Source organism: Sphingobacterium sp. UME9, assembly GCF_014170215.1.
Lineage (GTDB): Bacteria > Bacteroidota > Bacteroidia > Sphingobacteriales > Sphingobacteriaceae > Sphingobacterium > Sphingobacterium paramultivorum.
This window is the reverse complement of the sequence record NZ_LZZP01000013.1, coordinates 519,045-634,387: the sequence shown is the minus strand read 5'-3', so window position 1 is coordinate 634,387 and position 115,343 is coordinate 519,045. Positions and strand designations below refer to the sequence as shown.

Genomic DNA, 115,343 nt, shown 5'->3' with positions numbered 1-115,343 from the left:
ATTAAAAAGAAAGCAATGTATAACAGAAAAATCAAAGCCATCTTGTAATTCATTAAAATCAACTGTTCTGAAAAAAATGCAAAGTGACCTGTGACATTCGTTGTTAAAGTGCCAACGGCAAGAACACCTGTAATATTAACCAGGCCTGCAACACAAGACAAAATAGAGGCTAACTTCAAATTATGAGTATAATTCCTTCCTCTCCCTTGATGCCTAAACATTTGAATTAATCTTTATAAATTAGAGAAAATAAGATTCATTTAAGGTTTCAGTAAATCATATACCCTGACATAATCCACTTCAATCTCTGCAGGAAATGCGCTGGCATCGACGCCTTGCACACCACCCCAATCTCCACCAACAGCCAGATTCAATAGTAAATGAAATCTTTTATCAAATGGCCAAACTCCATTGCCTTTTCCTTCATTCGGAAAACTATAGATCTGTACATCATCCACGAAACCTCGGATATACTCGGGGGTCCAGTCTATCCGATAATCATGAAACTCCGATGTTGCCTGATCAATTCGCTTCATCACTCCTTTTTGAGTTCCAATCGAATGATTATAGTCCTTTGTATGAACGGTAATATGTATTGCATTCTCGTCATAACCGACATGCTCCATGATATCTATTTCTCCCGAATGTGGCCATCCTCCATAAACCCAATCTGTCGGCAACATCCAAGCGGCTGCCCACGTACCTTTCCCTTTCGGTACCTTGGCTCGGACTACAAATCGACCATACAGAAAATCGCCCTTGTTCTTACTGACCAGCCTAGCAGAAGTATAGTCCAACCCTTCATATTGTTCTTTTATTGCAGTAATACTTAAAACACCATTTGCTACACTTGCATTTTTCCTGTTGGCATCTGTATAGTATTGAAGTTCATGATTTCCCCAGCCATTATGTAAGGAGCCTACATCATACCCCCATTTTTTTGCGTCCGGTAGACCATTGTAATCAAACTCATCACTCCAACTGGGCGTTTCAGCAAACTTATATTCTCCTGCATGCGTACTATCGGGACTTGCGGAAAGTATTGTGATCAAAGGAAGTATCCAAAGGCTCATTATGTTTATATTTTATACAACTATTTATAAAGCTAATGAAAAATACGAATACATTACTTCATATCGGAGAGGCGATTTAAATTTCGGTTAGCAATCATAAAATCACGGCTATTAACTTTAGTGCAATCATTTTCTACTTACTAAACCGTGTACAATCAACCAATGGATAGTGATAACCTGGAGGAGATTACCGACAATTAATATAAATTACGCTTAAAAAAAGTAGGAACCGTCAGATTACGATAAATTGCTTTCGTAAGATTTCTGGAAAATATACTTTTGAAAAAACTTTTAGGACTGTACGACACAAGTAAAAGATCAATAGCTTCGATTTCTACCATGTAGTCGATGCAACGCGGTATAGGCATATTGTAATCTAAGCGATTGATCGCATTTTTTTCCACATAATCAATTTTATTAAACGAAAATTGGACAGATAGCTTTTGTTTCCAGTCTTCAATATCTTCTTGTTTTGGAGAGATATACTTTTGTGTTACGTGCAACAGGCTGAGATTGAATTTCTCCGGTACACGTAAGATGAAACTGCCGAGTAGATCATATTCGGACGCTTTAAAATTGCTCAATAATCCGATATTTTGTAACCTAAATTTTTGGAAAGTGATCGGTACTGCCAAGACACCAATTGGACTCTTTTTTATCAGGGCGAAGGTATTGCTTCCCAAGACCGCTTTTTGTATCATACCTTTACCCTTAGCTCCCATAACGATAAAGCGGTATTCCTTTTCTTGTAGTAAGTTTAGTACTGTTTTTTCCAAGTTGCCGGGCAAACTTACGGTTTTACAGCTGAGATCAGGAAATTCATCGTCGATACGTGTCTGCCAGTCCTTGAGCATGCCTTCAGCCTCTTCCTTCTGAGGCGTCAAAAACATATTCTCCATTTTAGCATGGACACTGTCTTTTATTGGGATAGTATAAATATGCAGAACCTCTACTGTCCAATTAAACTTTTTAGCCAGATTCGCCGCATATCGAATAGCGGTCCATGAGTTTTCAGAAAAATCGGTGAGTACGAGAATTGTTTTGTCCATAAATATTTTGCAGATAAATCAGCGCGGATTCTTAGTATTACAACAGTAGAGAAGGCAGAAGGTTTTTAATAAAAAATCAAAAGAGAGACTTTCAAAAAAAAAGGTTTTCAAACGGGGAGAATGAAAACCTTAAATAACCAATTATAAACCTAAATTATGATACATCAAATATACGCATCAAAAAGATAAAAACCAAAATAAACTACTAAAAAGATAGACTTTTTTTTACTAAGGAATCAGTACAGCCCTTCCTTTGATCTTACCGTTGCGCATTCGATCATAGACTTCGTTGGCCTGATCAAGCTTAAACTGCTCAATTTCAATATGAATCTTCCTTTGCCTAGCCAAGCCTACAACTTCCATAAGTTCAACCCGCGAGCCCCAATATGGGTTTGTCATACTCACGCCAAAAGGAAGCCCCGACATGCTGTACTGGTAGTGTCCCCCGCCTAATCCAACAATTGTCAGATCACCATCCAAACCAACAACTTTTGTCCCTAGATCTATAGTCGATGTTGCGCCTACAAAGTCAATCACCACTTTAGCTTTTTTAATGCCAGTAATCTTATTAATTTGTTCGGCTGCATTTGCGTCCTTCGAATTGACCACATATGCTGCGCCCAGTTCTTTGGCAAAGGCTAGTTTTTCTTCGGTGACATCGCAGGCGATAATTGAACTCGCGCTTACTTCATTTAGTATTTGTAATGCAACATGGCCCAAACCTCCAACTCCAATCACAACCACATACTCATCTGCCGTCAATTTGCCAATCGAACGTTTTATCGCCGAATAAGGAGTAAGTGCCGCATCCGTTAAAGGCGCTGCAATAACTGGATCTAAGTCATAAATTGGGACAAGTAAACGCGAAGAAGGGACAAGCATATATTCCGCCATCCCACCATCTAGGCCTAGCCCACCACCATAAGCCATTTCAGACTGGTGATCACAATAATTTTCCTTTGATTGCTGACAGGGTTTACAGTGCCCACATCCCCAAGGACCATAGACCAGCACCGCATCTCCTTTTTTATAGTCCTTTACATCCGATCCAACTTCTTCAATCCAGCCCGCATTTTCGTGTCCCAAGGTAAATACCGTACCTACAACGGTTCCCTCATCTATAATATGGAGATCAGAATGACAAACACCTGCACCACCAATTTTTAGTAATACTTCATCGCCCTTAGGAACGGGCTTCACCATATCATTTACAATGCGGACATCTTTATGCCCAAAAAAACGTACTGCTTTCATATTGAAAAATTTTTGTTGACTAATAGAAAAACAAATAAGAACGATATATGTTTCAACGCATATGAAGACAGCGGTAACTTGTAAGTCTTATTTCATGAGAAAGTACTGCAATCCCCTGATCGTATTACCTAACGGACAAGTCAAAAGTATTCATGCAATAAAGGCCGTCAACCCGAGGATATTTATGTATTTTTATCGGGAATCAAATGATAAAAATACATGCTAAAAAAAGGTGAACATATTGAAGGCGTCCCTATGGAACTCCAACAATTGTTGGATATGGACGAAAAAGCCAATGCTTTTTTTGAAACACTTTCTAAATCATACAAACAAGGCTATTGTGATTGGGTTGGATCAGCAAAACAGGAACAAACCCGAAAGACAAGAGCTGAAAAAGCAATACAAATGCTACGAAATAATCAGAAAACCCTTAAAACAATCTAGAACAAGCCAATTGGGCATTACGCTTGCTACCTACTTATCAAAAAGTACCGTAAGCCATTTTGCCCAATTGTAAGAATGGATCAGGGCCGCCTCAATAAACTAGATCAAGCGATAGCAAAGTACCCTATAAAAGAACAAGTCACTTTTCAATCAAGCAAACTTTTTTAAAAAACTCATTCACAACAGCATAAAAGTAGGACAAACGATTTCACCTATTAGAGAATAAAAAAGTCAAATTTCCACTTCCCCAGCTCATTCGAAAGAACATCAAACTAAAAAACAACGAAAATAAATTCGAAAAACACCTAAAAACATAACCCATTGAAGAAAACTAAAGCTATTTAGGTCATATTTTTTAAAAATATCATCTAAACGCAATTTCAAAACTGAATTTGAGCAATTTTTACACAATTAATCACTAAAACACCGTCAGTTTAAACACTTTGTAACAATATTACATAAACTTTAAAATTTCCATACCTAAATCACTTGTATCATTTTTAAAGTTTAATTACATTTGCTTTCAAGGATGCAAGGAAAATTCCATCAATATCTGTTCGGCGTGGTTTGCGCAATACTTATCAGTTTTGGCTGGTATCATGTGGCAACACCAAATAATATCCCCTCCTGCAATCTTCATGCTGTCAATCACTTCAACAAGCAAGTAAAAAGCGAAGGTTATGAGACCAAAGTTATTCGCAAAACCAAACGTCATCGGCATGAAAAACTAAGGGCTTATTTTTCAGAAAATGATAATGAAAACGACGACACGGGAAGTGATTCCAATAGCCCTAACTTATTCGCACTTACAGGAGATGGTTTTGGAAATCTAGTCTCCTATATCCATCCTCAATTTCACAATATACGCACAGCAGTTTCGCTTGCAAATTCCAACCAGCTTACTTCACGAAAAAACGCCCTATACATCCATTACAGTGTATTCAGGCTGTGATTTTTTAATAATTTCTTAAAAAAACATCAAAATAGCTTTCAAAATCACCTGAAAGCGTGTCACACTATTGTTCAATTTTTCGAAAATTATTAAAAAACTATTATCATGGTCATGAGAAGCTTTATGTATATAAGCCTGTGCCTTATTATTCTATCTACAAGCTGTCAGTCAGAAAAAAAAGACAAAAAAGAAGCTGCAGTTTTCAACGTCACTACTCCTTTGGTCAAAGATACAATTGTCAATAAAGATTATGTCGCCCAAATCCGTTCGATCAACCATATTGAATTGCGCGCGCAGGAAAAAGGCTACATTCAATCGATATTTGTCGATGAAGGTCAATTTGTACAAAAAGGACAACCCCTCTTTAAAATCATGCCCAACCTCTACGAGTCCGATGTTAATCGTGCTAAAGCCGAGGTAAAATATGCTGAAATCGAATATCAGAACACCAAAAATCTGTCCGAAAAAGATATTGTCGCTCCGCAGGAAACTGAAATGGCAAAAGCAAAATATGAAAAAGCCAAAGCCGAGTTAGCCGCTATGAATACTCATCTCAAATTTACTGACATCGTAGCACCGTTTTCAGGAATCGTTGGTAAGCTCCATGTCCGTAAAGGAAGTCTTGTCGATGAAGGCGAGCTGATCACAGAACTGTCCGATAACAGTAAAATGTGGGTTTACTTCAATGTCCCCGAAGTCGAATACCTCAATCAAATGGACACAAAAAAAGACAATAGCCCGCTGCATGTACGGTTAAACATGGCCAATGGAAAAGAATTCGGTCATGAGGGTATTGTTGAAACAATTGAATCAGACTTCAATAATGAAACTGGAAATATTGCCTACAGAGCGACTTTTCCAAATCCAAAGGGATTATTGCGTTATGGCGAGACAGGTAATATCGTCATTACATCGCCCTATAATAACGCGCTTATGATACCTCAGAAAGCTACATTCGAAGAGCTTGAAAAAAAATATGTTTACGTTATTACAAAAGATAATAAAGTAAAAGCAAGAGAAATAAAAGTTGCTGCCGAACTGCCGCATATCTATGTTGTTTCTTCCGGATTGGGCAAGGACGAAAAGATTCTGCTGAATGGACTTCGCATGGTACAGGAAAACCAGACCATTGAATCCAAATATCAGACTCCGGAGAAAGTCATGTCAAACTTAGATTTATATGCAGAGTAATTAAAAAGCAGCATTATGTTTAAAAAAGTAATACATCGACCGGTATTTGCTATTGTCATATCGGTTGTAATCCTATTTATCGGAGGTTTGGCCATAAAGCAACTTCCTACTGAGCAATTTCCAAAAATCGCACCAACTACAGTTGCGGTCTCCATTGCCTATCCGGGTGCAAGTGCCGATGTACTTGTAAAATCCTCACTGATTACACTGGAGAATGCAATCAATGGTGTACAGGGAATGCGCTATATCGCAACCGATGCGACTAGTGCCGGTGAAGCGACCGTAAACGTCGTATTTGACCCTGGAACGGATCCCAACGATGCCGTAGTACTGGTCAAAACCCGGGTGGATCAGGTTATGCCACTATTGCCTGAACTTGTTCAAAAGGAAGGAGTGGTCGTTAATCCAATTCAGCCCAGTATGCTGATGTACGTGAATCTTTACAGTACAAATAAAAGCATGGATGAAAAGTTCTTGTACAACTATGCAACTGTAAACATCATTCCTGAAATCAATCGTATTCATGGTATCGCCAAATCGCAAATTTTGGGTAGCCGTAGATACGCCATGCGTGTCTGGTTAAATCCCGATCGTATGCGCGCCTATAGCTTGTCAGTTGATGAAGTGATGAAAGCGATAGGAGAACAAAGTATCATCGGCCGTCCCGGTCGACTGGGACAAAGCTCGGGTATTGCAGCGCAATCTCTCGAATATGTCCTAACCTATAAAGGGCAATACAATACACCTGAAGAATACGACAATATTATCGTTCGCGCAAACGGCGACGGTGAAAACATCAAGTTAAAAGACGTAGCTAAAGTCGAACTGGGAAGTGAATTTTTTGACATCTATTCCAATTTAGACGGGCATCCCTCGGCTTCGATTGTGTTGAAACAGAATTATGGTAGTAATGCCAATGACGTTATTAAAGATGTGAAGGCAAAGCTTGCGGAGATGAAAGGTAACTTTCCTCCAGGTATAGACTATAAAATCAGTTATGACGTATCCCAATTCCTGGATGCTTCTATCGAACAGGTGATGCATACCCTACGCGATGCTTTTATTTTAGTTGCCATTGTCGTGTTTATTTTCCTTGGCGACTGGCGTTCGACTTTGATTCCGATCATCGCCGTGCCCGTTTCGCTGATAGGTACATTCTTCGTCATCCAATGGTTCGGCATGTCGATCAACTTAGTGACCTTGTTTGCGTTGGTGCTTGCCATCGGGATTGTCGTAGACAATGCCATTGTGGTCATTGAAGCAGTACATGCCAAAATGGAAGAAAGTGCCATATCGCCGTACAGTGCTGTAAAAGAAGTCATGGCTGAAATCGCAGGTGCTATTATCGCTATTACAGCTGTTATGGTGGCCGTTTTTATCCCCATTTCATTTATGACAGGTCCTGTCGGAACATTTTACCGTCAGTTTTCAATTACCATGGCGAGTTCCATCGTGATATCTGCAGTAGTCGCATTAACCCTTACTCCTGTGCTTGCCGCGATGCTCCTGAAAAATAACCATGGTAAACCAAAAAAATCAAACGTATTCACTAAATCGCTCGACCTTTTTAACCGTACTTTTGATAAAATAACGGGCAAATATGCCTCCTTACTTCGTAAAATTGCCAGTCGAAGAGTGATTACATGGGGTATCTTAATAGCATTCTGTGTCGGAATTTTCGTCATTAACAAAACGCTTCCAGGAGGTTTTATACCGAGTGAGGACCAAGGTACAATATATGCCATTATTCAGACTCCTCCGGGATCAACATTGGAACAGACCAATAAGCTTTCCAGAGAGCTCCAAAAGATCTGTCAAGGGGTAGATGGCGTAGAATCTGTCTCATCACTGGCGGGTTATGAAATCATGACCGAAGGTCGTGGATCGAATGCCGGAACCTGTCTTATCAACCTCAAAACCTGGGGTGAACGTGAACACTCCGTTAAAGAGATCATGGAAGAACTTGAAGAAAAATCAAAAAATCTAGGTGCAACGGTTGAATTCTTCGAACCTCCCGCTGTTCCGGGTTTTGGTTCTTCTGGAGGTTTCTCCATGCGCCTGCTGGACCTCAATAGGACCACCGATTACCAAGATTTCGATAAAGTAAATAAAGCGTTTATCGCTAACCTAAAGAAACGTAAGGAACTGACCGGAGTCTTTACATTCTTTGCCGCCAACTACCCACAATACGAATTGGTATTTGACAATAACGCCGCCATGCAAAAAGGCGTTTCTATAGGTAAAGCCATGGACAACCTCAATATCCTTATCGGTAGTACCTATGAGCAGGGTTTTATCCGTTTTGGTCAATTCTTCAAGGTCTATGTACAATCTTCACCAGAATTTAGAAGACTACCTTCCGATATCATGAACCTTTACGTCAAAAACGATCATGACCAGATGGTTCCTTATTCGGCCTTTATGACCTTAAAAAAAACACAGGGACCAAACGAAATCACGCGCTACAACATGTACAATTCGGCTGCCATCCGTGGACTTCCGGCAAATGGGTATACAACGGCCGACGCTATTCAGGCAATCAACGAAACTGCACTTCAAACATTACCACACGGCTATAAAGTTGCCTGGGAGGGCTTGTCCTATGATGAGGCTCAACGTGGAAACGAAGCCGTTTATGTCTTTTTAGTCGTCTTAGTCTTCGTATATCTTGTACTTGCGGCACAGTACGAAAGCTTCATCATTCCGTTTGCGGTATTGTTGTCGCTACCAGTTGGTGTATTTGGATCATTCTTCCTATTAAAAGCTATGGGACTTGAAAATGATATCTATGCACAGGTCGGACTGATCATGATTATTGGTTTATTGGGTAAAAATGCGGTGCTTATCGTAGAATTTGCCGTGAAAAGGCGACAAGCTGGCGATAGCATATTGGAAGCAGCTATCGAGGGTTCACGAGCGCGTTTCAGACCGATCCTCATGACCTCATTTGCATTTATCGCTGGACTTGTACCACTTGTCTTTGCCAGTGGTGCCGGAGCTATCGGTAACCACACCATAGGTGCCTCAGCACTGGGAGGTATGCTCGTCGGAACAATCTTTGGCGTTATTGTCATTCCCGGCCTCTACTACATTTTTGCAAAATTGGCTGACGGAAGAAAAATGATCCAAGCCGAAGACGAATCACCATTAAGCGAAGACATGATACATTATGAATAAGAACAGATTATATCACTATACAGGTTTCGCACTTTTCTTGCTTAGTCTTGCAGCCTGCAAACCACTGGAAATAAAACAACGTGCCGAAAATAGAACCGTTCCTGGGAAATATAGCGATGCCGACAGCGACACCGTGAATACAGGAAAAATAAAATGGAACAGCTATTTCAGCGATCCCAATCTACAAGGACTGATCAGTCAGGCACTAGCAAACAACCAGGAGCTACATATTATGCTTCAGGAAATTGAAATAGCCAAAAATGAGGTAAGCGCCAAAAAAGGTGAATATCTACCTTCCGTAGGTGTAAAAGTTGGCGCCGGGGTCGACAAAGTTAGTCGCTACACAAACATTGGAGCGATGGAAAAGAATACAGAAATCGAACCCGGACGCGAAATGCCTGAACCGCTATTTGATTTTGGAGTTGGTCTACAGGCACAATGGGAAACAGATATCTGGGGTAAACTCCACAATGCGACCAAAGCCCAGTTGCAACGGTATTTTGCCAGCGTGGAAGGCAAAAACTTTATGGTAACTCACCTGATCGCTGAAATTGCAGATTCTTATTATGAACTCCTGGCGCTGGACAACGAACTCTTGGTTATCAATGAGAATGTAAAGATTCAAAACGATGCACTGGTCGTGGTAAATGATTTGAAGAAAAACGCGCGATCCAATAAACTTGCCGTCAAAAGATTTGAAGCCCAGATATTGAAAACCCAAGGTATGCAATATGATATCAAGCAGAAGATCACAGAAACAGAAAATAGAATAAACTACCTTGTTGGAAGATTCCCGCAGCCGGTTCAAAGGGATCAACAATCCTTTGATCAGCTTGTTCCACAAACCGTTTATGCGGGCATCCCGGCCGACCTTCTGGAAAACAGACCTGATATAAAGCAGGCTGAATATGAACTTGCAGCCTCCAAACTGGATATCAAATCGGCCAAAGCCCGCTTTTACCCTTCTTTGGACATTGCGGCGGGAGTAGGTTTTCAAGCTTTTGATCCGACTTATCTCATCAAACCGGAAGCCTTTCTCTCTTCCCTCGTTGGTGAACTCACCGCCCCTTTGATCAACAAACGGGCAATTAAAGCCGCGTATTATAGCGCAAATGCACGACAGGTTCAGGCTGTTTACCATTATGAGCAGACGATATTGGCTGCTTATATTGAAGTTGCAAACCAGCTCTCCAAAATTAAAAAGCTGGAGAATGGCCTACAAATAAAGACCAAGGAAGTCGATGCATTAAATGAGTCTATCGGTATCTCCAACGACCTCTTTAAATACGCCCGCGCAGATTATATGGAGGTTCTGCTGACACAACGCGATGCCCTGGAATCCAAATTTGAACTCGTTGAGAAGAAGGTCAACCAACTCAAAGCAAGCGTAGCGATATACAGATCCCTAGGTGGTGGATGGGATCATCAATAGCACAATTTAATTTTAGTTTTTATATGTTGGGGACTTATCATGTGATAAGTCCCTTTTTTGTAAAAGTATATTTACTCCACCACGATTTCTTTCATTTTCTCGTTTCCATAGTATGTCGGAAAATACATTAATTCAGCCTTCGCGGGGTTGACGGTATAAGTCCCGGTATAACGAGGTAAAAGTTCGATCTCAAAGGTATGCGTACCTTTACCTAATTTATTGCAGAAAATGACAACACGATCTTTGAAATGCTCCCGGTGTGCCTCGATTCTATAGTATCCATTGGTTTTGGTTTCATAAGAACATCCCGCCGGTATCGGAACTTCAATCTGCACATACTCAGCTTCACCAGTTAATGTTACCCTTGCTTCAAGTTTTACAGGCTTCCCTTCCTTGAGCGCCGCTACCGTAGCACCATTGTCCTTAAATCGCGTTGCCACAGCAAGCCCCTTTTCTTTTTCTATGACAGGATTTGGATTCCAAAAATTTTGATAGGCTGTCACAAAAGTCGGCCCCGTCCCTTCTTTCCTCACTTTAATCTGTTCATCCGACTTAAAGCTTTGCGTATACGGAAATGTAGTGACGCGTTTGCCATTGATGACCATTACCGGGGCCTGGAAAGACTCACCCTCTTTCAGTAAATCAGGAAGAATACTTCGTATAATACGGGAAGATTCGTAGATATTATACCATTGGTTTTGCTGCCGCTGCGCGAAAAAGTAATTACGGATATTTTCTAAATCCGAATCATGACCACCAATTGATTTTAAGACACCGTAAGCCAACAGTGTATTCTCGGTATTGGTTTCCGTAGGTCGCATAAAAAATCTACCTTTCTGATCTGTTGTAGTTCCAGAAGTCCAATAAAGCCCCCCTAAGACAGCCTTTGAGGAGTATTTAAGAACGGTATCTGCAGCATGTGAATCTTTAAGACCCAGTTTTGAGATCAATAGATATTTCAGCAGTTTATCCTTAATGGTTTTACTTTTCAGTTTTGTATCAATTTCGAAGAAATAATCTTTGTAATCGGTTTTCGGATCTAGCCGGAGCAGATATATCAGGGAGCCAAACAAATTCTCTTTGGCCCCGTGGAGCTTATCTTTATCCAATAGAAGATCCAGCGAAGCCAAGCTGCTTTTCAACATGGTCTTTTCACGTTCTGCATAGATCTCCGTATCGATCTCAACCTGGTATCCTGCTTCTCGGGCATCCAACAGTACCCCGATCACATAGTTGCTGATCCAGGTCACAGTTTCACTTTTGTTCCACCAGCCCCAGCCCTGACTGGAATTTTTGTTTTTCTGTAACTCTTTCAGGAGATCCTTTATTTTCTTATCCTCTGTAAAGGGCTTTCCGATCAATTTTGTAAGCTCTTTTTTAGAAAGTAACGCGCTCAATTTGGAAGCCATCTGTTCATTGCATAGAAATTTGTAACGATCGATCGATTCGATTTCCCGTTGTAAGAATTCCAGCGAATTTGCTTCGGCATGCAAGGTGATTTCGCCTAGCGCAGGAGAAGTTTTTAGCAAATACTCTGCGGTACTGTTGAGCACTTTAAAATCTCCTTCATGTTGTTCAAGCCCCTTTTCAAAAATCGGAATGCTACGTTTTTCACCATCAAAATATCCATTTGACAATCCGATCGAATAAGCAAGTTGGATGCTGTCCCCCTTATCGGCAATAACCGATATAGGATCCCGATAAGACTTCGCAATTTTCAACTTTGCCTCCTGCGTTGTTAGTCCATTATTGATTGTACGCAAGAGCTGTAAGCTGTCGCTAAGATAATTGACAACCCGTCCCATGGCAGAAAACTGATCACCCCTGATGGCAAACCGGGGAGTCGCTAAATGTGCCGAAACAGCTTTAAAAGATTTGATATTTAGCTCTTTTATGTCGGCGAAATTTCTACTTCCTTTAGCAATAAAGAATGTTCGCCAATTGGTAATATCATCCGGATAGGTCGCTTCAAAATTAGCTTTTCCCTGAGCATCGGTAGTTAGCTTTGGCTGCCAGAATGCATCATCGCGGAAGTTCACACGCATTGTATTTCCAGATTCCAAATAAGGCATATCCACAGCACCTGTCGATGCCGCAGAAGCTCCAGCTTTCATCTGAACCATCACCACGCCGTTGGCGGCCCGAGCACCGTACAATCCAAGCATAGATTGATCTTTAATCACATTCAATGACGCGATAGTCGATGGATCAAGACTTGAAATATCACCTTCAAAGGGGACTCCGTCTACTAAAATCAATGGTTTTTCATTGGGGGCCGGACTAGCAGCGCCACGAATACGAATCCCTGCTACGGCACCCTGTAACATAACCGTAGTCACCCCATCCTTCCTAGCATTGATCGATTTCACTGCCGCAGTCAATGATTGTCTTTTTTGGACGCCATACCCCACAACAACCACTTCATCCAATTGATTTTCGCTTGGCTTTAACTCCACGAAATAATCTTTGCCACTGGAGACTTTGACTGTAGCTGTATTGTACCCTAAAGCAACAATCTCAAGTACCGTATTTTTGTCATCGGAAAGCTCAAGTTCCACACTTCCGTCAAAGCTTGTGAAATATCGATTTTTGGTATCCGAAACACTCACTTTAGCCCCAATTAATGGCGTATCACCATCATAAACTAAGATCCTGGCGACCTTATTATTCTTTCTTTTCGCTCTAAAATCTTCCCGGTCTATTTTTAAGAGCCGCGGATCAGTCTCTTGCCCATTTCTTATAGAATCCTGCAATGGATTTTCCACGGTACGTACAATAATTTCATCGCGTACAAGTTTGTAAGCCAATCTCGCCGCTTGAGATGCATTGCTCCATTGAATAGAATCCAGTCTGAGATAATTCATCCCATTGGCTTTGAGTTTGATTGGCAAACTAAAAGAAGTTGAATCATCCTTTACAATATGCAAAGTAACATCGCCGACCGGAAGATCGCCAAAACTGCGATGTCCACCGTAAAACAGTCGAAAGTACATTCTCTCCTCTACATTCGTCGGTTCAATAAAGATCAATGCAGGTCGAATGCCTTTTTGTGCAGCATCATTGCCCAGAGTTAAATTCAATTTAAAAATAGCGTCTTTTTTTCCTTTCTTCACCGTAGCAAATTGCGCAGGTCCCGTGCTATTTTGCATCGTCTCTTGGAAAGTACGTTCTACGTTTGCCTTGATATCCTCCAAGGTCCATACCCTCTCCTGAAAATCTAAATTTGGCGTAAAATCATACAGATCAATCCGCAAAGGATTGCCATCCCAGCTTTTTTGCTTTTGGTAATTTTTATAGATACTGTATTGATAGCCTCCCTCAATTTCAAAACGTCCAATTTTTGCTGTGTCAACCATGAGGGTGCCTATTTTGGGCACACCATTATACATTTCTGTCCTTGGAAATGGTCCCACCATCAGAGGTACGGGAACCTGTGTCCGCAACCGGTTATCGTAAACAGTTTTTCTTACGGGATTGAGGTAGTAGAGATCTCCTGCTGTCTGGATATATGCAGGCATCTCAATCAATGCATTATTATTGGGTAATTGCCAGGCTCCAAAATTGTTGGTTACTGTAATCAACTGGCGCTTCAATTCAGTCAATTCGTTAGTGTAGAGCTTACCACGTTCTTCTTTAGGTATTCGGTAAACCAAAATCTGGCCTTTGCTAAATGCTTTGTCGGGGTAGTTAAAACCAATCGTATCCTGTGAGGCATTAAAGGAAACAATGACCTTTTTCCCCTTTTCAAGATAAAAGCCACTTACACGAATGTCGCGATCCTTGGTTCTAAATCTAAAATCATGCTGCCCCGGAGAAACTTCAAAAATAGTATTGTTATTTTGTTGGTCTTGTTTAGCATAAGTCAGAACGTCGTCTATCCAGACTAAATGTATCCCCTGCACCGCACCATTTACAACAACATAAGGGGAAATTTGGCTCTTGACCGCATCCAGAGGAAGAGACTCCTGATAATAATCTTTGGGATATAGAAACCGATAAAAAGCCATCGTATCCAACTGCATGTCTTTAGACCATTTTGCCCAATTTTGAAGAGCTCCCTGATGAACCTTCTCATCATCATCCAAACTAAAATTAAGATTTTGTGAGACTCTTGCCCTTCGCATCAGACCACCCATAGTAATATTTGGAGTGGTTGCAGACCTAAATTTTGAGGTAAAACCATAGGCCGTAATATCAACATCCTTCAACGGTTTACCATTCTTATCCGTAACCGAAAGTTCTACGTCAGCCTTCTGCCCCGGATAAACTGTCGTCGCCGTGTTGACTGCCAAATTTAAATTTTTCTCCACATAGGGTAATTCTTCCTGGATAACTTTTGATTTTCCTCCAAAAAGATAGGTGATTTCCATGCTATACCCGTCTTTTCCCCGAGCTAAAAATGTACCGTTTAATTCAGTATTATAACCCGAAGCAATCGTACGACCAGCACGATAGACACGATACCAAAATGGAATCATAGCAGGATTATTGACATGCAGTATCACCGAATCCGTAGTTCGATAAAACCGATAATTCAGTTGTGCCTGCTCCTGATCCTCCAGATAAACGTTTTTACTGAATCCATTCGACTTGACAACAATTTCTTCGGCCTGCCAAGGTATAGAAACCAAATTAGGTAAACTCAAATTTTCAGTCTTCAGCACTTCACGATGTTCACCTAATATCATTAGCTGAGCAGTTGCTGGCATCGCAACACCTTTTTCGAAATACTTCAGCTCCGCATGCCCGTCTTTTACAGCAATACGAATTTCCTTTTCGCTGTTGAGTATATTAAGGTCGAGACTTCGCTCAATTCTTTCATTATCCGAACTTAGGTAGGTGCCAATAACCCGAAATGTAAGACCTATGTCAGCCGGAAAGATTGAATCGGGTAATACAATTTCCTTTTCCGCCACATCTGCGAGCGAAATGCTCGTTTGCCATAATGTATCTGGAATAAAATTGACCTTATTGGACTTTATATCAAGCGTATAAAGTGGACTTGTCACAACACGCACATCTACTTTCCCATCATATATGGGCATTTCATTTTCATTTAAAGCTTTTAGTTTCAGTCGCACACTGTCTCCTTTAGCATATTTCGTCTTTTCGGACGTCATATTAAAGCTTAGGCTTTTCAACTCATAGTCTTCATATCGGAAACGCTGTTGATGCAAGACGACTTTGGCTTTTGTAGATTCCAAAGAGATCCCATAATTTTTATCAAGGATAAGGCCAAGCCCCTTCAAATCAAATGCAAAGTTGTACATTCCCGGACGATAGGGAGCAAGTCGGGCCAAAATGGTATCTTTGGCATATCCATATCCACCTGTCAGACGTACGGTAATAGAATCACGGTAAGGTTTCCATTTTTCTTCCTCAAGATAAGCTTTAAATTTAACCTGTTCATTTGGCTTATACATTGGCTTGTTAAAAACCATAAAGCTTTCTGTCTGTTCAGTTTCTTGTTTATGAAAGAACCTCTTAATCTTAAACTTTGTTCTAAGCCAGCTATTTTTGATTCCTCTCCATAATGGAACCTTTTCTTTGTAAGGCCAACTCCGTTCTACACTCAGGTAATGATAGACACCCTTATGTTCAATAGTGACGATATCGTCACTATTTGCATTGGCAGCTTTATAATAATGAAACTTCTTATCGAATAACATGCGACGTCCCTTCACTTTTACTTGCGCATCTTTTATAATCGTTCCCAGAGAATCGTATAGACAAATCGCAAAAATTTCTGCCGGAACAATCTTGACATATAGGTTATCACTAATCAATTCCTGATAAATGAGATCAGCTCCACTGGCGCGGACCTGAACATAATTACCAGGGGGTAAAGTCGGCTGTGGACTTCCGGCCTTATACTTAAGAAAAAAATCGCTGAGCATAGCTTCATCGAATTTCTTTTCTCCCAAGTGAATTTTTTTTAAAACTTCTGGGCTCAGTTTATAAATATAATAGTCAGAAGATCCACGCGGACTATTGAATAAGTTCGATTGCCCACAAAGAACAGCAGAATACAGAACAGCTAAAAAGCATACAACAATTGATTTCCATTTCATGTTTAAGATACTGGCTAAATTCTTTTAAAAATAGATAAATTTACCTAAAGCCAAGTACTAGATTCTTCCATCCAGCACTTCAACTTTCGTGCAGGGATGCGAAGAATATCGAAATTCCATAAACGGAGAAAAAAAAATTACAATTTCAACCTAACTTTGATTGAATCTATAACTTCAGTGTCCGAGGGAAAGTCACCAGCTCCCGAACCGGAGGAACGATTGACCAAAGGCGGCTCCTCACCATATAGGGTATCGCGGGCGATGACTACCTTCTTGTCGAGATCTACATAGCTAATAATATAATTGCGCTGATAAGCTTTATCTTTTTGACCGATCTTATTGACGTACTCTCCTTTTTCCTGCATGTCCATCGCTATCATAACAATGCCTTTGACAGCATCACCGGGATAATTATCTACTGTTCCCAATGCCTCGTTCCATTTTTCCTTATAAGTTATTCCCAAATCACCGGCACCGCCATTTTCAAGAATTAGACAGCTCTTCCCCCAGTCTACTGCGGACAATTGTACTGGATATTTATAAATAGTAGTATGATCGCCAAAACCAGCTAAAATTCGGGAAGATAATTGTTCTGTTTTTTCCTGATCCGCCTCCATATTTCCCAAAAGACGGTAAGCCCATATACCTATACCAATTGCTGCAGCCAATACCAGGCCTACAAAAGTGAATATTGCTTTCTTATTTCCCATAGTTCTATTTTATTTAATTAATTACCAATCAAATATACTTAGTCTATATGCTCATTTTCACCCTTTTTACAATTCGCTTGACCTGCTTTATTATTTGCTGCGCTTGCTTAAATAAACGTTATAAAAACAAATATTCGAGCCTTCGCAGCCCTAGTTTTCAACAACATGAAATAACAGGAGCTGCCACTATTTTATTTTTATCATAAATGATGGTTCATCCAATTCATACTGACACATAGCTGTCACATAGTGGTTATATATTTGTTTAACCTTAGCAGGAAAACAAATACTAAACGAAAAAACAATTCCAGAGCAAAGGCTATTAGTAGGATAACTAATCGAATTTTAAATTATTACAGTAAAAAAACATGGAAACATTACCACAATTAAAAGAAGAATTAGCGAATGAGTATCAAATTACAAAAAACTTCATTGCACTTTTCCCTGAAGGCAAGAATGAATATGTCCCACATGAAAAAAGCATGAAAATGATGCGTCTGGCAACCCACTTAGTCGAAGTGTTCGAATGGCCTAGTACCATTTTAAAGACTTCAGAACTTGACTTTGCCAAAAGTGCTTATGTGCCAACAAGTCTATTGACCCGGGATGATCTCTTAAAAAAATTGGACGAAGATTACGAAGCCGGAAAAAATGCTTTAGAAACAGCTAAGGAGGAAGACTTAATTCCAAGCTGGACCATTAAAAATGATGGCCATGAACTGGCAAGCTGGAGCAAATACGGTGCTATTCGTCACTCATTAAACCAGATTACACACCACAGGGCACAATTAGGTGTTTATTATAGACTCAATGATATTCCCCTTCCAGCAAGTTATGGCCCCTCTGCCGATTCACAGAATTTCTAAAAAGCTCGCTGCTGGAATGAAAATACGACATCTATATGTCGTATTTTCATTCTACGCTGGACAATATGTATGTGCGACAACACCACCTGGAAAAACTTGCACATTCACGAGCTTTAGATCGAGAAATCTAGAAAGACCGTCGAATATAGGCAGCCCAGTACCCAATGCAATTGGATGTGTGATCAGATGATATTCATCAATTAATCCGGTTTCAATTAAACTTCGCATAAATTCAGCTCCTCCATGAGCCAATAGTGGCTTCCCTGACTCCGCTTTTAATTCTTTAATTCCTTCAATGAGACCTGCATCAAAAACCCGGGCATTCATCCAAGAGGAATTCGCAGGAAGCTTAGCATTGTGAGCAAAATCTTCTGTTTTGGGATGATAGCCCTTTTTTGTAAAGACAGCTTTAGGGATTTCATTCATTGCTGCCGCAAAAGGATTTGTTGAAGCAGGCCAATAGGAAGCCATTACTTCAAAGGTCTTTCGACCCATTAGATGAACGCCGGCAGATTCACAAATATTTAAAACCCATGCGCTAGAATGATCGTCGCCACTTTTAAACATCCAGTCAGTCTCTCCATTGATTCCTGCAACAAATCCATCGATAGAAATAGACATTTTCATTATTAATTTCCGCATAACAAAAAGTTTAATATTTAATAAAACAAATCCAATTCAAAACTGGGTTACTGTCTATCAAAAATAAACCATTTCAATCGACGTACAGCGGGGACAAACCGTCAATATACAAGGGCATTTACGACAGTTCTTTTTTCTGTCCTTTACCTTCCTCAAGGGTAAGCATAAAATTCAAATAGTGCTTTTTCTTCGCGAAATGCTGGTCATCCAATAACTTTTTATAGGCCGATATCGCATTAAAAAGGATTTGAAGATTATCCTCGTTATAATGATCTACATTAAAATATATTAAATCCCTGTTGATATACGTGTCCAATGAAGTAAGCAACGTATCATCCAATTCATCCTTGCTTCCGGGAAGTGCCAAAAGCGTTGCCAGTTTCTTTTTTAATTCTCCTTCCCTACGTTTGACGTCTTGCAACCTTGCCTCAATATCAGCGAAGGGCAAAGTCTGAAATATAAACCTGGTATTCTCCGTCATGTGAGCATAAAGTTCTTGTGCCTCCTCATAATTCTTGTCGAAAAAAGCAAAATCATAATATCTTCGTTCAAACTCTTCACACATCCCCTGCGTATCAGCCAAGTGTGCAAAATAATAATGGATCTGCTGGTTGTAGTCGGTAATTTTATGCTCCGTAGCTGCAATAGTGTCTTCAATTTTTTTTAGTAATTCGATGGCGTCTGCAGCTCGATATTTTATACCGTCATAGTCAAAGGACTTTAATTTTAATTCTCCTTTGCTGATTGCTTCAACGACATATTTGTCATTTTTTAGACTATTAAGTTCATACAGTGTATCAACTCTACTATCGGCAAATAACTCATCAAAAGTCGGCTTTGACTGTCCCTGAAAAATTGGAGTTTCACCTTTTCGCACAGGATGATTGTAGTCATAGAAATCATTGAATCTTTGATCAACAGCATACTTGTTCATTCGACTTTCAAAATCATCACTGAAAGACGTTATTTCTAACAGTGATGGGGGCTGTTGATACTGTACCTGCGCAAACAACTTATCCGAAATTTGGTTTGCTACGGCAGCACGATTAGCTAGTAATTCAATAGCAGGTGCGTTGTTGGCTTCTTGCTTGACAATATTAAGTTTCTGTAATGCTTTTACCCGATCTTCATCCGATGGATGAGACGACCATTGATCTTCAAGATTTAACTTCGATTTATCATATTTTTTTAAAGTCGCCAATTCGATCTGGGGAAAGCCATTTCGCACTTGATATCTATTGCGTTCCGCAAACAAGAGCATGACACAACGATGCTCTGGATAAATATTACGACTACGGATATTTTCAGAAAATTTGTTATCATAGAAAGTAAGTACATTATTTAGTGCATGGTTTGCAAACCCCAAACGTAAGAGCGAGTCAGCCAAAGCCTGGGAACCAGCAACATGTGCCGCAATTTCATCCGCATGAAATTCCATCTCTCTTGATAACGCCAAATAATTGAGATTTACATATTCATAAAGATGCTTCAAAATATGCTGAATCTGTTGAATAATAAACATCGATATACCAATAAAAATAGCAGAGTACCCACTGATGTTACCCCATTTACCAAACATATTATCCAGCGATTCATTCTTATACAGCATATTGTAGATAATCTGATTAACATGGTAAACATAGCTACCCACTTTCATGCTTTTTTGTGAGAAGTGGCCAAACTCGTGTGCAAGAATAGCCTTTAGTTCCTGTTGAGTAACTGCATTCACCATCCCCACACCAATCTGAAGATTTTTCTTAATGGGTAAAAACATGCTCCAAAAACTAGAGTCATAGAATACAGATGCATTGACATCATGCGATAGAAAAACTTTCTTTGGAAAGCTTGTGTCAACTTCCTTTACCACCTCATGAATAAGTGCGAATAACTGTGGCTCGTCGCTCTCATATATCTGTGTAAGATGCCCCGTATCAACTTTTGTTGACGCAAAAACAAATTTTAATAAAAAGAATAGTATAGTCAGACCTGTAGCGAGTAAGCCCAAACATAATACTGCGGTTAAAAACATGGGCTTGGCAGTGAACATCAATAGTCCAAATAAAGTAAAACCAACAGTAATACCTATTGCCAAGAGTAGCAGAATAACATAAGTAACCGCAAAAACAACAATAGATAAAATTGTTTTACGCGCGTGTTTTCTAAAGTTTGTAGATACTTGTACGTTCATAAACCGTTAATAAAGCAAGGATAATTGACTATATAAATCTAAAAAATAAAATCCATTTGCCTATAAGTTTACAAAAAATCAAAAACAAAAAAACATACCCAATTTACACATCAGAGTACATTATTATTAGCCCCTTAAAGGGGATATTATCATTAATAACCTTTTTCCAAAGAAACTTCATTCAGTAAAGCCTCCCCCCGAATCATTCGTTTATAATTGTCTACTACCTGTAAAACCGACGAACTGATATTGGTTCGACTTGCGACATGCGGTGTTATAAAAATAGAAGAACAGGACCAAAATGGATGATCTTTTGGCAGCGGTTCCAGGTGAAAGACATCGAGGTAAGCTTGGGCAATCTGCCCCTTATCAATAGCCGCCAGCAGCTCATTTTCAACGAGATGATCACCTCTACCAACGTTTATGAGGACAGTTCCATTCGTACACAATTTAAAAAGGTTACGATCCAGAATTCCTCTTGTAGCATCGGTCAGGGGTAAAATATTGACAACAAAATCACTATTTTCCACAGCCGCCCTAAGTCCTTCCTGTCCCGAGAAAGAAACTACCCCTGGAAGCGCTTTAGGGGAATTGGACCATCCTTTTACTAGAAACCCCAACTGAACCAGCCTCTCGGCAACATAGCCTCCAATCTCACCTAAGCCTAAAATTGTGACACTGGTTTCACCAATGGATTTATATACTAATGGTTGCCAATGCTGTTGTTCCTTTGCTGTAGCATACATCGAAAAGTTCTTCATTGCATGCATCAAACAGGTCAAAATATGCTCAAACATATCGCTTTTCAGCATTGGATCTATTATCCTACAGATATGGAGCGTTGAAGGAATCTTATTTGGGAATAAATGATCTATCCCCGCTCCTCCCGACTGAATAACTTTTAAATTAGGAAAATGAGTATAGTAATTAGCATCAGGCTTCCAACAAAGTGCAAATTCTACCGCATCATAATTTTCTATTTCGGGATATATCTCCACCTTAACATCAGGTAAATGTTTAGTGATCTCGACCTTCCATTCTTCTGCCCTAGCAGTATTCAGTAGCAAAGCTATGCTCATAATCTCTTTTTTATACGAAAATAACATTTTAGAATGGGCCAGCATTTGATTTCTTCACAGAAATCACCGATCCCCATAGATCCGCAGCAATAGATGATTATTAAAATAACTTAATTTGAATTTATTTTAATCGTAAATTGGCAGAAGACAACCATAATCAAACATTAGATGGCACTTAAACATCGACTTATCCTAATCGGTCTCATCCTGTTAAAATTCATCATTCAATATCAGTTGATTAGTCCGATCTACGAATTACAACGTGACGAATTTCTACATCTCGATCAAGCGAATCACTTGGCATGGGGCTACCTCTCGGTTCCCCCTCTGACCTCCTGGACCTCCTATCTGATCAAAATAACCGGAAATTCCGAATTCTGGATCAAATTTTTCCCCGCATTGTACGGAGCCTTAACAATTCTAATTGTCTGGAAAACTATAGAAGCGTTGAAAGGAAACCTTTTTGCACTTGTATTTGGCAGTTGCTGCATCATGTTTTCCGTTCTCTTTCGTCTGAATGGATTATATCAGCCAAATTCTTTGGATGTATTGTGCTGGACTTCCATATACTACCTCATTATACGATATTTGAACAGCCAACAATCGAAGTGGCTAATTTATATTGCTGTTGTATTTGCTATCGGTTTTTTGAATAAATATAACGTCGTATTTCTTATTCTAGGTTTAGTTCCAGCTCTTGCACTCGTGCCCGAACGGAAAGTGTTTACGGAACGAAAATTATATGGTAGTTTACTCATCGCTATACTTATCATCTTACCGAATTTAATATGGCAGTATCAAAATAATTTTCCAGTATTCTCTCATTTTAAAGAGCTTCAGGCCACGCAGCTCGTCCACGTCAATCGGTGGAGCTTTGTCCGCTCTCAATTTTTGTTCTTCTTCGGAACCTTTCCCGTTCTAATTTTCAGTTTATATGCCCTATTGAAATATCCCGCATTTAAACCTTATCGCCTATTCTTCTGGTCATTTTTTAGTACCATTGGTGTTTTCTTATTGCTAAGAGCCAAGGATTATTATGCTATTGGCATTTATCCAATCTATTTTGCTTTCGGTGCAATCTATATTTCCTCACTGCTGGAAAACAATACTGGTAAAATTCTAAAGCCTATCTTGATCACTTTAACAGTCATCCTGTTTCTTCCCATCTACGACATTGCTTTTCCCAACCGCAATCCAGCGTACTTTGTAGACCATCCGGAAAAATACAGGAAATATGGCATGTTAACCTGGGAAGACGGTGAAGAACACCCTCTTCCACAAGACTTCGCGGATATGCTAGGTTGGAAGGAGCTTGCTCGCAAAGTGGACAGTGTTTATCGTCAGATTCCTGACCGTCAAAATACACTCGTTCTTTGCGACAATTATGGACAGGCAGGTGCTATAAATTACTACTCCAAACTGGGAATTAGAGCTGTTTCATTCAATGCCGATTATATCAATTGGTTTGATCTGAGTAAAAAATACCGCAATTTGATCCGTGTCAAGAACCGTTGGGAGCGTGAAACTGAACTAAAAACAACCGGTCCATTCTTTACACAGTCAATGGTAGCAGACTCCATCACAAATAGCTATGCCCGGGAACATGGAACAATGATCTTCTCTTTTATCAACGCTAAAATTAATATCAATGAACGGGTTTCAAATGAAGTAGAATCAGAAAAAAAGGAAAAGAATCTTCCTTTATAAATTAGCGACTTTTAAGCCTTTAAGGTTAACTGAGCGCTTTTTTTATATAAAAAATTTATTATCTTTAATATACTTAGCCAAAGCTTCCCACCTAGTCATGCTCGCCGTAATAGCGCCAGCACCGTAGCGACTACTGGGGCTTAATACCATATTAATAAGATATTTATGCGATTTTTGAATTTTTTGAAGGGACAGGGTAATCTGAAGCAAATTGATGTTAGTGAAGACGATGATTTTGTGGATTTACGATTGACAGTAACAAAATATTGGAAGGACGACGACGAACATCATATCGTTCAGGCAAAGGGGCTTTGGGGTAGAGAGACAGTAGGCCTAGCAATCGCCTTTCGACCCGATATGAAATTGGGAATTGTAGACACAGAAGTTGATAAAAAAAGATTTTACCGTGAAGGAGTTAACTTCTATTCGATAGGTAAAATAAGCGACAATTTTACCAAGGCCTTACATAGCCTATTTCAAATAGATGGTACGCTAGGTAACATGCAAGATAGCGTCGGTTCCACCGCATTTATTGTCAGCGGACGACCAGAGCATTTTGATGAAGATTATATTAAAGCTAAAGTTTTCTTCGACGATGCAAATGAAAAGAACCTTTACGCCGAATGGTATGTCAATGTGGATTTAAAAAACAAGATCCTGGAACTCCGGGAAAAAGACCCCGAATATAGGAAAAACATACTCACTATCTTGACAAATGTTTAAATTTGACCGTGCTTTCCAATCAACTAACCAGCGTTGAAACACAGGAAGCTTTTTGACAACAATGATCACTTAACAAGGGCTATCCTTTTTGAGACATTCAGTTGTTGGATCATCCAGTACATATCGATCATTAAGAAAAATGCAGCAAAAAAGTAACACTATACCACTAAATTCATTTCCGAATGATTTTAATTTAGGAATATTGATAAAAAAGAATGCTGTTAGAAATTTAGAGCTTGACCAAATAAGTCAAGCACATCGCGATGATTTCTACCTATTTTTTATACTCGAAGAGGGAAATGGAATATTTGAAATAGATTTTCAACAGCACAGATTAGGTCCCTCTTCCGTCATGATCATCCAGCCCTATCAGGTACACCGTGGAATAGCAATGGATTACAGTACGTTTAGTGTCCTGATGATCAGTGTAGAAAACCTAAATTCGGATTACATAAATGCATTAAAAGATATCGACACGATCGCTCCGATCAACATTGATCGAGAAACATGCACTATTTTATCGGAAACGGTAGATATCTGTCTCAAGCTCAACGAAAGAAAACACGAAAAACTGTATCCTGCGTTAATGAAAGACAGCTGTAATACGATAGCTGCCCTAATTATTTCACAGTATTTAGTACAATCAAAAAAAAGTGATGCACAGTCCAGAGCAGAGCATATTACAAAACAGTTCAATGCATTGTTGGATAAAGATTTTATCATCAATAAACAGCCAAAAATATATGCCGAGAAATTGAAAATATCAACAGCTTATCTCAATGAATGCATAAAAAAAGCAACTGGAAAGCCCGTTACCTATCATATTCAACAACGTATCGTATTGGAAGCAAAACGGCTGCTATACCATTCAAGTAAATCCGTTAAGGAGGTTGCTGCCGCACTTGGCTACGATGATTATCCTTATTTTTCGCGCTTATTTTCAAAAGTAACAGGCATGACGGCCCTTACATTCCGAAACAAAAACATCGAATAGTCCAATACTTACCACCTTTTATCTCTTTTAAACCCCACTGGATTAATATTTCTTTGTAATATAAAATACGGCGAGCTCCCGATCATTGGTTCTTCATTATAAAAAGGCACAAAATCCTTTTTGACGAATTACTGATCTCCGTTGGGATTAAACTCACTGTAATCAACTGAATTCTAAAAGGTAAAGCAATTAAAAGAGAAAACTAATGAGATATTTCATCGCCGAGCCTGCCGGGCAAGTAAAAAACGATTTATTTTTTGAGGTCGCCAATTTTCTTTGGGACAGCGGAAATGAGGTTTCCCTTGGAAAAAATATCATCTGCAATTGCCAAAAGATGCAACATGCAGATTACGACTATACAATCTCTCTCGTCCCGAACGATGAAGCTGTAGAATCACTTTTTAATACACATTATAAAATCATCAGCAAATATTTCGACAAAATTGACAGCGATGGCCCTATGCTTGTTTTAGCAAATACAGGTATCTATACCAATGCACTGCCCTATCCCCATAAGATTTACAATTTTGAAAAATTAGATACACAGGCTTTGTCCAGCTTCTTTGACTGGTGCAAAAGATTTAATTTATTTGTTAGAAAAAAATAAATTAAATCGAATTCTAAATATCGGAATATGCGGTAGGAAACAATAACACCTTTATACTTTTAGATACGTTATTCTGGTATTGAGGTAAATCCTGCATTGGTTTGTATAAAGGTCCAAAATCTTTCCAATGTGTATTCCTGTCTTCTATACTTTCGAATGCCGTCAAATACATCAGGTTGGGCATCGTACTACCGGCAATTACTTGTCCATAGAAAACAGCATTAAAATTTAGCTTATTAAAAATATCGATTTCACCATTGTTGAACATGTCTATCTTATTCATTGACAGTTTCTCCGTCGCAGCCTCATAGCTCCGTAATTCGTAAATCCGCTTATTTTTCTCAGCAGACAATTTAGGTAGCTTTGCTTTAGGCATCGCGGCAAACGCTTTCATCAATATCGTCTCCACCCTTGTAAAAGGGGGCTTGTTGTAATTTGCTTCCAGATAAATCTTACCTAGCTCCTGGAATCTTTGATCTTTAGCCAGGCGCAACTCCAAATCAACCAATTGATCCAGATCAGAAGCGCTAACAAAAACATATATCAGTCTTTCTTTACCAGCAACATTTTCAACTGGCTTAAAGACACCGACTTTTCCAAATCCCAATTGATGTACTGTAGGTAAATAGGCCGTTTCAAGATATTGATCAATAGCTTTCTCCTGTTCATCAGTTTCATAATGATACACTTTCAACTGAAAATAGTCCTGTTTTACTTTCTTAAACGCAAAAACATAGTTTCCCGCAGCTAAAAGCAATAAAATTAAGATGAAATGACGATAAAGGCTAAAAGTATTCTTTTTCATGAGCAATAAGATGAAAATTGGTTATTGATTATACCATAAAGATAATACTAATTTTGAAAGTTCAAACTCCGGCCGATTGTTGTGATGCTATAACATTATCTTTGATTAAGTCTAAAAATGCGGATTTCTACTTACTAGAATCGGTATTTTACCCATGCTCCTGCTAAGGCTTTTTATTTAATTTAGCTCCACCTTTTTTTAAAACTACAACATGCCAAAGAAAACAATATTGATGTTGGACGATGATAAACATGTCCTTGAAATATGCACAATAATCCTCGAAACAAATGGCTATAATATGGCCGTCTCTGAAACTTCCCATGATATTATCGAGAAAGTAGAAGAGGTACATCCTGATTTAATTTTGATGGACAATTGGATACCCAAAATAGGCGGTGTAGAAGCCACACGATTGCTCAAAAATCATCCCTTATATCGCAACATCCCTGTAATCTATCTATCCGCTAATACCGATATCGAAACGCTAGCCAAGCAAGCCGGAGCAGACAGCTATCTCGCTAAGCCTTTTGATCTAGAAGATTTAGAAAATAGAATAGCTGAACTACTGTAGTTCTATTCTTATATTTCAGCACCATTACGGAAATGCTACTCGCGAAACTTATATTTTGCCCCCCTACTTGCGCATAAGGCCACATTGAAACGAATAGGATCATGTGCTACTTTAATACAATTGTGGCTTACCCAATTGCAGGCATATATCGTTATAGTTGTCGCGGCATAATCATCGGGAATCAGCAATTTGGGATGAATGCAATACCACATTTGAAGTATAAATAATAATACATACTTTCGCATTATAGTATTAGAAATAATCATTAAGACAGCATTAACTACGCTATGTCAGAGTCCGTTTTAACATTTCAATCAGGTTCATTCCATATACGTCAGCTGACAGAGAGCGAGTCCCCACTTTATAAAGCGATGCGTATCGAGTCAATTCAAACCGAACCCACACTTTTTCGACTTAGCACTCCTCCTGAAATAGAACTATCTGATATGGATTGGGCAGAACGCATAAGATATCCACGCATTGTTTTTGGTCTTTTCGAAAGTGAAAAAATGATTGGGATAACCAGCATGCTGTTGCTGAATAAAGAAGAAGCCTACTTTGGTCAGTCTTTCATACAACCACAGTATAGGAAATTAGGTCTATCGAGTCTTTTGTATAAAATAAGAATGGTGTGGGCCACCGCGAATCAATTAAGAAGACTGACTATAAGCCATCGTGAAATAAATATGATTTCAAAAGCCGCTATCCGAAAAGCCGGTTTTCACTATAGCCATAAAGAACTTGTACAATGGCTCGACGGAACAACTGGTTACTCCATGTATTATAGTCTACTCCTATAATCAGTAAAGCGAACTAACTTGACTGTTAATCAATCCCGAGAAATCAAGATAGGGTAAAATAATAGCTTTTCCATCTTGAATGCGTATATTGAATCGATTTATGTTTCATTTAATGCTGTGTTTATACCAGATGAAAAAACTAATCTTGAGCATATTCTTTTTAACTAGTTTAGCCTTATATGGCCAGCAAAAGGCAACAAAAGACAGTTTTACAGCAAAAATTCAAGAACTAGAAGGCGATATAAATCATGATGGTTATCCGGATAAAATTGTTCTTGCCATGGACACTTCAAATACTGCAACACCAATTAAAACCCAAGTATTTCTGTCCAAGCCCAACGGAAAGCTACAGTTGGCCTTATCCTCAACGACGATGATCGAACCCCATTTTCCGCTGCCCAACTTCGCTATCGAAAATGGTCAGCTTCATATATTAGCCGATATCACAGATGGGCATGCCAACTATACATTTCGTTGCAGAAATGGAAATTTTGAATTGATCTACCTAGAAAAAGGAACCTGGGATGGCAAAAACACAACGACTGAAACCCAATTCAACTTATTAACTGGAATAAAAACTGAACAGGTAAAAGCGCTAGGGTCCGAAGAGAATCTACAAGAAAGAAAAACTACGATAAGAATTAATCCCTTACCGTTACTGCAAGAGCTCAAGCAATTTGATGCCCCCTCATTTAGGCTCAATAAAACTCCTTAGCCCAGCAAAAACAATCGATAGGATTCTAAAAGATATACCCCACCAGCCATTTTATTGGCTTTCGAGACTTTCCATAAACGCAATAATATCTTTCATTTCCTTTTCGGTCAGATGCAAATTTTCATCTGACAATGTCTGATTGGATAATTTGATACCCAATCCTGCCCCACCCCCATTATTATAAAATTCCATGACCTCATCCAAGGTCTGATAGATCCCATTGTGCATATAGGGAGCAGTTTTCTTTACATTCCGGACAGAAGGTATTTTAAAGGCATATTTATAAGAATCAACACCAATGATATCATAGTACCCTAAATCTGAATCCAGCACAGAATCTTTCAGGGATTTTGGCACCCCCAGGACTTCGACTTCGCTCTGAATAAATTTGGGCGGTGTAACACCGTTGAATAAAGGCAGGAAATGACAGGTCGCACATTTTCCCTTGCCCATAAATAAATTAAACCCATCCACTTCCGGTTTGGACAATGCATTCTTATCCCCACGCATATAATCATCAAATCGGCTATTGATTTTGGTCAGGCCACGAATATAAGAAGCAAGTGCATTGCTTACCTGCTCAGCTGAGATCGGGCCATCTGCTGTATTGAATGCTTTATTAAATAATGATCGATAGATTTTATCCGAAGAAACGTATTGAACGATATCAGTTACCGAGCCGTCCATTTCCTGCTTATTACCAATGACATCGTGTATCTGATCTTCCAGCGTCAACGAACGCATATCATAGAAGTAGTTGGACTGTAAGGCCGCATTGAGCAAGGTAGGCGTATTACGTTTGAGCAAACGTCCCGAATCATGAATGTCCACTTGCAAGTTCAACCCATCCGTAAATGCGAGGTCCGGATGATGGCATGAAGCGCAACTTCTCGTATGTGTCCCTGACAAAGCAACATCATAAAATAATTTCTCGCCCAATACGGCCTTTTCATTACTGAAGTGAAATTTCGGCCCCGGGCTAAAGGCATCTACATTAAATGCATTCAGATCAAACATCGTATTGACGTCTTGCCGAAGCATCCGATTGTATCTTATTTTAGGGCCTGGAAGATTACGCTCCAACTGTGCTATCTCCGTACTGATGTTGTTGGCAAATTGGGTAATGAATTGCGCCCTATCGAACGATTCAAATTCCGCGTGTTGTTGCAAATATTTGATCGCCCCTATAAGTATCAAAGCTAGCGTTTCTTTTCTACCTTCATATTGCAAAAGAATTTGCTGTAGACTGCCTAACGCAATGGAGGACTCGATCATACTATTTCGAGAAAGCGCATTATCAAAACCAGTAATTCCTAAGGAAATAATCCGAAACACCTCCAATTTTGTTGCATCTAAAATACGCCAGTCTTCCAATTGATGATCTTCAAAATAGGAAATCAAATAATCCGTATTGGTTATCAAATGTTCGATTTCACGAATTAGCTTTTGCCTATTGCTATTATCGTAAGTGGGATAGATAAGCTCTTCAATCACCTGCAATCCAATAGGCTCCACTCCCCTGGCCAAAGAGGGATCCAACAAATCTGCATTTTCAACTTCCTCCACCGGAGGACCATTTAATCTTCTGGATAGATCTGCAGTAAAATATTCGGACGCCCATTCAAACTTTTTAAAAAGTAGCCTCGTCTTCAAAAAGGCTCTTCTGAGCCGTAAAGTATCCACTAAACCTTTCTGTACTTCGGCATTCAGTGTATCCTTGATATATGTCCTAAAAGAAAGCATCTGACCCAGTACTTCTTTCTGAATCAGATGCTCACGGGCATTGCCCTCTTTTTGTTTTGTATAAACAGGCTGCCCTGTAGTAAATCCAAGGGTAAATACTATTGCAACCAATAAGATAAACACGACAACCTTTTTACACATAGTTCAATTTCCTATCTCTCGATATAAAAACCGTCTATTTGAAAACGAGCGCATTTCTAAAGGGATTTGCTTTTCTATCTCTTTCAGCAAGAGGCTCTATTCCCCAGCGTTTTTCTATAAATGAAAGAATGCTCACTGTTTCATACGGCGTATGATCAACTACACCACGCTTAGCAAATGGTCCAATGACAATTGCCGGGATACGGCTCCCTGGTCCCCATCGGTCAACGACGGGTGGGTTAACGTGGTCAAAAAAACCACCAAATTCATCGTAAGTCAAAATCACCAACGCATCTTTTGCATTCGGTCCCTCCAATACAGCATTGATCAAATTAACAGCAAGTTGTTCTGATGAATAGACCGCCGAACTTCCAGGATGCTCATCATTGCCTCCACCCGGTTTAACAAAAGAGACACTAGGAAGCGTTCCTTCTTTTGCGGCTTTAATAAAATCGTTTTGATCCTTCATGTGTTTTCGCCCTTCCTTACCAGCTTCATAATTAGCGAAATATAAAAAAGGCTCATGATTGTAGGCAAAATTATTTTTACGTTCGGCAACAGCGTCATCCCAGCCTTCTGAATACCAAGCCCAACTTACATTTTTCTCTGTCAGGCGATCGCCAATGGTCGGCATAGTCTGAGAAGGTAATAATTTGGAAGTATCAGATTTCGCGGGATAAGGTTTGTTGCGAGAAAGCACATGATTGATCGCATAACCGTCTGGCGTAACTACACCATCTTTAATCATCTTTCCATTTGCATCGAGTTTAGCAACCATTGAGCTTGGTGCATCAGGCCAAACAGGAATAGCTGCCGAAATCATATAAATATGATTTAAATAGGATCCGCCAAATACACTCTGAAAGAAATTATCACACAATGTATACGCTTTGGCAAACGGATACAAAGGTAGCTTCTCTGTATTGTAATAGCCCATCGCTAAACCTTTGGAATCGTTATAGAGTGCAAATTTATCCATTTTTCCACCATTGATCTGCAATTGATTATGATAAAAACGGTGTGTAACATCGGGCGTCGCCTTATCCGAAGGTACATACTGGTCTATATTAAAAAATTGATTGGGTAGATTGGTTGGAAAGGAATTGTTACGTGGAATTTCGGGGAGGTATTGATAGGCTTTACCATTCTCGTCTACCTGTAAAAAATCCCCCTTCTTGACATTCGCTATGCCATTGGCTCCCTTGAATTCGCCATAAAGATTGTCAAAACTATGGTTTTCCATATAAATAACAACCACATGGTTAATTTTTTTGATCCCTTCATCAAAGGAAATCTCTTGGTGTCGGGCGTTTTTGGTAACTCCGCAACTGCTGATACTCAAAACTCCAAGAGACAAATAAAGTAAGTGTTGTAACCGCATCCTGTCTTCTTTTTAGTAGGTTAGACTGTAATTTCTAGAACAAACTTACAATTATTATCGTTTTCATAACCTATAATCAAAGGGATTTGCGACCAACGTATCAGGTTCTTTACAGGCATCCACCCTCTTATCACTAAAAACAAAGGCGTGTTTACATACTAGGTTGTAGCTTCCACTTCCTCATTCTTGGTATAAAGTTTACTCCTGTAGGTTATACCCCACTTGGTAATCTCATCGATGATTGGCCCCAAAGTTTTTCCGCACTCGGTCAATTCATACTCGACCGTCAGGGGTTTGGTATTTAATACTGTTCTCCTGATCAGCTGGTTCATTTCTAAATCCTGCAGTTCTTTAGACAGCATCTTTGCACCTATCCCCTCAACTTCGCGCAGCAGTTCCATAAAACGCAATTTTTCGACCAACAATAAGGTACCTATAATATGAAATTTCCATTTTCCTGCCAAAATCTCCATGGTATCGTTAATGGCCAACACGCGTGTTTTGCATGCACCTGACGACGTTAAAGTTGCTTCCTTTTTCATTTCACTATTTTTTATTCATGTATTGTCCACCCTCACAGACTTCCTTATCCCTATACGATCAACGATAAATGAACACACAAGCAAAGCTTGGACCGCTGACATGATTTCTTTATTCTTACAAAAATAAGCATTTATAAAGTTACAGACCACTATCTTTTTGGAAAGTAGTTTCTTTAAGGAAACTGATACCAAAAATAAACTATCTATCATCTACCTTTGTATCGGCAACACCAGAAGGTGCAAATTGGCACAGTTGATGCTGCAAAATGTAAAGTGTAAATAACATATAAAAAATAAAACGATTAAAAATGAAAAAACAATTAATCTCGGGTTTAGCCCTTATCCTGTTGTTAGCTTCTTGTCAAAATACAAATGGCGACAAAGCAACAACAACAACTGCTCAGGAAGTAACTGAACAAAAAGGACAGACTTACACTGTTGAAGCAGATAAAAGCTCATTAAAATGGACTGGTTACCATAAAGGCGGTTTAAACCCAAGATATGGTGTTTTGAAAAGCGAAGGAACACTTTCAGCTGAAAATAACGCAGTTACTGGTGGTACTTTCACAATCGATGTCAATTCTATTCTGACAGATACAGCTTCTGTAGATCCTGCAACATCCGGTGGTAAAAAATCATCAGATTTGGATGCACATTTAAAAAGTGCTGATTTCTTTGACGTAGCAAAATATCCAACTGCAAAATTCGAAATCACCAAAGTTGGTCCATTCGATGCAGCACAAGGAAAAAGTGTTGTTGCTGATGCGACAAATACGGTCAGTGGCAACTTAACCATCAAAGATAAAACTGTGAATGTAACTTTTCCTGCAAAAATCACGTTCAATGGTGACGAAGTAACATTCTACTCTAAATTTACGATCCAAAGACAAGATTGGGGTCTTACTTACGGTACAGAAGGTAACCCACAAGATTGGATGATCGCACAAAACGTTGACATTGAACTTAATGTCACTGCAAAAAATGCAAAATAGATTTCAATAGCGTTTAGTCGCTCTTAGCAAATAGATTAATCGGGTAGACTCAACTTGATTAATCTATTTGATTTAAATAACCTCCAAATACGAGCTCATCTTCATTCAGGACATGAAGACGTCAACTCAATATCCTAATCTTCGGTTTGCTCCAATTTTTTCTTCAATCGCTGCTTTGCCTTACGAACTGCTTCTACCGAAACACACAGCAGTTCACTCATACTCGCATTACTCAAATCCAATTTGAGCAGCGCTAGTATCTTGAGGTCATTCTCGGTAACCTTTGGATAAGTTTGCCGCATTTGTGTCAGATAAGCTGGATACACTTTATTAAAAACATGTTTGAACTTTTGCCATCGCTCATCTGTCATAATGTGCTGCTGCAAAAGCGCATTCAAATTATCTGTAACTTGTGTCATGTGTGCCGGATCAGATTCAGAAATCTTTATCACTTCCTGTCTAAGTTGCTGGATGACGACATCATTTTGCCGGATGGTGTCTGTAAATTCAGTCAAGGAGTTTCGTAAAATCACAAGCTCCTGATCTAGCAATTGTTTTTCATAAGCAAGCGCAAGTTGGTCTCTTTCCAACAGTGTATTCCGCATCTTCATTTTAATTTTCGACTTATTGACCAACAGGACAACTATGGCAAAAATCAAGATAAGAACAATGCCTATAAACTGATACATCCGTTTTGTCCGAATCCGTTTTTCTTCCGTCGCCTGGATAGTCCGATTGTATTTTTCAGATTCTCTTTGCCAGAGCATTTTCTGGATCTCCTTATCATTCATCCTTTTTTCCAACGAATCTTTCAACGTCAGATATAAATGCAATTGCTTAAGCTCCTCCCCTCCACGTCCCAAACCCCGCATGATGTTGGACTTGGATTTTGCCAATTCCATTTTATATTTTAAAAAATAGGGCTTATCTTCCATCAAACTTTCACAGGCCATTACATATTCCTCCGCCAATTTCCATTCTTTTCGTTCGATATACCAATTTGCCAAATTGAGATTTGCCCGCATCGCATCTCTACGCTCATTATAACGCATAGAAAGTTCAATATTTTTCTTAACCAACGCAATAGCTTTTTCCTTTTCACCTTTTCGCCATGCATGATCCGCTAGATTACCCGAAATTATACCGATCCAAACCGAATCTTTCGCCAATTTAGCCTCATCCATTGCGCGATTCAAATAGGTAAAAGCTTGGTGATTGAGCGAGTCCTTTGCCAGATATACAGCAATTGAATTGATCAGATCGATACGTTCCCGTGAAGCCGGCTTGGTAAAAGGTAGAGCTTCTTCTAAATAAACAACAGCATTTGCCTGATCACCTATATAACTGTAGAAACTCGCCATAAATTGGTAATGCTTGACTACCAAGGGGATTTTTTTGACATTAACTTTAGATTTTAAATCATTCGCTCGTAGAAAGAACGGAAATGCTTCTTTTACCCGTCTATAGATAAAATTGTAATACCCTTCACGCGCACAACCCAACATTTCTAATTCAGCGTCTGGATGTACATGGAGCAACTGCTCAGCCAAACGATAATACCGTTCAGATGATGAATTTATACGATCAAACGCAATAGAGAAACCATCGGCCATACGCATATAATAGACCCATTTTAAAGCAACACTCCTTTTTTTGTCTGCCAATTCCAAAATTGGGGCCAAGGCATTTTTCAACTTTATCGTATCACCGTCAAACCTAATGGGCAACTGAAGGGCAGCTTCCAGTTGGACAACAGGGTTTTCAATAGCAGATATTTCCGCTACAGATTGCCCACATACATGATTAAGGTTGCCTGACAACACCAAAGAAACGAGTACAAAAAAATAAAATAAAATGGTTTTCATGCTTAAAAAAGGTGAATTTCAGCGCTCCGTCTCCCCTATTGGCATAACCGACAAATTAATTTTCAATAATTCTTAAAAATTAACACGAAAAATACTCCAAGAAAATGGTTAATACTGACATATTGCCCGCAAATCGACACGTCTACTTGCGGTTATAAATATAATATTTATAACTTTAACATAATTACACGTTTTTATTAAAATTTCGCCTTCTTTTGACAACACTGCACCCCACTAGATTTGGCATATCAGGTCTTTTATTTAACACTTTTTCCAAAAGATGAACAAAATTCAAACAAAAACAATAGGATTAACTCTCCGAAAAGGAATATTGCAAGATCTACAAGAAATATTAATCCTATTTTCTGAAACGATTGAGACTGTGTGTGCAGATGATTATAATAACGAGCAAATTGTAGCATGGATATCATCCGTCAATAATCATGACCGTTGGCATCGGCTAATCGAAGATCAGTATTTTATTGTAGCTGTGCTCAATCAGAAGATTGTTGGTTTTGCCTCCTTAGCTCATGGAGATTATATTGACGTCTTGTATGTGCATAAAGATTTTCAACGACAAGGAATTGCACAACAGCTTTATAACGCACTGGAAACCGTAGCTAACGCACATAAAAACACTATTTTAACCGCAGACGTAAGCAAAACAGCAAAACCTTTTTTTGAAGCCAATGGATTCAAAGTTATCGCTGAGCAGAACCAAATACGAACTGAAGTCGAAATACCAAACTATAACATGAAAAAAGATCTTTAGATTTACTTCCGAATTTTAGAAATGCTCCCCATAGTCGATTACTTCAGTTTTCAAAATCAGCTTACTTTCAGTATCATTCCTTAATGTCGCTGTTGCTATTTTAGTCTTTGTATCAACATTCAACTCCAGCACAGCCCCAATGTTCTTTTTGTCATAAAAAAATGAAGCAAAGTTTTTAAATGTCTCAGTTTCATCAAACAAAAACCGCGCAGCACATCGGTTATTATGCTGATCATACCATTTGATATAAACATCTTTGGGAATACCTCGAGACGCCATGTCCATATCCCGAAGCCCCTCATCAAAGACAAAACGCTCTGCATTATAAAATTCAAAGTCTGCGTCGAATGTTTTAATATCGGCAGACATAACAAGTTTTGGCTGTAAAGGATACCGTGTACGCAATTTATCCCAATAACCATAGGGAATAGGTTTATTTCCAATAGCTTGTTGAATATCCGAAGGAATAATCGATGTATCGGACAACACCTGTTCGCGCCATTTCTGATTAAAGATATTACCGTACTCTCCATTATCCTTGGATGTATCCGTAGCATGGATCACTACTTTTTCTGCTTGATAACGACCGATTTCGACCTGACGACGTCCTGTTCCAGTGGCCCATATCACAACTACACCCTCCGGAGCAAAGCCCAAAATAATCTTATTATAATGTTCATCAACAGTTTTCGTCGCCCCTTTTTCTTGGTATGGCGTACTGAATAACGTCCGCAATTTATCATAATCGATCGGACCGTTCATGCGATAAAAAACATCTTCAGCAAATGAATACCAAGTAATGTCCAATGCCTTAGGCAATGACATCACTTGCTCATATGTACCACCCCCAGCTTGCCCCCACACCGCATTATAGTTCACGATATTACCCTCACTAAATGTAAATTCATAATCTTCATCTTTCGGAAAGATAAAGCGGCCTTTATACAACTGAACGGGATAAGCTGTTGGATTACTCATCGCACAGAACCATTTATAGCGTCCTTCCCTGATATTATCTTCTTGTGTCAGGCGTTCTTCCCTGAGTTCATTAAACTCACGTATTGTCGTTGAGAACGCGAATATAATCGGTAGCAAAATAAGGTATCCAAGCAAAGTCGGAACCAAATATTTCCAGGATTTTACTGCCCATGTAATAACCACGCCGCTAAAAAATGTCAGGAAAACACTAAGTGTTAAAATCAAGGGAAACATTTCCTTAATCACTCCCCCTAGATCCGCATAAAGTCGATGCTCGTATTCATCATCCAAAGTCGATAAAAAAAGTAATACCGGAAGCAATAAAGAAAATAAGCAATAAAAAAGAAAACCGTAGCCAAGTTCAAAAGCGAATTTTGGTTTCTCTAAGACCTTTAATTTCTTTCGAAAAAAATTAAAATGGAAATAAACCAAGGCGATAACAATAAAATAAGGCGAACAGCAAAATGCAGCATAAACCAAATTTAAATCTGCATTATGTACAAGTAGGGTCGCGATTAGGCTGATGATAGCAACCAAAAAAGCAGAAACTGTAGCTCTTAAAATCATTGTAATTTGTTTTTAATCAAAAAAATTCTGTTGATTTCGCCTAACCAACAACAACAGGTATCAAAAATAACAAGAAATGTTTTAGGAATATAAGCCGATCGATATTCAAATACATTGATCAAATATTCGATACAAAGTAGACAATATATTTTTTTCACAAGAATGTATTTAATTAACTTTTATCGGTTTTCGCCGGGATCGATATCCTGAGCCATTTCAAACACAGTCAATAAAGGTCCAGCTTTCCCCCCCTCTCCAACAAGAGATCGCTCGTTATAGTAAATTTTCTTCGAAAACACTCCAATCAAAGGTCCTCTAAGGAAAGTCGATCAAGTTTACTAACTTCGTTTTTATTCTTCAAATCATGGATATACATAATAAAATTAGAAAAGCCAAAGAAAGTGATTCGCATGTTGTACCTGAAATTATGCTCCAGGCGATGGAGGACATTATATTTCGTTTTATTCAAAAAGAAGATCCAACTGAGGCAGTGCTTTTTCTAACCCAGCTTTTTAGGCAAAAAGGTAATCTCTATAGTTATGAGAATACTTTTGTCTCAATTGACGATAATGAACGTATTGTAGGCTCTTTAACCGGGTACGATGCTGATCAGTTTGTTGAATTAAGACAGCCTATTTTGGATCACATGAAGGAACAGTACAACAATAATTTGATTCCAGAAGCCGAAACAGCTGGTGGCGAATTTTATATCGATTCAATTGCTGTTGCTCCCATTGCACGAGGCAAAGGTATCGGAACACAACTTTTACAGTATGCGATTACACATGCCAAGCAACATGGTTTTAAACAAGTTGGTCTGCTCGTTGACCTAAAGAATCCCAATGCGCAAAAGCTCTATGAAAGGATTGGTTTTAAGCTTGGTAAAAAAACACCTTTCGCAGGAGGCGAATATTACCACATGTATATTTCTCTGGATTAAATACAGTGTTTATCTTATTTATCGCCATTCAGGCCTTATAATCAGTCCACTTAAAACAAAATTCCGAATTAGGAAATGCCGCCATTCGTGTGGTCAAAGATGTACCTCTTGACAGAAGACCTGAAGAGTATTACGCTGATAATGAAGATTGGGACGATTAACAACATGATCAAACTTTTTACGTTTATTTAGAATAATTACTGATAATACTGTATTTTTGCGCTGTTCATCCTATTGACAGCGCATCTATGACAAATAAAAGAGCTAAACAAAATATTCTAAAAAATATACTTGGAAAACTCCATCTTTATTTCGGCTTATTATTTGGTGTAATCTTTTTTGCTGTTTGCGTTACAGGAATGTTATTGAGTTTTGAAAAAGAGCTTACCCCACTTTTATGGCCGAAAGAACAGAAGGTAACCGTACAAACCAATCGTCTTGCTCTTGCACATATTTCCCAAAAAGCCGAATCTATATTTCCGGACAAAAAGTTGTTTCGCATCGAAATTCCAGCAGACCCTTCCCGCAGTGTCCGCATACAGTATGGACAAAAAAAGACCGGATACTGGTATGCATATATGAATCCTTATACTGGAGAACTATTATCCAAAGGTCGGCAGAGTGATCGTTTTTTTCAAAAGACTTTAGATATCCATCGTTTTCTCCTCGTCGAAAAAATCGGAAGTACCCTAACGGGAATCTCAGCTCTAGCGGCTCTCTTTCTTGCCCTAAGTGGTATTTACCTTTGGTGGCCCAAAAATAAATCCATGCTCAGACAACGTGTAACGATGAAAATGGCAGCCTCTCTCAAAAGAAAGGTCTGGGATTTTCACGCAGTGGGCGGTTTCTACGCATCTTTGTTTTTAATTATTTTTACCTTAACAGGATTGACCTGGAGTTTCGATTGGTACAATAAACAATTCTATAAAGTATTGGGTTCAACCCAAAAATCAACAAAAGAGAAGATCAGCAACACCAACAAACTGGCTTTTTCAGATTACCTCGTGCTGGATACGATCTATCAGCAGCTAAACAACCTATACCCTACCTCGGGAAATATAATTGTCACGTTTCCCGAAAAGAAGGATTTAGCTTTTGCCCTAACCAAGGAAAATTTTTCAAATTCAATATTACAGATCAACCAAGCGTTCTTTGACAGCAAATCCGGACAACTGCTTAAAAATAACCCCTTAGAAAAGTTACCATTGGCACAGCAGGTTCAACGCATGATGAAACCCATCCATATGGGATCGATATTTGGACTACCCTCTAAAATTATTGCATTCTTAGCCGTTACCCTAGCAGCGTCTCTCCCCATCACGGGGATATGGATATGGCTGAACAAAAGAAAGAAGAAGAAACCGTCAAAAAGCCAAAAGAAGAAATCAATTCAACTTCAAACCATAGCATAGCCTACCATGCGTATTATCCTTATTTTTCTCATCTTTCTGATAAGTCGAGCAGAAAGCCAAGCCAGTGCCTTCTGGATGGAGGTGATACCACCTGCTAAAAACAGTTCATTGGTAACTGTCCGCGTGTGTTACGGTTATATTGATGACCTTAGTGTAAGACATCGTACAAGTGGCACCGAATTCGAGTCCATAAAATTGTTTGACTTCAAAATACGAGCAACCTCAGGCCAAGAATCACCATTGTTATTGGTAAAAAAAGCGGATTGCTGGGAGGGGACATTTTCCGCCAAAGCAAACACATTTTATCAGGTTATTGGAATCAATACCAAGTTACCCGTCATCGTTAGAAATGCAAAGGATTCCAGTAAAAACATCCGTTCCATTGAATATCTTTACGGTGAATATGGACGCTCCAGCACGCCGGGTACCTTACCTATCATAGCGGAAGGTCCATATATCCAACTCATACCACAAAAAGATTCTTATCAGATATTACCTTACATCTATGGTAAACGCCCGACGAAAGAGTCTACTATCCGAATCTTTAACCCGGAGAATTGGGAGAAAAATATTCCAGTTGACACCGCTGCAAATATAGTTTTTCGGGCAACTCAAAAAGGTATGTATATGATCCGGCTAGATTGGTATGAAAATAGCCCCGGCGAGGATCAGGGCATTCCCTTTATGAGAATCAGACATCGATGCAATTATTGTCTCAATCTGTAAATAGATAAAAAAAAGAGAAGGCTAAGCCTTCTCTTTTTTTTATCTATTTTATCGTTGTTGTCTTCCACTAAAATTTTAGTGTAAAGTTAGCCAAAACACGCGCTGGGCTCTGTGGCGTAAGCCTTACCGACCAAGCTTTCTCACTTGTCAAATTATCTACTTTTATTCCGACCCTAAATTTAGGTTGATCATAATAAACAGTTGCGTCAAATAGCTGATAGGAAGGAATAATAACCTTCGCTGTCTGTGTATTTGTCTGATAAGAGGAACTTCCCATATTTCCTCCAAATCCGGCGCCCAGTCCTTGATATTTTCCAGCTGGTATACGATAACTCAACCAAAAATTCAACATACGCTGTGGCCCCGAAAGTGCAGGTCTCAAACCATTTACCGATGGATCGGCATTACTATATTTACTCTCATTATAAGCATATCCAGCTACAATATTCATTCCGTTAAAAGGATTCGCGGTCAATTCCACTTCAACACCTTTACTTAACTGTGTACCGTCCTGGATGGAATAATTACTATCATCTGGATTCGTGCGTAAAACATTATCCACGCGAATATCGTAATAACTTACAGTTCCAGCCAAGCGGTGGTTGAATAGATCCCCTTTTACACCAAACTCCATCTGATTGGCATATTCGGGTTTGAAAGGATTGCTATTGATATCCACACCACTGATGTTATTAAAACCATTCATATAGTTTCCAAATACCGATAGCTTATCTTTGAGCGCTTCATATACCACACCAAATTTGGGTGACAATGCTGTTTGCCCAAATGGTCCTTTTTGGATTCCCCCAGCACCTATCCCGCCCGTAGTTTCCCCTGTCGTAATATTGTAGACCCCATGATATTGAAAGCGGTCCACACGTAAACTCGCCATAACCATCAATTGATCAGTCAAATTAAATACATCAGAAACGTATGCCGCATAGGTATCGTCACTATTTTTCTCTTTACGATAAGCAGATTTTGCGGTTAAAGAATCAACAATAAAATGATTGATACGATAATCTGCAGGTGGATTTATAAAATTGATTGTCCGGGTGTTGGTATGGTAGCGATCAAAATAATTGGAATTATTATAGTAGTCCAAGCCTATAACCATCCGGTTGCGGAATTTTCCGATATGAAAATCCCCGATAAAATTCTGTTGCAGATCCGTCGCGATAAAGGACGTGGTTCCCACCATAACCTGTGCATTCAACGTCGAATCAGATTTACCATTCAGCGCTGAGATATACCCATTGATAGTTGAATTTGCCCTAGAAATGATAGTCTGTGAAGTCCATTCTTCTGAAATTTTATAGTTCATCTGCGCAAAAATATTGAACATCTGCGTTTGATAGGCTAAATCATTGCTTAGAAAAGTCTTCTTGTAAGGGAATTTCATATCACTGATGGACTGCACTTTGTTACTTCCAGTGTATGGGTTGAAACGTACCACAGATGTTCCTTTGGCCTGTCCGTACTCAAGATCCAAGAGTAATGAAAGCCGGTCTGTAATCTGGTACGAGAAACTTGGTGCCAAGGCAAAGCTATTGGTAAATCCCAGGTCCTGAAAACTTTTTTCTATCGTTCCAGCGGCATTGATTCTGAAAAGAGCTGTCCGGTCCGCATTTATCGGCGTATTTAGATCCAAAGCGACACGGTTATAATTCCAGCTTCCACCTACATAACCAACTTCGCCCCCAAAATCGTTATAAGGCTTTTTGGTAACACGGTTATAAACGCCACCGTAGCTGCTCGATACACTTTTTCCAAACAAGGTAGCTGATGGTCCTTTTATGGCTTCAATGCGCTCCAGATTGACTGGATCGATAAAAGAAAAAGCCGCTCCAGCGACACCATTACGCGCATTTGGCTCAGTTTCAAATCCTCTCGAACGAAACGTTACCCGGCCTTGGTTAGCAATCATTGGTATGCCAGCACCGGGAACATTTTTAGAAATGCTACCGAGGTCCACAGCGATTTGCTCCTGAAAAAGAGCTTTGGGAACTGCATTATACACCTGTGGGTTCTCCAAATTTTTTAAGGGTAAGCGTGCCACGTACACACTTTCTTTTTGAACAAACCTGTTGTTTTTACCGTGCACAACAACTTCCTGCAAAGCAAGTACATTCTCGTCCGACATCTGATAATTCGCTTCCACGTGAATAAGAGGGGATCCGATATGAACGGGAATCTTGATTTCCTTGGCCCCTAATAATTGTACACGAATGGTGTAATTACCTGTATCCAACCCTTTGAAGACGTATTTTCCATCCTCATCTGTAAGGGTCGTTCGCTGAAGTTCTAGCAATGAAATAGCCTTGGAAGCCATAGGTTCACCATCCACCATTGTTAAACGCCCGCGAACGCTGCCCTTGCTCTCCTGCGACAGCAGATTGTGTGAAAGATGTAAAAGGCTAATGATAAAGACAGTGCGTAAAATTGATCGCATTGAAAAAATATATGTTTTCATTTAGACAAAAGAATTTGTAGATGATATTGTCTCTTTGTAGGAGCGCAATGAATAATGGCCCAAAGATATGCTATTTTTAATAATTCTAAATAAAAGAATTATTAAAAATAAATCGACGACGGAAGGACACAAATTGCTAGGGAAATTGTCAGAGACATAGGCGATGACAAAGATAGATAGGCGATGACAAAGAGACATAAAAAACAGCGTCTTTTACTGTTAAGCAAAAGACGCTGTTACAAATCGGCTAAGATTAACAATTAATCTTAATCCTAAAAGGAGTAGCGTAATCCAAATTGCATTTGCCAACGGGATGCAAAGAAATCTTTTGCATAGTTTGTTGTACTGTTTCCATTGAAGCTGTAAGTCGGATATTGTGTCGCTGTACCTGCATTTTCTAATTTTAACCCCATGCTCGAAGTTGAATTGAATGTATTAGGTGCGAAATACTGAATTCCCCAATTTTTCTTCAATAAGTTGGTCAGGTTAAGAATATCAAATGTAAAGGTCAGTGTATTACTTTTTTTATTATCCTTATAGAAGTTGAAGTCTTGTGCAAATCTAAAATCGGCCTGCACATTCCATGGCGTACGCGCAGCATTCCGTTCAGTAAACTGACCTCTTCTTGTTTTCAGGTACGAATCACCATCGATATAAGCATCAAATGCCTTGGCTTGTGCTATCCCCTCATCTGTGTTCGCAAAAAATTTGGTTGTTTCGCCAGCCTTTGGTACATAAAGCAAGCTAACCTGTTGCGCCGAACCATTGATTGTACTACCAACCATACCTAAAGTGTAAGGCAGGCCTGAAGAAGCATTGAAGAATAAACTGAAATGACTCGCATAACGATTTTCATCATCCCAATTTACATGATAATTAACCGTTGAAACAATACGATGACGAACATCAAAATTAGAATAGGATAGCCCCGGATTATTTGGATTCAAGGCCTGATTAAGCTGCCAATTGGACTCCATCGAATTTCGAATGCCATTCGTTAAATCTTTGGATACTCCGTAGGTATAGGCGACTTTAGCGTCAAGGCCAAAAGGCAGTGCCTTACCGACTTGTGCAGTTAAACTATACCGGTATCCTTCTTTTGTATTGGTCAACAAATATGCATTGGTATATTTTGGGTTGATCGCCTGCGTATCATTCACTTTCGTATAAATGGGCTGTTGATGTGCATCATCATAAGGCATGTAAATAGCATTATCAATCAGATTCACATGTTTAAACTGCAAATCGTAGATTACCTTCGTATAAATCCCCTCGATACTGAAACTCCAGCGATCGTCTGTTTTATAGTCCAAAGCCAAACTGCTTCGCCAAACCTGAGGCATCTTAAAATTGTTGTCAATCATATCGACCTGCGTTTTGCCTGTCGCATCATTCACGTTTACCCCTTGTTTTTTGACATAGCCCGCCTCACCAATACCCGTCAGCGCATCTTTTATCGGATCGGAACCATCTGCAGGTTTTACATTTTTCTTATAATCATATTTCGTATCAAAAGCGCCATAAGAATCACCATTGTTGTAAAATGCATAGCCTAACCATGCGAATGGAATGCGTCCGGTAAATACGCCAGTTCCCCCACGAACGATCAGATTCTGATCGCCATACACATCATAACTAAAACCCAATCTTGGCGACACCTGCACCTTACCTAAATAGTTGTTTTTAATATCGCGAGGTAAAGTATAATTATACGTAGTACCATAAAGTGGATCCACCGGAGCATTCGTTGTCTTACTGCTCAGCGGTTGTTTATTGGGGATTGAAGCCATATCAAACCTTATTCCGGGCGATAGTTTCAAGCGATCGCCGACCTGTATATCATCCTGTGCATAAAGGCTATACATATTTGCCTTAAACTGCGCCGGAGGATTTCCGATAATATAATCTCGGCTATTGTCCGCATAATTAAAATTAGCACGTACGCGGTTTGGTCTATTGTTTAGAAAATCGTCGATACTGGAGTATCCAATACGTCCATTCCAGGAGTTCACGAAGCCATAGTTGATATTATAAAATTCATTATGCGTACCAAAAGTCAACGTATGATTACCTTTAACCAAAGTCAGGTTATCGGTCAGTTCCCAGGTTTTTTGACGCATATCAAAAATACTGGCCTCACGATCCGTACCCAGGAAAATCGTACCACCTCTTGAGGAAATCTCTATTTGTGGCAGCGCCGGATTGGATAAAGGATCCCTATAATCATGAACGCTGGAATATCCAGCTACAAAACTATTTGACAGGTTGTTATTAAATCTACTTTTCAATTCAGCAACAGTCGAATTTTGATTATTAACCTGCTTAAAATCGATACTTCCAAATCTAAAATTCTGTTGGTCCCGCTCTAAATTTGTTGCCTGCGAAGTAATGGTATTATTCCGAATGCTCAGGTGATAATTGTCGTTGATATTCCAGTCAAGTCGGTTAAAAAATTTGTTTGACCGTGAATAGATTTTATAATTGTTATAACTGCCAGCACTTTGACCATAATGCGAATCGACATAGTCAGCAATACTCTTCGCTTCATCTGCTGTTATGAGTTTATTGTCGGTTGACCCCGCTGATAATATAACAGGATCTTGTCTTCTCGTAACCTCCTCATTGGTAAACCAAAACAATTTGTCTTTGATGAGTGGCATACCTAAACGGAAACCAGTCTGATATTCGTAAAAATCCTTTGGCATTTTACTGTTATCACCCGCGCGATTTCGACCAGTAATGCTGGCATTTCGACCAAAGGCATAGACCGATCCTTCCACTTTATTGGTTCCCGTACGAGATACCGCATTAATACTTCCTCCAAGAAAATTCCCAATCTTCACATCAAAAGGAGCAAGATACACCTGAACATCCTGAATAGCATCAATGGATACCGGGTTTGTGCGCGTACTACTTCCAGGTTGTCCCGACGTACCTGATTGCCCTCCCAAAGATGGACTAAATCCGATTGCATCATTGTTGATCGCACCATCTATAGTCACATTATTATACCGAAAGTTAGTCCCCAAAAAAGAATTATTATTACTTTGAGGGGTTGTCCGTGTATAATCTTGGAGGCTTCTACTAATAGAAGGCATTGTTTTCAGTTCCTTTTCACCAATATGATTCGCTATCCCCTTCGGCACTTTGGTACCCTTTCCGACCAAAACAACTTCCTGGAGACGGGTACTCTCTTCGTCAAGTTGAAAGTTAAATGTCGCATTGCCCAAATTGAAATTTAAGTTCTCCTGAATATTTTTATTGTAGCCAATATAACTGATCTCAATGGTATAGGGTCCTCCAGGGTTCATATTTGGAATCGTATACCGACCATCAGCATTCGTTGATGTACTATACTTGTTTCCCGTCCCCTTGTTGATCACTAATATGGTTGCACCAGATAGCCCCTTTTGCTGAGCATTAAATACCTTTCCAGAGATAGTTGCCGTTGTAATTTGAGCCAAACTTGTGTTTGCCGTTGCTAAAGAAGCAACAATAGCTAAATACGTAAAGTTGTTTTTCATATTTTACGATTAAAATTTTGCCAAATATTAAGCGTCAACATGAAGTCAATGTTAAATAATTACACAACCAACGTTAAGTCACAAACCAGCATCAGTTCTCCATACAAATAACCAACTGAAAACAAGCGAATTAACATAAAAAACTTAAAAACAAACCGAGTACATTAAAACATAATCGCCTCATTTTTAAGTTTTTTTTAAGTGCTCTCTTATCTCAAAAACACAATTTGGTAACAATAAAAAAGATATATAGACTTTAAAATTAGGTCTTTGAATACAATATCCCGTCCACTCTTCACATTTTTTTCGATATTAGTAGTTATGACAGACCGCAAAGAAAATTCGACGAATGCAATCAATGAAAAAACATTACAACAGTTCTGTAACGCCTCAAAAACGTTGGCATTATTCAGTGGTCGATGGAAACTTTCGATTCTATTCAAACTCCTCGAGCAGGACACAAACTATTCGGAATTCAAAATTCTTCTGCCCCAAGTAAGCGATCGTACACTTGCGAAACAATTGAAAGAATTACAGCTGGATGGACTCATTCAAAAAGACCGAAGTAAAACAGCATCTGTCTATTCACTGACCGACAAAAGTCATCAGCTAAAACCCCTATTGGCAGCCCTTTCTGGGTTTAATAACGACCATCCTTAACTAAAATCAACCTGCTCCAAAAATTCAATCACCTCTCCATTTGGACTATAAACGAGGCTGTTGCGTACAAAAACATCTTTTTTACCTTGACTGAGCCTGAGTTCGAAAACACCGGCACTCAAATCCTCTGCACCATGGGCGAGAGCCTGTATTCGGGCATCTTCGGCATCTTCTACCGTAAAACACAAATGAAGTAGCGCATTCTCGACATACTCCTCCCCTTCTATACGCCTTCTTCCCTGCGTTGGAATAGCAGCATTCTTATCACAAATTTCCAAATAATAGCCTATAGAGGCATTAAAAAGCATGGCACAACGTTCTAAATTGAACTCGGGTAACGACCATTCATGCACGACAATAAAACCAAGATTTCCATAAAAGCCAATCGTTTTATCAAAATCCTGAGCCTTAATCGATAGGTGATGAAAACCCACAATATTATCTTTCAATTCCATAGGGTATAATTTTTGAACAAAACTAATGTGTTTTTCCGGAGACTGGAACAACTTACAAAATTGTAAGTTGCACTGGTCGTATCGAAAACCAACAAATACACGTTGTACTCCACAATGGAACCAGTTTCAACAAACTATCATCCACTTACATATGGCATAAAATGATCCTGAAAGATCGGACAGAAAACTATCCTCCAATCCCTTTGGACGAGAAAAGAGTATACGTTAAAACTAGCGGTATCAAAAGGGAGATTTTAAATTACAGGAGATAGATCTTATTATTTTAGTGTACTTTTGCCCGGTAAATTTTTCGATCTGAACAAGAGCCAAAAGCGTTGTCTACCATGAGTCTATAAAAATGGAGCATCCCTTAGACATCATCTCGATGGACTTTGCTGCCAAAGTATCGTGACATCCAGCATAAGAAATCGAATGTTATAAATTCTTCAAAACTCAAGATAGAATGCGCAAAGTTTAAAGCCTTTGGTCTATATATATTTGCAAATAAAATGAAACAGCATCTTCACAGACAATTACGGATCTATAGATATGTGATCTATAGAGAGACATTAGTCGATCCTTGGGAACATTTTTGGTCATTTATTGGTGCATTTGTTGGGATATTTATTATCGCCTATATCCAATCACTTCATTTACCTTCGCTGGAAAATATCTTTTTGATAGGTTCTTTCGGAGCTTCCTCTGTTTTGGTTTATGGTGCCATACAAAGTCCACTTGCACAGCCACGCAATTTAATCGGCGGCCACGTTGTTTCTGCAATCGCCGGGGTTACCGTTGCACAGCTCCTTCCCGATATTATCTGGCTGACCGCTCCCTTTGCCGTTGCCCTGTCCATTGTTTGTATGCAGCATACACGCACGCTGCATCCTCCTGGTGGAGCAACTGCACTCATTGCAGTCAGCAGCGGAACAAAGATCTCTTCAATGGGATATTGGTATGTATTAAGTCCAGTACTATCAGGTTGCATAATTTTATTCCTGGTGGCTCTAATCTTTAACAATATCACGAAAAAGAGACATTATCCTGTAAAAAAATCACGTTTACGTCGTTCAAGAAGACAGCATTTAAAAACGCGTTTTGATAGCCCCAAGAGCCCGTCAAACCTATAAAGTACTGGAATCCCTCATTCTATCCAAATCTATCGGATAGAATGGGTACTTGATTCATATCCAAGCAAAATCCGCCGAAGATTCAGCTAAAATCAGCTATTTTGAGACTAGAAAGCCGCTATAGTCCATAAAATTACCTTTCCTTTAAATTAAGTAAATTCTCAAAATTAACTTGCGTAAATTTTAACAATTACCTAATTTCACAGACAGAATACATATTAATACACAAAAGTATTTCTATAAGAATAATTATTTAACAAAAAATTATTTAAATCAAAACCATTATTTAAAAAACACGTTAACTATTTTATTAATTACATTTAATTATATACTAACAACCTAAACCAATCATGACCAGATTTACTCAAACAGTGCTGTTGATTCTGTTAATCTTCACAAGTCAACTTGTCGTTAATTGTTCCTCGGATAAGGATCCAATTGATGAAATCGAAAATTCGACCAGTTGGATGGACGACCTCGAAAAATCTTTAGGAACAGGCACAAAAGCCAAATTAAACAATTGGATAGCAAAAGGTTTGGACCAAACCAAACTCAAAGAAGCATTTTCCAAGTCAAAGGATAAGGCTGCTCTGCTGAATAACCTAGAAACAGCACAAAGTATTTATCATCAAAGGGTATACATTGAAGACTGGAACAATATCCCTGGAATAGAAAAATCTGATTATGTACCGAATGGCTTAGCCAATGGAAAAACTAGCCCATGGAATAACCCCGATTTAGATTTACCAGCAGTAGAGGCTGCCAACTTTGTGGACGCTACAGCGACAGAACTACCCCCAGGTACCAAAATATATCGTGTCACTGGAGGAAATCCTGCCGGTGGCTACTGGACCAAAGAGATTCCAAAATCCGTTGGCGAGGTAATCGGCGGTACTGCCGTTCAACCGGCATGGAATAACTTCAGTAAATTTTACCGGTATGAAGTTCCACAAGCAAAAACACTAAAAGTATGGCAGGGCGCCACCGCAAGACAGCCTATTGCCACAGGTATAATCAACCCCCATCTGCCAGGTAAAGCAATTCAGCTATTTATCCCTGCTACTGTCAGAGATGATGCCTTTAAACAACTAGTACAAGAAATTCCTTTACCATGGTAAATATCGAACTCATAAAAGAACATTATTTGCAGCTGTTGACTCTATTGCAACAAGAAATTCCACTCAACCAGTCCGCTCAGGCGTTTTTAGACTATGTTCTTCTTTATAAGAATAAATTTTCAAGCGCAGAAAATGCAGACAATGTACAACAGCTTCGGGAGTTTTTGAGAGGAGCAAACCGATTTGCAGATGAGTTTTCATTTTCAGATCAGAACGGCAGCCAAATACAGTTCTCGCTAAAAAGTCTCTATGACCTATTGAATACCGCTATTTAATAACTTATAAATGAGCGTTTTTGGCTTGTAAACCAAAAACGCTCATTTATAAGTTATCCTTCACATCCTCTAAAACGGATGTCATGGCCCGATAGATTCCATACAATAAGAATAGTAGACTTGTAATTGTAAGCCCCAGATACTCCACCACCCACGCAATAAGTATAGCCACAAGGTGAATTTTACCATTCTCCGGTTTAAATGCCGCTCCCGAATAAACGTAGTAAGCGATGGAACCAAATAACACCAACCATATCACCGCATAAACATAATGAAGTGGGTTTTTGCTGAGCTTTTTATTTTTAAACATGTGTCAAGTTTTATGATTTGTTGGCCATTCGCTTATCTAAACAGCAAACGTATATGTTGTCAAATGTAAGCCGTGGCCCAGCTTTTCGCAAGGCACAACTATAATTCGCATCCTATGGTTTAATATTCGCAGTACCGATAAAAAAATCGGCATCAGCAATGGTCGGCATTTAGCTACTTCGCTACCTTAACAACAAAAGAAAAAGTCCCTTACATTACTGCAAGGGACTTTACGATAACCGATTATTCCGATATGATTTCTATGCCGTTGGAAATTTGCTCATATCCATATAAAATATCTCCCAGGTATGACCGTCAAAATCTTCAATACTTCGCTGTTGCATAAAACCGTAGTCTTTCATTGGCGTTGGTTCAATGCCTCCGGCTTTCAATCCATTATCAACAATTTCGTTCACACGATCCAAACCAGAAACAGAAAGTGAAAGTAGTGCTGCAATCTGTTTTTTTGTATCTGCAAGCGGTTTTTCTGTAAATGTTTTAAATTTATCCGGAGATAAAAGCATCACAAAAATATGCTCACTCCAAACCATACATTTGCCTTGTTCATCGGAAAACTGAGGATTATTCGTAAAGCCCAATTGTGTATAAAAATCCATTGACTTATTCACATCTGCTACGACGAGATTAATAAATATCTGTTTCATCATTTTAAAGTTTAATTGCTATTGATCATGCAAAGTTGAAAATTTTCATCCAAAAAAAACTTGGCCTATGCGAAGATTTTTATGCAGCATCAATGAATAAGCAGCGGAATGACCATACCTTATATGGATAGCTCATTATATAGATCGCTTGTTACTTAGAGAGCTCATTCAATTCGGCCTGTGAAAACACATGATCACCTTTGAGATAACTATTTGCTTCTTTTAAATACGTATAGATCACTTCTCGCCCCTTAGGATTGGGCAATTTATGTAAGTTGTGCACCAAATATTCCTTGTCCCGCAATCGATCTTTACTATAGCTTAAAAAAGAGGGTGCATGTGTCTGCACGCTCCAACGAATAAAACGTAAATCGATATTATCGGGATATTTCATGATCATTTCCTCCAAAAGCTTTTTCCCTTTCTTGAATTGACCTAGTTTTGTAAACGGATTGCCCATATGTTTCGCCCATAATATTTCATAAGCAGCCAGGTATCCTTTCTCCGTTGCGGAATTGGCAGCTCCCTCCAATAATTTCAGATTCGCTTCACAGAGTTTCTTATTTTGAACAGCAGTAGCGTACTCGGCTCGCATTTTATCAACATCAACTTGACCAAAACAACATATCGCACATAATACCAAAGAGACACAGACAAAAAATCGTATAACCATTTTCAATTCAATTAAAGTAAAAAATAGAACGCTGTTCTAGTAATATAACAACATCGACAAGCTTTGAGTTTTCTTATTTTTTAATCCGCTGAGAATGCCGTTTGTTTTGCCATTTTCCCAATACGATCAATAATACTCCTATTAAGACGAAAACCAAGGTTACTCCAAAGCTGTTCAAAAGAACCCTGTCCATTCCCAATTCGGAAACATTGACAAAAGGATACGGATAAAACCCAGAAAATGAACCATGCCACAACGTGTAAAAAAGATAGACTAATGGGAAGATCAACCAATAAAAAATATGGCTCCAACGGATTGTTCCCTTGTCCAAAAAACGCCACCAAAAAAGAAAAAAACTCAAAGGAGTGACCACATGCAATAATTCGTCAACTACCATTGATAAACCCTGTGGATGCGACAGAAAGCGGAGTATGGTATTATAGATAATTCCGACAATAAGAATGTATAATGTTACGGCAGTAATTGTTTCGGGTTTAGTAAAAAATAGGCCCACTCGACTTTTCGACCAGAAAACAGTAAAAAAACAGCATAGCAGAACCATTACATTACCTAGAATCGTAAAATAACTAAAAAACTGGACAATATAGTCCATGCGGCCAAGCTTTGAAACGAGAGCACTTAATACAAATTGCCCAACGACTGCAAACAAGGTAATCAAACCAATGCTACCAGCAAAAACCGATTTTAATGACTTTGAGCTTCCATATTACGAGTGGTCTATACAATACTAAATATAAAAATTTCAATCGCTATTTGGAATTTTAAATGATCAAATCCAATTCACCGCTGTTCGAACCCGGAATCCAGATTGTAAATAATTGCAACGAATTGTAAATGGATTCAGTTTCCTTACTTACAATTATTATTTTTATACGCTATAAAGTATTGATAAATGATTAGAGTAGCCATCATCGAGGATGAACCCGCCGTACGCAAAGAAATCAGCTATTTGGTCCAACAGGAAACTGACGTTGAACTTGTTGGCTGGAGCGATACGGTGACAAATGCTGTAAAATTGATTGAAGAGAAACAACCAGACGTTATACTCATGGATATTCAGCTCCGTGATGGTACAGCATTTGACATCCTAAAAAAGCTAACCGTTATTCCACAGAATATTATTTTCATTACGGCCTACAATCATTTTGCAATCAAAGCCATCAAATACGGTGCTTTGGATTATCTCTTGAAACCGGTCGATCAAACCGAACTAAACGAAGCCTTAGAACGTTACCGGCGTAAAAGCGAAAATAATCCGCAATGGATGCAACGTTTATCAATGGCACAAGAAGCTTTACATGCCAGTGAACTTCCCGAAAGCATTGCCTTGTCTTCCATACACCATGTACGTATCGTCCCTGTTCACAACATCGTATACTGCAAAGGAGACGGTCCCTATACTTTTTTCTTTTTAAATGATGGTACAAAAGAGTTAATCTCTAAACCCCTCAAATATTATGAAGAATTATTGCCACAGCCTTATTTCTTACGCACCCATCAATCGTATCTTGTCAACAGGTCGCATATTTCTGGTGTCAATCGTTCCGAATATATTGTCTTAAAAAACAAAGAGGAAATTCCAATTTCATCACGCAGAAAAAATTCGATCTTAAATCAGCTTTTCCCAGAAAAATGAGCGCACTGAACCGCATTTTCCCTTGGCTACTACTGTCTTTGTTTTTTATCGCTTGCGCTCAAAAGAAAGACGGATTATCGCCCGACCATGATGCTATTGCTGCACAGATTAAAACGCTCGAAGACCAAAAATTAAATGCAGCAAATGGAGATTCCATCAAACAGGCCTGGTTAACGTTAGACCAAAATTCCACCGTAAAAAAAGACACGGTACTCGCTGCCCGTGTAAAATATTACCTGGCACGACTCTATGCTATGAACGGTCAAGATTCGGCTCTTTTTTTTGTTCAACAGGCGCTCGAACTCATTGAACCCACCACTGGAAACGCAAAATACAAAGCACTTATTTACAACGGTATAGGAAACATCCGTAGCATAGAAGCAAAACAACGCGAAGCGGGCTATTATTATAACAAAGCCGCTACGATTGTTTTATCGGACACCGCAGCAGGACTGTCAACCGAAGCGAAATCAGCGATATTACTGTCCGCTGCCCAAAACAACTTGAGCTCCTTCCAGTATAACCTTGCAGAAAAAATGAATCGTTCGGTACTCCCCCTAATTGATTCACTTCCTGAAGGACATATTAACCGACAACGCGTATTGGTACAAATGATACAGACGCTGAACACCTTACAACGGCCAGCAGAAGATATTGCCCCCTTCCTTCATCAACTCGAAGAATTACACGCTAAAAATCCAAACAAATACAACATTAGTTTTCTTTACGATTCGAAGATCCAATACTATGAAACGGCTAAAAAACCGGATTCCATTTTACATTACGAGTTGCTAAAAATAGCAATAGATGAACGCTTGCACCAACAAACAGCGTCCTCTATACTGATGAACAATTTATTTGTAGATTACAGTAATGTAGCCGCAATCTATGTTTCATTAAATAAACCGGCATTGGGAGAAAAATTCATCCAAAAAGCCAGCAAACTTAAAGCGCAGTTTCCCAAATTAATCTTTCCCAACAACGAAATTACATTTCAAAACAGTCTCGCAGCCGTCTATCGCCTGCAAGGAAAAGATAAAGCAGCTATAGACGTATTAAATCACCTTGTGCAATTACAAAGGGGTATTTACCAATCGGAGAATACACAAGCGATCGCAGAAATGAATGCCCTTTATCAACTCCAGGCGAAAGATCAGTCTATTCGTATACTGAACGAAAATATCAAGATCAATAAACTTCAACTACAACAAAATCGTTTAGGACTCATCATTTCCTCGTTAGCAGTAATTTTACTGATCATCGTACTTTTCTTCCTATACTACAGTTTTCGCCAGCGCCGTTCCATACAAGAGAAAGAAAAGGTCTTATTGCAGCAGCAGTTGTTGCGCACACAGATGGAACCACACTTTATTTTCAATACCCTTTCCGCTGTACAGAGCTTCATGCGCCTAGATAAAAAAGAAAATGCTATCAAATATTTGAACCGTTTCAGCCGACTATTACGTAGTAATCTCGAATTAAGCCGTGAAAACCTCGTTCCATTAAATGAGGAACTTGAAACCTTAGAAAACTATTTGATCTTACAGCAAATGCGTTTTGAAGATGCTTTTCATTACCACATCACACAACCTGAAGATCAAGATTTAAGTGCAGTCATGCTACCGCCAATGCTGATACAACCCTATGTTGAAAATGCAATTCTACATGGTATAGATCTCGAAACAGGCAATAGCCGTATCGACATCCAATTTGAACTGTCAGCAGATATCCTAAGAGTGAGCATTCAAGATAGCGGCAAAGTCAATCCAGACATTCCTGAAATATCCCATCGTTCACTTTCTGGAACGATCAGTCGTGAACGCATGCAGCTGTTGGGCAAGAAAGCAAGTGTACAGATCACCAAAAACCCAACTGCAGGCACCACGGTCACACTCCTTATACCAATTACCTATTAACGATTTATATTATTTAAACAAACTACAGCGCATTCAACTTGTCATCTAATATCAAGATAGGATATAAATTGTAGCGCAATTTCATTCGTTATCCATGGAAAATCAATTAAATTAATTAAATTCGTTTATAAACCAACGAAATAGCGTTTTGAACACAATTTTCAAATTTATAGTCGCTTAATTTAGCCTCACAAACCACAGGCTAATTATTCTTTTATTCGGATAACTCCTATCCGAACATGTTTTCATTTCACCCTATTATTCTCGGTATTGTTAGCTCAGGAGAGTATTTTATGCTATTTCAGTATTTAAAATACCACATCCCATCCTTTCCAATATCGTCGATAATATCAAAAATCAAATAAAGAATATTAAGCGCGACTACAACTCATGCGAAAAGAATATATCTGGGAGATCAAAGCACACAACACTCCCCTTCTCAAAAGATCCTGCAGCCATTGCGATAGTGATAGGTTCTACTGCAGTGAAAAGTTCAGAATGAATGCACAGAAAAAAAATATCGACGTTTGGTTGATTTATAGATGTATCAAATGTGATAACACCTACAATATGACCATTATTTCCCGTACAAGCCCCGAATCCATCAACAAGGAACTGTTTCATAGATTTCAGGAAAACAACAGGGAACTAGCATGGCAATATGCTTTTTCAACAGAAATTAGAAAAAAGAACAATCTTGAAGCAGATTTCGATACCATCAAATATGAAATACAGCATGAACAGCTGTTCATTGAAAATTTGCACAGCACAAACGAAGACACCTTATCCTTCAAAGTCATCTATGCATTCGGCTTTCAGCTCAAACTATCCACCGTCATTCGTAACTGTTTAAAACTATCATCCAAGCAGCTTGACCGACTCATCACTATGCAGGCAATTACTGTACATGGAAAATTTCTAGAAAAAAAACATCGCGTCAAACATGAGGATATTGTGAAAATATCATGTGAAGCATTGAAACGCATAACCCAATAAACAAACGGCGAGCAATCCTATAATTGCCCGCCGTCTTATGAACTAAACACAAACTAAATTTCATTGCAGGTTCTCCCCCTGCTCATTGGCATTATTTATTTTTGTTTCATTTTATCCGCTAAAAGTTTCATGTAAAAACCTCCAACAACACTACGCGCCTTAAAGTTTTCACGGATCCCCGTAGTCGAATCATAAAAATCATTTAATGGGACACGGGATTCCGTTTGAATCGCATGATTATAGACTGGTTTCACCAAAGCTTCAAATGCTTCTTTTGATGGAGCAAATGATGCTGTCCAAAGAATCCAGTCATTTTTGGTGTACGCTTTGCGACTATCCAATGGTATGCCAAATCTATTTTGCTTGGTCAGGTAATACTTAATTTCCGTATCATACACTTTTTGCGGAAACAGATTCAATCCCAACACTTTATCCCAGATCAAATTATATTTTTGACTCCAGGTATTTTTATCATCAAATGTCAGCGCGTAATGGTCGCCCGCATCTGCCATTTCCATCCATTTCGGAACCATTTCCTCGGCAATTGCACGGTATTTTTTTGCGATTGCTGTTTCACCAATGGCCTCCGCTAGCTGCGCATAACAGGCAATCCCCACAATAGCTTTAACAGATAAATTGGCATTTCGTGCAAGATGACCAGCAAAATCGTCTGTACAGAGCTGCGTTTTAGGGTCAAAGCCATCTTTAACGAGATAATCTACCCAAGTTGTCAATGTTTTCCAATGCTTCCTGGCATAGTCCCCATTCCCTTGCACTTTCGCGATTGCCGCAGTTAAAATAATCATATTGCCCGATTCCTCCACAGGCATAGGTTCGCCATAGGTTTGACCATTGGCCAATGGATACGTACCCAAATCGTGAGCCGCCCAAGGATATGGATATTTACCGCTCTCGCTAAAATAAAATATTCCAGTTAACATCCCTTTCAACAGCTCCGGATTATAGATCAAATACAATGGTGCTGAAGGATAAGTGACATCCACGGTATTGATAAAACCACCACTATTATTTTCTTTGGAAAGCCATAGCAATTCATTTTGTGGACTTTTCACTAAGGTATGTGCTGCTATACTTTGGCGATAAGCTAGCACACTAAGATGTGCATATTCTTTTCCACCCGATTTTAGCGCATCCGCATAAACTGCTTTGTCGAATGCTACGCACTTATCGAGCACATTACGATACTCATCTGCAGCCAAAGTCAGCTGATTTTCCATCGTTTCTTTGCCAGAATTGTTCCACCATGGTCTCAGGTTATTTTTGAAATACTGAATCGCATAAATTTCATCGTAGCCCACCTCAACAAAACGTTCCTCCGCTTTCGCCCCCACATTGCCAAACGGAATGACCGTGTTCAGCGCAAGTGAGGTACCCTTAACAATTTTTGCAGCGGTCGTTGTTCCCTTTCTAAAGGCGTCGACGGCTCCGCCCCTCGGACTAATAAACTGTTGCGTTTTATCCTGCTTTGGTGAAGCAACATAAAAATACCCCCAGTCTATCCGCATATCATCGGCACCTTTCTGCAAAATAGGCTGTTCGACCGTTCCCGCTTTTAGTACCGACAATTTTGCCGTTTCATATTTTTCGGCAGTTACTTCCTGTGAAGGCTTATACACCGCAATATTTGTGGATGCACTTAGAAAAACCTTAACCGCATGCTGCTTGCCATCGTTTGCTTTTACGTTATACGTGATATAGCTTACCGGTCGAGCCAATAAATTCAGATCATCCATAAGCAAAGGCGACGTAAAGCTTAGTTTCAGATCCACCTTACCGGCCTGAAAATTATAGACCGTACGCGTCGCTGTTATTTCCACATCTTTTTGCACGGCTTCTTGAATCCGTGGCCCACGCTCTTTAAGCCTGTCGACCAAACCAAAATCCAGGTAACGACCGCCAGCACTATTCTTCAAATGGATGGCAATATGATTTTGCCCGGCCTTCAAATTCGCCTTGTCAATCGGTAAATAGTGAAAGCTGTTAGTCCAACCTATCTTTTCGTAAACCTTCTTCCCATTCAAAAATACGTCTATATTATCATCATGATTGAGTTTTAGAAACAGCTCATTGATGCCCTTGGGATCCGCTACGGAAAACTCACGTCTCACCCAGATATCGTCCGATTTCCAAAGCGTCTTTACCTGTTGCGCATCATCACCGATGGGTGCAAGTCCCGATTTCCACGCATTCGTCTTATAAGCGGAAGACTCCCAGCCGCCTTGAGGTTTTGATTCAGTATATTGTACCGTATACGATTTATCTTCCGAAGTCGGTAGAATAACCGCATAACTAGGCTCTTCTTTGCCAAGAAAACGATAAATATTACCATCAACATCAATTAAGCCCAACAGCGAATGATCAGCGTCTGTCCAGTGTTTCGTTGTCGACGCATGAAGCTGATCCGTCATGGACCATATACTAAAATTGGGGTTGTGCGTAATCAATGGATAAGCCGGAGCTTTGCGTTCTTGGGCTTGTCCATCTAAAACAGTAGAAGCACAGGCCAAAACAAAGCAGAGACCTATCTTCCCGAGTTTGTTCATTGCATGAATAGATTTTTGAAAAGGTTTAATCATATTTTTTGGATAAATTAGCTATACAGTTTTCCCCATTGAGCATATGCCCAATCGTTTTAACAAAGAAAGTTGGAATAATTTAAATTCAGCTGTCGCATCGTATCATTTTACCTTCAATTTATATCATATTTGACATGCTGCCATCTAATCAAGATAATTATTATCTTTGAGAACCCGTCCGATCGTTATGTGCAAAATGACCTAATAAACATCGGCATTCAATTTTACCAACAACACAATGAGAAGTATTTACGTTTATTTCTTAATGACCATATCTTGTCTTTTTTCAACGAGCACACAGCTTTATGCACAAGAAACAGATTCGGTCAATAAAAAAGAATTGGATCTGAGTTCCTTACTGAACGGAATCAGACAACAGCAAATTAATGATTCTCTTGAACGGGTAAAGCTTCAGAATGAAATTGCCGATCTTAAAAGTCAAAATAGCCCCAAAAAGGAAAATTTAAAACAGCAGCTGAATGAGTTTGACGAAGAAAATAACCTTCGGAAGCAGCAGCTTAAAGTTAAAGTAGACTCCATCAAAAAAAACACAAAAAGATATGCAGTCGCGCCATTTCAGGATACCCTCTTCTATATCTATAATAAACTTGGATCATCATTAGCCAAAGACCGAGCTTACAATGTGGTCAGCAGAATCCATAATCTATATGAAGACGATTTTGTGAAAGTAGATTCGTTTAAAATCGAAAACAACGAAATCAGTGCCGACATCGTTTATAAAGATCTCGTCATAACTTCCGTCACAGAACTCGATGCTCTTCTTGAAGGAAAAAGCAAAGAAGAGATTGCGGCAAACTACCTAAAAAGAATTCAGGATTCAATCACAACGGAACGTGCAGATAACAGCATTACAAAACTTCTTACCCGTATTGGGCTTGTATTTCTCATTCTCGTCGTTTTTTCAATATTGATTTTATTGATAAACAAATTGAAAAAATATGGTACACAACGTATATTAACGGAAAGAACACAACGGATCAAAGACGTTAAGATCAAAAATTACGTACTTGTCACTTCGGTACAAAAAACACGGATGTTTATTAATGCCATAAATATCTTACGCTGGGGCTTGATCGTCCTCATTGCCTTTATCATGCTGCCGATTGTCTTCAGTGTGTTTCCATTTACACAAAGCTGGGCATCCAATCTCATTGGACTCTTCACAAAACCCCTGAAGACTGCAGTTTTGGCAATTTGGGATTATATTCCCAATCTGATTACCGTATTTGTCATACTCGTTGTCATGCGTTATGCCGTTCGATTCATAAAGTATATTTTTACCGAAATTGACAAAGGCAAATTAGAGGTCAATGGCTTTCATCGCGATTTTGCCATGCCTACCTTTACTATTGTTCGCTTTCTGCTCCAAGCCTTCACACTGGTACTCATATTCCCGTACCTACCTGGCGCAAATTCAGATATCTTTAAAGGAATATCCGTATTTATTGGTGTCCTATTCTCTTTAGGATCATCTTCTGCGATTTCCAATATCATAGCGGGACTTGTGATCACCTATATGCGTCCTTTCCGTATCGGAGACCGTATTACCATCGCCGACAAAACAGGCGTTGTTATCGAAAAATCACCACTGGTAACAAGGCTTCGAACGATAAAAAATGAAGAAATTACCATCCCCAATTCCTCGGTACTTTCCGGAAATACCGTCAATTATTCTACCTTCTCTGAAGATGGAATCTGCTTTCAGGTGGAATTGACAGTCGGTTATGAAGAACCTTGGCAACGTATACACGAATTGCTCCTGAACATCCCACCCCGAATAAAAAGGGTCAACCTTAACCCCGCGCCATTTGTCTTACAAAAAAAATTAGACGACTTCTATGTCCTCTATGAACTGAATGTATACATCGCTAAATCTGGTGAAATTGAACTGGCAAAATCTGAAATTTTTCAATCGATCTTAGATGACTTTCTAGCTGCTGGAATTGAAATGAATGGCCCACACCTATTTGCCAAAGTTGACCATGTAGAACAATATAATCCAAAAATGCCCAACAGCTCGTATAATAACTGATCTGAAAGCACAATTTTTAGCTGATTACTGCAAAGAATATGTGATGCGTTTTGACCGATATGCATATCCTGTTGAATTCATCCACTGTTGTGAGCTTATGAGCTAAAGATGTAAAACGTAGATTAACTCTTCGGCCTCCACCCCGTCAGGCCAGACAACATCCCTGGATTGCGTATATTTAAAATGAAATGACTGATTCGCTGCTTTCGACGCATCGTTCCCCACCCGATGGGATACCGTAATCTGGCCACACCCACGCTCACGTGCCCATGCGATACGCGCTTCATAAAACAAACGGGATAAACCCTGGCCTCTATGACTCTCCTGAATGAAAGAAGCGATCAAAATCGCGTTTGATTCATCTGCCCTATCCAATACAACACCAGTCAGCCCGACCAATATTCCCTGGTTATACAAGCCGAACATCGCACATTTGGGATTATCAAGCAAGGCCATCCATTCTGCATCACTGTACCCGGCTTCTTTTTGATAGTTGCTACCAAAAACCTCAGGGGTAGAAAATAAGGCATCCAGTCTAATTTTTTTATATTCCTGCCATTCTCCTATTTCTAAACGTCTTAGTTCATATTTTTCCATTTCTGGCACCTTTCTTTGCTTATCTTTCAGCGTAAATATACTTAAGCAAGCGCAATAAATGAACACTGGACCAGCTACATTATTCAAATTGGACTAGCTCAGTTGCATCTATTGGCTGTAATTTTGGATAAAATCAAGAAATAGCTATTTGCATGTATGTACCCAAACATTTCCAGTTCGAAGATTACGCAGAAAAGGTTGAATTTATGCAACAATATAGTTTTGCGACCATTGTATCGATTAAAGAGGGGATTCCAATAGCCACACAGCTCCCCTTCCACATCCGTACAGATAAAGATCAGCTGCTTTTAGCATCACACTTCGCTCGCGCAAACGAACAAGCCAATTATATCGAAAATACGCCTTCATTGGTTATTTTCTCCGAACCACATGCTTATATCTCACCACAACACTATGACAAGGAAGAAAGTGTGCCAACCTGGGATTACATCGCTGTACATGCCTATGGCCTTGCATCCATCCTTACAGACGAAAAAGCAAAAAGTAAAGCCTTAGAACAGATGATCCTGAGTTACGACGAAACCTATTTAACACAATGGGAAAGCCTTTCCGATCGTTTTAAAAGTGGTATGATGCGAGGTATCGTCGCCTTCGAACTTGTCGTTACGGATTTACAGGGCCAAAAAAAATTAAGTCAAAATAAAAGTGAAACAGAAAGACAGCGTATCCGTGATTTTCTAAAAAATAGCGACAATGAGCTCGAAAGAAATATTGCCGCAGCAATGAAAAATGGATCAATAAGTAATGAAAAAAAATGAACACACACACTGACATAGCAATCACACAGGTAAAACTAACAGATATTGACCTGCTGCAGCAAATAGGAAAAGCAACATTTATTCAGACCTTTTCAGACACGAATACCGAAGAGAATATGAAGACCTATCTGGCCGAAGGGTTTTCAAAGGAAAAATTATTGTCCGAGCTCTGCGATAACGAATCTGAATTTTACTTCGCTGTCTTGAAAAATGATGTTATTGGCTACCTAAAAGTAAATACCGGCCAGGCCCAGACCGAACAACAGTGCCCCCAGGCATTAGAAATTGAACGCATCTATGTATTACAGGAATTTCAGGGTAGAAAAGTGGGGCAGTTATTGTTTGAAAAAGCGCTAGCCTTAGCCCAAATAAAAGCAGCTTCATTTATCTGGCTTGGTGTTTGGGAAAAAAACTTGCGGGCAATCAATTTCTATCAGAAAAATGGTTTTGTCGCATTCGACCAGCATATTTTTCAACTGGGTGACGATAAACAAATAGATATCATGATGAAAAAAACAGTACAACCACATGCATGAGTTTATAGCAGAAAATATACAGGTCATACAACAACGTATTGATGAAACCTGCAAAGCAAGCCGTCGCGATCCCCGCGAGGTAAAATTATTGCTGGCCACTAAAACCGTACCTGCCGAACGTATAGAAATCGCACTACAAACTGGTCAAACCTTAATTGCTGAAAATAAAGTGCAGGAACTGAAAGACAAATTTGAGTATTTAAACGCTGTTCCCCATGTCAATCATTTTATTGGTCATCTTCAAACCAATAAGATCAAGGATCTGCTCAAATGCAACGTATCCTGCATCCATTCGATCGACCGTATAGATCTCGCCGAAAAATTGCATCAGCGACTTTTAAAGGAAGATAAAACCATGGAAGTGCTCATTCAAGTAAATACTTCCTTCGAAGAGAGCAAGTACGGCGCTGCCCCAGAGGAAGTGATCGGCCTGGTTCAGCAAATAGCGACATTAAGCACACTAAAGATTAAAGGACTGATGACTATCGGTATATTGAGTACCGAGGCCGAACAGGTACGAGCCTGTTTTCAATTGCTCAAACATATTCAACAACAGATTATAGCCCTAGCTATTCCCGGTGTATCGATGCAAGAATTATCGATGGGCATGAGCGGGGATTTAGATATAGCGATAGCGGAGGGCGCTACGATTGTCAGGGTAGGCACGGCAATTTTTGGACAACGTCCTACACCAGATAGTTATTACTGGAATGAGAACCTATAACATAAAAACCAATGCGGATACATTTTATACAACACGAAGTTTTTGAAGCACCCGGGGCCTATTTAACCTGGGCGGAAAAACAACAGCATGAGCTCACCTTTTCCCAGGTCTATCAACAGGACCGTCTGCCGGAAGAAATCGATTCCATCGATATATTGATCATTATGGGCGGACCTCAAAGTCCAGATTCATCCCCGTCCGAATACCCTTATTTTGACGCTAAGGCCGAAATCGCTTTTATCCGCCGATGTATCAATGCAGGCAAGGCGGTTGTTGGTATATGTCTGGGCGCACAATTGATTGGCGAAGCGCTGTCGGCAACGTACAGACATAGTCCGCAAAAGGAAATTGGGGTTTTCCCCATCACGCTCACAGAGGAAGGAATAAACGACAGCAAAATAGCACATTTTGGCAGCCCATTACCGGTCGGACATTGGCACAACGATATGCCTGGACTTACCCCTGAAAGTAAAATCTTAGCAAGCAGCGTCGGCTGCCCTCGACAAATTGTTCGCTATACAAATCTCGTTTACGGATTTCAATGCCATATGGAACTTAATACAGAAGTCGTCCGGCTCTTAATAGATGCAGAAGAAGATCTCTTTCTTCAAAGCCAATCGCAGCAATTTGTGCAATCACCTGACGAAATTCAGACTTATGATTACCGCGAAATGAACAGCAAACTTCATACATTTTTAGATTTACTTGAATGTGCATACACGAAAAGCCTAGTAAATAAATGAAGCGTATCTATCTAAACGAGGAGGGTAAAAATTTACAGTAGTAATTCATTCGTTGGATAAAAAATAGTAGATTTGGTGTAACACAAAAAACTATTGATGGACCTAAGACGCAGTCAACTTTTAAAAATGGGCTATCTAGCCCTTCTGGCACTTCTCCTACACGCCTGTGTTTCCCAAAAAGAAAACAAAAATCTGACTTGGTATCAACATCAAGTTATCGAGCAGCTTGTTCCGGAAACTGATTCCAGTTATAGAGTTCAAATTGGTATTATGGCTGCCACCTTTTGGCTAGACAATCAGGATGGTCAACTGGCCAAAAAATTGAACCTCCTGCAACAGAGCTACACGCAACGAAATAAAGTCGATGTCGCTGTTCAGCAAGGTACCAACAAAATCATTCGCGTCACTAAATCAGAATAAAACAAGCTTATTCAAGGCAACACAAATGATTTTGGTACCCACCAATACTTCAATTATAGTTAATATCTTCTGCCTGTACACATCATCCACTACATGATATTCTTTGCTATCTTTTCAATAAGGTCCCTAGTGGCCACATTGTAAATTAAGCGATTTTATTCATTAATATAATTTGAGGCGCTTCCTGCAATTTTTCAGCGGCAACTTTTCCGAATGCTACAATATAAGGTTGCTGATTATGCACATCCAAGCCCGCCTGATCTTCCCAGATTTCATAAAATATAAACTGGTTTTCATCACTGTTTACCTGGTGCAGATCGTACTGTATACAAGCTTCTTCCTTTCTACTTGCTTCGACCATTTCTAACAATAATGCCAATACTTCTTCCCGATGTGCAGGAACTGCCTTTAAAATTGCGGTTAAATATACCTTCATGTTATTGATTTTTATTTTGGTAATTTACTCTTTTCATCGCAATAACGCCATGGATAAAGCGATTTATCGATCAATAAATTCTTAGTTCAACGTAGTTTCCAAATGGAAGACCTCTTCCAAATATTGTTTATATTCCTTTTCGTAATTGTCGACACGTTCTTGAGACGCACCCTTCTCCATATCATGAAAATGGAAGCTTCCCAGATGTTCCAATCCTGCAAACTGATTCATTTTGTGAAAACCGAATAAAACACCAGCATCAACGGAATGCTGATCAAAAAACTCATTTTCCATTGTAAAGGCTGTCTCAGGAGCATTCCAGCTCGAAGTCACCATGTATTTTTTACCATGCATCAAACCTCCGGTACCATAATTAATGGCCGGATTCTTACGTGAACGACCATCATTTTTATAGATACCGTTGTTGTGACCTGCCGTAAAAACTTCATCGATATAGAGCTTCAGACGGTTCGGAACCTGAAACCACCATACAGGAAAATGGTAAACGATAATGTCTGCCCATTTAAAATTTTCAACTTCAACCATTGGATCAAAATCATCGTTGATATTGGTTACCCTTGTTTCAAGTCCATTTTCAGCCAATGTTTCAACAGTCCAATTTGTTATTGTGGTATTGAAAGAACCACCCGAGTGTGCGAATTTCTGTCCGCCGTTGATAATAAATATTTTCATTTCTATAATTTTTCTTATTGATAACACAAATTTCTATCATATTTTTAAATCATACAAATAATTTAAATTGTATATTTGTATCATAAAAATAATAACTATGAAATGGAACTTAGAATGGCTTCGTACATTTAAGGCAATCTATGAAACCGGAACATTATCTGCAGCTGCACAGGAATTGTTTATTTCTCAACCTGGTGTCAGCCTACATCTGAATTCCCTGGAAGCCTTTACCGGCCACAAGCTTTTTGATCGATCTGCACGAAGAATGGTACCGACCGAAAAGGGGAAAATCTTGTACAACTATGTTATTGACCCGCTTAAAAAACTAGAAACCGGTGAACAGCATTTTCACAAGCGTGCATTGGACGAACGTGTCACAATCAGTATCGGAATGTGTTTTGAGACATTTCAATACACATTGGAAGAACATATTGCGCAGCTCCCCTTTAATTTAATTATCAAATTTGGAGAATATCCTCAGATGCAGCAGGATCTTGATAATGGTTTATTGGATCTTATTATTACGCCTCAAAAAGGAAACCAGCAGAATCTACAATACGAAGCTTTCTCAAAAGAGCGTATTGTCTTGATTGCAGGTTGTCAGACCGACACATCCACACTCGAAGCACTGCTGAACGACAATAAAATTAAGGAAGCAGCCCAGCTTCTAAAAAAACAATTGTGGTATAGCACGGCTGCCGATATGGATCATTTAAAAAACTATTGGTCGACACACTTTGGCGAACATCCGGACTTCAGTCCGAATTATATCGTCCCAAATATCAGCTCAATCATACGCTGCTTGAGCAACAATACTGGTTTTTCCATTGTTCCCGACTTTCTTTGTGCCGAAGCACTTGCATCCGGAAAAATAAAACTAATCTGGGAAGGGACTTCTCCGGTGGAGAATATACTTTACTTTGGAACGAGAAAGAAAACCATGTATCAGGAAGAAATCGGTCAATTGGAAACGCTGTTAAAAGAGAAATGGTAGATCACCGGGCAATTTCTTGCCGATAGCCCGATTTCCGCTACTGATGCAGCATTTTGCTTAAAAATTCGGGCGTAACGCCAATATATGCAGCAACTTGTTTCTGCGGAAGACAGTCGATCAATGTAGGATAACGTGTACAGAACTTTTCGTAACGTTCTTTGGCAGCTAGACGGAGATTCTCCATCGATCGACTTTGATAATAAACCAATGCATTTTCGGCAAGTATCCGAAAATAGACATTCAGTTTCGGAATCTCCTGATAGAGCCGATGCAGATCTACTTTGGAAATCATCCATACCTCAGATTCAAATACCGCATCAATGTATAGGTTGCCCGGTTTTCCGGTCACTAAACTATACATATCGCCGATCCACCAGCCTTCGGGAGCAAACTGTTGAATATACTGAAATCCATTTTCATCCACGCAATAACTTCTTAGACAACCCGAAGCGACAAAAATAGCATACCTGCTCAGATCGCCCTCCAACAGCAAATATTGTTTCTTCTTCACTTTTTTGGATTTCACAACAGCCAATAGGCGTACGATTTCATCTTCCGTGAGGTCGATCTCTTTCTGAATACTGTCCAACAATAACTGTTTGTCCATAAATTAAAGCCTGATACACAACAAACATAGATAAATTGATGTTTGTATCCAAAAAAATAGACAAGCAGCGCCTTTTCTACGAAGGGAATACGCTTAGCTCTTCTAAAAGAAATACGTTTTGTTCTTCACCGAAAAGACGCATACGATACTTATATATTTACGGATGGCCGCCCCGAAGCAATGGTATGCGCTTCCTTCAAGACTTCTGAATAAGTAGGATGTGCATAAGACACCCTTGACATGCTATCGGCGGTGATTTCATATTCCAAGCCCAAAACACCTTGAGCGATCAGATCGGCCGCACGTGCTCCAATGATATGAACTCCCAATAGTTCGCCATATTTTGGATCGGCCAACACTTTTACAAATCCTTGTGTATCCATCCCTGCGCGGGCGCGGGCATTTGCGGAAAATGGGAATTTCCCAATCGTATACGCTATACCCTTTGCTTTGAGCTCCTCTTCTGTTGCGCCAACAGAAGCCACTTCGGGCCAGGTATAAACCACGCTAGGGATCCGATCGTAATGTACCTTTGGTTTTTGGCCGTCCATATGTTCGACAACAAAGATTGCTTCTTCTTCAGCTTTATGAGCCAGCATTGCTCCGCCGATCACATCACCAATAGCATAAATGTGGGGAACGGCCGTCTGCAACTGCTCGTTGGTAACGATCATCCCTCTGGCATCCAGTTGAACAGCCGTATTTTCCAGCCCAAGCCCCGTTGTAAATGCTTTCCGTCCGACAGCGACCAAAATATAATCCGCCTGTAACTGTTGCTCGTTACCAGCTCGATCCCTAAAGAAAACGTTTGCCGCAGTGCCTACATTTTCTGTTTTGTAAACAGCCTGTTCAAGCAAAATTTTAATGCCATCATGCAGCAGTATCTTTTTCAAGGCATCCCCCAATTCATGATCCATATTGGCAAGGAGGCGATCGGCATATTCGATAATCGTGACCTCGCAACCCAATCTATTGAATATGGATGCCATCTCTACCCCAATTACACCGCCACCGATAATAACGATTTTATCTGGCTTCTCTTGCAAAGACAACGCCTCTGTTGAGCTTATGATACGTTTTTTATCTATGGTTACTCCCGGAACTGTCGCTGGCTTGGAACCCGTAGCGATGATAAATTTCTTTGCTCCAAGGGACAGCCGCTCCCCCGCTGATGTAGCAATCTCCACCGTTGAATTATTGACAAAAGAAGCCGTTCCATGGATCACCGTAACCTTATTCTTTTTCATCAGGAAATTCAACCCCTGCGTATTTTGCAACACCACTTTATCTTTACGCGCATACAACCGACCAAAGTCCACCGATAGCCCCGTTACCTGAATCCCGTGTGCAGCAAAATGATGCTGTGCTTCATGATAGTGATGTGTACTATCCAAAATTGCCTTTGTGGGAATACAGCCCACATTGGTGCAGGTACCACCCAATGTATCATATTTCTCTACAAGTGCGGTTTTATACCCCAATTGGGCACTGCGAATCGCCGCAACATAGCCGCCTGGGCCAGACCCAATGACAACCAAATCATATTGTTCCATATACGAACTATTTTTAGTTAACAGAATTATTCACGACCAAAAAAGGTCTTACAAGTACGCCCCGCATAGTTGCCATCCAAAAGGCTACGATAAAAATTTCAATGTATACGCCAATCATAACATAAAATAAAATACCAAAAGGTATATTTAAAAACAACAGAAAACACCGTATTATTCATAAATATTGGATTTAATTAAAATCAGTACAAACCTACAAATAAAATACCAATCAGTATATTATAAATAAAAAATTAGATCAAAAAAAATAATATGAAAGTCAATTCTACGCAGAAGAGATTGTGTTTATGTTTAGGATAAAGGCATATTTTTTTAACTTGCTTCCAGATTAGCACCAACAGTATCAAACGATTATTTTCAAATGAAACAGCATAATTACGTCGCCACAATTACGTGGACAGGAAATCGCGGCAGCGGAACCGATCATTATAAAAACTACGAAAGAAGCCATCGCATTAGCATTGACGGCAAAGCCGAGATTGAAGGTTCTTCGGATCCAGCGTTCCTGGGAGACCCCAGCAAACACAATCCCGAAGAACTATTGCTTGCCTCCCTGTCCTCCTGCCATATGTTATGGTACCTGCATTTCTGCTCGGTCAATAAAATTATTGTAGCAGAATATATTGACCATGCAACAGCGATCATGCTTGAAGAAGAAAGTGGAAAAGGCCGTTTTAAAGAAGTTACGCTAAATCCTTCGGTCCGGGTAAAAGATTCAACGATGATTGCACAAGCCATTGAATTACATAAAAAAGCAAGTGAATATTGTTTTATTGCCAATTCAGTAAACTTCCCGGTCTTGCATAAGCCCAACGTCAGCATCGGCACATCCAGCTAAATGAATGAACTTGCTTCTTCACATGATATGCTGCGACATGATATGCTGTGAATTGACAAGAACGGCGATACCTGATCGAATTACGACATAGCTTAGCGCTATTTATTGGCTAGCCGCTCCTGTAACTCCCGACGGAAAGTAATACCGACCGGTAGGGACGTATTATTGATCTGTACCATTCCATGCTCATATTTTATCACCTTATTGATCGAAGCAATGTAAGATTTGTGGATACGGATAAACTTTGATGCCGGCACCTGTGTTAGAATTTGCTGGGTGGTGCTTGCGGTCAAAAATGTCTGGCCCGGAGTGACAATTTTCACGTAATTGCCGAAGCTCTGGATAAAATCGATCTGCGATAATTTTACGTCAATAATACGGCCATCCATGCGTATACTAATTGATTTGGGCTCTTCTTCCTGGGGCGACACAGCCGTGTTATAGGATAAAAAACGTTGAACAGCCTTAAAAAAACGGGGAAATGAAATAGGTTTTAATAAATAATCAACAACGCCATAATCATAACTCTCCAATGCGTATTCGGAATATGCTGTTGTCAAAATCGTTTTGGGTGGGTTATCCAGCATCTTCAGAAACTCCATCCCATTAATTTCGGGCATTTCAATATCCAGGAAGATTAAATCTACTTTGTTGTCCCGAAGAAACTCCAATGCCTCAAAAGCATTATAACATTGAGCGACCAACTGCAGATCAGTACTTCTTTCAATATAATTTACCAGTACATAATGCGCCGCAGGTTCGTCATCAACCACGATACAGCTATTTTTATTCATTGTTTAAAGATTTATAACCAATGACACCTCATACTCCTCTTTTTTGGAATTTGTCGTTAATGTATACCGATTAGGATACAAAAGCTTTAATCGCGCTATTGTATTTTCCAAACCTATTTTCGCCGAAAAAACATTCCTTTTCTTAACGGGAACAGAATTCCGTACATGCAAATATAAGTTCCCTTTTTCAATCTTGATCGAAATATGTACAAAACAATCTTCAATACTGCAGGTTCCGTGTTTAAAAGCATTTTCTACGAAAGTAATCAATAGCATCGGCGCTATCTGATAATTGATATCTTCTTCTTTTTGATAATCAAATTCAATTTTCGTGCGATAGCCTAACCGTTCACGCTCCAGCTCGATATAACTTGAGATAAAATCGATCTCATCATCCATCGCAACAAATTCCCGATCGCTGCTCTCCATCTGATAACGGAGTAGCTGGGAAACTTTAATGATCAATTCGGAGGTACGTTCCGGGTACTTCAAATTAATACCATAAATGGTATTCAATGTATTGAATAAAAAATGTGGATTGAGCTGTTTTTTTAAATGGGACAATTGCGTCTGATTGGAAAGCAGTTCACGTCGGGTCTTCACACGCTGAAAGCGATAAAATTCAATAAATTGGATACTACCCAATATACAGATCAACGAACCCAATAATACACCAAATTGATAATGGAACGTTTTCTGAACAAGATTCTTGTAAAGAAAACAATTCTTGTAGATCACGTTATCCGTTAGCTCTTTTAATATGAGTGCAAAAACCAGTAGTGTTGCCACCGACGCCAAAATATACAACAGCGGTTTATTCTTCTTAAGGAGCAATGGCAACAGGAAAAAGCGATTCAATTGTGCATGCGCATAAAGGATCAAGAAATAGAACACGCCCATCAAAAATCCCTTCCAGCTCAGGATCAAAATCCAATCGTTCAAAGTAAAGAGGATAAACGAAAAGATCAATAGCACGATCTCCTGTATGATCTTGTTCTCAAAAACCTTTCTCATAATCCTTTTTTTGTTAAAAATCTGTTACAAAGTAAAAGTTTTAAGTTTATAACAGCAGAAAAATAAATGACGAATTAAATTGGTCACTTTTAAACGCTATAGATCATTTTAAAGGGACATCACAGTTCATCTCATCGTTATCTTCGTGTCCATAAAATGATAGATAACCTATGCTGAAATTGAATTTAGTGCTGTCATTGGCTGTATCACTTGCGACCTCCTCTTCCTTCGCTCAGAAGCTTACGCTCCGCGATGCCGTAGAACAGGGTATTGCAAATTATGGAAATATCAAGGCAAAGGAATATTATCTCCAGTCCTCCCTGCAGACCAATGAACAAGTCAAACGCGACTTTTGGCCCAATCTGAACATCGTAGCCCAACAGGACTTTGGAACAGTCAACGGACAAAATGGTCCACTGTATGGATTTGGTGGGCTGGGTGTAGCTTCTTCGGGAGCCGCTCTTCCAGAACAAAATTGGAATGCCGCATTTGGTGCGCTTTACTTAGCCAATGTCAATTGGGACATTTACACCTTTGGACGAAAAAAAGAACGTATCGAATTAGCCAAATCCGATACCAAACGACTACAGGCCGATCTCGGTCAGGAACAGTTCCAGCATAAAATCAAGATCGCTGCGGCTTACCTCAATTTATTGGCTAGTCAACGATTGGAAAAAAATCAACAGATGAATCTGGACCGTGCACTGGTATTTTTAAATATTGCTGCCACCAAAGTAAAAAACGGAATATTGCCCGGAGTAGATTCTACACTTGCTTCAGCGGAAGTATCGCGCGCAAAAATCAGTCTCAATCAGGCCCGTGAAAATGTTAAAGAGCAAAACAATAAGTTGACGGTATTGATGGGGATTCCAGCGAAAAACCTCGAAATAGATACTGTTCTGGTTCAGAAAACACCTATACAGCTAACTCCGCTTTCAGGCAACTTGATTGAAAGTAATCCTATTCTGCAATTTTATAAAAGTAAAATTGAACTTGGCGAACAACAATTGAAACTATCAACCAAAGAGTATCTTCCCACTGTAAGCGCCTTTGGGGTCTTTCAGACAAGGGGATCTGGTTTTAAGAGCGACTACATTACGGATTTACAAGCATATAGCACAAATTATTGGCAAGGGGTTCGTCCCAGTAGGCAAAATTATCTCTTGGGATTGGGCATAAACTGGAATCTGACTTCGATTGCGCGTATCAATAAAAAAATCAGTGCACAGCGCTTTACGAATGATGCCCTAAGAGAAGAATACCAAACTGCCGAAGCCCAATTGACAGCACAGCTGGATGCCGCTGATGTGAAAATCCAATTGGCCCTAAAAAGTGATCTAGAAGCTCCCCGACAAGTGTCGGCAGCTCAGCAAGCTTACAATCAAAAAATGACGATGTATAAAAACGGCCTAGCGACACTTGTCGACGTGACGCAGACCTTTTACACATTAAATAGAGCCGAAACCGATCGAGAGATCGTCCACATCAATCTTTGGCAGTCGCTTTTACTAAAAGCCGCAGCTGCGGGAGATTTTGATATTTTCAACAAAGAACTATAAATAACATTACATGAATTTAATACGTTTTGCCTTACGCAAGCCGATATCCATCCTCGTACTCGTATTGGGACTTATTGTCTTTGGCATAGGTGCCGTTCGATCGATCAAGGTGGATATCCTGCCAAAAATGAACCTTCCGGTTATTTATATTGCCCATCCATTTGGTGGCTATTCGCCGGATCAAATGGAATCTTATTTTGCCAAAAACTACGTCAATATCCTTCTTTTTGCCAATGGGGTCAAGTCTATTGAGACCAAGAATATTCAAGGTCTGACCTTAATGAAAGTATCGTATTACGAAGACACCAACATGGCCCAGGCTGCAGCCGAGCTAAGTGCCCTGGCCAATCGGATCCAGGCCTCCTTTCCTCCAGGCTCACAACCGCCGTTCATCATTCGCTTTGACGCCTCATCCCTCCCTGTAGGCCAACTGGTATTGAGCAGTAACAAGCGTTCTAACAACGAACTACAAGATCTGGCCAACGTCTATGTCCGGGCATCGTTTACGTCAATCCCCGGTCTATTGTCGCCACCTCCTTTTGGGGGAAGTCCACGTACAATTGAGGTCAACGTTGATCCCGATTTAATGCGGAGTCACAATATGACACCCGATCAGGTCGTAGAAGCGCTAAGACTAAACAATCAAACCGCTCCAGCAGGAAACGTACGTATTCAGGACAAAAACTACATTACACCAACGAACAACACCATCAAGGATGTAAAAGATTTTGAAAAAATCCCATTATTTAAAGGTGGGGTACAAAATCTTTACTTAGGCGATATTGCTACCGTAAAAGATGGTGCCGACGTTACCGCAGGCTATGCTTTGGTCAACGGCAAACGTTCCGTGTACGTCAGTATCGCCAAAGCCGGCGATGCCTCAACCTGGGAGGTTGTCCAGAATTTAAAAGCAGCCTTACCAAAAATTCAGGAGAATTTACCCGACGACGTCAAGTTATCTTATGAATTTGATCAATCCGTCTATGTCATCAATTCCGTAAAAAGTTTGATTACTGAAGGTGCAATCGGTGCTATCCTCACCGGACTAATGGTCCTCCTATTTTTAGGTGATCGAAGAGCTGCGCTGATCGTTATCCTAACCATTCCGATATCCGTGATCTCCGGAGTGCTCTTTCTGAAACTCTTCGGGCAGACCATCAACCTCATGTCCCTTAGTGGACTAGCCTTGGCTATTGGTATCCTGGTCGACGAAAGTACGGTAACGATAGAAAATATACACCAGCATCTGGATATGGGTAAACCCAAAGCCTTGGCTATCTGGGATGCCTGTAAAGAGATCGCCTTACCCAAATTATTGATCCTGCTCTGTATACTAGCCGTATTTGCGCCGGCATTTACCATGACAGGTATTCCGGGCTCGTTATTTCTTCCCTTGGCCCTGTCCATTGGATTTTCAATGATCATATCCTTCCTCCTTTCGCAGACATTTGTTCCTATCATGGCCAACTGGCTCATGAAAGATCATGCGCATAAAGCGCCACACGCGACCGAACCAGTGGGTTTAAATACAGATGAAGCTCAATTTGCAGCAACTGGACTGACCATAGAATCCGAGCAAGATACCCTAAATCAGAAGAAACTATTGGTGGAACGGGAAGACTTTAACAACGATGGAAAGATCAGTATTTTTGAACGGTTCAGAAACAGATTCATGAAAATGATCGACCGTTTGTTCAAAAGAAAGAAAACCATTACCGTAGTTTATCTGCTTGGAGCAATAAGTCTTGTTGTCATTTTACTTTCCACAATTGGACAGGATGTATTTCCGAAAGTTAACTCCAGTCAGTTCCAAATGCGCCTCCGTGCAGCTGAAGGTACACGTATCGAACGCACCGAAGAAAAAGCAAAACTAGCGCTGGCCGAACTGGAAAAACTGGTTGGGAAAGAACATATCAGCATATCTTCTGTCTATATCGGTCAACACCCCGGACAGTTTTCAGTATCACCGATCTATCTTTTCATGGCTGGTCCACATGAAGCTGTTTTCCAAATTGCACTGAAAGACTACCATCACGATATGGACAGTTTCCGTGATGAATACCGAAAACGCCTGAAAGCGGCAGTTCCCGATGTACAGGTATCCTTTGAACCGATCGAGCTTACGGATAAAGTATTAAGTCAGGGATCGCCCACTCCTATTGAAGTTCGGATAGCAGGAAAAAACAAAAAGAACAACGAGAAGTACGCCGGTAAATTGATCGAGAAACTAAAAGCCATCCCTTATTTTAGAGATGTGCAATTAGCACAATCCATTAAATACCCTTCTTACGATATTAAGATAGACCGCATCAGGGCTGCACAATTGGGTGTAGATCTCAGCGAAGTCACACGATCGCTAATCGCTTCCACCTCTTCTTCGCGTTATACCGAAAAAAACACCTGGATAGATGAAAAAGCAGGACTGTCATACAACGTGCAAGTTCAGGTTCCCATCGATAAAATGAAAGATGAGAAAGAAATCGGTGAAATCCCTTTATTGAAAAATTCAGCGCGACCAATACTGAGCGACGTTGCAACGATCACACCGTCCTTCACCTATGGCGAAAACGACAATTTAGGTGCAATGCCTTATGTATCAGTTACAGCAAATATTGATCATACCGATTTAAAAACAGCCTCCAAGGATGTACAGCGCAGTATCAAAGCCCTTGGTGAACTTCCTCGTGGTTTATCGATGGAGCAAATAGGACTTGGAAAAGTATTATCAGAGACCATGAGCAGCCTCGAATCTGGTTTGGCCGTAGCCATTATCGTTATATTCCTGATGCTATCAGCCAATTTCCAATCGTTCAAAGTTTCTATGGTTGTGCTCACCACAGTGCCTGCGGTTGTGCTGGGCTCATTGATTCTGCTGTTGTTAACCGGATCTACCCTCAACTTACAATCCTACATGGGGATTATCATGTCGGTGGGTGTATCCATTGCGAACGCTGTTTTACTCATCACCAATGCCGAACATATCCGTCGGCATAATGGAGATGCGCTGGCTGCAGCCCGTGAGGCAGCATCCTTACGGCTTCGCCCAATTATCATGACCAGTTTGGCCATGATTGTGGGTATGCTACCTATGGCCATTGGTCATGGTGAAGGTGGCGAACAAGTTTCACCACTCGGTAGAGCTGTAATTGGAGGATTACTATTTTCGACATTTGCCGTACTCGTCATCTTACCGCTTATATTTGCTTGGGCGCAAGAAAACAGCAGTACACAATCGATCTCATTAGATCCTGAAGACAAAGAAAGTAAACACTATATTGCGGCATTAAAACCTTTATCGTAAAAGCAGTATAATCTATAAAATATGAAAAATAATTTGTTCAAAATATTATCTATCGCCGGTCTGATCGCATCCTTAACAGGATGCCATTCGGCTGCCGAGGAAAATGCAAAAAAAGAAAGTCCGGAAGCTGCAGCTCCGGCAATGGAGACATTTGTACCCACCAAACAGAAATTAACAAATAAAATGCAGATTCCCGGGGAAATCACGGGATTCCAGCAGGTCGAGATTTACGCTAAGGTCAGCAGTTACGTCAAAAGTCTCAACGTGGACATCGGAAGTAAAGTGCATGCCGGTCAGCTATTGGCTGTCCTGGAGGCTCCCGAATTGAGTTCACAGCTGTCAGCAGCCAAATCGCGGCTCAAATCACAGGAGGCGGTCTATATGGCTACAAAAAGCACTTACGACAGACTCTTTGAAACCAGCAAGGTAGAGGGAACGGTGGCTAGACTGGATCTTGAGGTTGCTGAGTCAAAAAAGAATGCTGATTTTGCGCAGTACCAAGCCGCTAAATCGGCCTACGCAGAGGTACAAAACCTGTTGAATTATTTGGAAATCAGGGCACCCTTCGACGGTGTAATCGCAACAAGAAATGTCAATCAGGGTGCCTATGTTGGTCCTGCTGGCCGTGGCTCGGAAATGCCCATCATGACCATTCAACAACAACGCAAACTGAGGTTAGCCGTTGCTGTTCCGGAACAATATTCGGGTTTCCTCACCGAAAACCAGCCCTTACAATTTACTGTCAAATCATTGCCAGGGCAAACCTTCTCGGGTAAGATCGCTCGTAAATCGGGTGCCCTGGACAGCCGATTAAGATCCGAGCGGGTAGAAATTGACATTAACAATACCGACAACAAGCTATTGCCGGGTATGGTCGCAGAGGTCGAATTGCCTTTAACATCTCAAGACAGTACTTTTGTTGTACCGAAATCGGCGGTATTTACTTCAGGCGAAGGAAGTTTTGTGATTGCTGTTATTTCGAACAAAACACAACGTATTCCTGTACAGAAAGGACGCAGCATCGATGGTCAGATCGAAATATTTGGTGACTTAAAACAAGACACCAAATTGGTCAGCAAAGCGGATGAAGAGATTATAGACGGAACGTCAGTCAAATAGGACTTTCTACTAATTCCTAAACAAAAGAAAGACCGAACCCATTATAACTGGGTTCGGTCTTTCTAATTTATTCGGTCTTTCTAATTTAAATGCCCATAAATTTAAAGGGTTGGGCAGCCTTAAACAGGTTATTTGAAATCCCATTTATTGCCATCCCTTGCTTCATGTCCAACTTCATCGTCGGAGCCCCTTTCTTTAAATCAAATTTAGCCAGATCTACCCACAGTGTTCCCGGAACCAATACATTCTCAAAATAATAGATTTTATTCTTCTGATCAGCCACGGATCTCCATCGTGTAGACGAAATATTAGGTTCAGATTCCGAGCTTATTCCAAATGGAACCGAGCAGTTGCGGATCACGCTGAAAACACTGGCAACAGAAAGCCGCACATCGTCTGTTTGCGGGATCGCATTAATATAATAGGAAGCCCTCACAAAACGATCAGCAGCACGGTTTGTTCCCGGCAACATAATGGTTCCCGGAATTCCCTGCCAATACCTGTTTAGCGCCAGTTGATCTTCAAAGATGGGCGAGTTTGTCATAACTGTATAGGCCGCATCGTGATGAATCACCAGTTTACCGTTGATGTATTCAAATATAGCATTATCGCCTGTGGCATCTGAAAGCGATAAATGTATGGTCGTAAATTTGGTAGTTCCCGGGATATAATCACTTACAATTACAAATGGCTCATCCTTTAAGGCAGATACTGCTTCACTGACGGTCGCAAAATTATCCAAAACATATTGGGCCCAAGCCGAGATTGCAAGACCTTTTTTGGGTCCCGCTGGATCAAATTTAGGATAGGTAGATTCGACAAGCCAGAGTACATTGGCCACCAATCCCTTTTCATTTAAACCATCGACGGTAGCAATGTCCCAAGCACTGGAAACTACACTCCCATATTGGGAAGTCCATTTCAAAGACTGAGGTCCTACCTCTCCACTGCGCGCTATTCCACGCGGAAACACCCATAGATTGGCCGCGATATCGTCTCTCCAGTCCATGCTCCTTGCCGTGATAACAGTCTGATTAGGCCCCTTATAAACAACGCGTGTACAGGATCGGCCTTCTTTAACGGCAAAAAGGAATACGATCAACATAAATTGTGCAAGATACTTCATATGTATAGATTTTTTTGCGTGATATGACTTTGTCTTGATAGAGTGCAAAAGCACTCCAATTCCATAAACAATAATTTGAGCTTATTGTTTGTCTAAGCTGTACCCGGCATGATTTAATCCGGTACAGCTTAGACGAGCATAATCTATAGCCATAATATATGGCTCTAGGTACTATTCTGCCGCTTTCGGGTCAATTGCGGCAGCAACTGCAGTTAATGCCAAGGCACCTCCAACAAGCATTGCCCCCTGCCCCTTTTTTTCCTTAACAGCCAGCACGTCTCCGCGCTTATTATACAGTTCAATAATATCATTAAGGGCTACTGAACCGGTCTGCCAAAGCTGGGCAGCATAAAATTTTTGTTCCGTAGTTTTAACAATAGCTTTACCATCTTCTAAAATCGAATAACTTAAATAACTACGTAAACTGTATGGAGACTCAGCGCCTTCAAATCGAGCAAGTTTTACCGCAAAACTCTCGCCACTCATATCATACATATATACTTTTTCTTTTTGGGATGATCGTACAATGGATTTAACATCGTTTTTAAAATCAAAATAATGCCCATCCACATAGGCATGTGGTGGGATAAGTACCACATCTTTAGGCAAACTTACCGATCCTGTAATATAACCGTTCACCCAAGCATCATTAAATATAGTGGATTTACTAGCACCTATATCGTAAACCGAAGCATTCATCTTTCCATTAAAAGCAGCTTGTTCAGCAGAATAACCTTGCGTTTTACCATTAATAACCATGGCCGAATTTTTAAGATCCCATAAGATCGGTTTATCGATTTTATTTTCTATTCGAAGGTAAATTCGACCATCTCTGTCGGCGAAGGAATAATCAATTTGTACTGTATCATTATTAAATGAAAACGTTCCCTTGTCTTCATCTTTTTTTACATTCTCCCCATTGAATGTCATGAGATAGTTGGAAGAACAGGCTGAAAGAAAAACAGCACAATACATTAGCGTGAGAACTTTGAATACTTTTCGCATAATATCAGGATATCTTAGTGTAATTACAACGGCACGAGTACTATTGTACAACAATATAAAAAACTATTATTAAAAAAACAGCGAAACGACATAAAATAATTTCCTAATTAGGGTATTAATCGCAAAGTATCACTGTTTCTATCAAAATAGTAAATGATCGTCATAAAGCAGTAAATGGCCCTCTTTTATCGCCCGATATAGGTTTGAAATTGCTTTATATCAGTTTCCATCATAACAGGGATATTACAGGGGGTTAACAGGGGTATAACAGGGGGTTAGCAGGGATAGGTACCCTGTTAACCCCTTGTTAATACCTTGTAAAAAGACTACTATATCCTTCTTAATGGAGAATAGGATATCCGGCTGATAGTAACCATAAATAAACGCAGGAATATCCTCAACTGTTGGTCAGGTTAGCGCAACGAAAACGGTTAAACGAATAGAAGTTTTTTTAACCGGAAAGCAAAAGCTATATTTACAATCAACTAACCCCAATCCAATGAAAGAGAAATTTATCGACAGAAAAGATCAACAAGCCAATAAGATATTTGAAAGAAGGACATTATCCTCCGATTATAGAACAATTATTCCCTTACTGTCTCCTGGCATAGAAATCTTGGACGTGGGCTGCGGTACCGGAACACTCACGAATGAGGTCGCAAGCTATATCGGCGACGGAACCATAACCGGGCTCGATAACACACCGTCTTTTATCGACAGTGGCAATGAGCTTTATGGTAGCACCCAAAATCTGAACCTGGTCTGCAGCAATATTTTTGATTATCAGCCTCCACATCCGTTCGACCTGATTATAACGGCGCGCACCATGCAATGGTTGAGTGATATTCCCCGGGCATTGGGCTTATTCAAATCCTGGTTAAAACCCGGAGGACAAATTTCTATTTTAGACTACAATCACACCGCCATTGAATGGAACCCCGCCCCTCCGGAAAGCATGCTCACATTTTACCGTACTTTCCTGAAGTGGAGAGCAGATGCAGGTATGAACAATCGTGTTGCTGATGATGTCGCTGCACTGCTCCAGGAAGCAGGTTTCCATTCGGTTCAGGTTATCAATGCCGATCAGACCTACAAAAAAGGAGAAGCAAACTTTGATACCAATCTGGCTATCTGGAACAAAGTCGCCCAATCGCGACAAATGGTTACGGAAGGGTATATCTCCGACGAACTTCGCTTACAGGCTATCGCCGAATACAGCCGATGGATCGAGACAGAAGCGACCACCATGACACTTAAAATGAACGATGTACGGGCTAAAGTATAATCTCCTTTTATCCGTTTTCCTCCTACTGACATTCCCCGGGCTGGCCGTAAAAGCACAGCTCAGGGATACCATGATCAATGTAGGCAACCACAGCCTTCATTTTACTTTAATGGAGGGGAAGGGTATCCCCATTGTCTTTGAATCTGGGGGTGGAAATGATGCTTCCGTTTGGAGAAAGTTATTGGAACCGCTATCGAGCAAATTGGGCGCACCTTTAATTACCTATGACAGGGCTGGCTTGTTGCCCACTCCTTCGGTGGTAACTATACGATGAAATTTATAACGACCAATCCCGGTCAGGTTGTTGGCACAGTAATGATCGATATTGTATCCCCTTATTTCATGACCATGGAGCGATCCAAATCATTGAAGAGCGAATATGCCAGTGAACTTGATAAGATCAAAAAAGAAAGCTTAGGGTTCTATCATCTCGTTTTAAACTACGAAGCATCAACGGCTGTTTTACATGAGGTTGCAGGAAAAATCAATGTCCCCATGACTGTCATTGGTTCAGGAAAATCGCCTTTTGAAGAACCCGATCGCAGTTTATTTATTGCTGCCCTCAAAAAATTTGCAGATCAAAAAACCAATAGACGTTATCTTTTGGCTCAAAATGCGGAGCATCATGTCTTTTATGACGAACCGGATCTGGTCATTGATGAAATCGTCAAACTATATCAAAAAACCGCATTCGAGTAATCAAAAAGTCTATCCGTACAACCGATTTTATTTGTAGCTTAGCAAGGCTGTACAACACACAACAACTTATCTTATGGATCATCAGGCCCAAAATGTCATCGATACACCGAGCAACAATACGGTGTTTATGGTATGGAATTTCCACGAAAATGTGGTCATTAAGGATGTCTTCCAACGCTTATGTGCATTGGTTGTCAATCTCAACAATTCGGCGCAGGTACGTTCAAATCTTGTAAAAGCAAGCGTGGTATTGGGCATAAGCCACCATGCTTGGAAAAAGCTTGAACTCAACGAACCTATGCCAAAGGAATTGGTTCCTTTCGAACCTGTCATTGGTCAAAAACATATTGCTGTGGCTACCCCTGGAGATTTACATTTCCATATTCGCGCTTATGAAAAAAGCTATTGCATTGACATGGCCACCGAAATAGCAGCCTTATTAAGTCCCGTTGCCGATTGCAAGGAGGAAGTTCATGGGTTCAGATATTGGGACGGCCGAAGTATCTTGGGCTTTGTCGACGGAACAGAAAATCCCCTTGGTGAGGATCGTGCTTTCTTTGGTATCGTTGGTGATGAGGATGTAGCCTATACGGGTGGAAGCTATTTATTTGTACAAAAATATATTCACGACATGAACGCCTGGCGTTCTTTACCCGTCCCTGAACAGGAGAAGGTCATCGGCAGAAGCAAAGCAAACGATATTGAGATGGGCGACGATGAAAAACCGACTAATTCACATTCGGCCCTAGCCAATGTCGGTGACGATTTGAAAATTGTTCGCGACAATATGCCTTTTGGGCAAATCGCAACAAATGAAATGGGAACCTACTTTATCGCTTACGCCAGCACATTCAGTACCGTACAATTGATGCTAAAAAGAATGTTTATTGGTGAACCCGAAGGGAATTACGATAGAATACTGGACTTTAGTACGGCGCATACCGGCTCCCTGTTCTTCTGTCCAACAATTAATATGCTGAAAGAATTTGCAGGTTAAAAGCTGTATACCACTATCTCGGATCATTTCCAACAGGATATCCCAACGAAGTGCCATGGATCATGGAATATGGTCCCACAAATTTATTTTTAAAACTACACAACAAAAAAAATGGAAATCACTATTATTCAGCTAGGTGACGAAAACATTGCTGAAGTTAAAGGTTCAGGCGTCTTTATCCATAATCTCGATGATGGTCTACAGATTATGGTCGACTGTGGCGCGCAAGAAGCATACAAAGCAATTATTTATCAAGAGAACATCACAGACGATTTCTTCGAACTTAAAACAAAACTTGCCGGTGAAATTCTTCAAAAATATACGCAGTATGGCTTTGACATTGCCATCGTTGGCGATTTCTCCAGATACAACAGCAAAAGTCTAAACGATTTTATCTACGAAAGCAATAAATCAAAAAGAATCAATTTTGTAGGTACGCGTGAAGAAGCGATAACCAGATTTTCAAAACGTTAAGTCATGCATATTGAATCAGAAAGATTAGCGATTCGGCCCATTATGGCGGAAGACAGTCAGGCAGTATTCGGTTATCGCTCGGATAAAGAAACCAATAAATACCAGGGCTGGATTCCAGAGTCCTTGGCAGAAGTCGATGCATTTATTGCAAAAAATCCAGGCACATTCAATCTTCCAGAGTCCTGGTTTCAGCTCGTTATGACCGACAAAATAGCAAACGCAGTAATCGGCGATATTGGCGTTCATTTTTTTGGTACTGAACATCTACAGGTCGAATTGGGCTGTACCATAAAAAAAGAATTCCAGCAACAGGGTTATGCCAAAGAAGGACTGAAAACAGTTATAGAGGCCCTGTTCCGTCAGTATTATAAACATCGGATCACGGCCTCGGTAGCTCCGGAAAACAAGGCATCCATGCAGCTTTTAACAAGTTTGGGATTCCGAAAGGAAGCTCATTTTGTAAAAAGCTATTTCCATAACGGTCAATGGGAAGATGATGTGGTCTTTGCAATCCTTGCCGAAGAATGGAAACAAGCAGAGTAAGTCACCTTTTGGTGACTTACTCTGTTGTATGATTAATCCAATCGGCATAAGACAGCACGCCCAGTTCGGGCCTACCCTCCCCTTCCAAAACTGCGATAAACTCCAATTGGTTGCCATCCGGATCATTAAAGTAAATGGCCAATGCAGGCATCCACGCAAAGACCATCGGTGCTTCGATCCCATCCTTTAAAAAATTATAGGGTGTCAGGTCACGTGTTTTCAGATAGTCCACAGCGTAATTCAGTATATCTTCTTTATCCGCTCTAAAAGCAAAATGTCTCGGTTGAAAGTTTGTTTCTTCCTGCCACAGGCCCAACATATAGTCTTTGCCGGTTCCAATCCATAAAAAAACAATAGGACGTGTCGGATCGCGATGTGCCACACGTAATCCCAATACCTCCGTATAAAATGCGACCGATTTAGCTAAATCACGCACCTGAATATGCGTTTCGTATAAACCTTGTATCATAAGTTATTTCATTTTAAAATTATTTCAATCCATTGATAGCGCTCTCGTGATGTAAATGCAAGATCGGATAGGATTTGCCCATACCATCTACAGCTGAGCGCCCGATAAGCTGATATCCTTTTTTCAGATAAAAATCAACAGCCTGCTGATTTTGCTCATTGACATCAACTTTATACACCTGTAGCCTATCCAGCACATGCTGTAGTGCCACAGTCCCAATACCTTTTCCCCTGTATGCTGAATCCACAAATAACATTTCCAGATTATCATCAGAGACAGCGAAAAAAGCAGTAGGCTGTCCATCGTCATCGATGACATATACCTTTAATTGTGGTAAATACTCGGTTGGGATCAGTCTCTTATATAACTGAAGATCCTCCTCTTTCAAAAAATCATGTGTTGCCCGAACCGAATTTTCCCAAATGCGCAGGATTGCCGCATAGTCGGCTTCACTTGCCGCTCTTATTTCCATAACCATTATCTCCCTCTAAAAATTCTTATTTACACCGTATCGCTACGGGATAGCATTCTTATAAAAGCTTCCCTTCCGCTTTACAGAAAGGCAATGTAAGTTAAATTGGAGAACTAAAATCATGAAAAAGTTAAATAAGACAGAAAGATGATGATTTAGGTTCCGATAATTTGATTTCAGAGAAAACAACCTTATCTTGTAAATAAACACATTAGCCATGTACAATACACTTCTATTCAAAAAATATCTCCCGGAAGATTTTGGCGCTTTCCACGACTTAGTTAAAGCGGATGATGTCATGAAATACATTACTGGCAAAGGATTGTCCGAAGAGCAGGCCCGGAAAAAGTTCGATTCGATTCTAGAAATTAACCAGGATCCTGATTTAGGCTATTTTAAAGTAATCGAAGCGGATACCCTAAAGCTTTTAGGCGACTGTAAGCTTGTTAATTACAAAAAAGATCCAAGTGTATTCGAAATTGGTTATTTGCTCCGCAAAGAACATTGGGGAAAGGGGCTGGGAACACAGATTTGCGAGTCGATGCTAGCCCTTGCCACAACATTAAATCCAGGTAAAGATGTGATTGGTATTATTGATCCCGATAACACCGCATCGAGACGACTACTGAATAAATTCGGATTCAAAAGTTTCTTCGTCGGGATAGAAGACGATATTGCCACAGAAAAACTCATGCTCAAACGGACAGCATCCGAATAAACAAAGCCCATTCGAATATTAAAAACAATAGGAACTGTATATGCCCAAGCCGAACAAAAAGTCAATGAAGTTTAAGGTAAAAACAACTTATAATACACACGAAAGTCTTCAAGATACCTTATCATTCTTTGGCGTAAATTGCCACCGCCCCTATTATATTTCTTCTGGAAATCCGATTTTTGAATACCCAAGCAATGCTTTTCGTATTGATTATTATGCCATCTGTATCTGCACAGCAGGCGATATAAATATTCAGGTGGACAATCAGGAATACCATATCTCGACAAATCATATCCTCATATCCGCCCCAACAACAATTATCCGTTTTTCGCAGGTCAGCCCCGACTTTAGAATGAAGCTGCTCTTTTTTGACAAAGCATTCCTGCTTAAACATATTGTCAATCCATTCTTTATCGAACAACTGGGGCTTTTCAAAAATTCGACCTTTACCATTGTCAGCTCCCAAGACAAACAAATTGACAAGTTGTTAAAATTAATAGACTACCTCAAAGAAGTTACCTTAAGAACAACGCATTTTACAGCAGATATCATCCGCACGATCATCTTTAATCTCCTGTTAGAGATCGCCGACGAATTGGCCTCTAAAGAACAAAATACAACGGAAAGTGTACAAGAGACCAACAACCTGTTCTATAAGTTTACAGACCTGGTTCAGCGACATAGCAATCAATACAAAGAAGTACAATATTACGCCGATCAGTTATTTATTTCAAACAAATACCTCATTCAGGTTGTTAAAAGAGCATCAGGTAAAACACCACATGAAATTATTGATGAGCGTGTACTTAAAGAAGCCTATGTGCTACTCGGGAATCCCGAAAAGACTATCTCAGAAATTTCTTATGAAATCGGATTTAATTCCATCTCAGCATTTGGTCGTTTTTTCAAAAAATACTCCACCTTATCGCCATCAGAGTACCGAAAGCGACAAAATATGTAGATAGAGGAAATTCGGTAGAACAATAGCGAATTTGAGGGCACAAATGATTAAGGTGATCTTAGTAACTTTACTCAAGAATTAAAAAAACATAAGAATCATGAAAGAAATCACCTCAAAATTCGACAAAGTATTAAATGCATCTGCTGAATATGGAAATGTAAATCATGAACCCGATTCAAGCAAAGAACAACAACGTAACACACCGAAAAAATCGATGCCCTTTTCTGATCAGATCGGAAATTATCAACGCAATAAAGGTATTCCACCAAAATCATATAAAGACAGTAAAATCTACATCGTCGGAAGCGGTATAGCAGGGATGTCTGCAGCCTACTATTTTATCCGTGATGGTCATGTTCCTGCTGAAAACATCACATTCCTCGAACAGCTCCATGTGGAAGGCGGCTCGTTAGATGGCGCCGGTAATGCAACCGACGGCTATGTCATCCGCGGTGGTAGGGAAATGGATATGACCTACGAAAATCTTTGGGATATGTTTCAGGACATTCCTGCATTGGAAATGCCTGCCCCCTACAGTGTTCTGGACGAGTACCGTTTGATCAATGACAACGACTCCAACTACTCCAAAGCAAGGCTTATTCATAAACTTGGTGAGATAAAAGACTTCAGCAAGTTTGGATTGGGCAAAATGGATCAGCTGGCCATCATTCGATTGCTCCTCAAAAATAAAGAAGATCTAGATGACTTAACCATCGAAGACTACTTCAGCGAGTCATTTTTATCCAGTAATTTCTGGACTTTCTGGCGTACCATGTTCGCTTTCGAAAACTGGCATAGTTTACTTGAGCTGAAATTGTACATGCACCGCTTTTTACATGCGATAGACGGATTGAATGATCTTTCATCACTCGTATTCCCGAAATACAATCAATACGACACCTTTGTAACCCCTTTGCGGAAAGTACTCCAAAGCAAAGGTGTAAACATTCGATTCAATGTATTGGTCAAAGACCTGGATATCCAAAGCAATACCGATGGAAAAGTTGTGGAGGCCCTAATTACAGAACAAGATGGCAAAGAAGTAAAAATTCCAATCGGAAAAGACGACTTCGTCATTGTAACAACTGGATCAATGACAGAAGATACCTTCTACGGAGACAACAAAAATGCACCGATCATCGGTATCGACAACAGCAGCAGCGGTCAAAGTGCAGGCTGGAAACTCTGGAAAAATCTGGCTGCCAAATCGACCATATTCGGTAAACCCGAAAAGTTCTGCAGCAACATCGAAAAATCAGCATGGGAGTCTGCAACCCTGACTTGTAAACCTTCGGCTTTAGTCGAAAAACTAAAAGAATATTCCGTCAACGACCCTTATTCCGGCAAAACTGTTACTGGTGGTATTATTACCATTACCGATTCCGATTGGTTGATGAGTTTCACCTGTAATAGACAGCCACATTTCCCTGGCCAACCGGATGATGTTCTTGTCTTATGGGTATATGCCTTATTTATGGATAAAGAAGGAAATTACATCAAAAAGCCAATGCCACAATGTACCGGAGATGAAATTCTAGCCGAACTATGTCACCATTTGGGCATTATTGATCAACTGGACGATGTTATCAAAAATACGATTGTACGTACGACATTCATGCCTTACATCACCTCGATGTTTATGCCAAGAGCAAAAGGCGACCGTCCGAGAGTCGTACCTGAAGGATGTAAAAACCTGGGCTTGATCGGTCAGTTTGTGGAAACCAACAATGACGTTGTCTTTACCATGGAAAGCTCGGTACGTACCGCACGTATTGCGGTATACGAACTGCTGAACTTAAACAAGCAGGTTCCGGATATTAATCCCCTACAATACGACATCCGCCATCTTTTGAAAGCAGCCAAAACATTAAATGATGACAAACCATTTGTGGGCGAAGGCTTACTACGTAAAATTCTAAAAGGCACTTATTTTGAACATATCCTACCTATCGGTTCTGAGGAACAAGAAGACCATGAATCTTTCCTGACAGAGCAGATCACCAAATTCAAAGATTGGTTAAAAGGAATTAAAGGATAGGGATCACAACCTGCGCCATGATTCCGTGGCGCAGATTTTTACGAATTGAAAAAACAATAACATCATGGACTTTAAAAATATAACGATAGCTGGCAGTGGGGTTTTAGGCTATCAAATCGCTTTCCAAACAGCATTTCATGGCTATCATGTCACTGTATACGACATCAACGACGATGTACTTAAAAAAGCTGCAGCAAAATTTGATATTTTGGCGCAGGCATTCGAGAAAGATCTTCATGCGAGTAAAGAACAACTGGCTTCAACCTTTGACAGGCTCAGTTATGGTTCAGATCTGGCCGCGGCTGTAGCAAACGCAGATCTTCTTATCGAAGCTGTTCCCGAAAACCCAGCCATTAAAATTGGTTTCTATCAGGAATTAGCGAAAGTGGCTCCGGAGAAAACCATTTTTGCCACAAACTCCTCAACCTTGCTACCAAGTCAATTTGCCCAAGAAACCGGCCGTCCCGAGAAGTTCCTGGCACTACATTTTGCCAATGAAATCTGGAAGCACAATACAGCAGAAATTATGGGCCATCCGGGTACAGACAAAACGGTATTTGAGCAGGTTGTAAACTTTGCAAAATCCATTGGCATGGTTGCCCTACCACTGCATAAGGAGCAACCTGGCTATATTGTAAACTCCTTACTTGTCCCATTACTTTCGGCGGCAACAGATCTTTTGGTCAACGAAGTGGCGGATGCCCAAACGATCGACAAAACCTGGATGGTTGCCACTGGAGCGCCAACAGGCCCCTTCGGCATACTCGATATCGTTGGCATCACAACAGCCTATAATATCAATAAAATGAGTGCCGAAGCAACAAATGACCCTTTAAAGATCAAAACAGTGGCCTATCTCAAAGAGCATTTTATAGACAAAAACAAATTGGGCGTCGCTACTGGGGAAGGGTTCTATACCTATCCCAATCCGGCCTATCAATCGCCCGACTTTTTAAAGTAGGTCTCTTCATAAACAATAAATCGTCGCAGCTTTACCTGCGACGATTTATTGTTTATGCTTATTTCAATCCGCTTCCCTCTTTCACTCATTCGCATAAACTCCGTTCAACCATGCAAAAGTTGAGCGATGCTGTACATTCAATACCGGTTTGCTGATATCCATTGTTTTAAGGATGGCATCAAAAGCTTCACCGATCATAAAATCATCACGATTGCTAAAAAGTGAAACCACAAGGTCTTTCTGTACATCGATATATACGATATGATGAAACCCGGTAGATTCACCTGAATGAAACAGGATTTTATGGCCTGCATTTTTTTGAATAAACCATCCGAAATGATACGCTATTCCATCCTTTACCGGGTAGGCCATTTGATCGAACAATTGCTCCAGTCCCGGCTGTATTAACCGATCTTTTACCAAAAAATTGGCCCATGTATGATATTCATCCGCAGATAGATAAACACCCCCATCCCCCTGTGTTGCACTTGTCACACTCTGATCGGCAAACAGGTAGGAGCCTCCTGTCGGATGATAACCGTAGACTCGTTCATCAACCGTCTTGCCCGGTTCATATACCAATCCCTTGCTAATGCCTATGGGTTCAAACAATTGACTTTTGACAAATGAAGCAAAGGATTTTTTCGCAACTTGCTCAACAATCAGCGATAAGAGACAATATCCCGTATTGCTATAACGGAATTGACTCCCCGAAGGGAAATATAAACGATCGGTCTGCCGGATATACATCAGCACATCCTTATCCGATACCTGATCTTTCCTTTCTTTCGGTATAAGCTCTTCATAGTCCCAGATTCCGGATGTATGTTGCAGAAGCTGCGCAACAGTAATATCCTTCAGCGCGACTGGCAGATCTTTAAAAAAAAGGGACAATGGGTCGTCTAGTTTTAAACGCTTTTGAATCACTAAGGTATATATCGCTTGTGCAGTCACCTGTTTGCTTACCGATGCCAGGCGAAAATGTGAGCTGGATGTGATTGCACGTTTTTCCTTCAAATCTGCAAGCCCAAATGCATAACGATAAATAAGACGACCATTTTGGCTAACTGCACAGCTAATCCCCGGAGCTGCCGGGTCCTTGTAATAACCTGCAATCGTACTATCCAATTTTGATTTATCCATTTTTTGTCCCATAACAACACTTGTTACACAGATCAAAATAAAACTCAGTTTTAGGTTTATCATATTTTATACCGCACATTTCGGTTTATATTGTCAGCCTACTGAAAGGCACAGCGTATTAAATCAATTTGATCTTATTGCTTTTCAAAAATGTACCCTTCAAAAATCGAAATTTTCTTGCAATGCCCGGGTATTTTTATTGATTTTTATTTATTTCTTTTAATTTTGCTTTTATGCTTCATTTCTCATGAAGTCGAACTGATCCGGAATCCTTCCCTCAGTTCTTCATTAAAAAATCACGACAGACTATGTTTTTTATTTTCAGTATCTACGACTTTGTATTAGCAGAAAAAACGGTAACAGCAACCTTAAAAAAAGAAAACGCGCCAAGAAATTTCACCTTACAGATTATTACGCCAGCCCGTCGGTTTATTGGTCTACCTTTTGGCGGCGGATTTGTCAAACTTTCCAGACTTTACGACGAACAGGGAAAATTGATTCACGCACGGAATTATTCAGATGAATTAAAAGCAGAGATCAAAGCGTTCAAAAGTCAGTATAGCATCCCCTATTTTCAGTTATGGAAAGGATTTCTAATTGTCACAGCGGCAATCCTTATCTGGGCAGTCATTTATGGCGTAAAGAATAAATTGGGAAATCAACAACGGGAAAAAGAAGTCGGTCAGATGATTGATAATTTGAAGCAACTAAAGACAGGCCAGCTCTATGGCGCTACTTTTTTTACCGATCAGGATGGTAACAGTATAAATGGACTTCCTGCAGGTTGGATAAAAATAGATAAAATACTGGGCGACACTATTTTTATACACCGTTCAAAGCAGCTCGACACAAATTCGGCACTTTTTGACATGAAGAACATTGCTTCGTTCAGGCCCCAATCGACCGATGAATGGCAGGAAAAAACAGAAAAAATGGATTTAAATCTATTGAAAAAACAGCTCGAGGATGCTGCGACAAAAAAAGTCGATCTGCTCTATATCGGTACAGACCACGAGAAATATTCAGGTGTTATATTGACGATAAAAGGTAGCGAGTAAGCCTTATCTCTAGGTATAACCAACGTATTGACTTTTTAGCGCAGACAGATCATGCGACTAGGTCGCATACTTAAAAAACTCAAGATCGGACGTTTTAAGCAGCGGCCGATCTTGAGTCTCTATTTTTAGTACTGGATTTTTTCTTTTAGTACTGGATTTTTTCGTCAATATCGTATTTCATACCTGGATAGTGCAGCAACCTTCGCATCAAGGCAATCTGACCGGCCAGATAATCTTCCCGTCCGATACACATCCCAATGAAATTTAGCTTGTCCTCCTCAATAAAAGGGATATTCATATTAATCTTAAATAGTTCAGCCAGCTGCGTATCGTCCACTTGCAGCAAAGCAGCATAGACTTTCGGAGATATCGATTTAAAATTTTCTTTTAATTCCTGCACACTGGGATAGTGATAACTTTCATCGAGTGTCTTTCCCATAAAAAATAGCTCATGGTAAGGATCATTTTCCTGAAGCCCAAGAACATGTGCCATTGCATAACGCACATTTACAAAATTACCTGCCATCCATACGATATGGTTGGTCTGTCCATCAATTCGTTTTAATGCATCTTCTTCCGAAACGCCATCCAACGCGTTCAGAAAAATTTGACTGTGCATGCGATAAGCAGGAATGATGATTTCTAATTTTAATGATTTCGGTTTATCCATATCGTTTTGATTTTTTAAAATACTAAATAACTGATTTATACTAAAATTACAAGTTTCAATAGCGATTACACTTGTCGTAGGACAAGAAATAAAAATGAACAAAATTGATAGATCATTGCGAAATAAATTCTAAATTTCTACTAAATTGAAATTCTATCTTTACCACATGAAGATTTTGATCATAGAAGACGAATTGGAGCTGGCCAAAAGCATCGCAACATACCTTAGCGAGCAACAGTATTTATGCGAATTTGCGCCAACTTTACAGGATGCTCTAGACAAAATTCAGTTATATCAGTACGACTGTATCTTACTGGACATCGGTCTACCAGATGGAAATGGTCTAAAACTACTCGAAGAGTTGAAGACGCAGCGAAAGCAGGACGGTGTGATCATCATTTCTGCAAAAAATGCATTGGACGACAAAATTCATGGACTACAACTGGGGGCCGACGATTATCTGACCAAACCTTTCCATTTATCTGAACTCACAGCACGAATCTATTCCCTGATCCGTCGGAAACAATTCAACAGCTCAAATATTGTTGTGCAAAATGAAATACAGATTGATCTACTTGCAAAAACTGTTATTGTCAATGATCTTCCTGTTGTATTGACCAAAAAAGAGTTCGATCTGCTGATGTTTTTTATCGGCAACAAAAATAAAGTGATTTCAAAAAGCACCTTAGCGGAACACTTGTCTGGCGACATTGCTGATATGCTCGATAACCATGACTTTGTCTATGCCCATGTCAAAAATTTAAAAAAGAAATTACAGGACGCCGGAAGTCAACCCTATATCAAAACGGTATACGGTACGGGCTACAAATGGGAAAATTAAAATAATGAGATGAAACCCCTACTGAGCAAAATAACGACCCCATTTCTACTCTATGTATTGATTGTACTAGGTGTCAGTATTCCTGTTTATTATTTTGTAATCGACGGGATATGGAAAAGTGAATTAGATGAACATAACGAAATTATCGTCAAGAAAACAACCTACGAGCTGAACAGTTTAAAACTGTCCGAAGACAGCCTCCAAGCCAGCATCGCTTTATGGAATAGCATACAACCTGAAACGAATATACATCAAGTAAAACCGGGCGATTTATTGCAAGATAGCGTATATACCATCGAAAAACCGCAGCGTTTTGTCGAGCCAAAGACAATTGACCGATTTAGATGCCTATCATCTGTCATTCAGATCAATGGTGCGCCTTATCGTTTTACCGTACAAACAAATATTGAAGAATCTGTAGAAACAATCGCCGCCATCGCCGCAACAACACTGTTTTTCTTTGTTATCTTGGTCATTGGTTTACTTATTATCTCCAGAAAAATATCACTTAGGCTCTGGAAACCATTTCGAGATACCGTTGATAAATTGAAGGCATTTAATCTCAATAGTCAACAACAGGTTGACTTCCAGCACACGGACACCATAGAGTTCCATGAGCTTAATCAATCCTTATCCAAACTTCTCGAAAAAAACCTGGCCGTATACCGATCACAAAAGGAATTTACTGAAAATGCTTCTCATGAATTGCAAACACCGTTGGCAATCTTAAAAAATAAGTTAGATATCTTATTGCAGTACCCTGATCTAAGCGATGAGCAGTACCAGCTCTTTGAAGATATGCATAAAGCGCTTTCACGTAGCACGCGAATCAACCGCAACCTGCTGCTGCTCGCCAAGATTGACAATAGTCAATTCGATCATTCCGAAAAAATCAGTATGGACTCGCTTGTCACACAAAGTATTGAAGTCATGCAAGAACATCTGGAGCTAAAACAGCTACAGCTGCAACAAGAGATCCAACCGTCGGTGCTGCAGACAGGAAACAGCAGTCTGACCGAAATCCTGATCAACAACCTACTCCTGAACGCCATACGTTACAGCAATGCCAACGATACAATTGCTGTACATCTCAATCAAACTTCTTTAACGGTATATAATCCCGGTTCAATGCCCTTAGATAAAATACTCTTATTCAAACGGTTTTCCAAACTCTCGAAAAACAGCCAAGGCAGCGGTTTAGGATTGGCAATTATTACTGAAATCGCCCGGTATCAAGGCTGGACTGTTGATTATCAATTTGAAAATAATCAACATATTTTTTCCATTCATTTTTAAAATTCCAAAAGTATTCTAATTTGGATGACAGTTTTGTTTTATGATCCACATGAAGCAAAACCAGACAACACACTTATTTGTATGTCAGCTACTGATAAGTGTATTATTTCTTTTGGATGTCAACATGGCCAAAAGTCAGACTATAATCACAAGGGAAGTGCCGACAAACATCGCTCAACCTGAGCGAAATAATAGTGCATTCAGTACAAACTTGACGGCTACCAGGCTAACCGAAGGCATAACAAGCAGCAACTCGTTACTGTCAACAGACAGCACAGGGCTGTCTGCAGTAATCCATCGTCCGAGCAAGAAAACAAAATTAAACCGCTTCTTCCAAACAGCAATTGATGAAACGCCTTACAAACCACATTTAACGAGCTTTATCGTACCGACAGCCTTTATCGGTTTCGGGGTGGCGAGTTTAAGCATCAATGGTTTAAAAAATCTCAATTTATCAACGAAAGACGAGATCAGCGAACATCAGTTAAAGCACAGCAACCTCGACAATTACAGTCAATATGTCCCTGCAGTTATGGTATACGGACTAAATGCTTTGGGCGTGCAGGGCAAACACAATTTTAAGGACAGGACGGTCATTTATTTAACATCACAGCTGATCTCAGGAGCCATGGTTCTTCCATTGAAACATATCGTCAAAGAAGTCCGTCCAGATAGTTCCAATAACCTTTCCTTTCCTTCAGGGCACACCGCGACAGCCTTCTCTTCTGCACAATTTATGTTTCATGAATATCATGACAGCAATTTTTGGTTAAGCATTTCGGGCTATCCATTTGCGATTTTTACAGGTACCTACCGCGCCATCAATAATAAACATTGGGTCGGCGATATCGTTGCCGGAGCTGGATTTGGCATTCTGGCAACAGAACTAGCCTATTGGGTGCATCCGCGGATCAATCATCTATTATTCAACGACAACAAAACAACTTCCGCTACGCTAATGCCCTTCTATCAGCACAAACAATTTGGTTTGAGTTATGCCAAACAGTTTTAACCAGCCCAATTTTTTCAAAGCCTATGCATGCAGAAATTATCAAAAATATTTTTCATCTCGAATAGCCTTCCATTACCAAGCAAGCACTTGCGCAATTAGTTTGGTTTTCAGCTTATCCCTATGTGCAGCCTGATGAAATCCAGAAAGTTTTATTTGCATATCCGTGTAAATTTAGCTTAGTTTGATACATTTGTAGGGACAATGCATGGATAGCCCATGATTTGGTATCATAGATAAACTTCGATTCATCGAAGTTTTTAACGTTTTTCTTTATATGAAGATTCTCCTAGTCGAAGATGACGTACGTGTCGCAGGATTGATCAAACGCGGACTTGATGAAAATGAATTTCAAACAGCTATTGCCTACGACGGCATATCTGGAAAGAAAATGGCCTTACAACACGACTTTGATCTTATCATAACCGATATCGTACTCCCTAAGATGGATGGATTGGATCTCTGCAAAGAAATTCGTCATATCAAACCCGATGTTCCCATTATCATGTTAACAGCATTAGGAACTACAGACGATAAAATTGAGGGGTTTGACGCCGGAGCGGATGACTATCTGGTCAAGCCTTTTGAAATGCGCGAACTGTTAGCCCGCATCAGAGTCCTGCTCAAAAGATATCAAAAACAAGATACACTCACGGGAACAATCTTACGTTATGGGGATCTGGAAATGAACCTCCATACCAAAAGCGTCAAAAGGAATACTGTCGAAATCCATTTGACCCCCAAAGAGTTCAAGTTACTCCATTATTTATTGCAAAATCCCGAGCGTGTCCTTTCCAGAATGGAAATTGCTGAAAAAGTGTGGGAAACGCATTTTGATACCGGAACCAACTTCATTGATGTTTACATCAACTATCTACGTAAAAAAATCGACAAAGATTTTGCGACCAGATATATCCATACCAAATCCGGAATGGGCTTTATTCTAAAACAAGACTAATGCGAATCAGGACACGAATCTCCATATTGTTCACGCTGATTACAGCCACCATATTGCTGGTATTTGCCTGTACAGTATATTTTTCAGCGGTGGAGAATCGGGAAAGAGAATTTTACGCCCTATTGAAAAAAGAAGCTTACACCAAAGCAAACCTTTTTTTGAATGCAAAAGTTGACAAAAAGACCTTAGAAGATATCTACCACAACAACCGAAAAATACTCAACGAAGTCGAGGTTGCAATTTACGATACCCGTTTTGACCTCTTGTATCATGATGCCGTAGATATCGACTTTGTCAAAGAGACACCAGCCATGCTGCAGGATATTCTCAAAAATAAAGAAATACGATTTTATCAGGAAAAATGGCAGGTCATCGGCATAACCTTTCCGTATAAAGACAAAACTTACATCATCACAGCCGCAGCCTATGATCAATACGGCTACAATAAACTCAATAGTCTATTATCTACCATTCTTTTGGTTTTCATTTTGTCTATATTTCTGATCTATGCAGCAGGAATATTCTTTTCCAAAAAGGTCTTTCAACCTATCCTGGAAATGACACAACGTGTAAAAACCATTTCTGCGACAAGTTTGGATGCCAGGCTTACGAGTAGCGGAAATAAAGACGAGCTTTCCGAATTGGCCAGCACATTCAATGCGATGCTCGACCGCCTCGAGAACTCCTTTGATGCCCAAAAGCATTTTGTCTCCAATATCTCGCATGAGCTAAGAACGCCCTTGGCCGCCATGATTGCAGAACTCGAGATTTCTGCCAATAAGGACCGTAGCATAGTGGAGTATAAAACTGTCATCGACAATACGCTAAATGATGCACAGAAACTGAAGAAGTTATTTAATAGCTTACTTGATTTTGCCAAAGCAAGTTACGACAGTTCTGAAATCGCGTTTAAAACCTTACGTATAGACGAAATACTAATTGATGCATGCCAACAGGTTCTCCAGTCAAGTCCAAATTATAAACTCGACATTTTTGTCGATCCGGCGATTGAAGATGAAAAACTTTTATCCATCAATGCAAATGAGTATCTATTGCAGGTCGCCTTTGTCAACCTCATTGAAAATGCCTGTAAATTTTCACCCAATCAAAAATGCCTGATCGCTATCAAGGCGGATGAAAATAGGATTCAGCTGGAATTTAAAGATGACGGAATAGGCATTGCCCCGGTCGATCTGCCCAATATATTCACGCCATTCTATCGTGGAAGCAACAAAGATTATAGCGAGGGAAATGGTATTGGTTTATCGCTTACCCGAAAAATCGTGCTTCTCCATCAAGGCGAGATCAGCGTCCGCTCGGCAAAAGGCGTTGGAAGTGTTTTTAGCATTGATATCCCCCATCGTTCATTATTCTAATAAAATTCTAATTTTTTTCTAAAGCCCCTCTAACCAGCTTATCGGGAGCAGGTGGATAGTTTTGCGGTATGATTAACCGTACAATCAACTATTCGACCCAATCCTTGAGGTACATGAATTGGATCCCTGTGCTGCTGTTGCTGCAAGCTTGCAACAGCCAGCCTCACGAAAGCCCCAACCAATCTCCGACCATCAGCGCAGTTGGAGACACCGTGACCGTCAGTGAAAACACGTCCCTGTTATCGAAACTCAAATTTGTTACGACGACCAATGCACAACATGCGCTGAAACTAAATGCAGCTGCTACAGTGAAGATTATTCCCAGCAGTTATGTGGAGATTCCGGTACCTTTTGCTGGACGAATTGTCAAATCCCACGTGAAACTGGGCCAAAAAGTTGCTATCAACACGCCTTTATTTTCAATTAGTTCATCCGACTATTTTGAGGCACAAAGGGCTTACCTTGACGCCAAACAAGCATTTATGCTTGCCGAGAATATGTTAAAACGCCAAAAAGATCTGATCGCGCATGGTGTTGGCTCTAAAAAAGAACTCGAAGAAGCAGAGACAAATTTTGCAATGAGCAATGCCGCACTCGGAAATGCCACTGCCGCCTTAAAAATATTCGACAGCACCCCGACCCATAGCGTTCTCGGTGAGCCTCTCCTCGTTCGTTCACCTATTCAAGGAGAAATTTTAAGTAGTTCGATTGTATTGGGTCAGTACACGAAAGAAGATGCTCCGGCATTACTCCGCATTGCAGAATTGTCAAAAGTATGGGTTTCGGCCTACATCAAAGAAAAGGACTTGCCGGCAATCGATCAACTTGCGCGTGTTGAAGTGAGCGTAGATGCGCTCCCTGCTAAAAAAATACCCGGAAAAATTATCCATATCAACCAATTTGTCGACGAAGCAAGCCGGAATATTGAGGTCCTCATTGCCTGTGAAAATGCTGATCGTGCCTTAAAACCAGGGATGTATGTCAACGCCGAATTCGAACGGCAAACGACTCCGACACTTTTCATTCCGGCAAAAGCTGTATTTCAATTTAACGATAAGAGTTTTGTTTGGGTCAAAACATCGTCCAATACCTTCGTCAAACGCTTTGTTACTACTGGCGTAACAGAAGGTGATGCGATCCAGATTTTAACAGGCCTGGTTCCGCAGGAGCAGATTGTTGGTGAAGGTGCCTTTTATTTAACACCCGGCCTCTGATGGACTCAGGCTTTCAACTTTTAAAATAGAAACACATGAATATTAAACAATTGATTGGCCATATCATTGCAAAGAGATGGGTAATCGCCGCATCTTTTCTATTGATCGGTTTTTTCGGTTACTATGCCTGGCGACAACTTTCGGTTGAGGCATACCCTGATATCGCTGACGTATCATCACAGGTCGTAACCCAGGTACCCGGCTTAGCTGCCGAAGAAATGGAACAGCAGATCACCATCCCCATCGAACAGGCCATCAATGGATTGCCGGGGATGGAAGTAATGCGCAGTAAAACGACTTTTGGTCTATCCATGGTCACCATTGTCTTCAAAGATGGTGTTGAAGATTATTGGGCGAGAGCCCGTATACAGGAGCGTCTAGCTGATTTATCCCTGCCCTATGGTGCCAGTCCAGGATTGGATCCGCTGACTTCCCCCACAGGTGAGATCTTCCGTTATATTCTTGAAAGTAAAACCCACGATTTACGACAGTTGACGGATCTCCAAAATTTTGTTATTATTCCCAAAATCAAACAGGTTTCGGGCGTTGCTGATGTAACCAATTTTGGTGGAATCACCACACAGTTCCAGGTAGAATTAGATCCCAAAAAGCTTGATCAATATGAAATTTCGCTTGCCGAAGTTGTCGCCAAGATCGAAAGCAATAATGCCAATGCCGGTGGCAGTGTGATGAACCGTGGAGATCAGTCGTACGTCATCCGTGGCATCGGTCTGGTCAAGACATTGGAAGATTTGGGGAACATCGTCGTAAAATCCACCAACGGAAACCGCATCTATATGCGTGACCTCGGTCAGATCAAACTTGGAAATCTAGCGCGGAAAGGGGCTTTAGGATATTCGGATAAACGCGGGGCCAATTATTCGGACAATATCGAAGGTATTGTGCTCCTATTAAAAAATGAGAATCCTTCTGATGTTTTGGCGGGTGTAAATGCGACGGTCCGCGAACTAAACGAAAAGATTCTTCCGGAAGGCGTAAAAATACATGTCGTGCTCGATAGAACCAGTTTGGTCGACAATACTCTACATACCGTTTCCAAAACCCTTCTCGAAGGTATGATCTTGGTTATTTTTGTCCTTATTATTTTCCTGGGCAGCTGGCGTGGTGCACTCTTGGTGGCCATAACAATTCCATTATCCTTGTTGATTGCCTTTATTCTGATGCATTTCACCCATATTCCCGCCAACTTGCTATCCTTAGGCGCAATCGATTTTGGGATTATTGTAGATGGGGCCATTGTTATACTCGAAACCATTCTTAAAAAAAGAGAAGATGAACCGGAAGGTCTCCTGCAGGAAAAAACTATTGCGCAGAAAATTGCTGAAGTCGCCAAACCCATATTCTTTGCGACACTGATCATTATTACAGCCTATCTTCCCCTGTTCGCATTTGAGCGCGTCGAGAAAAAACTTTTTACGCCGATGGCCTATACCGTGGGTTATGCCCTCTTCGGTGCCTTGGCTGTCGCTCTTGTGCTTATACCCGGGTTGGCCTATTTGATCTATCGCAAACCTCAAAAAATCTTTCACAACAAATGGTTGGCAAAATTGACTGCGGCTTATCAGTCGGCGATAGAAAAGGTTATGCAGGCTCCCAAACAAGTTTTCATTCCATTGGCAATTGTATTGCTTGCCACAGGTTTGCTCACGGCCTCCGTTGGGAAGGACTTTCTTCCGTCATTGGATGAAGGTTCGATTTGGCTTCAAGTGTCGCTTCCCCCAGGCATCACGGTAGAAAAGTCCAAAGAAATGAGTGATACCCTACGTGCCCGCACACTTAAACACGATGAGATCTCCTATGTCATGGTTCAGGCGGGGCGTAACGACGATGGTACCGACGCCTGGACACCCTCCCATTTCGAAGTTAGTGTGGGATTAAAACCTTACAAAACATGGAAATGGGGAAAAACCAAGGAAGACCTGATCAATGAACTTGCTGCAGAATATGCGAAAATGCCGGGCTTCAATGTTGCTTTTTCCCAACCCATGATCGACGGTGTCATGGATAAAATCGCCGGTGCCCATAGTGAGCTCGTTGTCAAAATATTCGGCGATGATTTAAAAGAAACCCGACGGGTCGCCGAGGAACTGATCACAACACTCCAACAAGTGAAGGGAGCTGTCGATCTGGCCATTGATCAGGAACCACCACTCCCCCAATTGCAAATTATCGCCGATCGCGATAAAATAGCACAATACGGACTGAACATCGCTGATGTGACTGACCTGATCCAGATCGCTATCGGGGGAAAAGCAGTAGCACAGGTTTATCAAGGAATCAAAGTGTATGATATTACCTGTCAATATCAGGAGGAAAACAGGAATTCGCCCGAAAAAATCGGCAATTTAATGCTGTATCCCGAAAACGGAAACCGTATTCCACTAGCCCAGGTGGCCACTATTAAACTCAATACGGGAGAAAGTATGATTTCACGCGAGCGCAACAACCGACAGTTGACAGTTCGTCTAAATGTTCGCGGTCGCGATCTAGGGACATTCCTCACTGAAGCACAGCAGGCCATTGCCAAAAATATACCGTATGACCAACATAAAATTACGTTAAAATGGGGCGGACAATTTGAAAATCAACAACGTGCCTATACGCGTCTTGCCATTATCGTCCCATTGACATTAGCCATTATATTTATCCTATTGTATGGCACATTTGGTTCATTTAGGCAAGCCGGTCTATTAATGGGCATCGTACCCTTGGCACTTTTTGGCGGTATGCTCGCACTCCATGTTCGCGGGATGACGCTAAACGTTTCCTCGGCAGTCGGTTTTATTGCCTTATTCGGTGTTGCCATACAAAACGGTGTCTTGATGCTTTCACAGATGAATGTACTACGTAAAAATGGGCTGCCGCTGCATAAAGCGGTAACACAGGGAGCCTTTAGTCGTTTTCGCCCCGTTTTGATGACCGCTACGGTAGCTATTCTTGGTTTGCTTCCGGCTTCACTAGCAACAGGGATTGGATCGGATGTGCAACGCCCTTTGGCAACGGTAATCGTTTATGGCCTACTATTTTCGACTATCCTGACACTATTTGTGCTCCCCCCACTCTATTATCTTTTAGAACGTAACAGCACCAAACAAAAAGACCCCGTAGAATAAATACAAATTCATCCATTCGAAACAGCTTGCTTTCTGCTGTTTCGAATGGATATAACCTGAACATGGAATGGATTCAACCTGAACATGGAATGGATTCAACCTGAACATGGAGTGGATACAACCTGAACATGGAATGGATACAACCTGAACATTGAAAAGCCTTTAGCCAAACCTACACAGCTATTAGATCCGCTGAGGGTTTGCTCAATCCAGGAAGCAGGGGATCCAAACGGAAGGCGCTTACGAATAGCCCGGGCGACTTATTTCATGTGTCAAGGAGCGCCCTGGTGCTTTAATAAAAGAATCACTAAAACAGAACATTCAGAAGAAGTCGATGATCATGAACAAACAACAGATTTTAACAAAGAAAAGCTTTACCTTTTTTCTTTTTATACTCGCGCTATACCATACAGCAATCGCTCAGGATAGGAATAGCAGCGTGTCAGAAGCGACAGGGCAGCAACTCGATTATTCAAAATTTATACATACAGTCGCTAAAAATAATTTGGGCTACGCCGCCGAAAAATTCAACCTCAGCATTGCTGAAGCCAATATCATTAGCGCCAGGGTGTTTCCTGACCCTGAATTTAGTATGGGCATTTTTGATAATAGTGAACGTACAAAACAACTGGGGCGGGGCTATAATGCGGGAATTGCATGGACACTGGAATTGGGGGCTAAACGAAAAGCCCGGATAAACCTGGCCAAAGATGAAGCCGAGGTAACCCGTTTATTGCTAGCAGACTATTTCCGAAATTTACGTGCCGACGCTACACTCGCATTTTTAACAGCAAAACAGCAGGCATTATTGGTGAAAATAAACCAAAATTCCTATCAGCAACTTAGGCAATTGGCCACATCGGATAGTATCCGTTATAAACTGGGGAGCATCCCTGAAATAGATTTCCGCCAATCTAAATTGGAGGCCGCCAATATGCACAATACGTTGCTGGCAACAGAAGCAACCTGGAAATCCGCCCTTGTAAACCTTTCCTTATTTATGGCAGATAACTCCCTTACGACAACGGCAGTACCCCCAGATGCTTTCGATCATTTGGACCGGGCATACCGCTTAGATGAGCTCGTCAGAGTAGCCCAAAATGACCGCAGCGATCTAAAAGTCGCCCTGCAAAACAAACAGCTTTCACAGCGCCTGCTCCAATTGGCTCAAGCCAACCGGGTAGTAGACCTCGGACTTTCATTTGGCGTCACTCATAATGGAGAAGCACGAAATGAAACTGCCCCAACGCCTCAGTTTACGGCTATAAATGCAGGTATTTCAATTCCGCTAAAGTTCTCGAATTTTAAAACAGGCGATCTTAAAGCCGCAAAATTTAAGATCGATCAGGATGAGATTACCTATCAGGACGTGCTCCTACGCATTCAGATCGAAGTTACGCAAGCGTTCCTCTCCTACCAGGCCGCTCAAAAACAGGTACAGCTATTTGATCGTGCTATGCTATCGGAAGCAAAAGCAATTTTGGAAGGAAAGGTTTACAGCTATAAAAGAGGAGAAACATCCCTACTGGAAGTTTTAAATGCCCAACGGACCTACAATGAAACACAGCTTAGCTATTATGAAGCCCGTTACAATTATGCGATCGCCTTGGTCGAACTCCAACGTACAGCTGGAATATGGGATATTCAGGAGATCTAAGCTGGAGAAATTCTGTTTTTTCCTAGTTTCTTATACATGCTTTTCAAGGAAGGCGAAATCAGTATCAGCAAAAGTATGCTGATACTGATCATGGACATGATCTCATAATAATCCATGGCATACCGCACAAAGGATTGGATCTTGACCCGGTCAGCAACGAGCTTTAAGGCAGCTGTATGTTCCTTATACTGCAGTCCATGCTGCAAGATGCTGACAGATTCCTGCTGCAGATACTCCCGAAATAAGGGATTGCCCACTTCCGTTTGGTCCCTAAAAACCTGCTGGTGCTGGGCATATTCAAACAACTTGAAAAAATTCTGCAAACCGATACTGCTCGTGTAGCCCAGGTATCGGATAGCAAGACATACCGCAGCCGCAGAAGCCCCCAATTGAGGGCTGACACTGGTAATGCAAAATAAGATTGTAGGTACCATAATAAGCCCTACTCCGAGTCCGTGTAAAACTAAGGGTATCCAAAAATGCGCATCATTACCCTGCCCCTCAAAGGAGAAAAACATCCATTGGTGAAACAGCAGCAAGCAACAATAGCCCGAAATCCAGATCCATTTTACGGGGCGTTGCCCAAGCATCCAATACAATGAGCCTAGAACACCAGCGACAATACCAGCGATATTAAACCACTGGATATAGGACAAATGAATAGGATCAAGTTGAATAACCTGTACGAGATATTGATTTGAGATGGTCAAGGAGAAGCGCTCGATATACATCATGTACAAAATCAATAAGCCCAAGAGAAAGTTCCTGTTTTTAAAAATCGCCAAATGAACATACACACGCCTGAGCACCATTTGCCGAACAATAAAAAGAATAAGCAACGCTAGACCTACCCCTAATATGATCAGCATATGCTGATCGTTAAACCAATAAACTTCTTGTCCATACACCATTAAATAGCCAAAACTGACAATCACAAGACTATAGAAAATGCAGCTTGCCCAGTCTAATGAAAACAAAGGGTAAGGGCGTATATGTCGTATGGAGCGCATCGACAGCATAATGAGCAATAAACCTGGTACAAATGATAATGCAGCGTATAGATAGAGCTGATCAAAATTGAATGAATCGATAAATTCAGCCGTGACGAAAGTATTAAATGGGGAGCTGCAGAGTAACATACCAAAAAAGACAGCATAACTTACTTCCTTAGCCCGATCGCTTTTCAACCGTGAGAATATCATGGATATCGATAAGTTTACGGCAGAAGCAAACAACATCCCTTGGAAAAAGCGCAGGCCATATACCCAGCTGATATCGGTGATGCTGTACATCAAAAAGCAATTCAATAGCTGTAGAAGATTAAAAATAATGTAGTACTGCTTGATTGGAAAGTATAAAAAAAAGCGTCGTTCTAAAACGTAGAATCCAACAAAACCAGCATAAAACAAAATGATCAGGAACTGGACATCACTGGGTTGGGCACCGTAAAATCCAGCGGTGACATTTGTATTTGCACCTGGCAGGAAAAATAAGACCATACTCGGCATCAAGCTACTAAACAGGATAAGCTTGATCAACCACTCCGGTACCCATTCTTTAAAAATTCCTTTCACTATTTCTGCTTTTTTGATACCGACACATTCACATTCATTCCCGAAAGAAGCTGTTGCGCTCCCCTTTGCTTATCCAGCTCGATGCGCACAGGTACGCGTTGAACAATCTTCACAAAGTTGCCCGTTGCATTATCTGGCGGCAAAAGGGAGAATGCAGATCCTGTAGCCGGGGAGATGGAAATAATTTTTCCATAAAATTTTTGATCCGGATACGCGTCAGCAACCACCTCAACCCTATTGCCAAGATGCAAATAACGGAGTTGCGTTTCCTTAAAATTAGCCGTTACCCAGGTTGGGGTTTCTCTATTAACGATAAAGCCCAAAACTTCGCCAGCACTTATCATTTGACCTTTTTCAATCGTGCGTTTGCCAATCTGCCCATCGTAAGGTGCGCGAATAACGGTATAGCCGACATCAAGCCTTTTACGGCCGACAGCTGCCGTTAAACGAACACGTTCGGCATCGACCACACCTTTTTTCATATCCACATCATGCACACGTTCCTGTGAAGCCTGTAATTTATGCTTTAACGAAGCCAGCTCACTCTTATACACATCCAACGTCGCTTTTACATCCTCCAGCTGCTGTGCCGTTGCAGACTTTTCCTGAAACAAATAATTATATCGATCATATTCCAACTGTTGCTTGGTTACCCGAGCCTCCCCGGCAGCAATGGAGGTGCGTAAAGATTCATGTTCCGCCTGAAGAATTTCCTTTTGACTATGAAGAACATTGATCTCTGCAGCTTCCTTATTGACGGATGCCGCTACCTGATCAGCCTCATATTTATATTCCTTATTATCAATAAGCAACAAGGTATCACCCCGTTTAACCAATTGATGATCGTGATAATGCACAGAAACCACATATCCTCCCACCCGAGAAACAATGGGATTGATATATTGCGTTACCTGTGCATCATTTGTGTAGATATACCGCAGTCGCATCCATAATGCTTGAGCGCCCCATAACAACAAGGCCAACAAGACAATTCCAGCCAACCAGTTGGTAATTCGAGTGAGTTGTGCCTCCACAACTGTTCTTCGTGATTTAGGTTTCATTAGATAGTACCCTTCAAAAATTCGATAAAATAATAGTGTTTCTGTATCGCAATATGTGCGGTTTCAAGATCAAAAAGTGTTTTTAGGTATTGCATATCAGCATCCAAGAGATCTGTAATCAAAGCCGATGATTTAAAATACCTGTTTTTTATAATTCGTGCATTTTCCTGCGCCAACGCCTTATTGTTTTGACAGACCTCCTGCTGCTTAATAGCCAATTGATAATCCAACAAGGCCTGTAACAGCTGATTTTCCAGAATCTCCTCTTCATGATGGTGTTTTACCTCTTGTCGATCCAATGCGATCTGTGCTCCGCGCACCACGTTTTTATTGAGATAGATAGCCGAGATCGGTATGTTTAATTTGAGTCCTGTGATACTCAGATTATACCAGCTGGGATTATAGGGATACAAGAAAACCTGTGGATTGGCAAAGGTGAATGTACTGGTCAATCCCAACTCAGGAAGATAATTTGATCGTGCCTGTTTGACCGACAACTTCTTCAAAACCACTTCCTGTTCGGATTTTAGGAGGGAAAAAGCATGGCTTCGCGCTTCGGCAACAAGCGCTTCATAGCTGGGGTTTTCCACTTGAAACTGCTCGGGCAGGGGCACAATCTCCGCTGTAATGCCGCCAATAAGCTGCAGCTTCTGATTTGCAGCCTGAATATCATGACCGATCTGCACGAGCAACAGTTCCCGCTTCGAAAGCTCCAACGAAATACGCAAGACGTCACTGTGTAATACCACGCCCGCCTTATACAGATGCTCAATCTCTTTGAGCTGTACCCGTTGATCAGCAATATCCTGTTCAATTAAAGATCGGTTACTATACGACAGTTCCAAATCCAAAAAAAGATTGCAAACCTCCAATTTCGTCTGCGCTGCGGCATTCTTCCAATCGATTCTGGCCAGCTCATTTTCCAATTTTTTGGACTCAATTTTCATTAGGTCCCGATGCCCATTGTAGAGGTTCAGATAAAAATCCAGGCCGCTATCGTACAAGTAATGAATGATATCATGCTGGGAAGGTTTATTTAAAAGACCCTGGTCATACACAGGCATATTACTTGCATAACTAGCAGAAGCTCTGGCGGAAATCTTAGGGAGCAACTCCATGCGTTGCTGCTGTACTGCCACCTCAGTTTCTTTGAGCTGCAAATAGGACTGCTCAATGTATTTACTGTTCTGTAGCGCTTTGTTGATCATGTCTTTCAGGGACATGCGCAAAGAATCGAGGGCGAAGGTGTCCGAAATAGCGAATACTAACAATCCCATGGTTAGTATGCCTTTTGCCCAATAGGGAGGAAAAAAGTTCACGTGTGCTATGTAATTTTTTTGCGTTGCAAACTTAGACACTTATTGGAACTTGGATTTCTTCACAAACGCCAATATGTTATGAAAAAAAGACATTTTTTCATCAATTCAAACAAAAAGACCAATATCTGCCAAGAAGCCCTTACAATATCCTTTTTTACAGCACATAAAAAAGGCCTTTCAAATCATGATTTGAAAGGCCTTTCTCGACGGTATAATAATAGATTATCCGTATAAGGAATCTTCTATTGCATTCCACAACTGTATTCTTTTTTGTAGCGCAATTTTACTGATCTCTTTCATTTCTGTCCATTTAACCTCATCGTCCTTCCCGAGATCTGTGATCATCTGCATCGCCAAAGGCCCGTGCTCATCGCCATCAAGGTCAATATGACGTTGAAAATAATAGATAAAGCTGTCCAGATTGGCTGTAGGGAAGTTTGTTTTAATTTCTTCCAAAATAGAGGTAAACATTCCCGGGATAAGATCTTCGCGTCCAAATGTAAATGCAGCAGCAATTTTATGCACCTCGCCCTCAGCAATCACTTCGAATGTAAAATTCAAAAAGTCTTTGATCCGCTTGTCCAATGTGGTCGTTGCAATGACATCGAATATGTTGTTCGATTTTTTTGCGTGAGCAATAAATTTGTTGACCAGATGAAGGTCGGCACCCATGGCATCCATGGCGTCCAGATACATCTCAAAATGGCTCAAACGGCGGCCATCAATATATTCATCCGACTCCTCAGCCAATACAATTTCGTTGATTAGATAGCGTGTTGATGGATGCTCACTCGCAAACCAAGGTAAAGTCGTACAGGTCAATTTAATCTGTAAAGCTTTTAGTAAAGACATAAAATCCCATACAGCGTACACATGCCCTTCTGTAAAAGAACGTAGATTCTTGATCGTTTTGATCTTACGATACAAAGGGTGTTGCAATAATACCTCGCGTTCGGCAGCAATGTATTCGTTAATTTCCGCAATTCTATTCATGGCGCAAAAGTATTGTCTTATCTCTGTTTTTAAAAGTATTTTCGATGAGATTACAGTAACATGATAAATTTTTCGTCCAGCTATCCGCTTCATAACCAAATCACAGCCAACAACGCGCCTCGCTTTTGACCGCCCTATTCCTGTTGCTAACGTTCATTTACCCTTAAAAACAAAAATATTTTTTATTATAAAAAATAATCTACTATATTTGTAGAGTATTCAGAATTGCATGATGCAATACCAACCGAGTGCAGGCACCGCGGTGGTAAATTAATACGGGTTTCGACCAAAATAAACGTCGCTGAACGATTATTTTCCCAACAAGATCTGGATACAGTTTATGGTTTAATCCTTTAAATTTTTAAATTGTATGGCTACTACAACAAATCTTTACCAACACTTACTGGAAAAATTCAGTTATTACTCAACAGATGAACTGATACAGCTCAACAATGACACCATCTTGGGACAAGGCTGGGGTTCAGCCAAGGCAACCTTTAGAACAGCTTTGATCAGTACGTTCTCCAAAAGAGGACTGGATCTTTCCAACATCATTTCCAAGGAAGACGGTTTTACCTCGGTGAAGCATGTCCCTGTACGCTTGGAACAGAATGTCCTGATTCCTTTACAATAATCGTTATCGGCAAAAAAAGCGCGCATCGAAAGGACTTCGTGCGCGCTGCTGTGGTTGGTTTAGGAAATTGCCGATTTAAAAGAAGGCGATAATCTTATTATTTATAGTTTGGATTCTGAATTAACACACCTGCGCTTTTCTCAATTTCTGTTTGTGGTAATGGCCAGCGGTAAAATTTGTCTTCAAAATGATAGGGCACTTTACTGTCTTTGACCGCATTGAGTACTTCGCCTGCGATATGCCAACGAATCAGGTCGTAATGCCGTAGTCCTTCGAAAGCAAGTTCAACCCTTCTTTCGTGGCGGATACGGTCGCGCATTTTTTCCTTGGTATAACCGGCAGGGAACCCGGGCATCTGAACGCGGCTCCTCAGGGTATTCATGGCATCGTAAACCGATGGGTCTGGTCCGGCGATTTCATTTTGTGCTTCGGCATACATCAATAACACCTCCCCAAACCGCAGTACAACCGCATCCTGTTGGCTCAATGTTGAAAAGCCAAAAGGTAAGTTGGCCGGATCCAAAAATTTCAACACCCCATAACCTGTAGGCCGCGGATTGGACGGTGTATGGATCTTACCGCCGCCAAAGTCAGGATGATCCACGAAAATTGTTTTGCTCAAGCGCGGATCCCTATCTTTGAAGGGATTGGCTCGGTCAGTCAAGGGTGATTCACCATAAGGCAGACCATCTTTGCATTCATAGGTATCCACCAGGTTTTGTAAAGGTGAAGCAGCGATCCAATCGCCTAAATACATGTCCCAGGGGGCTGTATTATTCGGTGCCAGAAAATTGACCGAAAAGATAATCTCGGTATTGTTCTTCTGTGTTGCATCGCGAAAGACATTTTCAAAAGCCGTACTCAGAGTATACTCTTTCATGACATCGGTGCATAAGTCTTTTACCTCTTTCAAGATTGCTAAATCGGGCAGCCCTTTGTCGCCATAAGCCGCAAACAGTAAAACCCGTGCTTTCAAGGCTTTTGCTGAACTTGCGGTCGCATGCCCCCCATTATTGAAATACGGCTTAGCCGCTAAGTTGGCGATCCCAAAATCCAGATCGGCCCGAATCTGTTTTAGGATATTCTCTGCAGTTTCCTTTGGCTGACGCTGATTCTCCAGACTGAGGGAAGTCAGCACAAGCGGCACCTCACCATAAATACTGTACAATTGGAAGTAAACAAAAGCACGGATAAAGCGGGCTTCGGCTTCCATGTTCTTCTTCTCCCCATCGTTCATATCGGAGCCGTTATAGCTCTGAAGCTTCTCGATCAGGCGATTGGCACGTCCTATTCCCACATAAGCATCGTTATAAATTCCGGTTTCATACCCCCCTGTGGTCGGATTTAAATTCCCACCTACGATTTCATTGACGCTACCTGAGTTGAACTGATTGTAGCCATTGTCGGTCAGACAGTCCCGGAAAGGCATCCCATAGGAGAAAGCCTCACTCTGCAACGAGGCATATACCCCCGCCAAGGCATTATCAAAATCCGATTTTTTGCTAAAATAGTTGTCCGAAGCGATCTGATCCAAAGGATTGAGGTCCAAGGCACTGTTACAGGAACCCAAAAATAGTCCGGATAGCATCAACGCTGTTATAAATTTCTTTTTCATAGCACTTAAAAGTTAACTTGTACACCAAATGAATAAATCTTGTTTTGTGGATACTGCACCAGATCACCATTTCCATAGCGTTCAGGGTCCAAGCCCTTAAATTTGGTCGCAGTAAGGAGGTTATCACCCGAAAAATAAACCCTTAGGCGGTCAATTTTATATTTTTTCAACAGCCCTTCAGGTAAAGTGTATCCGAACACAAGATTTTTCAACCTGAAGTATGAAGCATCCTGTATAAAATAGCTGGAAGCACGGCTGAATTTCTCTGGAGCACTCCAACCCCAATAAATACGGGGCATCGTTGTCGAAGGGTTTTCAGGTGTCCAACGGTCTAACCAATCTTTTGTCGGCGGGCTACCCTGTACAAATGGCGTTACGCCCCAGCCCGAAACATAGGATTTGACGCCATATACTCCTTGTAAAAGAGCCGAAAAGTCAAAGCCCTTAAAACTTGCACTTAGATTAAAACTATAGTTCAGTTTTGGATCTACACCGGAAATAATTGTTCTGTCGTTCGCATCTATTTTTCCGTCCCCATTGACATCCCGATACTTAAGATCTCCTGGTAGTGTATTATCATTAAACTGCTTAGGCGCGCCCGCTACTTCGGCATCGGATTGAAATATGCCGATGACTTCGTAGGTGTAAAAGCTGTCCATCGCATAGCCATTTTTTTTGATCGTATAGCCGCCGATTTCAGGCTCGCCAAATTTGACCAGCTTGTTTTTGAAACGATCGAGGTTTGCACCGAGCTGATAGCGTAAACCTTCCAATGCTCCCGTAGTAATCTGATTACGATAAGTAATTCCCAACTCAACACCTTTATTCTCGACAATTCCATCATTTACGTAAGGTGCTCCCAAACCAACGATTGCAGTAATCTGTGACTGCCTTAGAATATCAGTCGTCCTCTTTTTATACCAGTCAAAGGTGATATCTAAATTTTTAAACAGACTCAGGTCCAATCCCACATCGGTCATCGTTGTTGTTTCCCATTTAATAATCGGGTTGTTTAACCCTTGTTGAGCGACACCTGAATTTAGCGTACTATTATCAAAAGAATAATTTCCGGTAAGTCCCAATACGGGTTGATACGGATAGTTGCCGGTATTCTGATTTCCGAGTTGGCCCCAAGATCCACGGATCTTCAAATTATCCAGCCAACCGGAAGCGAATTCCTTAACAAAAGATTCTTCCGATACACGCCAGCCTGCAGAGAAAGAAGGAAACGCTGCCCAACGGTTTTTACCGTAAAACTTGGAACTACCATCGTAGCGCATATTGGCTTCCAAGAGGTATTTCCCCTGATAATCATAGTTCAATCGGCCGAAATAAGAGATCAGCGCCCATTGGTTGGCGGTTCCGTTTGCCCGTTGAATATCCGATCCCCCCGCATTTAATTCCGTTAGCGTATCGTCGACAAAATTCTGTCTGAAGCCCTGGAGGTAGGTATACTTACTTTTTTCAATGCTATATCCGGCCTGAGCTTTGAAATGGTGTGCGCCAAACGCGCGATCATAGTTGAGGTAAGTAAATAAATTGGTGTATATCGTTTGCTGATCCTGATCCGTAAGGCCCTTTCCAAGATCCAGTGTTGTTCCCAGCGTGCCCGTATGGTAGTAATATTCATCCAACGTTGATTTATAATCCTTGTACTTGTCCATATTGAAATTATAGGCACCTTTGGTATACCAGGAAAGACCTTTAAACAGCTGTACCTCCATCCAAGCCTGTAAATTGGCTGCATAGTCATCGGTATTGTACGTGAATTTCCGATCCAATACGGCCATAGGATTTTTATTGTTGTACTCCCAGTCGTAAGCTTTGTAAGTATATCGCCCGCTACCATCCGGCAAAAATGGGCCATAGGTTGGTGCCTGCGACATGGCCGAAAGGAACAGGTCTTTGGATCCGCCTGGAATAGATTCGGTATGTCCTGTTTTGAGCAAGATATTTGTTCCGAATTTAATACCTTCCGAGATTTTGGTCGTCAGATTGAGACGGGCGGAATAACGGTCGTAGTTAAAACCTTTGATCATTCCATCCTGATTGACATAACCCAAGCCAACATTAAAGGTTGTCTTCTCGTTTCCGCCCTGGATACCAAGATTATGGGTATAAGTGGGTTTCGTTTGGAAAATAAGCCCCAGCCAGTCCGTATTTGGATATTTTACAGGATCGTTGCTATTGCGATAGGCAGCAATCACATCGGCGGGATATAGGCCATCGTTGAGATTGGAATTCTTACGTGCTTCGTTGTATAATTCCATATACTGCGCCGAATTGGTGATCAGATCAAACATTTTCGTGGGCTTATAGATACCCACATTTCCGTCATACTGAACGGTTGTTTTTCCCGATTTCCCTTGTTTTGTCGTAATCAGAATAACGCCATTGGCTGCACGCGAACCGTAGATTGCTGCGGAGGCTGCATCTTTCAGCACACTGACATTTTCGATATCATTGGGATTGACGTCGGAGAATTTGCCCTGCACACCATCGATGAGCACCAGGGGATCTGATCCGGCGCCGCTAAAGGTGCCCTTACCACGAATGCGGATGGATACGCCTTCATTGCCCGGTTCTCCCGAGCCCTGATTGATTTGTACGCCCGGGATTGCCCCCTGCAGCATGGAAGCCGTATTGACAACGGGCCTTTTGATCATATCTTTGCCACTCACTGTAGCCACAGCACCAGTTAGGTTTACTTTCTTTTGCGTACCGTAACCGACCACAACGACCTCTTCCAAACTCGACGAAGCGTCGTTCAGCTGCACATTCACGGTTCCCTCATTGGCAGCAACAGCCATTTCCCTGGTTTCAAATCCCAGTGAAGAGAACGTCAGTACGGCAGTTCCACCCGTCAGGCTGAGCTCGAATTGCCCCTGCTGATCCGTTTGCGTTTCCTGGCTTGTATTTTTGACCCGTACTGTCACACCGGGTAGCGGGCGCCCTGTATTGTCCAGCACTTTTCCTTTTATCGTACGCTGTTGACCTATCCTATCGAGGACGGTGTAAGGGGCTTTTTCTGTTGATGCAAAACGACGGTCTGTCGTCCTTAGTGATGCTGCTGAGCCCGTGTAGGGTACAGCTATCGAAAGACAGAGTGCCATTATACTGGCCTCAGGACCGAAGGACAGGCCCTTGATCAAAGGCCATTGTCTTGTCTTTTCTGTTTTCATATTTACTTTTTTTGTTTATAAGGTGCTTTTATCTTGAAATTTTTGGCACAGAGCATCCCCTATCATGCAAAAAATTGCATGATCCAATTCTCTTGAGGACGCTATGTTTTGTTATTTTTCTTTTGTACGATAGGCGATCCAGTTATGATCTATACATACGTTAAGTTGTTGTGATTTGGCTGAATAAATCTGATAGTTCAGTATCTTACCATCTTTCCATTCCATATCTAGTGTGTGATTTCCCTTGATGCGCATGCCCCTCACCCGGCCTTCTTTTTTCCAGGCCTGAGGCACCGCCGGTAGAAGATACACCGTATCCTGATGGGACTGTACCAGCATCTCAGCAATGCCAGCTGCTCCACCAAAATTACCATCGATCTGAAATGGGGGGCCTGCTGTTAGCAAATTGGCGTAAACACCACCACCGGCGCCATAATTGATATGTGTATCGACACGTGGGGTCATGAGTTGCCGAAATAATTTATAAGCCCGTTCGCCTTCATGCAATCTGGTCCAAAAGAGTAGT

General features: G+C 40.5%; 99 protein-coding genes and 1 riboswitch (2 of these 100 cut by a window edge). Of the genes, 56 read left to right on the top strand and 43 right to left on the bottom strand.

Annotation, left to right across the window (positions count from 1 at the left end; translation table 11 throughout):
* The 4 genes from A9970_RS21780 to A9970_RS21765 all read right to left on the bottom strand — a co-directional run.
* Positions 1-221, bottom strand: the 5' portion of a protein-coding gene (locus A9970_RS21780) for a YoaK family protein (protein WP_182983681.1). It extends 514 nt beyond the left edge of the window; the window shows 221 of its 735 coding nt (coding positions 1-221); its start codon is at positions 219-221; its stop codon lies beyond the left edge, outside the window.
* Between the two features lie 39 nt (positions 222-260).
* Positions 261-1,073, bottom strand: a complete 813-nt coding sequence (locus tag A9970_RS21775) for a family 16 glycosylhydrolase (protein WP_182983680.1) — start codon at positions 1,071-1,073, stop codon at positions 261-263.
* A 197-nt stretch (positions 1,074-1,270) separates the two neighbouring features.
* On the bottom strand, positions 1,271-2,122 hold the full coding sequence (locus A9970_RS21770; RefSeq protein WP_182983679.1) for a universal stress protein: 852 nt from the start codon (positions 2,120-2,122) through the stop codon (positions 1,271-1,273).
* A 228-nt stretch (positions 2,123-2,350) separates the two neighbouring features.
* Positions 2,351-3,376: an NAD(P)-dependent alcohol dehydrogenase gene (locus A9970_RS21765; protein ID WP_182983678.1), complete on the bottom strand. Its 1,026-nt coding sequence runs from the start codon at positions 3,374-3,376 to the stop codon at positions 2,351-2,353.
* A 219-nt stretch (positions 3,377-3,595) separates the two neighbouring features.
* Here A9970_RS21765 and A9970_RS21760 point away from each other — a divergent pair, with 219 nt between their 5' ends.
* The 5 genes from A9970_RS21760 to A9970_RS21740 all read left to right on the top strand — a co-directional run bounded on the left by A9970_RS21760 (position 3,596) and on the right by A9970_RS21740 (position 10,572).
* On the top strand, positions 3,596-3,820 hold the full coding sequence (locus A9970_RS21760; protein WP_182983677.1) for a YdeI/OmpD-associated family protein: 225 nt from the start codon (positions 3,596-3,598) through the stop codon (positions 3,818-3,820).
* A 529-nt stretch (positions 3,821-4,349) separates the two neighbouring features.
* Positions 4,350-4,772, top strand: coding sequence for a hypothetical protein (locus A9970_RS21755; RefSeq protein WP_182983676.1), 423 nt, complete (start codon positions 4,350-4,352; stop codon positions 4,770-4,772).
* Between the two features lie 105 nt (positions 4,773-4,877).
* The gene (locus A9970_RS21750; protein ID WP_182983675.1) at positions 4,878-5,963 is read left to right on the top strand and encodes an efflux RND transporter periplasmic adaptor subunit; all 1,086 of its coding nucleotides are present in this window, start codon (positions 4,878-4,880) and stop codon (positions 5,961-5,963) included.
* A 15-nt stretch (positions 5,964-5,978) separates the two neighbouring features.
* The gene (locus A9970_RS21745) at positions 5,979-9,140 is read left to right on the top strand and encodes an efflux RND transporter permease subunit (RefSeq protein ID WP_120336348.1); all 3,162 of its coding nucleotides are present in this window, start codon (positions 5,979-5,981) and stop codon (positions 9,138-9,140) included.
* A complete protein-coding gene (locus tag A9970_RS21740) occupies positions 9,133-10,572 on the top strand; it encodes a TolC family protein (protein ID WP_182983674.1) in 1,440 nt (479 codons plus the stop codon). Before A9970_RS21745 ends, A9970_RS21740 begins: the two co-directional genes overlap by 8 nt.
* 71 nt (positions 10,573-10,643) lie before the next feature.
* On the opposite strand, the gene A9970_RS21735 is transcribed toward A9970_RS21740, so the two are convergent.
* Both A9970_RS21735 and A9970_RS21730 read right to left on the bottom strand, forming a co-directional pair.
* Positions 10,644-16,643, bottom strand: coding sequence for an alpha-2-macroglobulin family protein (locus A9970_RS21735; protein ID WP_182983673.1), 6,000 nt, complete (start codon positions 16,641-16,643; stop codon positions 10,644-10,646).
* A gap of 137 nt (positions 16,644-16,780) precedes the next feature.
* Positions 16,781-17,353, bottom strand: a complete 573-nt coding sequence (locus A9970_RS21730; RefSeq protein ID WP_182983672.1) for a hypothetical protein — start codon at positions 17,351-17,353, stop codon at positions 16,781-16,783.
* A gap of 368 nt (positions 17,354-17,721) precedes the next feature.
* On the opposite strand from A9970_RS21730, the gene A9970_RS21725 reads away from it, so the two are divergent.
* The gene (locus A9970_RS21725; RefSeq protein WP_075993798.1) at positions 17,722-18,219 is read left to right on the top strand and encodes a DinB family protein; all 498 of its coding nucleotides are present in this window, start codon (positions 17,722-17,724) and stop codon (positions 18,217-18,219) included.
* 51 nt (positions 18,220-18,270) lie between these two features.
* On the opposite strand, the gene A9970_RS21720 is transcribed toward A9970_RS21725, so the two are convergent.
* The 3 genes from A9970_RS21720 to A9970_RS21710 all read right to left on the bottom strand — a co-directional run bounded on the left by A9970_RS21720 (position 18,271) and on the right by A9970_RS21710 (position 22,128).
* Positions 18,271-18,861, bottom strand: a complete 591-nt coding sequence (locus A9970_RS21720; RefSeq protein WP_182983671.1) for a dihydrofolate reductase family protein — start codon at positions 18,859-18,861, stop codon at positions 18,271-18,273.
* Positions 18,862-18,979: 118 nt separating this feature from the next.
* Entirely contained in the window at positions 18,980-21,049 is a 2,070-nt protein-coding gene (locus A9970_RS21715; RefSeq protein WP_182983670.1) for a M48 family metallopeptidase, read from the bottom strand.
* Positions 21,050-21,201: 152 nt separating this feature from the next.
* A complete protein-coding gene (locus tag A9970_RS21710; RefSeq protein WP_182983669.1) occupies positions 21,202-22,128 on the bottom strand; it encodes a glyoxylate/hydroxypyruvate reductase A in 927 nt (308 codons plus the stop codon).
* Positions 22,129-22,296: 168 nt separating this feature from the next.
* Here A9970_RS21710 and A9970_RS21705 point away from each other — a divergent pair, with 168 nt between their 5' ends.
* The 4 genes from A9970_RS21705 (at position 22,297) to A9970_RS21690 (ending at position 26,159) form a co-directional block, all read left to right on the top strand.
* On the top strand, positions 22,297-23,835 hold the full coding sequence (locus A9970_RS21705) for a glycosyltransferase family 39 protein (RefSeq protein ID WP_182983668.1): 1,539 nt from the start codon (positions 22,297-22,299) through the stop codon (positions 23,833-23,835).
* Between the two features lie 165 nt (positions 23,836-24,000).
* On the top strand, positions 24,001-24,558 hold the full coding sequence (locus A9970_RS21700) for a hypothetical protein (RefSeq protein WP_182983667.1): 558 nt from the start codon (positions 24,001-24,003) through the stop codon (positions 24,556-24,558).
* 139 nt (positions 24,559-24,697) lie between these two features.
* Positions 24,698-25,552: an AraC family transcriptional regulator gene (locus tag A9970_RS21695; protein WP_182983666.1), complete on the top strand. Its 855-nt coding sequence runs from the start codon at positions 24,698-24,700 to the stop codon at positions 25,550-25,552.
* Between the two features lie 205 nt (positions 25,553-25,757).
* Complete coding sequence (locus tag A9970_RS21690; RefSeq protein WP_153845251.1) at positions 25,758-26,159, top strand: hypothetical protein; 402 nt, start codon at positions 25,758-25,760, stop codon at positions 26,157-26,159.
* A gap of 13 nt (positions 26,160-26,172) precedes the next feature.
* On the opposite strand, the gene A9970_RS21685 is transcribed toward A9970_RS21690, so the two are convergent.
* Complete coding sequence (locus tag A9970_RS21685) at positions 26,173-26,964, bottom strand: NIPSNAP family protein (protein ID WP_182983665.1); 792 nt, start codon at positions 26,962-26,964, stop codon at positions 26,173-26,175.
* A 211-nt stretch (positions 26,965-27,175) separates the two neighbouring features.
* Between A9970_RS21685 and A9970_RS21680 the strand changes: the two genes are divergently transcribed.
* The 3 genes from A9970_RS21680 (at position 27,176) to A9970_RS21670 (ending at position 29,050) form a co-directional block, all read left to right on the top strand.
* On the top strand, positions 27,176-27,535 hold the full coding sequence (locus A9970_RS21680; protein ID WP_182983664.1) for a response regulator: 360 nt from the start codon (positions 27,176-27,178) through the stop codon (positions 27,533-27,535).
* Between the two features lie 287 nt (positions 27,536-27,822).
* The gene (locus tag A9970_RS21675; RefSeq protein ID WP_182983663.1) at positions 27,823-28,335 is read left to right on the top strand and encodes a GNAT family N-acetyltransferase; all 513 of its coding nucleotides are present in this window, start codon (positions 27,823-27,825) and stop codon (positions 28,333-28,335) included.
* A gap of 130 nt (positions 28,336-28,465) precedes the next feature.
* Positions 28,466-29,050 carry a hypothetical protein gene (locus A9970_RS21670; RefSeq protein ID WP_182983662.1) on the top strand — a complete coding sequence of 195 codons (585 nt, stop codon included), beginning with the start codon at positions 28,466-28,468 and terminating at the stop codon, positions 29,048-29,050.
* A 51-nt stretch (positions 29,051-29,101) separates the two neighbouring features.
* Here A9970_RS21670 and A9970_RS21665 read toward each other — a convergent pair whose 3' ends face one another.
* From A9970_RS21665 to A9970_RS21655, 3 genes are all read right to left on the bottom strand, one after another.
* Positions 29,102-30,934, bottom strand: coding sequence for a cytochrome-c peroxidase (locus A9970_RS21665; protein WP_182983661.1), 1,833 nt, complete (start codon positions 30,932-30,934; stop codon positions 29,102-29,104).
* A 34-nt stretch (positions 30,935-30,968) separates the two neighbouring features.
* Entirely contained in the window at positions 30,969-32,315 is a 1,347-nt protein-coding gene (acpA, locus tag A9970_RS21660) for an acid phosphatase (protein WP_182983660.1), read from the bottom strand.
* Positions 32,316-32,473: 158 nt separating this feature from the next.
* Positions 32,474-32,857, bottom strand: coding sequence for a helix-turn-helix domain-containing protein (locus tag A9970_RS21655; protein ID WP_182330896.1), 384 nt, complete (start codon positions 32,855-32,857; stop codon positions 32,474-32,476).
* A gap of 308 nt (positions 32,858-33,165) precedes the next feature.
* On the opposite strand from A9970_RS21655, the gene A9970_RS21650 reads away from it, so the two are divergent.
* Positions 33,166-33,849 (top strand): YceI family protein, encoded by a 684-nt coding sequence (locus A9970_RS21650; protein WP_070566941.1) that lies wholly within the window; start codon positions 33,166-33,168, stop codon positions 33,847-33,849.
* A gap of 134 nt (positions 33,850-33,983) precedes the next feature.
* Here the strand turns inward: A9970_RS21650 and A9970_RS21645 are convergent, their stop codons facing one another.
* Positions 33,984-35,714 (bottom strand): hypothetical protein, encoded by a 1,731-nt coding sequence (locus tag A9970_RS21645; protein ID WP_182983659.1) that lies wholly within the window; start codon positions 35,712-35,714, stop codon positions 33,984-33,986.
* Positions 35,715-35,994: 280 nt separating this feature from the next.
* Between A9970_RS21645 and A9970_RS21640 the strand changes: the two genes are divergently transcribed.
* Positions 35,995-36,486: a GNAT family N-acetyltransferase gene (locus A9970_RS21640; protein ID WP_182983658.1), complete on the top strand. Its 492-nt coding sequence runs from the start codon at positions 35,995-35,997 to the stop codon at positions 36,484-36,486.
* Between the two features lie 15 nt (positions 36,487-36,501).
* Here the strand turns inward: A9970_RS21640 and A9970_RS21635 are convergent, their stop codons facing one another.
* Positions 36,502-38,031, bottom strand: a complete 1,530-nt coding sequence (locus A9970_RS21635) for a DUF2931 family protein (protein WP_182983657.1) — start codon at positions 38,029-38,031, stop codon at positions 36,502-36,504.
* A gap of 364 nt (positions 38,032-38,395) precedes the next feature.
* Between A9970_RS21635 and A9970_RS21630 the strand changes: the two genes are divergently transcribed.
* The 3 genes from A9970_RS21630 (at position 38,396) to A9970_RS21620 (ending at position 41,109) form a co-directional block, all read left to right on the top strand.
* Positions 38,396-38,971 carry a GNAT family N-acetyltransferase gene (locus A9970_RS21630; RefSeq protein WP_220801675.1) on the top strand — a complete coding sequence of 192 codons (576 nt, stop codon included), beginning with the start codon at positions 38,396-38,398 and terminating at the stop codon, positions 38,969-38,971.
* A 248-nt stretch (positions 38,972-39,219) separates the two neighbouring features.
* A complete protein-coding gene (locus tag A9970_RS21625; RefSeq protein WP_182983656.1) occupies positions 39,220-40,383 on the top strand; it encodes a PepSY domain-containing protein in 1,164 nt (387 codons plus the stop codon).
* Between the two features lie 6 nt (positions 40,384-40,389).
* A complete protein-coding gene (locus A9970_RS21620; RefSeq protein WP_182983655.1) occupies positions 40,390-41,109 on the top strand; it encodes a hypothetical protein in 720 nt (239 codons plus the stop codon).
* Between the two features lie 67 nt (positions 41,110-41,176).
* Here A9970_RS21620 and A9970_RS21615 read toward each other — a convergent pair whose 3' ends face one another.
* Both A9970_RS21615 and A9970_RS21610 read right to left on the bottom strand, forming a co-directional pair.
* Complete coding sequence (locus tag A9970_RS21615) at positions 41,177-43,561, bottom strand: TonB-dependent receptor (RefSeq protein WP_182983654.1); 2,385 nt, start codon at positions 43,559-43,561, stop codon at positions 41,177-41,179.
* Positions 43,562-43,854: 293 nt separating this feature from the next.
* Positions 43,855-47,106, bottom strand: a complete 3,252-nt coding sequence (locus tag A9970_RS21610; RefSeq protein WP_182983653.1) for a TonB-dependent receptor — start codon at positions 47,104-47,106, stop codon at positions 43,855-43,857.
* 321 nt (positions 47,107-47,427) lie between these two features.
* On the opposite strand from A9970_RS21610, the gene A9970_RS21605 reads away from it, so the two are divergent.
* A complete protein-coding gene (locus tag A9970_RS21605; RefSeq protein WP_115050077.1) occupies positions 47,428-47,766 on the top strand; it encodes a helix-turn-helix domain-containing protein in 339 nt (112 codons plus the stop codon).
* Here the strand turns inward: A9970_RS21605 and A9970_RS21600 are convergent.
* On the bottom strand, positions 47,763-48,221 hold the full coding sequence (locus A9970_RS21600) for a VOC family protein (RefSeq protein ID WP_182983652.1): 459 nt from the start codon (positions 48,219-48,221) through the stop codon (positions 47,763-47,765). The genes A9970_RS21605 and A9970_RS21600 overlap by 4 nt on opposite strands.
* 509 nt (positions 48,222-48,730) lie before the next feature.
* Here A9970_RS21600 and A9970_RS21595 point away from each other — a divergent pair.
* The 3 genes from A9970_RS21595 (at position 48,731) to A9970_RS21585 (ending at position 50,744) form a co-directional block, all read left to right on the top strand.
* Entirely contained in the window at positions 48,731-49,351 is a 621-nt protein-coding gene (locus A9970_RS21595) for an HPP family protein (RefSeq protein ID WP_182983651.1), read from the top strand.
* Between the two features lie 350 nt (positions 49,352-49,701).
* A complete protein-coding gene (locus A9970_RS21590; protein WP_182983650.1) occupies positions 49,702-50,469 on the top strand; it encodes a hypothetical protein in 768 nt (255 codons plus the stop codon).
* Positions 50,463-50,744, top strand: coding sequence for a hypothetical protein (locus A9970_RS21585; protein ID WP_182983649.1), 282 nt, complete (start codon positions 50,463-50,465; stop codon positions 50,742-50,744). The genes A9970_RS21590 and A9970_RS21585 overlap by 7 nt, the downstream gene beginning before the upstream one ends.
* Positions 50,745-50,790: 46 nt before the next feature.
* Here A9970_RS21585 and A9970_RS21580 read toward each other — a convergent pair whose 3' ends face one another.
* The 4 genes from A9970_RS21580 to A9970_RS21565 all read right to left on the bottom strand — a co-directional run bounded on the left by A9970_RS21580 (position 50,791) and on the right by A9970_RS21565 (position 53,004).
* The gene (locus A9970_RS21580) at positions 50,791-51,054 is read right to left on the bottom strand and encodes a hypothetical protein (protein WP_182983648.1); all 264 of its coding nucleotides are present in this window, start codon (positions 51,052-51,054) and stop codon (positions 50,791-50,793) included.
* Between the two features lie 259 nt (positions 51,055-51,313).
* Positions 51,314-51,721, bottom strand: coding sequence for a VOC family protein (locus A9970_RS21575; protein ID WP_145329544.1), 408 nt, complete (start codon positions 51,719-51,721; stop codon positions 51,314-51,316).
* Positions 51,722-51,869: 148 nt separating this feature from the next.
* Positions 51,870-52,391 carry a hypothetical protein gene (locus A9970_RS21570; protein ID WP_153845241.1) on the bottom strand — a complete coding sequence of 174 codons (522 nt, stop codon included), beginning with the start codon at positions 52,389-52,391 and terminating at the stop codon, positions 51,870-51,872.
* 73 nt (positions 52,392-52,464) lie between these two features.
* Positions 52,465-53,004, bottom strand: a complete 540-nt coding sequence (locus tag A9970_RS21565; protein WP_182983647.1) for a Pr6Pr family membrane protein — start codon at positions 53,002-53,004, stop codon at positions 52,465-52,467.
* Positions 53,005-53,304: 300 nt separating this feature from the next.
* On the opposite strand from A9970_RS21565, the gene A9970_RS21560 reads away from it, so the two are divergent.
* The 3 genes from A9970_RS21560 to A9970_RS21550 all read left to right on the top strand — a co-directional run bounded on the left by A9970_RS21560 (position 53,305) and on the right by A9970_RS21550 (position 56,960).
* On the top strand, positions 53,305-54,048 hold the full coding sequence (locus tag A9970_RS21560) for a LytTR family DNA-binding domain-containing protein (RefSeq protein WP_115050059.1): 744 nt from the start codon (positions 53,305-53,307) through the stop codon (positions 54,046-54,048).
* Positions 54,045-55,964 (top strand): sensor histidine kinase, encoded by a 1,920-nt coding sequence (locus tag A9970_RS21555; protein ID WP_182983646.1) that lies wholly within the window; start codon positions 54,045-54,047, stop codon positions 55,962-55,964. The genes A9970_RS21560 and A9970_RS21555 overlap by 4 nt, the downstream gene beginning before the upstream one ends.
* Positions 55,965-56,462: 498 nt before the next feature.
* Positions 56,463-56,960 (top strand): DUF1062 domain-containing protein, encoded by a 498-nt coding sequence (locus A9970_RS21550; protein ID WP_220801674.1) that lies wholly within the window; start codon positions 56,463-56,465, stop codon positions 56,958-56,960.
* Positions 56,961-57,055: 95 nt separating this feature from the next.
* Here A9970_RS21550 and A9970_RS21545 read toward each other — a convergent pair whose 3' ends face one another.
* The gene (locus tag A9970_RS21545; protein WP_182984302.1) at positions 57,056-59,524 is read right to left on the bottom strand and encodes a glutaminase family protein; all 2,469 of its coding nucleotides are present in this window, start codon (positions 59,522-59,524) and stop codon (positions 57,056-57,058) included.
* A gap of 271 nt (positions 59,525-59,795) precedes the next feature.
* Between A9970_RS21545 and A9970_RS21540 the strand changes: the two genes are divergently transcribed.
* Complete coding sequence (locus tag A9970_RS21540; RefSeq protein WP_182983644.1) at positions 59,796-61,610, top strand: mechanosensitive ion channel family protein; 1,815 nt, start codon at positions 59,796-59,798, stop codon at positions 61,608-61,610.
* A gap of 102 nt (positions 61,611-61,712) precedes the next feature.
* Here the strand turns inward: A9970_RS21540 and A9970_RS21535 are convergent, their stop codons facing one another.
* Positions 61,713-62,207, bottom strand: a complete 495-nt coding sequence (locus A9970_RS21535; RefSeq protein WP_182983643.1) for a GNAT family N-acetyltransferase — start codon at positions 62,205-62,207, stop codon at positions 61,713-61,715.
* A gap of 152 nt (positions 62,208-62,359) precedes the next feature.
* Between A9970_RS21535 and A9970_RS21530 the strand changes: the two genes are divergently transcribed.
* From A9970_RS21530 to A9970_RS21510, 5 genes are all read left to right on the top strand, one after another.
* On the top strand, positions 62,360-62,986 hold the full coding sequence (locus A9970_RS21530) for an FMN-binding negative transcriptional regulator (RefSeq protein ID WP_182983642.1): 627 nt from the start codon (positions 62,360-62,362) through the stop codon (positions 62,984-62,986).
* Positions 62,983-63,522: a GNAT family N-acetyltransferase gene (locus tag A9970_RS21525; protein WP_182983641.1), complete on the top strand. Its 540-nt coding sequence runs from the start codon at positions 62,983-62,985 to the stop codon at positions 63,520-63,522. Before A9970_RS21530 ends, A9970_RS21525 begins: the two co-directional genes overlap by 4 nt.
* A complete protein-coding gene (locus tag A9970_RS21520; protein ID WP_182983640.1) occupies positions 63,515-64,246 on the top strand; it encodes a YggS family pyridoxal phosphate-dependent enzyme in 732 nt (243 codons plus the stop codon). Before A9970_RS21525 ends, A9970_RS21520 begins: the two co-directional genes overlap by 8 nt.
* A gap of 11 nt (positions 64,247-64,257) precedes the next feature.
* Entirely contained in the window at positions 64,258-64,989 is a 732-nt protein-coding gene (locus A9970_RS21515) for a glutamine amidotransferase-related protein (RefSeq protein ID WP_182983639.1), read from the top strand.
* 96 nt (positions 64,990-65,085) lie between these two features.
* The gene (locus A9970_RS21510) at positions 65,086-65,409 is read left to right on the top strand and encodes a hypothetical protein (RefSeq protein WP_182983638.1); all 324 of its coding nucleotides are present in this window, start codon (positions 65,086-65,088) and stop codon (positions 65,407-65,409) included.
* A 145-nt stretch (positions 65,410-65,554) separates the two neighbouring features.
* Here the strand turns inward: A9970_RS21510 and A9970_RS21505 are convergent, their stop codons facing one another.
* Both A9970_RS21505 and A9970_RS21500 read right to left on the bottom strand, forming a co-directional pair.
* Positions 65,555-65,845 carry a putative quinol monooxygenase gene (locus A9970_RS21505; protein ID WP_182983637.1) on the bottom strand — a complete coding sequence of 97 codons (291 nt, stop codon included), beginning with the start codon at positions 65,843-65,845 and terminating at the stop codon, positions 65,555-65,557.
* Positions 65,846-65,926: 81 nt separating this feature from the next.
* A complete protein-coding gene (locus tag A9970_RS21500; RefSeq protein ID WP_115050041.1) occupies positions 65,927-66,538 on the bottom strand; it encodes an NAD(P)H-dependent oxidoreductase in 612 nt (203 codons plus the stop codon).
* 97 nt (positions 66,539-66,635) lie between these two features.
* Here A9970_RS21500 and A9970_RS21495 point away from each other — a divergent pair, with 97 nt between their 5' ends.
* A complete protein-coding gene (locus A9970_RS21495) occupies positions 66,636-67,532 on the top strand; it encodes a LysR family transcriptional regulator (protein WP_159731605.1) in 897 nt (298 codons plus the stop codon).
* A gap of 37 nt (positions 67,533-67,569) precedes the next feature.
* On the opposite strand, the gene A9970_RS21490 is transcribed toward A9970_RS21495, so the two are convergent.
* On the bottom strand, positions 67,570-68,139 hold the full coding sequence (locus tag A9970_RS21490; RefSeq protein ID WP_115050039.1) for a Crp/Fnr family transcriptional regulator: 570 nt from the start codon (positions 68,137-68,139) through the stop codon (positions 67,570-67,572).
* A 149-nt stretch (positions 68,140-68,288) separates the two neighbouring features.
* Positions 68,289-69,692 (bottom strand): dihydrolipoyl dehydrogenase, encoded by a 1,404-nt coding sequence (gene lpdA, locus A9970_RS21485; protein ID WP_182983636.1) that lies wholly within the window; start codon positions 69,690-69,692, stop codon positions 68,289-68,291.
* 379 nt (positions 69,693-70,071) lie between these two features.
* On the opposite strand from lpdA, the gene A9970_RS21480 reads away from it, so the two are divergent.
* Complete coding sequence (locus A9970_RS21480; RefSeq protein ID WP_182983635.1) at positions 70,072-70,548, top strand: OsmC family protein; 477 nt, start codon at positions 70,072-70,074, stop codon at positions 70,546-70,548.
* A 98-nt stretch (positions 70,549-70,646) separates the two neighbouring features.
* Here A9970_RS21480 and A9970_RS21475 read toward each other — a convergent pair whose 3' ends face one another.
* A complete protein-coding gene (locus tag A9970_RS21475) occupies positions 70,647-71,342 on the bottom strand; it encodes a LytTR family DNA-binding domain-containing protein (protein ID WP_182983634.1) in 696 nt (231 codons plus the stop codon).
* 3 nt (positions 71,343-71,345) lie between these two features.
* Positions 71,346-72,356: a sensor histidine kinase gene (locus A9970_RS21470; RefSeq protein ID WP_088162575.1), complete on the bottom strand. Its 1,011-nt coding sequence runs from the start codon at positions 72,354-72,356 to the stop codon at positions 71,346-71,348.
* Between the two features lie 170 nt (positions 72,357-72,526).
* Here A9970_RS21470 and A9970_RS21465 point away from each other — a divergent pair, with 170 nt between their 5' ends.
* Genes A9970_RS21465 through A9970_RS21455 form a run of 3 tightly spaced genes read left to right on the top strand, consistent with a single transcriptional unit; the run spans position 72,527 to position 78,335 of the window.
* On the top strand, positions 72,527-73,915 hold the full coding sequence (locus A9970_RS21465; protein WP_182330884.1) for a TolC family protein: 1,389 nt from the start codon (positions 72,527-72,529) through the stop codon (positions 73,913-73,915).
* Between the two features lie 10 nt (positions 73,916-73,925).
* Positions 73,926-77,216, top strand: a complete 3,291-nt coding sequence (locus A9970_RS21460; protein ID WP_182983633.1) for an efflux RND transporter permease subunit — start codon at positions 73,926-73,928, stop codon at positions 77,214-77,216.
* Positions 77,217-77,237: 21 nt separating this feature from the next.
* Positions 77,238-78,335 carry an efflux RND transporter periplasmic adaptor subunit gene (locus tag A9970_RS21455; protein WP_182983632.1) on the top strand — a complete coding sequence of 366 codons (1,098 nt, stop codon included), beginning with the start codon at positions 77,238-77,240 and terminating at the stop codon, positions 78,333-78,335.
* Between the two features lie 85 nt (positions 78,336-78,420).
* Here the strand turns inward: A9970_RS21455 and A9970_RS21450 are convergent, their stop codons facing one another.
* Positions 78,421-79,461, bottom strand: a complete 1,041-nt coding sequence (locus tag A9970_RS21450) for a linear amide C-N hydrolase (RefSeq protein WP_182330881.1) — start codon at positions 79,459-79,461, stop codon at positions 78,421-78,423.
* Between the two features lie 171 nt (positions 79,462-79,632).
* On the bottom strand, positions 79,633-80,466 hold the full coding sequence (locus tag A9970_RS21445) for a hypothetical protein (protein ID WP_182983631.1): 834 nt from the start codon (positions 80,464-80,466) through the stop codon (positions 79,633-79,635).
* A 499-nt stretch (positions 80,467-80,965) separates the two neighbouring features.
* Between A9970_RS21445 and A9970_RS21440 the strand changes: the two genes are divergently transcribed.
* The 6 genes from A9970_RS21440 to A9970_RS21415 all read left to right on the top strand — a co-directional run bounded on the left by A9970_RS21440 (position 80,966) and on the right by A9970_RS21415 (position 84,464).
* Positions 80,966-81,751 carry a class I SAM-dependent methyltransferase gene (locus A9970_RS21440; protein ID WP_182983630.1) on the top strand — a complete coding sequence of 262 codons (786 nt, stop codon included), beginning with the start codon at positions 80,966-80,968 and terminating at the stop codon, positions 81,749-81,751.
* A complete protein-coding gene (locus A9970_RS21435; RefSeq protein WP_182983629.1) occupies positions 81,732-82,025 on the top strand; it encodes an alpha/beta fold hydrolase in 294 nt (97 codons plus the stop codon). Before A9970_RS21440 ends, A9970_RS21435 begins: the two co-directional genes overlap by 20 nt.
* A complete protein-coding gene (locus tag A9970_RS21430; RefSeq protein WP_182983628.1) occupies positions 82,022-82,450 on the top strand; it encodes a hypothetical protein in 429 nt (142 codons plus the stop codon). The genes A9970_RS21435 and A9970_RS21430 overlap by 4 nt, the downstream gene beginning before the upstream one ends.
* Before the next feature lie 73 nt (positions 82,451-82,523).
* Complete coding sequence (locus A9970_RS21425) at positions 82,524-83,447, top strand: Dyp-type peroxidase (protein WP_182983627.1); 924 nt, start codon at positions 82,524-82,526, stop codon at positions 83,445-83,447.
* Positions 83,448-83,558: 111 nt separating this feature from the next.
* Complete coding sequence (locus tag A9970_RS21420) at positions 83,559-83,921, top strand: DUF4180 domain-containing protein (protein ID WP_182983626.1); 363 nt, start codon at positions 83,559-83,561, stop codon at positions 83,919-83,921.
* 3 nt (positions 83,922-83,924) lie between these two features.
* Positions 83,925-84,464, top strand: coding sequence for a GNAT family N-acetyltransferase (locus tag A9970_RS21415; RefSeq protein WP_182983625.1), 540 nt, complete (start codon positions 83,925-83,927; stop codon positions 84,462-84,464).
* Between the two features lie 16 nt (positions 84,465-84,480).
* Here A9970_RS21415 and A9970_RS21410 read toward each other — a convergent pair whose 3' ends face one another.
* Both A9970_RS21410 and A9970_RS21405 read right to left on the bottom strand, forming a co-directional pair.
* The gene (locus A9970_RS21410) at positions 84,481-84,933 is read right to left on the bottom strand and encodes a VOC family protein (RefSeq protein WP_182983624.1); all 453 of its coding nucleotides are present in this window, start codon (positions 84,931-84,933) and stop codon (positions 84,481-84,483) included.
* Positions 84,934-84,952: 19 nt separating this feature from the next.
* A complete protein-coding gene (locus A9970_RS21405; protein ID WP_183044033.1) occupies positions 84,953-85,405 on the bottom strand; it encodes a GNAT family N-acetyltransferase in 453 nt (150 codons plus the stop codon).
* Between the two features lie 217 nt (positions 85,406-85,622).
* Between A9970_RS21405 and A9970_RS21400 the strand changes: the two genes are divergently transcribed.
* The 4 genes from A9970_RS21400 (at position 85,623) to A9970_RS21385 (ending at position 90,083) form a co-directional block, all read left to right on the top strand.
* Entirely contained in the window at positions 85,623-86,123 is a 501-nt protein-coding gene (locus A9970_RS21400; RefSeq protein ID WP_182983623.1) for a GNAT family N-acetyltransferase, read from the top strand.
* 64 nt (positions 86,124-86,187) lie between these two features.
* Positions 86,188-87,084 carry an AraC family transcriptional regulator gene (locus A9970_RS21395; protein WP_120336486.1) on the top strand — a complete coding sequence of 299 codons (897 nt, stop codon included), beginning with the start codon at positions 86,188-86,190 and terminating at the stop codon, positions 87,082-87,084.
* 97 nt (positions 87,085-87,181) lie between these two features.
* Positions 87,182-89,122: an oleate hydratase gene (locus A9970_RS21390; RefSeq protein WP_153845215.1), complete on the top strand. Its 1,941-nt coding sequence runs from the start codon at positions 87,182-87,184 to the stop codon at positions 89,120-89,122.
* 64 nt (positions 89,123-89,186) lie between these two features.
* Positions 89,187-90,083, top strand: coding sequence for a 3-hydroxyacyl-CoA dehydrogenase (locus A9970_RS21385; RefSeq protein ID WP_182983622.1), 897 nt, complete (start codon positions 89,187-89,189; stop codon positions 90,081-90,083).
* A gap of 81 nt (positions 90,084-90,164) precedes the next feature.
* Here the strand turns inward: A9970_RS21385 and A9970_RS21380 are convergent, their stop codons facing one another.
* Positions 90,165-91,289: a serine hydrolase gene (locus A9970_RS21380; RefSeq protein ID WP_182983621.1), complete on the bottom strand. Its 1,125-nt coding sequence runs from the start codon at positions 91,287-91,289 to the stop codon at positions 90,165-90,167.
* A 245-nt stretch (positions 91,290-91,534) separates the two neighbouring features.
* On the opposite strand from A9970_RS21380, the gene A9970_RS21375 reads away from it, so the two are divergent.
* Positions 91,535-92,284, top strand: coding sequence for a hypothetical protein (locus A9970_RS21375; protein WP_182983620.1), 750 nt, complete (start codon positions 91,535-91,537; stop codon positions 92,282-92,284).
* A gap of 145 nt (positions 92,285-92,429) precedes the next feature.
* Here the strand turns inward: A9970_RS21375 and A9970_RS21370 are convergent, their stop codons facing one another.
* On the bottom strand, positions 92,430-92,954 hold the full coding sequence (locus A9970_RS21370; RefSeq protein WP_145329622.1) for a DinB family protein: 525 nt from the start codon (positions 92,952-92,954) through the stop codon (positions 92,430-92,432).
* Between the two features lie 166 nt (positions 92,955-93,120).
* Here A9970_RS21370 and A9970_RS21365 point away from each other — a divergent pair, with 166 nt between their 5' ends.
* From A9970_RS21365 to A9970_RS21330, 8 genes are all read left to right on the top strand, one after another.
* Positions 93,121-93,795, top strand: coding sequence for a response regulator transcription factor (locus tag A9970_RS21365; RefSeq protein ID WP_145329625.1), 675 nt, complete (start codon positions 93,121-93,123; stop codon positions 93,793-93,795).
* Positions 93,796-93,804: 9 nt separating this feature from the next.
* On the top strand, positions 93,805-95,091 hold the full coding sequence (locus tag A9970_RS21360; protein WP_182983619.1) for a HAMP domain-containing sensor histidine kinase: 1,287 nt from the start codon (positions 93,805-93,807) through the stop codon (positions 95,089-95,091).
* A 49-nt stretch (positions 95,092-95,140) separates the two neighbouring features.
* Positions 95,141-96,103: a phosphatase PAP2 family protein gene (locus A9970_RS21355; RefSeq protein ID WP_259655452.1), complete on the top strand. Its 963-nt coding sequence runs from the start codon at positions 95,141-95,143 to the stop codon at positions 96,101-96,103.
* A gap of 274 nt (positions 96,104-96,377) precedes the next feature.
* Positions 96,378-97,058, top strand: coding sequence for a response regulator transcription factor (locus A9970_RS21350; protein ID WP_120336283.1), 681 nt, complete (start codon positions 96,378-96,380; stop codon positions 97,056-97,058).
* Positions 97,058-98,434, top strand: coding sequence for an ATP-binding protein (locus A9970_RS21345; RefSeq protein WP_182983618.1), 1,377 nt, complete (start codon positions 97,058-97,060; stop codon positions 98,432-98,434). The genes A9970_RS21350 and A9970_RS21345 overlap by 1 nt, the downstream gene beginning before the upstream one ends.
* Positions 98,435-98,547: 113 nt before the next feature.
* Complete coding sequence (locus A9970_RS21340) at positions 98,548-99,648, top strand: efflux RND transporter periplasmic adaptor subunit (RefSeq protein ID WP_182983617.1); 1,101 nt, start codon at positions 98,548-98,550, stop codon at positions 99,646-99,648.
* 35 nt (positions 99,649-99,683) lie between these two features.
* A complete protein-coding gene (locus A9970_RS21335; protein WP_182983616.1) occupies positions 99,684-102,782 on the top strand; it encodes an efflux RND transporter permease subunit in 3,099 nt (1,032 codons plus the stop codon).
* A gap of 340 nt (positions 102,783-103,122) precedes the next feature.
* Positions 103,123-104,439: a TolC family protein gene (locus tag A9970_RS21330; RefSeq protein ID WP_182983615.1), complete on the top strand. Its 1,317-nt coding sequence runs from the start codon at positions 103,123-103,125 to the stop codon at positions 104,437-104,439.
* On the opposite strand, the gene A9970_RS21325 is transcribed toward A9970_RS21330, so the two are convergent.
* The 4 genes from A9970_RS21325 to A9970_RS21310 all read right to left on the bottom strand — a co-directional run bounded on the left by A9970_RS21325 (position 104,436) and on the right by A9970_RS21310 (position 109,386).
* Positions 104,436-106,013: a beta-carotene 15,15'-monooxygenase gene (locus A9970_RS21325; protein ID WP_182983614.1), complete on the bottom strand. Its 1,578-nt coding sequence runs from the start codon at positions 106,011-106,013 to the stop codon at positions 104,436-104,438. The genes A9970_RS21330 and A9970_RS21325 overlap by 4 nt on opposite strands.
* Complete coding sequence (locus A9970_RS21320; protein WP_182983613.1) at positions 106,013-107,074, bottom strand: HlyD family secretion protein; 1,062 nt, start codon at positions 107,072-107,074, stop codon at positions 106,013-106,015. Before A9970_RS21320 ends, A9970_RS21325 begins: the two co-directional genes overlap by 1 nt.
* Positions 107,074-108,351, bottom strand: a complete 1,278-nt coding sequence (locus A9970_RS21315; RefSeq protein ID WP_182983612.1) for a TolC family protein — start codon at positions 108,349-108,351, stop codon at positions 107,074-107,076. Before A9970_RS21315 ends, A9970_RS21320 begins: the two co-directional genes overlap by 1 nt.
* A 264-nt stretch (positions 108,352-108,615) precedes the next feature.
* Positions 108,616-109,386 carry a DUF3050 domain-containing protein gene (locus A9970_RS21310; RefSeq protein WP_182983611.1) on the bottom strand — a complete coding sequence of 257 codons (771 nt, stop codon included), beginning with the start codon at positions 109,384-109,386 and terminating at the stop codon, positions 108,616-108,618.
* A gap of 210 nt (positions 109,387-109,596) precedes the next feature.
* A riboswitch (SAM-I-IV-variant riboswitch) is annotated at positions 109,597-109,690 on the top strand.
* A 66-nt stretch (positions 109,691-109,756) separates the two neighbouring features.
* On the opposite strand from A9970_RS21310, the gene A9970_RS21305 reads away from it, so the two are divergent.
* Positions 109,757-110,020, top strand: coding sequence for a 5-oxoprolinase (locus tag A9970_RS21305; RefSeq protein ID WP_070567048.1), 264 nt, complete (start codon positions 109,757-109,759; stop codon positions 110,018-110,020).
* Between the two features lie 97 nt (positions 110,021-110,117).
* Here A9970_RS21305 and A9970_RS21300 read toward each other — a convergent pair whose 3' ends face one another.
* The 3 genes from A9970_RS21300 to A9970_RS21290 all read right to left on the bottom strand — a co-directional run.
* A complete protein-coding gene (locus tag A9970_RS21300) occupies positions 110,118-111,635 on the bottom strand; it encodes a RagB/SusD family nutrient uptake outer membrane protein (RefSeq protein ID WP_182983610.1) in 1,518 nt (505 codons plus the stop codon).
* Between the two features lie 5 nt (positions 111,636-111,640).
* Positions 111,641-114,817, bottom strand: coding sequence for a TonB-dependent receptor (locus A9970_RS21295; protein ID WP_220801673.1), 3,177 nt, complete (start codon positions 114,815-114,817; stop codon positions 111,641-111,643).
* Between the two features lie 111 nt (positions 114,818-114,928).
* Positions 114,929-115,343, bottom strand: partial view of a glycosyl hydrolase family 95 catalytic domain-containing protein gene (locus tag A9970_RS21290; RefSeq protein WP_182983609.1) — the 3' portion only. Its footprint extends 1,937 nt past the window's final position; only the last 415 of its 2,352 coding nucleotides appear in the window; the start codon falls outside the window, past its right edge — the gene reads right to left on this strand; the stop codon is at positions 114,929-114,931.

Excerpts from the sequence above, each read along its gene's own strand:
- A9970_RS21320 (WP_182983613.1), bottom strand. The coding sequence starts at position 107,074 with ATGAAACCTAAATCACGAAGAACAGTTGTGGAGGCACAACTCACTCGA.
- A9970_RS21635 (WP_182983657.1), bottom strand. The coding sequence starts at position 38,031 with ATGATTTTAAGAGCTACAGTTTCTGCTTTTTTGGTTGCTATCATCAGC.
- A9970_RS21345 (WP_182983618.1), top strand. The coding sequence starts at position 97,058 with ATGCGAATCAGGACACGAATCTCCATATTGTTCACGCTGATTACAGCC.
- A9970_RS21475 (WP_182983634.1), bottom strand. The coding sequence starts at position 71,342 with ATGAATAAAAATAGCTGTATCGTGGTTGATGACGAACCTGCGGCGCAT.
- A9970_RS21565 (WP_182983647.1), bottom strand. The coding sequence starts at position 53,004 with ATGGACTATATTGTCCAGTTTTTTAGTTATTTTACGATTCTAGGTAAT.
- A9970_RS21350 (WP_120336283.1), top strand. The coding sequence starts at position 96,378 with ATGAAGATTCTCCTAGTCGAAGATGACGTACGTGTCGCAGGATTGATC.
- A9970_RS21575 (WP_145329544.1), bottom strand. The coding sequence starts at position 51,721 with ATGATGAAACAGATATTTATTAATCTCGTCGTAGCAGATGTGAATAAG.
- A9970_RS21395 (WP_120336486.1), top strand. The coding sequence starts at position 86,188 with ATGAAGTTTAAGGTAAAAACAACTTATAATACACACGAAAGTCTTCAA.
- A9970_RS21545 (WP_182984302.1), bottom strand. The coding sequence starts at position 59,524 with ATGAACAAACTCGGGAAGATAGGTCTCTGCTTTGTTTTGGCCTGTGCT.
- A9970_RS21745 (WP_120336348.1), top strand. The coding sequence starts at position 5,979 with ATGTTTAAAAAAGTAATACATCGACCGGTATTTGCTATTGTCATATCG.
- A9970_RS21610 (WP_182983653.1), bottom strand. The coding sequence starts at position 47,106 with ATGAAAAACAACTTTACGTATTTAGCTATTGTTGCTTCTTTAGCAACG.
- A9970_RS21605 (WP_115050077.1), top strand. The coding sequence starts at position 47,428 with ATGACAGACCGCAAAGAAAATTCGACGAATGCAATCAATGAAAAAACA.
- A9970_RS21740 (WP_182983674.1), top strand. The coding sequence starts at position 9,133 with ATGAATAAGAACAGATTATATCACTATACAGGTTTCGCACTTTTCTTG.
- A9970_RS21385 (WP_182983622.1), top strand. The coding sequence starts at position 89,187 with ATGGACTTTAAAAATATAACGATAGCTGGCAGTGGGGTTTTAGGCTAT.
- A9970_RS21705 (WP_182983668.1), top strand. The coding sequence starts at position 22,297 with ATGGCACTTAAACATCGACTTATCCTAATCGGTCTCATCCTGTTAAAA.
- A9970_RS21550 (WP_220801674.1), top strand. The coding sequence starts at position 56,463 with ATGAATGCACAGAAAAAAAATATCGACGTTTGGTTGATTTATAGATGT.
- A9970_RS21700 (WP_182983667.1), top strand. The coding sequence starts at position 24,001 with ATGCGATTTTTGAATTTTTTGAAGGGACAGGGTAATCTGAAGCAAATT.
- A9970_RS21570 (WP_153845241.1), bottom strand. The coding sequence starts at position 52,391 with ATGGTTATACGATTTTTTGTCTGTGTCTCTTTGGTATTATGTGCGATA.
- A9970_RS21390 (WP_153845215.1), top strand. The coding sequence starts at position 87,182 with ATGAAAGAAATCACCTCAAAATTCGACAAAGTATTAAATGCATCTGCT.
- A9970_RS21505 (WP_182983637.1), bottom strand. The coding sequence starts at position 65,845 with ATGAAGGTATATTTAACCGCAATTTTAAAGGCAGTTCCTGCACATCGG.
- A9970_RS21295 (WP_220801673.1), bottom strand. The coding sequence starts at position 114,817 with ATGAAAACAGAAAAGACAAGACAATGGCCTTTGATCAAGGGCCTGTCC.
- A9970_RS21425 (WP_182983627.1), top strand. The coding sequence starts at position 82,524 with ATGGATCATCAGGCCCAAAATGTCATCGATACACCGAGCAACAATACG.
- A9970_RS21765 (WP_182983678.1), bottom strand. The coding sequence starts at position 3,376 with ATGAAAGCAGTACGTTTTTTTGGGCATAAAGATGTCCGCATTGTAAAT.
- acpA (WP_182983660.1), bottom strand. The coding sequence starts at position 32,315 with ATGCGGTTACAACACTTACTTTATTTGTCTCTTGGAGTTTTGAGTATC.
- A9970_RS21470 (WP_088162575.1), bottom strand. The coding sequence starts at position 72,356 with ATGAGAAAGGTTTTTGAGAACAAGATCATACAGGAGATCGTGCTATTG.
- A9970_RS21400 (WP_182983623.1), top strand. The coding sequence starts at position 85,623 with ATGTACAATACACTTCTATTCAAAAAATATCTCCCGGAAGATTTTGGC.
- A9970_RS21625 (WP_182983656.1), top strand. The coding sequence starts at position 39,220 with ATGACAAATAAAAGAGCTAAACAAAATATTCTAAAAAATATACTTGGA.
- A9970_RS21510 (WP_182983638.1), top strand. The coding sequence starts at position 65,086 with ATGGACCTAAGACGCAGTCAACTTTTAAAAATGGGCTATCTAGCCCTT.
- A9970_RS21445 (WP_182983631.1), bottom strand. The coding sequence starts at position 80,466 with ATGCGAAAAGTATTCAAAGTTCTCACGCTAATGTATTGTGCTGTTTTT.
- A9970_RS21450 (WP_182330881.1), bottom strand. The coding sequence starts at position 79,461 with ATGAAGTATCTTGCACAATTTATGTTGATCGTATTCCTTTTTGCCGTT.
- A9970_RS21360 (WP_182983619.1), top strand. The coding sequence starts at position 93,805 with ATGAAACCCCTACTGAGCAAAATAACGACCCCATTTCTACTCTATGTA.
- A9970_RS21730 (WP_182983672.1), bottom strand. The coding sequence starts at position 17,353 with ATGGGAAATAAGAAAGCAATATTCACTTTTGTAGGCCTGGTATTGGCT.
- A9970_RS21710 (WP_182983669.1), bottom strand. The coding sequence starts at position 22,128 with ATGAGCATAGCTTTGCTACTGAATACTGCTAGGGCAGAAGAATGGAAG.
- A9970_RS21535 (WP_182983643.1), bottom strand. The coding sequence starts at position 62,207 with ATGGAAAAATATGAACTAAGACGTTTAGAAATAGGAGAATGGCAGGAA.
- A9970_RS21650 (WP_070566941.1), top strand. The coding sequence starts at position 33,166 with ATGAAAAAACAATTAATCTCGGGTTTAGCCCTTATCCTGTTGTTAGCT.
- A9970_RS21655 (WP_182330896.1), bottom strand. The coding sequence starts at position 32,857 with ATGAAAAAGGAAGCAACTTTAACGTCGTCAGGTGCATGCAAAACACGC.
- A9970_RS21560 (WP_115050059.1), top strand. The coding sequence starts at position 53,305 with ATGATTAGAGTAGCCATCATCGAGGATGAACCCGCCGTACGCAAAGAA.
- A9970_RS21420 (WP_182983626.1), top strand. The coding sequence starts at position 83,559 with ATGGAAATCACTATTATTCAGCTAGGTGACGAAAACATTGCTGAAGTT.
- A9970_RS21620 (WP_182983655.1), top strand. The coding sequence starts at position 40,390 with ATGCGTATTATCCTTATTTTTCTCATCTTTCTGATAAGTCGAGCAGAA.
- A9970_RS21520 (WP_182983640.1), top strand. The coding sequence starts at position 63,515 with ATGCATGAGTTTATAGCAGAAAATATACAGGTCATACAACAACGTATT.
- A9970_RS21675 (WP_182983663.1), top strand. The coding sequence starts at position 27,823 with ATGTCAGAGTCCGTTTTAACATTTCAATCAGGTTCATTCCATATACGT.
- A9970_RS21680 (WP_182983664.1), top strand. The coding sequence starts at position 27,176 with ATGCCAAAGAAAACAATATTGATGTTGGACGATGATAAACATGTCCTT.
- A9970_RS21310 (WP_182983611.1), bottom strand. The coding sequence starts at position 109,386 with ATGAATAGAATTGCGGAAATTAACGAATACATTGCTGCCGAACGCGAG.
- A9970_RS21725 (WP_075993798.1), top strand. The coding sequence starts at position 17,722 with ATGGAAACATTACCACAATTAAAAGAAGAATTAGCGAATGAGTATCAA.
- A9970_RS21770 (WP_182983679.1), bottom strand. The coding sequence starts at position 2,122 with ATGGACAAAACAATTCTCGTACTCACCGATTTTTCTGAAAACTCATGG.
- A9970_RS21615 (WP_182983654.1), bottom strand. The coding sequence starts at position 43,561 with ATGCGATCAATTTTACGCACTGTCTTTATCATTAGCCTTTTACATCTT.
- A9970_RS21415 (WP_182983625.1), top strand. The coding sequence starts at position 83,925 with ATGCATATTGAATCAGAAAGATTAGCGATTCGGCCCATTATGGCGGAA.
- A9970_RS21760 (WP_182983677.1), top strand. The coding sequence starts at position 3,596 with ATGCTAAAAAAAGGTGAACATATTGAAGGCGTCCCTATGGAACTCCAA.
- A9970_RS21670 (WP_182983662.1), top strand. The coding sequence starts at position 28,466 with ATGAAAAAACTAATCTTGAGCATATTCTTTTTAACTAGTTTAGCCTTA.
- A9970_RS21590 (WP_182983650.1), top strand. The coding sequence starts at position 49,702 with ATGACCAGATTTACTCAAACAGTGCTGTTGATTCTGTTAATCTTCACA.
- A9970_RS21695 (WP_182983666.1), top strand. The coding sequence starts at position 24,698 with ATGCAGCAAAAAAGTAACACTATACCACTAAATTCATTTCCGAATGAT.
- A9970_RS21365 (WP_145329625.1), top strand. The coding sequence starts at position 93,121 with ATGAAGATTTTGATCATAGAAGACGAATTGGAGCTGGCCAAAAGCATC.
- A9970_RS21750 (WP_182983675.1), top strand. The coding sequence starts at position 4,878 with ATGGTCATGAGAAGCTTTATGTATATAAGCCTGTGCCTTATTATTCTA.
- A9970_RS21495 (WP_159731605.1), top strand. The coding sequence starts at position 66,636 with ATGAAATGGAACTTAGAATGGCTTCGTACATTTAAGGCAATCTATGAA.
- A9970_RS21370 (WP_145329622.1), bottom strand. The coding sequence starts at position 92,954 with ATGGATAAACCGAAATCATTAAAATTAGAAATCATCATTCCTGCTTAT.
- A9970_RS21355 (WP_259655452.1), top strand. The coding sequence starts at position 95,141 with ATGAAGCAAAACCAGACAACACACTTATTTGTATGTCAGCTACTGATA.
- A9970_RS21595 (WP_182983651.1), top strand. The coding sequence starts at position 48,731 with ATGAAACAGCATCTTCACAGACAATTACGGATCTATAGATATGTGATC.
- A9970_RS21685 (WP_182983665.1), bottom strand. The coding sequence starts at position 26,964 with ATGAAAAAGAATACTTTTAGCCTTTATCGTCATTTCATCTTAATTTTA.
- A9970_RS21335 (WP_182983616.1), top strand. The coding sequence starts at position 99,684 with ATGAATATTAAACAATTGATTGGCCATATCATTGCAAAGAGATGGGTA.
- A9970_RS21515 (WP_182983639.1), top strand. The coding sequence starts at position 64,258 with ATGCGGATACATTTTATACAACACGAAGTTTTTGAAGCACCCGGGGCC.
- A9970_RS21735 (WP_182983673.1), bottom strand. The coding sequence starts at position 16,643 with ATGAAATGGAAATCAATTGTTGTATGCTTTTTAGCTGTTCTGTATTCT.
- lpdA (WP_182983636.1), bottom strand. The coding sequence starts at position 69,692 with ATGGAACAATATGATTTGGTTGTCATTGGGTCTGGCCCAGGCGGCTAT.
- A9970_RS21465 (WP_182330884.1), top strand. The coding sequence starts at position 72,527 with ATGCTGAAATTGAATTTAGTGCTGTCATTGGCTGTATCACTTGCGACC.
- A9970_RS21330 (WP_182983615.1), top strand. The coding sequence starts at position 103,123 with ATGAACAAACAACAGATTTTAACAAAGAAAAGCTTTACCTTTTTTCTT.
- A9970_RS21340 (WP_182983617.1), top strand. The coding sequence starts at position 98,548 with ATGAATTGGATCCCTGTGCTGCTGTTGCTGCAAGCTTGCAACAGCCAG.
- A9970_RS21460 (WP_182983633.1), top strand. The coding sequence starts at position 73,926 with ATGAATTTAATACGTTTTGCCTTACGCAAGCCGATATCCATCCTCGTA.
- A9970_RS21455 (WP_182983632.1), top strand. The coding sequence starts at position 77,238 with ATGAAAAATAATTTGTTCAAAATATTATCTATCGCCGGTCTGATCGCA.
- A9970_RS21580 (WP_182983648.1), bottom strand. The coding sequence starts at position 51,054 with ATGTTTAAAAATAAAAAGCTCAGCAAAAACCCACTTCATTATGTTTAT.
- A9970_RS21435 (WP_182983629.1), top strand. The coding sequence starts at position 81,732 with ATGTACGGGCTAAAGTATAATCTCCTTTTATCCGTTTTCCTCCTACTG.
- A9970_RS21380 (WP_182983621.1), bottom strand. The coding sequence starts at position 91,289 with ATGATAAACCTAAAACTGAGTTTTATTTTGATCTGTGTAACAAGTGTT.
- A9970_RS21645 (WP_182983659.1), bottom strand. The coding sequence starts at position 35,714 with ATGAAAACCATTTTATTTTATTTTTTTGTACTCGTTTCTTTGGTGTTG.
- A9970_RS21490 (WP_115050039.1), bottom strand. The coding sequence starts at position 68,139 with ATGGACAAACAGTTATTGTTGGACAGTATTCAGAAAGAGATCGACCTC.
- A9970_RS21690 (WP_153845251.1), top strand. The coding sequence starts at position 25,758 with ATGAGATATTTCATCGCCGAGCCTGCCGGGCAAGTAAAAAACGATTTA.
- A9970_RS21405 (WP_183044033.1), bottom strand. The coding sequence starts at position 85,405 with ATGGAAATAAGAGCGGCAAGTGAAGCCGACTATGCGGCAATCCTGCGC.
- A9970_RS21665 (WP_182983661.1), bottom strand. The coding sequence starts at position 30,934 with ATGTGTAAAAAGGTTGTCGTGTTTATCTTATTGGTTGCAATAGTATTT.
- A9970_RS21300 (WP_182983610.1), bottom strand. The coding sequence starts at position 111,635 with ATGAAAAAGAAATTTATAACAGCGTTGATGCTATCCGGACTATTTTTG.
- A9970_RS21305 (WP_070567048.1), top strand. The coding sequence starts at position 109,757 with ATGGCTACTACAACAAATCTTTACCAACACTTACTGGAAAAATTCAGT.
- A9970_RS21315 (WP_182983612.1), bottom strand. The coding sequence starts at position 108,351 with ATGGGATTGTTAGTATTCGCTATTTCGGACACCTTCGCCCTCGATTCT.
- A9970_RS21640 (WP_182983658.1), top strand. The coding sequence starts at position 35,995 with ATGAACAAAATTCAAACAAAAACAATAGGATTAACTCTCCGAAAAGGA.
- A9970_RS21775 (WP_182983680.1), bottom strand. The coding sequence starts at position 1,073 with ATGAGCCTTTGGATACTTCCTTTGATCACAATACTTTCCGCAAGTCCC.
- A9970_RS21530 (WP_182983642.1), top strand. The coding sequence starts at position 62,360 with ATGTATGTACCCAAACATTTCCAGTTCGAAGATTACGCAGAAAAGGTT.
- A9970_RS21430 (WP_182983628.1), top strand. The coding sequence starts at position 82,022 with ATGAAATTTATAACGACCAATCCCGGTCAGGTTGTTGGCACAGTAATG.
- A9970_RS21585 (WP_182983649.1), top strand. The coding sequence starts at position 50,463 with ATGGTAAATATCGAACTCATAAAAGAACATTATTTGCAGCTGTTGACT.
- A9970_RS21410 (WP_182983624.1), bottom strand. The coding sequence starts at position 84,933 with ATGATACAAGGTTTATACGAAACGCATATTCAGGTGCGTGATTTAGCT.
- A9970_RS21720 (WP_182983671.1), bottom strand. The coding sequence starts at position 18,861 with ATGCGGAAATTAATAATGAAAATGTCTATTTCTATCGATGGATTTGTT.
- A9970_RS21480 (WP_182983635.1), top strand. The coding sequence starts at position 70,072 with ATGAAACAGCATAATTACGTCGCCACAATTACGTGGACAGGAAATCGC.
- A9970_RS21540 (WP_182983644.1), top strand. The coding sequence starts at position 59,796 with ATGAGAAGTATTTACGTTTATTTCTTAATGACCATATCTTGTCTTTTT.
- A9970_RS21755 (WP_182983676.1), top strand. The coding sequence starts at position 4,350 with ATGCAAGGAAAATTCCATCAATATCTGTTCGGCGTGGTTTGCGCAATA.
- A9970_RS21440 (WP_182983630.1), top strand. The coding sequence starts at position 80,966 with ATGAAAGAGAAATTTATCGACAGAAAAGATCAACAAGCCAATAAGATA.
- A9970_RS21715 (WP_182983670.1), bottom strand. The coding sequence starts at position 21,049 with ATGAACGTACAAGTATCTACAAACTTTAGAAAACACGCGCGTAAAACA.
- A9970_RS21630 (WP_220801675.1), top strand. The coding sequence starts at position 38,396 with ATGGATATACATAATAAAATTAGAAAAGCCAAAGAAAGTGATTCGCAT.
- A9970_RS21525 (WP_182983641.1), top strand. The coding sequence starts at position 62,983 with ATGAACACACACACTGACATAGCAATCACACAGGTAAAACTAACAGAT.
- A9970_RS21600 (WP_182983652.1), bottom strand. The coding sequence starts at position 48,221 with ATGGAATTGAAAGATAATATTGTGGGTTTTCATCACCTATCGATTAAG.
- A9970_RS21555 (WP_182983646.1), top strand. The coding sequence starts at position 54,045 with ATGAGCGCACTGAACCGCATTTTCCCTTGGCTACTACTGTCTTTGTTT.
- A9970_RS21500 (WP_115050041.1), bottom strand. The coding sequence starts at position 66,538 with ATGAAAATATTTATTATCAACGGCGGACAGAAATTCGCACACTCGGGT.
- A9970_RS21375 (WP_182983620.1), top strand. The coding sequence starts at position 91,535 with ATGTTTTTTATTTTCAGTATCTACGACTTTGTATTAGCAGAAAAAACG.